Source organism: Kribbella sp. NPDC031520, from assembly GCF_055580825.1.
The window spans coordinates 167,116-269,601 of sequence record NZ_JBVIKS010000008.1 but is presented as its reverse complement, the minus strand read 5'-3'; the positions used below and the strand labels follow the sequence as shown (position 1 = coordinate 269,601).

Below are 102,486 nucleotides of genomic sequence, written 5' to 3'. Positions count from 1 at the left end.
GCTCCACTTCTACAATCACCACCGACCCCACTCCGCCATCGGAGGCCAACCACCCATCACCCGACTGACCAACCTCCCTGGACATCACATCTAGGCCTGGCCGCGGCGGACGGCGAGGATGTGGGCGGGTTCGGCGTTGGGGTCCAGTTTGATGTAGTTCTGCTGGCCCCAGCGCCAGGTGGCACCGCTGATTTCGTCGTAGACGGTGAAGGTGTCCTCGGGGCGCATGCCCAGCGCGGCCATGTCGAGGTGGACCATCGACTCGCGGACCGAATGCGGGTCCGTGTTCACCACCACGATGATCGTGTCGCTGTGACCGTCCGGAGCCGTCGAGCGCTTCGAGTAGCACATGATGGCTTCGTCCTCGACGGAGTGCAGCGTCAGGTTGCGCAACTGCTGCAGCGACGGGTGCCGCCGGCGGATGTTGTTGAGGAGCGTCAGGTACGGCGCCAGCGAACGACCCTCGGCCTCGGCCGCCGCCCAGTCCCGCGGACGGAGCTGGAACTTCTCGGTGTCCAGGTACTCCTCGGACCCTGGCCGCAGCGCGACGTGCTCGAACAGTTCGTACCCGGCGTACACACCCCAGGCCGGCGACGACGTCGACGCGATCGCGGCGCGGATCTTGAACGCACCGGGGCCGCCGTACTGCAGGTAAGCCGTGAGGATGTCCGGCGTGTTCACGAAGAAGTTCGGCCGCAGGAAGTGGCCGGTCTCCTGGGTGAGCTCGTTCAGGTACTCCTCGAGCTCCCACTTCTCGTTGCGCCAGGTGAAGTACGTGTACGACTGGTGGAACCCGACCTTCGCCAGCTCCTGCATCATCGGCCGACGGGTGAACGCCTCGGACAGGAACACCACGTCCGGGTCGGTCTTGCGGATCTCGCCGAGCACGTACTCCCAGAAGTTGACCGGCTTCGTGTGCGGGTTGTCGACCCGGAACACGGTCACGCCCTTGGAGATCCACAGCCGGATGATCCGCAGGACCTCGGCGTAGATCCCTTCCGGGTCGTTGTCGAAGTTGATCGGGTAGATGTCCTGGTACTTCTTCGGCGGGTTCTCGGCGTACGCGATCGAGCCGTCGGCGCGGACCGAGAACCACTTCGGGTGCTCCTTGACCCACGGGTGGTCCGGCGAGGCCTGCAGCGCGAGGTCGATCGCGACCTCGAGGCCGACCTCCCGCGCGCGGCCGACGAAGTACTCGAAGTCCTCGAACGTGCCGAGCTCGGGGTGGATCGCGTCGTGGCCGCCGTCCTCGGAACCGATCGCCCACGGCGAACCCGGGTCGCCCGGCTTCGGGTCGAGAGTGTTGTTCGGGCCCTTGCGGAACGAGTGGCCGATCGGGTGGATCGGCGGCACGTAGAGGATGTCGAAGCCCATCTTCGCGACCGCTTCGAGCCGGCGGGCCGCGGTCCGGAAGGTGCCGGACTTCCACGTTCCGGACGCGTCGTCGTACTCCGCACCCTCGGAGCGCGGGAAGAACTCGTACCAGCTGCCGTACAGCGCGCGGGTCCGGTCGACCCACACCGGGTACGTCTCGGACGAGGTGATCAGCTCGCGCACCGGGTACCGCCCGAGCGCGGACCGTACCTGCGGGGAGATCCCCGCGGCCAGCCGTGCCTCCGGCGGGAGCGCGCCGTTGGCCAGCGCGTGCGCCGCGTCGCTCAGCGTGGACCGGTCCGCCCGTACGGCGGGTGGTACGCCGGCCGCGGCGCGGTCGAAGAACGCGGCGCCCTCCATGAACATCAGGTCGACGTCGATCCCGGCCGGGATCTTGATCTCGGCGTTGTGCCGCCAGGTCCCGTACGGGTCGCTCCAGCCCTCGACCGCGAACGTCCACGCGCCCTGCTCCTGCAGCGTCACGTCGACGGTCCAGCGGTCGCTGCCCTGGCCGACAGGACTCATCAGCATCCGTCTGGTCTGCCCCGACGGCGAGGTCAGTACGACGTTCGCGTTCACCGCGTCGTGGCCCTCGCGGAACACCGTGGCGGCGATGGTGAACGTCTCGCCGACCGCGGCCTTGGCCGGATACGCTCCGGCGTCGACTGTCGGGGTGACGTCGGTGATCGGGATGCGCCCAGTCATGGCGTGGCAGAACCTTCGCTTTCCGTTACGTGATACGGCGGATCCGGCGGAGTGTGCACTGCTGACGTTATCGGTTCCCAGGACCCGTCCGGGCCATGCAGGGCTGCAAAATCTTGCTCGCGTTGCAAGATCGATGCATCCCGAGGGTGTCATGCGCACCTGTGCCCGGTACGGTGTCCCGGTGCGAGCGATACGACGATTCTCCGTCCGCCCTGTCCTGCCCGAGCCGCTGACCGGCCTGGGAACCCTGGTGAACAACCTCCGCTGGGCCTGGCACCCGGAGACGCAGGACGTCTTCGAGGCTGTCGACCCGCAGCTGTGGCGGAGCACCGGCGGTGACCCGGTCAAGCTGCTCGGTGAGGTCCCGGCGCGCCGGCTCGACGAGCTGGCCAACGACCATGCTTTCCTGCGCCGGCTGGAACTTGCGGTAGCCGACCTGGACAGCTATGTGACCGACGACCGGTGGTTCCAGACCGCGGGCGGTTCGCCGCTCGACGCGGTCGCGTACTTCTCACCGGAGTTCGGCATCACCCACGTCCTCCCGCAGTACTCCGGCGGTCTCGGCATCCTCGCCGGTGACCACCTGAAGGCGGCCAGCGACCTCGGTGTACCGCTGATCGGCGTCGGCCTGCTGTACCGGCACGGCTACTTCGCGCAGTCGCTGAACCGTGAGGGCTGGCAGCAGGAGCGTTACCCCCTGGTGGACCCGGACGGGCTGCCGATCAGCCTGCTCCGGGATGGTGACGCACCGGCGACGATCACGCTGACCCTGCCCGGCAACCGCGAGCTGCACGCGCAGATCTGGGTCGCCCAGGTCGGCCGGGTGCCGCTGCTGATGCTCGACTCCGACATCGAGGAGAACGAGCCCTCCGAGCGCGAGGTCACCGACCGGCTGTACGGCGGTTCGACCGAGCACCGGCTGCTCCAGGAGCTGCTGCTGGGCGTCGGCGGTGTCCGCGCCGTGCGTACGTACTGCCGGATCACCGGTCACGCGGCGCCCGAGGTGTTCCACACCAACGAGGGCCACGCCGGCTTCCTCGGCGTCGAGCGGATCCGTGAACTGTCGGTCGAGAAGGACCTCGACTTCGACACCGCGCTCGAGGTGAACCGTGGCGGCACCGTCTTCACCACGCACACCCCGGTGCCGGCCGGTATCGACCGGTTCCCGGTCGAGCTGATCCAGCAGCATTTCTCGCCGGACGTGTTCGGTCCCGGTGTACCGATCGACCGGATCCTCGAACTCGGCGCCGAGGACTTCGAGGGCGGCGACCCGGCGCTGTTCAACATGGCGATCATGGGGCTGCGGCTCGCCCAGCGCGCCAACGGCGTGTCGAAGCTGCACGGTGTGGTCAGCCGCGGGATGTTCGCGGGGCTGTGGCCGAGCTTCGACCCGACGGACGTACCGATCACCTCGATCACGAACGGCGTGCACGCGCCGACGTGGGTCGCGCGCGAGGTCCACGACCTGACGTACGCGAACTACACGACCGAGGGCGACGAGGTGTTCGCGGGTCTGGACAAGACCACCGACGCGCAGATCTGGGAGACCAAGCGGCTCCTGCGCCAGCGGTTCATCGACGACACCCGCTCCAGAGTGCGGCAGTCCTGGCTCAACCGCGGCGCCAGCGAGGCCGAGCTCGGCTGGGTCGACTCGATCCTCGACCCCGACGTCCTGACGATGGGCTTCGCGCGACGCGTCCCGTCGTACAAGCGGCTGACGCTGATGCTGCGCGACCCGGCGCGGCTGAAGGCGCTGCTGCTGCACCCGCAGCGGCCGGTGCAGATCGTCATCGCCGGCAAGGCGCACCCGCACGACGAGGGCGGCAAGAAGCTCATCCAGGAGATGGTCCGGTTCGCCGACGACCCGGAGGTGCGGCACCGGATCGTGTTCGTACCGGACTACGACATCGCGCTCGCGCAGCCGATGTACCCGGGCTGCGACGTGTGGCTGAACAACCCGCTGCGTCCGTATGAGGCCTGTGGTACGTCGGGGATGAAGGCGGCGCTGAACGGTGCGCTCAACCTGTCCATCCGCGACGGCTGGTGGGACGAGTGGTACGACGACGAGTTCGGCTGGGCGATCCCTTCGGCCGAGGGGATCGAGGACACGGACCGGCGGGACGACCTCGAGGCGCACGCGCTGTACGACCTGATCGAGAAGCAGGTGGCGCCGCGGTTCTACGACGGCGACGTACCCGGCCGCTGGATCGAGATGCTCCGGCACACCATCAAGGAGCTCGGGCCGAAGGTCCTCGCCACCCGGATGGTCCGCGACTACGTCGAGCAGCTGTACGTACCGGCCGCGCAGTCCTCGCGGGCGTTGAACTCGACGTACGACGGTGCGCGCGAACTGGCCGCGTGGAAGCAGAAGGTCCGCGCGGCGTGGCCGCAGATCCGCGTCGACCACGTGGAACTCCAGGGTCTCGGCGACGTACCGCAGCTCGGTACGACGGTCGGTATCCGGGCGTTCGCGGCGATCGGTGACCTGGAGCCGTCGGACATCTGCGTCGAGGTGCTGCACGGTCGCGTCGACACCAACGACGAGATCACCGACCCGGTGCGGGCGTCGCTGTCCCTCGCGGAAACGTACGAGGGCAACCGCCACCGCTACGAGGGCGAGCTGAAGCTGGACCGCACCGGCCCGTTCGGCTACACGGTCCGCGTGGTCCCGAACCACAAGGGCCTCGCCTCCGTCGCCGAACTCGGCCTGGCCGCCGGCCCGTCCGACCCCGACGACCCCAGCACCCCGGACCTCCCTGCCGGCTCGGAGTTCTGAGCCCTACACCAGAAAAGACACGCCCCCGCCTGCCTCACCAGGCGGGGGCGTTTTAGCGCGCGCTCGTACCGCGGGTGCGGAGGATGCCGTAGGCAACTAGTGCGGCGGCGAGCCCGGTGAGGGTGAGGGCGGCTGTGGTGGTGGCGGTGCGGAACTGGGCGGTCTGCTGGGCGGTCCAGTGGGAGCTGGTGACGGTCCCGGTGAAGAGCGTGGCGAGGATGGTGCCGGCGATGGCCAGTCCGGCGCCGGAGGTGACCTCGGTGGCGGTGTCGGTGAGGGCGGCGCCGATCGTGGTGCGGTTCGGCGGGAGGCCACGGAGAACGTTGACGCCGGCCACCACGCCTGCGACGCGCATGCCCGCAGCGACGAGTACCAGGGCAGCTGCGACCCATACGTAGTCGTGGCGGCCGAGTGCGCCGTACACGGCCAGGCCGAGGACGACCGACGAGGCGCTGATCCACGCGGCGCGTTCCAAGCCGACGCGTTCGACGAACGGGCGGATCAGGGCGCCGCCGGCGACGAGCACGACCACCTGGGGGAGCAGGCCGAGCGAGGCCAGGACGGGACTCCAGCCCCAGTCGAGTTGGAGCTGAAGGGTCACCAGGTAACCGAGGCCGGCGGTCGCCAGGCCGGCCGCGGCCTTGAAGGCCAGCCCGCTGGAAACCAGGGGATGGGCGAGCAACCGAGGATCCAGGAGCGGGTACGTCGTGCGCCGCTCGCGGACGAAGAACAAGATGCCCCCGGCAACTGCCGCGCCGGTGAACGCCCACGGGATCCAGGACCCGGCGCCCTCGTCGACGAACAGGGTCGGCGCGACCAGCGCGAGCACGATCGTCGCCGTACCGAGGACCGCGCCGGCCACGTCGACCGGATCCCGGTGCAGCTCCGCGGCCAGATCGACGGCGATGCCGCGGCGGATGCCGATGAAGGCCAGCGCCGCGATCGGTACGTTCACCAGCAGCAGCACCTGCCACGGCGCGACCGCGAGTACGAAGCCGCCCGCTGTCGGCCCGATCGCGAGCCCGACCAGACCGACCGTCGAGATCAGCGTCGTCGCCCGCACCCGCAACCCGTCGTCCTCGAACAGCCGGAAGCTCAGCGCCATCGACCCCGGCGTCGTCATCGCGGCCGCCACGCCCATCGCGACCCGTACGGCGATCAGCTGCTCGACCGTGCCGACGAACGCGGTCGCGAGACTCGCGACCCCGAGCAACACCAGCCCGGCCAGCATCACCCGGCGTCTCCCGAACCGGTCCGCGACCGCGCCGAACGCGAGCATCAGTCCGCCGAACACCACGGCGTACGCACCGGTGACCCATTGCAGTGCGGTCGTCGACGCGTGCAGTTCGCGGCCGATGGTGGGAAGCGCGACGTTGAGGATCGAGTTGTCGAGCATCTCGAACAGGAAGACCGCCGAGAGCCCGGCCAAAGCCAACCGCGCCTCGCGCAGCGAACGCGGGCTGCCTGCTATGACAGTTGTCTGAGCTGAGGACATGCCACTAAGTTAACTGACTAAGCTTAGTGACACAAGAGAGGTGGGTCACCCAATGCCCAGAACCGCAGCCCGCGGCGGACCACAGACGCGCGCCCGGATCTCGCAGGTCGCGACCCAGCTGTTCCTGGAGCGCGGGTTCGACGAGGTGACGGTCGCCGAGGTCGCGCGCGAGGCAGGCGTGTCGAGCGTGACCGTGTTCAAGCACTTCCCGCGCAAGGAGGACCTACTTCTGGATCGCGCCGACGATGCAGTGGAGGCGCTGCGTACGGCGGTACGCGCGGACGCCGATGTGCTCACGTCGCTCCGGGAGGCCACGCTGAGCCTGGCCGACGAGCGTCACGCACTGTCCGGGCTCAAGGACGGATCGGTCCCGTTCTTCGCGACGGTCGCGGCGTCTCCGGCCCTGATCGCCCGCGCCCGCGAGATCGCCGACGACCTCCGGCAGACTCTCGCCGAAGAGCTCGGCGATGAGCTGCTGGCTGCGTTCTTCATCGCGGGCTACACGACGGTCCTCACCGAGACCGCCCGGCGTCAGCTGGCCGGGGATGCGCCAGCTGACGTCGTCGAGGATCACCGGGCCCGGGTCGAGCGTCTCTTCGAGAGGCTCCGCACCGGCTTCACCGCTTGAGGTCTACCCAGGCGAACGGAGGCTTGCCGGCGGGGGATGTGACGAAGGAGCGGCCGGTGAAGGTCAGGCCGGGGGCGGTGCGGTAGAGGTCGTCGACCTCCTTCGTGGCGGTCTCGTCTCCGTTGTCGGAGGCAACCATCAGCCGGGCGATGCGGTCGGTCAGGTCGACGTCCGCGCCGTCGAGCTTGTCGGACATCGCACCCCAGTTGTCCCACAGCAGCAGCTCGTCGCCGTTCAGGTGCGCGAGCTGGTAGTGCACGTAGTTCCGGATGAACCAGCCGCCGTACAGCTTCAGGTCGCCGACCGGTTCCGGGTTGGCGCCGTACCGGTCGCCGTCGAGCTCGCCGGACCGGTAGCCGAGCCACACCTCCGCCGCGGACCGGAACGGCCCGGCCGGCAGGTCGGCGACGTCGAAGGGGACCGAACCGGGCTCCAGCTGGGCGTCGATCATCACCCACCGCTCGCCGTCGAAGTACTCTGCGACCACGTGGTCGTGGTTGAACCCCTCGGCGAAGTAGTTGCCGAACCCGACCCGGCTGCGCGCCGGGATCCCCTTGTGCCGCAGTGCGGAGACGAACAGCAGCGTGTAGTCCCGGCAGCACCCGACCACCCGGTCGACCGGCTCACGGGCTATCGCGAGCGCGGTTCCGTTGCGCTTCTGGTCGGTCGCGAGGATCGCGGTCACCCAGCGGTTGTCGATCTCGGCGAGACGTTCGCCGGTGAACTCGATGCCGCCGCCGCGGTAGTGGATGAGAAGGTTCCGTACCACCTCGGCGATGCCCGGAACGTCGTCCGGCAACGCGTCGTACAGCTCGGCGAACGAACCGGGATCGCTCCACGGGGTCTGGGTCGTGTAGTCCATCACAGTGTCCTTTCGGTAATGGGCAGTGCGATGTCGACGGCCAGTTCGTCCCGGGGGAGCAGGTGGCAGTCCGGGCGGTACACCTCGCGCGGCGGGCCGGACTCGGGTACGCCGGAGGCGCGCACGTGATCGAAGACGAGGTCGTACGCGAGCATGATCCGCGGGTACGCGCACTCGTCCATCGTGATCGTGCAGTACGCCTCCCGGTGCGCCGGTTCGACCCGGATCCCGATCCGCCCGGACGGATCGACGAGCCCGTCGAACGGGACGCACACCTCGACGGTGGCCTCGCCCTCGGGCGTGACCGCGCCGTGGTAGATCACCCACGACCCGACGGCCGCGGTCGCACCGGCGGCCCGCAGGTACGTCATGATCTCGTCGGTGCACGTCACGATCACCCCGACCAGCAGCTGCTGATTGGTGTCCGCCCGGATCGACGCGATCTTCGTCGCCGGTACGTCGCGGGTCCGTACCGGGCGTGGCGCGAGGCCCGTCGTACCCGACCGGGAGAGTCGGTCGCGGAGGTACTGCCAGGTCGCCCGCCGCGCCGCGGTGGTCGCCTCCTCGGCGGCCCACCAGCGGTCGAGCCGGACCAGCCCCTCCTCGTCGGTTCCCCTGAGTACCTCGGCGATCGTCGTCAGCGGCATGTCCAACTGCCGCAGCACGCTGATCCGCCGCGCCCGTTCCAGTTGCTCCTCGTCGTACCACCGGTACCCGTTGGCAGGATCCACCTGCGCCGGAGCCAGTAGCCCGGACACGTCGTACAGCCGCAACGCCTTCAACGAAAGGCCGGCCCGCCGCCCGAACTCACTGATCGTCAACACGCGGCCATCACACCCCCTGCCCTTGGGGCAGAGTAAAGGGGAACGGTTTCACGTCGGGCTCGACCCAGCCGGTGCGCGCGTCCGCGGACGCCAGTAGCTCGACCCACGCCCGGCTGCCGCACGGCGAGCCAGGTCAGCTTCACGTGCTCGCGGTGCCCGAACCGCTCCGCACTCGACATCACTTCACCCATGAGGTCGTCGAAGGTACTCATCTCTTCACGGTCGGGATCTCGCGGCGGGGGCGCAACCGAGTTTGTCGCCGGGGGGTTGTGTCGATGACAGTAACGATATATCGTTAGTGTCATGAAGAGTATCGAGGAGGATATGATGAACACCCCCAATGAAGTTCGAGGCCGCCGAGGCGGTCACTATCACCCCCGTCGCGGTGGACCGCGGATGGGTGAAGGCATGCCGATGCACGGCGGGCGGGGCGGTCCTCGCGGTCGTGGCCGTGGACCGGGACGTGGCGCAGGCCGCGGCCGGGCGCCGCGCGGCGATGTCCGGACGGCCGTTCTGATGCTGCTCACCGAGGAGCCGATGCACGGCTACCAGTTGATGCAGGCCATCGCCGACCGCAGCGACGGGCGCTGGACCCCCAGCCCCGGCGCGATCTACCCGACCATCAACCAACTGGAGGACGAGGGCCTGGTCACCGTGACCGCGGAAGCCGGCCGCAAGCTCGTCACCCTGACCGACGCCGGTCGCGAGTACGTCGAAGGACGCGGCGACACGTCGGCCGATCCGTTCGCAGCGTTCGCGAGTGCTGCGCCTGGGGCGGACCTGCGTGGGCTGCTCGAGGAGTTGCACTCGGCGACTCGGCAGGTCGCCCGCAGTGGCTCGGAGGAGCAGCGTACGGCGGCCGCCAAGATCCTGGCCGACGCCCGCCGCTCGCTCTACCTGCTGCTGGCCGACGCCCCGGTCACCCCCTCGGATCCCGAGGCCTGAGACGTAGGTCACCCCAGGGAACGTCCTGGCCGAACCGCTCCTCTTCGAGTTGTCATCCACAACTGAGGAGGGTTCGGGATGGAGTCTCGAAGGATCGTCGCGGGCGTTCATGGTCTGCTCGCGGCGGTGCACGTCTACTGGGCGACGGGCGCGACCTGGCCCGCGGCCGACGAACGATGGCTCTCCCGAGCGGTCCTCGGTGTCCAGCTGTCCTTCGCGCCGCAGGTGGTGCTGCCGCTCGCAGCACTCCACCTGCTGCTCGCAGCCGCAGTCCTCTACACCAACCGCTCCGCCGCCGCCCGCCTGGTCGTCACTGGCCTCGCGGCCGGCCTAGCCGCTCGTGCTGCTCTTGGTATCGCTTGGGCCTTCACGTACACCAGTACACCGTTCTACTGGCTCAACCTCCTGCTCTACACGCCGGCCTGCATCGCGCTGTGCGTTGCAGACTTGAAGATGCTGCGCATGCGCTGGCTGAAGGCCGCTGCTGTCGCAGGCCCCGTAGCTGTGGTGACAGCGCTGGCGTTGGTTGCCTATGTGTACCAGCCTGCCGAGCAGCCGCACCCGGTTGCTTCAGCTAAGTACGTGGAGACTGCGTTGGCGCGGGTGCACTACCTGCAGCGCGGCTCCGGGGCGCCTGTGGTGTTGTTGGCGCCGGGGGCTTCGCCTGCGGTGGCTTGGGATGCGGAGCTGGCTGTGTTGGCGCGGGACCACACCGTGTACGCGGTGGACCTTCCAGGGCAAGGGGAGACCCGCCTGCACGACGAGAGCTTCGCGTTTGACCTGGACGGGATGACAACCGCTCTCGGTCAGTTCCTCGACGCCATGCACCTGCAGAACGTCGTACTCGGCGGCAACTCGTGGAGCGGCGGCTGGGCCCTCGCCTACGCCCAGCGGCACCCGGAGCGCGTCAGCAAACTCCTGCTGCTTGCCCCGTCCGGCCTCGATGAGCCAGACGTGTTGAGCTGGGAGATCCTCAAACAGCCACTCATCGGTGAGGCCCTCGCCAAGCTGGCAACGAGCCGCAGCGTGGTCGAGTCCGCCGTCCGCGGCCTGTTCGTCCACAAGAACCTCGTCACGCCGAAGCTGGTCGACGAGATGTGGATCCCCGGAACGTATCGTGACAACGTGCGATCCATGTACGCGCTGGAGCGTGGCCTCGACTGGAGCGTCACCGAGCGGGCGCTCCCGTCCACAAACCAGTCCACGCTCGTACTCTGGGGCGACCACGACACCGTGCTCCCGGTCACACAGGCCGCCCGCTTCGGGAAACTGTTGCCGAACGCAACAGTGTACGTGCTGCCCGGCTGCGGCCACGCGCTGACCGTCGACTGCCCGGACCAGGTCACCCCGTTGCTGGCCGCGTTCCTTAGATGATCGAAACGGATCGGGTCCGCGCGGCGCAACGCGGTGACACCGTGGCGATGAACGAGGTGCTCGACGCGCTGACGCCGTACATCGGGAGGATCTGCGGACCGATCGCGCTGAACGACGGGCCCGACGCCGCGCAGGAAGCCCTGATCGCGATCTTCCGCGGGCTGCGTGGTCTCGAGAACCCGGCCGCGCTGTTCGGCTGGGCGCGCGCGATCGCCGTTCGGGAGGCGGTCCGCGTCGCCCGCCGCGGGCAGCGGCAGCAGCCGGCCGAGCTCGCCGACCTCCCGGCGGCGGACGATCCGCAACTCGTGGTCGACGTACAGGATGTGCTCCGAAGGCTGTCGCCGGAGCATCGCGCGGTCCTGGTACTGCGGGATCTCGAGGGACTGGACGAGGTCGAAGCTGCCGAGCTACTGGAGGTCCCGGCAGGTACCGCGAAGTCGCGGCTGCACCGAGCACGCGCGAGCTTTCGGAAGGCGTGGAGACAATGAACTGGCCACAAGCTGAGCTCAACGACGTCGAGCGGTTCCGCGCGCTCGCGGCCGGTGTCCCGGGCGCGACCGTCACCGAACGCGTGCTGCCTGCCGACCCCGACCAGGTGAAGGCGATGCTCGCCGACCTCAATGTGTTCGCGGAGATCCAGGCCGACTTCGTCTCGGCGACCATCGAGGAGCGTGACGGTGATCGGGTCGTCGTACGGGCGAAAGGCGCCCTAGGGCAGCGCGCACGGCTGGTAGGTCAGTTCCGCCCAGGGTGGTGCTGGCTGCAGAGTCGCTTCGTGATCATCGGTATGGCAGTCGCAGCCGAGCCAGGCGGTGGCACCCGCGTCGCTCTGACGGGAGGTATCCGCGTACCGGGCCGTGCCGCCATCGTGCCGGTCGGAGTACGTCGCGAGAGCAGCAAGACGCTGGATCGGCTGGAGCGGCTGCTCAGGGCTTGAGTACGCCGGCCTTGAGTACACCGGCTGGCAGTGCGGCGAGCAGGGCGTCCGCGTGGCGGCGGTAGCCGAGGTTGTTCGGGTGGAACGCGTCCGGCGCAAGCATGCCTTGCCACGGCGGCCGCGCGTACCGCGAGACCTCCGCGACCGCCAGCCCGCGAGACGTGGCCGTGGTGGAGATCAGCTGGTTGATACCGGACACGTACGGGCTCACAGCGCCACCGACCCGCCAGAAACGGTCAGGAACGGTCAGGTCCATCACGACCGACGACGAGGGCAGCCGGTCGATCACCTGACGCAGGTGATCGCGGAACCGTCTCGGCGGCGTGGCGAGGATGTCGTTGTTGCCGATCCCGCAGGTGACCAGTGCCGGCGTCAGACCGTCCAGCAACGGCAGTTGGTCCTCCAGCACATGCCTGGTCTGCGCACCGGACCGCGAGAGGTTCAGCACGCGCCACGGTGTCCCCTTGCGGCGTAGGGCGTTGAGCACCTGCCCGACGTACCCGTGGAGTGGCGACGAGGCTCCCAGGCCTTGCGCGGTCGAGTCACCCAGCACAACCCACAACGGCCCGCTCCCGGCCAGCGCGTCAGCGTTCTGCCGGTTCCAGTAGTCCGCGTACGTCCGCGCCTGTACGTCGACGTACGCCACGCCGTCCACCCACCGCTGCAACGCGAGCCGCGAACTCGTCCGTTCAGCCTCGCCCCAACGCATGATCGCACGGTGCATCGCCCCGATGGGCGTGGTGCGCTCCCGCCCGCGGCGCAGTAGAAACATCGGTCCCCCAGAGGTGAACAGCAGGTGACCGAAGAATGTACAGGCGAAAGGTTAACGACCCCTTCGACGGCTCAGAGCGCGCGCAGCAGGACCAGGCAGCGGGGTGCGAGTGGCACGGTCGCTCCGGCCTCCACCTCGGTGACCATGCTGTTGCTGGTGTCCAGGACCAGCTCATACGCCGGTGCCCAGGACGCGTCCGGTACGACGACGTTCCGGGTCTCCGGCGTCGCGTTCAACGCAAGCAGGAACGAGCTGTCCGTCAGCGCGTTGCCGTCGGCGTCAGTGGCTCGCAGGGCGTCGCCGCGGAGGAACATGCCGATCGTTCGCAGGTTCCCGTCGAACCAGTCGGCGTCCGTCATCTCACCACCGTGCGGCGCGATCCACGACAGATCCTTACGCCCGCCAGGTCTGACCGGTTGCCCGGAGAAGTAGTGCCACTGCCGCAGGGCGGGATGTGCGGCCCGGAGTGCGAGCAGCTTCTTCGTGAGCTCCAGGTGGTCGGACCAGGTTGCCGGCAGCGACCAGTCGAACCAGGAGATCTCGCTGTCCTGGCAGTACGCGTTGTTGTTTCCGTGCTGCGTCCGCCCGCACTCGTCGCCCGCGGTGATCATCGGCACGCCGGTCGACAGGATCAGTGTCGACATCAGGTTCGCCATCTGCCGCTTGCGCAGCATCGTCACGCGCCAGTCGTCCGTCTCGCCCTCGGCGCCGCAGTTCCAGGAGCGGTTGTCGTCGGTACCGTCCCGGTTGTCCTCGTGGTTGTCCTCGTTGTGCTTGTGGTCGTAGCTGACCAGGTCGCGCAGCGTGAACCCGTCATGGGCGGTGACGAAGTTGATCGACGCGTACGGGTACCGGCCGTCGTCGCCGTACAGGTCGCTCGATCCGGAGAGCCGGTACGCGAGGTCCTTGACGCCGTCGGAGGTGTTCCGCCAGACGTCGCGGACGCTGTCGCGGAATTTACCGTTCCACTCCGACCACGGCGGACCGAAGTTGCCGACCTGGTAGCCGAACGGGCCGACGTCCCACGGTTCGGCGATCAGCTTCACCCGGCCCAGCACCGGATCGGCCGCGACCTCGGCGAGGAACGGGTGGTCCGGGATGTCGACCTCGTGCCGCTCGTTCCGGACCAGCGTCACGGCCAGGTCGAACCGGAACCCGTCGACGCCCATCTCCTCGACCCAGTAGCGCAGCGAGTCCATCACCAGCCGCCGTACCTGCGGGTGCGAGGTGTCGACGGAGTTGCCGGTGCCGGTCACGTCGTACATCGCGGCGCCTTGCGACAGCCGGTAGTACGCCCGGTTGTCGATGCCGCGGAAGCTCAGCGTCGGCCCGTCGAACCCACCCTCGGCCGTGTGGTTGTAGACCACGTCGAGGATCACCTCGATGCCCGCGGCATGGAACGCCGCGACCATCGCCTTGAACTCGGTCACCTGCTCGCCGCGCGAACCCGAGGAGCTGTACGGCGCGTGCGGCGCGAAGAACCCGAGCGTGTTGTAACCCCAGTAGTTCGGCAGGCCGCGCGCAGCGATCGCGGGCTCGGTGAGGAAGTGGTGGATCGGCAACAGCTCGACCGACGTGACGCCGAGGTCGGTCAGATACTTGATCACCGACGGGTGCGCGAGTCCGGCGTACGTCCCGCGCTGGTGCTCGGGTACGTCGGGGTGCAGCTTCGTGAAGCCCTTCGTGTGCAGCTCGTAGACGACGGTCTCGCCCCAGTGCACCGGCTTGCTGATCGGCGGCGGCGGATCGGAGTCCGCGACCACCACGCCGACCGGTACGTGCCCGGCCGAGTCGCCGTCGGAGGAGTCGTAGATCAGCGGGCTGCCGTAGTCGAGCTCGCCGTCGACGGCCCGCGCGTACGGGTCGAGCAGCAGCTTCGACGGGTTGAACCGCAGTCCGTGCGACGGGTCGAACGGGCCGTGCACGCGGTACCCGTACCGCTGGCCGGCGCCGACGCCCGGGACGAACCCGGTCCAGAACTCGCCGGTGTGGGTGAGGTCCAGGTTGCGCTGGCTGCCGTCGTCGGCGATCAGGGTGAGCTCGACGCGCTCGGCTGCCCGCGCCCAGAGCGTGAAAGTGGTCCCATCGGTCTGGACCACTGCGCCCGGACGCAGGCCTGTCTCACCGGCCAGGCCGGGAGCGCTCGGGGCGGCGGTCGCTTCTGTCACCGGGACATTCTGCACAGGTCGTTGCGAGTTCACGATAGTGCGGTGGTTTTGTTCGTGAGACGGTGGTTGCGAACGTCTCTGCGCAGTGATACGCAAGGACCATTACAAATTCACCCACCGATGGGGATCACATGTCGGAAGAGCTTGCCGGACTGACCGTGGGTCTGATCGGCGCGGGCAACATCTCCCACGTCCACGTCCAGGCGTGGAAGGCACTCGGTGCCCGGATCCTGGTGTACTCGCTGGAGGGCGCGCCGGAGCTGTCGGAGCAGTACGGGCTGGAGGTCGTCGGGTCGCTGGACGAACTGCTGGCCGTTCAAGACGTGGAGTTCGTCGACATCGTGACGCCGTCGGCGACCCACCAGGAGATCACGCTGGCCGCGATCAAGGCGGGCAAGAACGTGATCTGCGAGAAGCCGCTGACGCTCACCGCGGCCGATTCGCACGCGGTGATCGACGCTGCCGCCGCGGCCGGTGTCCGGCTGTACCCGGCGCACGTCGTCCGGTACTTCCCGGCGTACAAGGCGGCGTACGACGCGATCCAGGCCGGGCAGATCGGTGACGTCGCAGTCGCGCGGTTCTACCGGCAGGCGTCCTCGCCGGCCGGCGCGGGCTGGTACCGCGACGTGGCCCGGTCGGGTGGGGTGATCATGGACCTGATGGTGCACGACCTCGACCAGGCCCGCTGGCTGTGCGGCGAGGTCACCACGGTGTACGCGGCGCAGAACCCGCCGACCGTGGACGGCATCAGCCCGGTCAACGTCGCTGCGCACGTGACGCTGACCCACGAGAGCGGTGCGATCAGCCACTGCCGGGCAACCTGGGGCGCGACCGGTACGACGTTCCAGACCGGGTTCCGGATCGCGGGGTCGAGCGGCGTACTGAAGTTCTCGTCCGATGCCGACACCGGGTACAAGGAGGAACTGCAGGACAGCGTCGGCGGCGACCTGCTGATCCCGTCGTCGCTGGGCGAGAGCCCGTACCTGACGCAGCTGCGTGAGCTGGCGATCGGCCTGCGCGGCGGGCCCGAGCCGCGGGTGCTCGGGGCCGACGGCGCGACCGCGGTGTACCTGGCCGAGGCGGCGCGCGCGTCGATGGAGTCCGGTCAGCCGATCGACATGAAGACCTTCGTCTCGACAGGAGCAGGGGCATGACGTTGAAGGTTGCGATCGCGTCGTTCGCGCACGTGCACGCGGGTTCGTACGCGCATCTGCTCGGTTCGATGCCGGAGGTCGAGGTGCTGTCCGCCGATCCTGACGGTGCTTCGGCGCCGGACGCGGGGCCGCGTGGTGCTGACTTTGCGGCGCAGTTCGGGATCTCGTACGTCGACACGTACGACGAGCTGTTCGCGTGGGGACCCGATGCCGTCGTGGTGACGTCGGAGAACGCGGGGCACCGGGCGCTCGTCGAGCGGGCCGCTGCCGCCGGTGTGCACGTACTGTGCGAGAAGCCGCTGGCCACCGAGGTCGCCGACGGCGAGGTGATGCTCGCCGCGTGCGAGGCAGCGGGGACGATCCTGATGGTCGCGTACCCGGTCCGGTTCTCGCCGTCGTACCTGCAGCTGCGGGCTCTGGTCGAGGCGGGGCGGCTCGGTGACGTGTTCGCCGTACTCGGGACGAACAACGGGAAGATCCCGTACGACGCCCGCCAGTGGTTCACCGACGCGGAACTGGCCGGCGGGGGAGCGCTCGTCGACCACACCGTGCACTGCGCCGACCTGATCGACGGGCTGACCGGCGGGGCGACCGCGACCCACGTGTACGCCGCCGCGAACCGGATCCTGCACCAGGACAAGAACGTCGAGGTCGAGACCGGCGGGCTGGTCACGATCAACTACGACAACGGGCTGATGGCAACGATCGACTGCTCGTGGAGCGTCCCGGACAACGGCCCCACCTGGGGCGGCGTGTCCCTCCAGGTCACCGGCACCAACGGCTCCGTCGAGATCGAACCGTTCCTCCCACACGTCGGCGGCACCGACCCGAACGGCGAGGTGTACCTGGCCATCGGCGGCAACCTCGACGAGTCCATGCTCGACACCTTCCTCGACGCCGTCCGCACCTCCGGCCCAGCCGTGGCAGGCAAGCCCCCGGCCGTAGTCCCGCAGCCCGACGGCGCAGTCGGCGTCCGCACCCTGAAGATCGTCGACGCCGCCCGCCGCTCCGCGGTATCAGGCCAAGCGGTGGACGTGTAGCACTCACCAAACCGTCCGGACGGCCGTCGCGCACGCTCAGCGGCGGCCGTCCGGCCCGTTCGCACGGGGTTTGGTGAGTGGTGGGTGTCCGCATCCGGTACCGTTCCCGGAGATGTGACCCGTGGGTAGGCCAGAGCGAAGGAGCTTCAGGCATGGGCGAGTTCGTGAATCTCACCGTGAGCGACGGGGTCGGCACGATCCGACTGGATCGGCCGAAGATGAACGCGCTGAACGTGCAGGTGCAGGAGGAGATCCGGGCCGCCGCTCTCGAGGCGACCGCTGACGACGACGTCCGCGCTGTGGTGATCTACGGCGGCGAGCGGGTCTTCGCCGCCGGTGCCGACATCAAGGAAATGGCCGACATGTCGTACGCCGACATGGCCAAGCGCTCCGGTCCGCTGCAGGCCTCGCTGTCCGCGGTCGCGGCGATCCCGAAGCCGACCGTTGCCGCGATCACCGGCTACGCGCTGGGCGGCGGTTGTGAGCTCGCGCTCTGCGCCGACTACCGGATCGCCGCCGACGACGCCAAGCTCGGCCAGCCGGAGATCCTGCTCGGCATCATCCCGGGCGCCGGCGGCACCCAGCGCCTGTCCCGGCTGGTCGGCCCGTCCAAGGCCAAGGACCTGATCTACACCGGCCGCTTCGTCGACGCCTCCGAGTCCCTGCAGATCGGCCTCGTCGACAAGGTGGTCCCGGCCGCTTCCGTGTACGAGGAAGCGGTGGCCTGGGCGTCCCAGTTCACCCGCGGCGCCGCGATGGCCCTGCGCGCCGCGAAGGAGTCGATCGACTCCGGTCTGGGCGTCGACCTGACCACCGGACTGGAGATCGAGCGCCAGCAGTTCGCCGCACTGTTCGCCACCGAGGACCGCACGATCGGGATGAAGTCCTTCGTCGAGAACGGCCCGGGCAAAGCCGAGTTCAAGGGAAAGTAGATGTCTGCAACCTCCAAGCCCGCTGCCTCCGCCGAAGAAGTCGAGGCCGCCTGGAACGACAACAAACTCGCCCAGGTCCTCTACCACGACTGGGAAGCCTCGACGTACGACGAGAAGTGGTCGATCTCGTACGACGAACGCTGCGTCGACTACGCCCGCGACCGCTTCACCGCGGTCGCCGGAACCCGCGGCTGGCCGTACGGGAAGTCGCTCGAGATCGGCGCCGGCACCGGCTTCTTCACGCTGAACCTCAAGCTGGCCGGCGTCCTCGACGAGGCGCACGTCACCGACCTGTCGCCCGGCATGGTCGAGGCCGCGAAGAAGAACGCGAAGACCCTCGGCTTCGCGATCGAGGGCCGGGTCGCCGACGCCGAGAAACTCCCGTACGACGACAACACGTTCGACCTGGTCATCGGCCACGCGGTCATCCATCACATCCCGGACGTCGAGCTGGCGTTCCGCGAGATGCTCCGGGTCCTCAAGCCCGGCGGCCGCTTCGTGATCTGCGGCGAGCCCACCCGGTACGGCGACTTCGTGGCCCGGCGACTGTCCCGCTTCACCTGGTGGGCGACCACGAACGTCACGAAGCTCCCGGCCCTGGCGAACTGGCGCCGCCCGCAGTCCGAGCTCGACGAGTCGTCCCGGGCGGCTGCTTTGGAAGCGGTCGTGGACCTGCACACGTTCGACCCGGACACGCTGGCGCGGACGGCGACGCGGGCCGGTGCTGTTCAGGTCACGACCGTCACCGAGGAGCTGCTGGCCGCGTGGGTCGGGTGGCCGATCCGCACGTTCGAGGCCGCCGTACCGGAGCAGAAGCTCGGGTTCGGGTGGAGGATGTTCGCGTACAAGTCGTGGCTGCAGCTGTCCAAGGTCGACAAGGTGCTGTCGTCCGTCGTCCCCGACGAGCTGTACTACAACGTCTCGATCACCGGAGTCGCGAGCAAGTAACAGGACAAGCAGTAGGGTGTGTCGATGCGGTTGCTGTCCGTGGCGAATCTGCGCTGGGTGGTGCGCCATCGGGCGTGGACGCCGTACTACCTGAAGCGCTACTGGCGGTTCGCCTGGTTCAGGCTGCGCCATCCGCAGGTGATCACCGAGGGTTTCGTGTTCCTCGGCAAGCATCTGGAGATCGTGGCGCGGCCCGGTCACGGACGGATCGTGCTCGGCCGCTGGGTGCACCTGGGTGACGAGACCCGGCTGCGCGCGCACGAGGGCACGCTGCGGATCGGCGACAAGGTGGTGTTCGCCCGCGACGTCACAGTGAACTGCTACCTGGACATCGAGATCGGTGCGTCGACGCTGATCGCGGACTGGACGTACATCTGCGACTTCGACCACAAGACCGACGAGCTGCACCTGCCGATCAAGGACCAGGGGCTGGTGAAGTCGCCGGTCCGGATCGGCCCGGACTGCTGGCTGGCCACGAAGGTCACGGTCACCCGCGGTACCGACATCGGCCGCGGCGCGGTGATCGGCGCGAACAGTGTTGCCCGCGGCAACATCCCGGCGTACGCGGTGGCGGCCGGCGTACCGGCGAAGGTGCTCGCGGACCGCACCCAGCGGTACGCCGACGACGCCGAGCGACGGAAATACCTGGCCGGTCTGGCCGAGGCGAACGACCGTACGGCGGCTCTCCTGCAGGCCGGGATGCCGCCGGTGGAGAAGCCTGCGAGCGTGGCGCCGGGGGATGCGGGTGGTGATGAGGTAGAAGCAGGTGGTGAAAAAGAGAGCTCCGAGGGGTTCTCAAGTTACTCACCAGTCGGGCACTATGGCCCCCACGTCCGGTCGGACGCCTGTGACGGCATGGACCGGCTGCGTATCGGAGAGGAGAAGTAGCGTGGCTGACCAGGCTGCGATCGACCCGGCCGATCCGGCCGCCCGGTCGCCGCTGGACCAGGCCGCGGCCGACGGATCGATCACGCAGGCGCGGACGCGTGCGGTCGATCCGGTGCCGATCGTGGCCGAGTCGGTACCCGGTAGCGCTACGTTGGAACCAGTGCTTGAAACAAACGAACCAGACATGGGCGTGAACGTGGACCCGGAAGTACAGGCAGCGGACGGCAGTTCGGCAGCGGCACCCGTGGCGGGCGCCCGTCGCCGGTTGTCACCGCGGCCGGTCCCGGTCAGCCGGCGGAGGAGAGCGCCGGCTGCCACGGACGAGGAACGGACCCCGGCTGAGGAGATGGACGACGTGGGTACGCAGGACGAGAAGGCATCGGCCGCCGCGGCCGCCGACGCCGCCAAGCCCGGCGCGACGCCGGGGACGGAAGCCGGTACCGACGTGGCCGCAGGCACCGGTACCGATACGGGCTCGGCCGCGGCGAGCGGCTCGGGCGCAGCGACGGCGACGAAGACTGCCCGGCCGAAGACGGCGGCGGAGATCGTGGCGGAGCAGCGGGCCCGGGAGAAGGCGGCCGCGGCAGCGGTGAACTCGGAGGATGCCGCTGCCGGGGCTCCCAGTGCTTCCGAAAGTGCTTCCAGTAATGCTTCTGGCAAGGAGTCGGAGAAGGCGGCGACTGGTACGGCGGCTGCTGCCAAACCGTCGGGTGCCTCGGGCAACAAACCGCCGGTGTCGAAGAGCTCGTCCTCGGGCTCGTCCGGCAAGGGCAAGCAGGCGCTGACCTCGGTCGGTTCGGGCGTCCGGAAGCTGCGCAACCTGATCGCCTCGCTGATCTGGCTGATCGCGGTGCTCGCGGCCGCCGTACTGGCCCTCGGCGCGCTGTTCACCGCGCTCGACCAGACCAACCAGAGCAACGAGATCGTGCGCTGGATCCTGGAGCGCGGGCACGACCTGGTCGGCCCGTTCAAGGACCTGTTCCGGCTGCAGACCGCGAAGAACACCCTGCTGGTCAACTGGGGGATCGCGGCGCTGGTCTACCTGATCGCCGGCAAGATCGTCGAGAAGATCATCAGGCCTTAGGTTTCGCCACCAGGATCAGATCGAGAGATTCGTCCAGGTCTCCTGGGCGGATCTCGAAGTCCTCGTACGTCGTACTCCGCACGAGCCCGGCCAGGTTGTCGTCCCACTGGTCGTGCTCGGCGGCGAGCTGCGCGTCCACGCAGGAGCCGTACCGCGCCTCCCATGACGTGAGCTTCGCGGCGTGGCGCAGTCCGAGCGCGTGCGTGATCCCGAAGTGCGGCTCGAGCAGTTCGGTGAACTCGGCGGCGGTCAGTTCGCGCGTGTGGTACCAGTTCCCGCTCGGGAACGTCAGGCGGTTCGGCGTACTGAGGACCAAGGTGCCTTGTGGTGCGAGGATCCGGGCGCATTCGGCGACGAAACGCGGCTGCTCCCACAGGTGCTCGATGGTCTGCAGTGAGGTGATGGTCGTGAAAGCCCTGTCGGCAAAGGGCGTCTGCACCAGATTGCCGCGCGCGACATTGACCTGTGGATAAACCCGGCGGACGTGCCGCAACGTCGTATCTTCATAGTCGAGACCGGTCACGGGGCTCGCGCCGGCCAGCCGGAGCAGCTCCGCACCGTAGCCCTCGCCGCATCCGGCGTCGAGGACCCGGCCGGTCCGCCCGACCGGCAGGTTGGCCGTGATCCAGCGATAGGCGGCGTCGTGGCGCGCGAACCAGTAGTTCTCGTGCCAGATCCCGGGCGCAGTCCTCTCACCGGTCAGCGGTAACGTCTCGGTCACCTGCGCAACACTAGTCGTGCCCGAGACTGTGATGGGACTCGCACCAGTCGTATGTTTCTCGCGGGTAACATCCGTGGCAGGCTTGGAGAGACCGTTAACCAGAAGGGGTCCCACACGCTATGAAGATCGTCGTCTGCGCGAAGTTCGTGCCGGATGCCACGGCGGACCGCCGCTTCCGCTCGGAGGACAACACGGTGGACCGCGCCGGTGTCGACGGGCTGCTGTCCGAGTTGGACGAGTATGCCGTCGAGACCGCGCTCACCGTGAAGGAGGTCGGCGACGCCGAGGTGACCGTGCTCACGGTCGGTCCGGAGCAGGCTGCCGACGCGGTGAAGAAGGGGCTGCAGATGGGTGCCGACGCGGGCGTCCATGTGCTGGACGACGCGATCCACGGTTCGGACGCGGTGGCCACCTCGCTGATCCTGTCGAAGGCGCTGGCCAAGCTCGAGGCCGACCTGGTCGTGTTCGGGATGGGCTCGACCGACGGCGGCATGGGTGTCGTGCCGGCGATGGTGTCGGAGCGGCTCGGGCTGCCGGCCGTGACGTTGGGCTCGGAGGTGACCGTCGACGGGCAGACCGTCCGGATCCGCCGCGACGGCGACACCGCGAGCGAGACCGTCGAGGGCACGCTGCCGCTGGTGTTGTCGGTGTCGGACCAGGCCAACGAGCCGCGGTACCCGTCGTTCAAGGGCATCATGGCCGCGAAGAAGAAGCCGGTCGAGACCTGGTCGCTGGCCGACCTCGAGCTGACCGCGGACCAGGTGGGTGGCTCGGGCGCGTGGACCGAGGTGGTCGAGGTGACCGCCCGTCCGGCGCGGACCGCCGGCACGATCATCACCGACGAGGACGGCAGCGGTGCCGCCGAGCTCGTCGAGTTCCTGTCCACGAACAAGTTCCTCTGAGGAGCGGTTGAGTAATGTCGAACGTTCTGGTTCTCGTTGACCACACCGCGGGCGCGGTCCGCAAGACGACCGCCGAGCTCCTCACGATCGCCCGCCGGCTCGGCGAGCCGGTCGCCGTGTTCATCGGCGACGGTGTTTCCGAGGCGCTTCCGGCCCTGGGGCAGTACGGCGCGACCAAGGTGATCGCGCTGTCCGACCCGGAGCTGTCGCAGTACCTGGTGGCGCCGAAGGCGGAGGCGCTGCAGCAGGTGGCGGCGAAGCTCGAGCCGTCGGCGATCCTGATCTCGTCGAACGCCGAGGGCAAGGAGATCGCGGCCCGGCTCGCGGTCAAGCTCGACTCGGGCCTGATCACCGACGCCGTCGACGTTCAGGCTGTCGACGGTGACGCTGTCACCACGCAGTCGGTGTTCGCGGGCAACTTCACCGTCCGGGCGAAGGTCACCCACGGCACGCCGATCATCACCGTCAAGCCGAACGCTGCCACCCCGGAAGCCGCTGAGACGTCGCCGGAGGTGGAGGAGTTCGACGTGACGATCTCCGACGCCGCGAAGACGGCCCGGATCACCGACTCCAAGCCTCGCGCGGCCACTGGCCGTCCAGAGCTGACCGAGGCCGCGATCATCGTGTCCGGTGGCCGCGGTACCGGCGGCGACTTCGGCCCGGTCGAAGCCTTCGCCGACTCGCTCGGCGCGGCGGTCGGCGCGTCCCGTGCGGCGGTCGACTCGGGGTGGTACCCGCACGCGTACCAGGTCGGTCAGACCGGCAAGACGGTCTCTCCGCAGCTGTACGTCGCGGCCGGCATCTCCGGCGCGATCCAGCACCGGGCCGGCATGCAGACCTCGAAGACGATCGTCGCGGTCAACAAGGACCCCGAGGCCCCGATCTTCGAACTGGTCGACTTCGGCGTGGTCGGCGACCTCCACAAGGTCCTCCCCACCGCCACCGAAGAAGTAACCAAGCGCAAGTCCTGACCCCGCAGCACCCACGAAGGCCCGGCCCGGTCACCCCGGCCGGGCCTTCGCACGCCCAAAGGGCCGGCGTCAGGGGGTGAGTTGTTGGCGGAGGGTGGTGAGGGAGGTGGTGATGGAGGCTTGGCGGACCGGGGTGTTGTCGATGTAGTCCGTCAGGGACTTGGTTGCCGTGGCGCAGCGGTCGTTGAGGTTGGTTACTTCGCCGGCGGCTCGCTCGCGGTCGGCCTTGAGGGCTGAGCGGAGTCTGACGTAGCTGTTCAGGCCGAAGGCGGCGATGACCAGGCCGACGACGATCCAGAACCAGTGGACGAGCAGCCCGAGGCCGAGTGCGACCACCACGCCACCGGCGATCAGGCCGATCGGCAGCGCATTCTGCTTGGCTGTGGCGACTCCCACGCCGGTGGTGAGCGCGGATGTCGCCGTAGCCAGCTCGAGCTGGTCCGGTCCGTCCGCGCGGACGGTGATGGTCCGCGAGCCGCTGTCGACCGTCACCTCCGACGGAGCGGGCTGGTCGGCGGTCTGCGCCAGGCTCTCCACGGCAGGCAGCACCGCCGGCGCGATAACGCGCAGGGCGGTCGCAGTCAGATGCGGATCCGCGGACATGCTCAGGTCGTCGGCGAGCAGCTTGTCGACCGTACCGGCCGAGTCCGACAGCGTCTCGACCGTGTCGGAGCCACCGGTCACACGTGCCCGCAGTACGGCGATGCGCGCCAGCGTCTCGCGCTCCGGCTCGCTGCCCTCGGAGATCAGCAGCCGCAACAACGCCGCGGCGCTGTTCTTCTCCGGTTCGGCGTCGGTGTCCGCGCCGGTCGTCAAAGCAGGGTCGGGCTCCCGGGCCTCGGTGTTGCCGACGATCGAGTCCACAGCGTCCCGGACCCGGCTCAACCGCGTCCAGGCATCGTCCTGCTGCTCCGTGGCCTTCAGACCGCGCGGCCGGGAGGCCGCGCTGCCGCGAGACTCCAGCCGCGCCAGCCAGGTGCCGTCGGGTGACGTACCCAGCTGCAGCCGCTTCACCACGAGGTCCAGCGCCTCCGCCCCGAAGCCACCTCGTGCGGCCGTCGTCCACAGCACCCGCTGTACCCGGGTAAGCGTCCCGTCGTCGTTCGGTACGCCGAACGCCGCATCCAGCCACTCGGTCCGTACCTGGTGCCGCTGCCCGAGCGCCGCCAACGCCAGCGCCAGGAAGGTCGACGTACGGCGCTCGTCGAGCTTGATCGCCGTACTCACCGCCTCCTCCTCGGGCGTCCCACCGTGCAGCGAGATCAGTGCGGTCACAGCCGGCTCCAGCCAGTACTGCGGTACGGGATCGCCGGCCGTCGGCAGCTCCGAACCGGCCGCCATCGCGCTCACCACCCGCGCCGCGTAGCGCCGGAGCTCGGCGGCGTCAGCGAAGCCGACGGTCTCGTGCCGCAGGTCGGACAGCTCGACGAACGCGTCGAAGGCCCGGGACATGCTCTCCACTTTGGTCTGCAGGCTGCCCTGGATCCGGGACAGCTGCGACCGCAGGCTGGACGTCTCGGAACGCGCGTACGACATCTCGCTCTGCAGATCCGACAGCTGCTGGTTCTGCCGGTGTTCGGTCCACCAGTCGTTCATCCGTCACCTTCCGTACCCGGTCGTCGCCCTCGGGAAGGATGACGCGCCGCGGGGGTCACCGGATCCATGACCCGCCCGGGGAGCGGGAACATCCGCGGCGGACATACCCTTGAAACCGATATGACTGCCACCGACCGTCGCACGGTCTACCTGGACCACGCGGCGACGACTCCGATGCTCCCGGCCGCGATCGAGGTGATGACCCATCACCTCAGCCGCACCGGTAACGCGTCGTCCCTGCACGGCTCCGGACGGTTGGCGCGCCGTACGGTCGAGGAGGCGCGCGAGTCGATCGCCGCCGCGCTGGGGGCGCAGCCGAGCGAGGTCGTGTTCACGTCGGGCGGTACAGAGGCGGACAACCTCGCGCTGAAGGGCCTGTGGTGGTCCCGCCTGGCGCAGGACCCACGCCGCCGCCGGATCCTGCTCAGCGGTATCGAGCACCACGCTGTCCTCGATCCGGCGATCTGGCTCGGGCAGCACGAGGGCGCCGAGATCGAGTGGCTGCCGGTCGACGAGCTCGGCCGGGTGGACCCGGACGACGTCCGGCGGGCGGTCGAGCGTGACCCGGCGTCCGTGTCGTTCGTCACGCTGATGATGGCGAACAACGAGGTCGGCACTCTCCAGCCGGTGACCGAGGTCGCGGCGATCGCCCAGGAGTACGGCGTACCCGTGCACACCGACGCCGTCCAGGCGATCGGGCAGGTGCCGGTGGACTTCGCCGCGCTCGGGGTGGACGCGATGACGGTGTCGGCGCACAAGCTCGGCGGTCCGTACGGCATCGGCGCGCTGGTCGTGCACAAGGAGACGCAGCTGACGCCGATCCTGCACGGCGGGGGACAGGAGCGCGACGTCCGCTCCGGCACCCTCGACGCGCCCGCGACGGCCGGGTTCGCGGTGGCCGCGGAGCATGCGGTGAAGTACCAGGCCGAGGAGGCGACGCGGCTGACCGAGCTGCGCGACACGCTTGTCCACGGCATCACCAGCACCGTCGAGGGCGCCAAGCTCTCCGGTGATCCGGTCGGCCGCTTGCCCGGTAACGCACACTTGTCCTTCAGCGACTGCGAGGGCGACTCGCTGTTGCTGCTGCTCGACGCGCGCGGGATCGAGGTGTCCACCGGTTCCGCGTGCAACGCCGGTGTCGCGGAGCCCAGCCACGTGCTGCTCGCGATGGGGTACGACGACCAGCGGGCCCGCGGCTCGCTCCGGTTCACCCTCGGGCACACTTCGACCCAGGCCGACGTCGACGCGGTCCTGGACAACATCGGACCAGTGGTGGAGCGCGCGAAGTCCGCCGGATTGCAGAACGTGGGAAGGAACACCTGATGCGGGTACTCGCAGCCATGTCCGGCGGAGTGGACTCCGCGGTCGCGGCGGCGCGGATGGCCGAGGCCGGGCACGACGTGACCGGCGTGCACCTGGCGCTCAGCCGCAACCCGCAGTCGTACCGCAGCGGCGCGCGCGGGTGCTGCACGATCGAGGACTCCCGCGACGCCCGGCGGGCCGCGGACGTGATCGGCATCCCGTTCTATATCTGGGACCTGGCCGAGCGGTTCCACGCGGACGTGGTCGAGGACTTCGTCAACGAGTACGCCGCCGGTCGTACGCCGAACCCGTGCCTGCGGTGCAACGAGAAGGTCAAGTTCAGCGCCGTCCTGGATCGCGCGCTGGCGCTCGGCTTCGACGCGGTCGCGACCGGGCACTACGCGCGGATCGTCGACACTGCGTCCGGCCGTGAGCTGCACCGGGCGGTGGATCCGGCCAAGGACCAGTCGTACGTGCTCGGCGTGCTCACCCAGAAGCAGCTCGCCCACGCGTTCTTCCCGCTCGGTGACACGGTCAAGACCGAGGTCCGCGAGGAAGCCGAGCGGCGCGGACTGTCGGTGGCCGCCAAGCCGGACAGCCACGACATCTGCTTCATTGCCGACGGCAACACCGCCGGGTTCCTCGGCGCGCAGCTCGGCGAGGCGCCGGGCGACATTGTCGATGCGCAGGGCAACAAGCTCGGCGAGCACGCCGGCACGCACGGGTTCACGATCGGGCAGCGCAAGGGGCTCAAGATCGGTACGCCGGCCGCCGACGGCAAGCCCCGCTTCGTCCTGGACATCAGCCCGGTCGACCGCACCGTCACCGTCGGCTCCCGCCAGGAACTGGCCGTCTCGAACCTGACCGCTTCCAAGCCCCGCTGGTGCGGCCCCGCCCCGGCTGCCCAGGTGCGTGCCAAGGCTCAGCTCCGTGCCCACGGCGAAGAGGTTCCGGTGGTCGCAACGGTCCAGGGCGATCTGGTGGAGGTCTCCTTCGAGGAGCCCACCTCCGCCGTCGCTCCTGGACAGGCCGTCGTGCTGTATGACGGAACCCGAGTGATCGGCTCCGCCACCATCGACTCGGTCCAGCGAGTCGCGGCGACGGTATGACGACTACTGGTCTCGGTTCGGTCCCCGGCGACGACATCCGCGAGTGGACGCGCACAGCACTCGAGATCGTCGACCTCCCGTTCCTGGCCGAGCTGCCGGCGCGTCCGTACGGCGACATGATCAGCCGGACGATCGCCGTACTCACAGAGCTCGCGGCTGACCTGCAGCCCGTCGGCTGGCGCCTGACCGGTGGTGGGGACGCGCGGGCGAGCATGGACCAGCGGCGGGCGCGCGCGTTGCTGCACGAAGACCTGGACGTACTGGAGGAGTACGCGTACGGCTATGAGGGCCAGCTGAAGGTACAGGTCACCGGACCGTGGACGCTTGCGGCTGCTGTGGAGCGCCCGCGCGGCGACAAGGTGCTGGCCGACTACGGTGCGCGGCGGGATCTCGCGCAGGCTCTGGCGTACGGCGTGGAGCAGCACGTGGCCGAAGTACGTAAGCGGGTGCCTGGTGCGGAGGTGCTCTTACAGGTGGACGAGCCCGGGCTCCCCGCCGTACTGGCAGGTGCTGTGCCGACAGCGTCCGGCTGGAGCAAGCACCGTTCTGTCGACGGTCCTGGGGCTGTAGAGCTTCTGAGCCTCTTCACGGGTGCTGCGCCCACGCTCGTCCACTGCTGCGCCGCAAGGCCGCCGATCGAGGTATTCAGCAAGTCAGGCGCCAGCGGGGTGGCGTTCGACGTATCCCTGCTCAACAACGCTGCGTGGGACCAGGTCGCTATTGCGGCCGAAGCAGGGACCACGATCTATGCGGGGGTTGTGCCGACCACCGGTGCCGTACCGCGGCCGGAGCAGGCCGCGCAGCCGTTGATACGGCGCTGGCGTGAACTCGGGCTCGACCCGGAACTCCTCAAGCAGGTGGTGATCACGCCCGCGTGCGGTCTCGCGGCAGCGCCGACGCCGGCCGACGCCAGGGCCCGCCTGAAACTGCTCCGCGAGATCGTCGAGGTGGTCGGCGAAGCCGCCGACGAATGAACGAAAACTGTCCGTAGCCCCATGTAAGTTCTGCTTATGAGCGAGAACGTTGGGGCGCCCGCGGAGGTTCGGACCCGGCATGCGGAGCTGAGTCAGGAGATCGAGGACCACCGCGCGCGGTACTACCTGGCCAGCCCGATCATCTCGGACGCCGACTTCGACGCGCTGATGCACGAGCTGCAGGGCCTCGAGGAGCAGTACCCGGAGCTCCGTACGCCCGACTCGCCCACCCAGAAGGTCGGCGCGCCGATCTCGACGCTGTTCACGCCGGTCAACCATCCGATGCGGATGGAGAGCCTCGGCAACGCGTTCTCCGCCGAGCAGATGGAGGCCTGGGCGAAGCGGCTCGAGCGGGAGGTGACGCTGCAGCAGATCCACGACAGCGGGTTCCTCTGCGAGCTCAAGGTCGACGGCCTCGCCCTCGACCTCGTGTACGAGAACGGCAAGCTCGTCACCGGGGCGACCCGCGGCGACGGCCGCACCGGCGAGGACGTGACTCCGAACGTGCGGACCATCAAGAGCATCCCGGAGCAGCTCCGCGGCGACGACCTCCCGGCGTTCCTGGAGGTCCGGGGCGAGGTGTACTTCCGGGTCAAGGACTTCGAGGAGCTGAACGCGCAGCTGGTCGAGGCCGGCAAGGACGTCTTCTCCAACCCCCGCAACAGTGCGGCCGGATCCCTGCGCCAGAAGGATCCGCGGGTCTCGGCCGGTCGGCCGCTGCGCTTCGTCGTGCACGGCCTCGGCAAGGTGGAGGGATACCGATTCGGCCGCCTCTCCGAGGCGTACGAGCAGCTGAAGGAGTGGGGCCTCCCGGTCAGCGACCGTGCCCGCCGGGTCGGCACGCTCGCCGAGGTCAACGAGTTCATCGCGTACTACGGCGAGAACCGGCACTCGGTCGACCACGAGATCGACGGCGTCGTGGTGAAGGTGGACGAGCTCGACCTGCAGCGCGCGCTCGGGTCGACCTCGAGTGCCCCGCGCTGGGCGATCGCGTACAAGTACCCGCCGGAAGAGGTGAACACCAAGCTGATCGAGATCGAGGTGAACGTCGGCCGCACCGGCCGGGTCACCCCGTTCGCGCACATGGAACCGGTGCGCGTCGCCGGGTCCACGGTGGAGTACGCAACCCTGCACAACGCCAAGGAGGTCGCCCGCAAGGACGTCCGCCCCGGCGACACCGTCGTCCTGCGGAAGGCGGGTGACGTGATCCCCGAGGTGCTCGGGCCGGTGGTGGACCTGCGCCCGAAGGGCTTGCCGGCGTGGGAGATGCCGACGCGTTGTCCGTGGTGCAACACGAAGCTCGCGCCGGCCAAGGAGTCGGACGTCGACATCCGCTGTCCGAACTCGCAGTACTGCCAGGGTCAGCTCCGGGAGCGGCTGTTCTACCTGGCCGGGCGGTCCGCGTTCGACATCGAGGGGCTCGGGTTCAAGGCGGCGGACGCGCTGATCCGCGGTGGGTTGATCGCGGACGAGGGCGACCTGTTCGCGCTGACCGAGGAGAAGCTGGCCGCGAGCGACTTCTTCACCACGAAGGCCGGCGCCTTGTCGGCGAACGCGCGCAAACTCCTCGCGAACCTGGAGGAGGCGAAGACCAAGCCGTTGTCGCGGGCCCTGGTCGCGCTCTCGATCCGGCACGTCGGGCCGACCGCGGCCGCGGCGCTCACCGAGGTGTTCGGCAACATCGGCGACGTGCGGGCGGCGAGCGAGCAGCAACTGGCCGAGATCGAGGGGGTCGGGCCGACCATCGCACAGGCGATGATCGAGTGGTTCCAGGTGCCGTGGCACCAGGAGATCGTGGACAAGTGGCAGGCGTCCGGCGTGGTGATGCGCGAGGAGCGGACCGGTCCGACGCTGCCGCAGACGCTGGCCGGGCTGTCGGTCGTGGTGACCGGGACGGTCGAGGGGTTCAGCCGCGACGAGGCGACCGACGCGATCGTCGGGCGCGGCGGGAAGGTCGCGAGTTCGGTCTCCAAGAAGACCTCGTTCGTGGTGGTCGGCGATTCGCCCGGATCGAAGTACGACAAGGCCGTTCAGCTCGGCGTACCGATCCTGGACTCGGCCGGGTTCCAGGTGCTGCTGGACGACGGCGCCGAGGCCGCCGAGGCGGTGGCGACCCGACCGTCCGCGGACGAGTCGTAAACGATTTTCCGGCCGAGTGGATCCGGCGGACGGACTGAGCCGTCCGACTGTTAACTTTGCACGTCGAGATCTGGGTCAGAAGGAGCAATATATGACGACGCCGCCGCAGGGACCGTGGGGTCCTGGGCAGCCGGGGGGCCAGCCAGGCGGGCAGCACGGGGGACCAGGGGGGCAGCAGCAGCCACCGCCGCAGCAGCCGCCGCAGCAAGGTGGCTGGGGGCAACAGCCTCCCGCGCAGGGTGGTGGCTGGAGTCAGCCGCCGCAGCAGCCCCAGCAGGCCCCGCAGCAGGGTCGTCCGCCGCAGCAGGACCGGCCACAACAGGGCCAGCCTGGTGGCGGCTGGGGTCAGCAGCCCGGTCAGCAGCAAGGGCAGCCTGGTGGCGGTTGGGGTCAGCAACCCGGTCAGCAGCAGGGACAGCCCGGTGGTGGCTGGGGTCAGCCGCCGCAGCAGGGCGGTGCCTACCAGCAGCAGGGTTGGGGCCAGCGTCCGCCGCAGCAGGGTGGTTGGCACCAGCAGCAGGGCGGTCAGCCGGGGCAGTGGCAGCCGAGCGGTCCGGGCGGCGGCTCCAAGGGCCCGTTCGGCATCAGCAAGGACAAGCTGCCGTTCTTCATCGGCGGTGGCGTCGTCGGCCTGATCGTGATCGCGCTCCTGGTCTTCCTCGGCATCCGTGCGTTCGGCGGTGACGACACCCCGTCGAGCCAGCCGACCAGCGGTCAGTCGACCCAGGGCGGCGACCCGTCGACGTCCCCCTCCACCAGCGCCGGCCCGGGTACGGGCGGTGAGCTGGGCAACGCGACCGGCCAGGCGAAGGGCATCACCGACAAGCTGCAGGGCATGGGCTTCGGTTGCAGCGACCTGTTCAACACCGGTCAGGGCGCACACCGCGGCTGCTTCAAGTACGAGGGCACCAAGCAGGCGGACGCGATCTTCCAGTTCAAGTCCGACGGCACGATCATCGCGGTCCGGCTGGAGACCACGGACGACGAGAACAACAACAACGCCCAGGTCGCCTTCGGCCAGGTGCTGCAGGCGGTCGGCAACGACACGTTCGGCGGCGACTCGGTCACGAAGGTCCAGGACGCGGTCAAGACCGGCCAGCAGTCGGGCGAGGTCAGTACCGGCTGGGGCGAGTTCCAGCTCAGCAACTCGGGCTCGAGCCTGCGGCTGTCCGGCCACAAGAACGGCGAGGACTCGCTGGACCTGCCGGACCAGACCTTCGACACCACGGCCGCCCAGATGACCGCCGCGCTGAAGGCCAAGTGGTACGTCTGCACCGCCTCCTGCCGCAAGGACGTCGGTCAGTACGGCTCGCAGCGGGTGTTCTTCTACGCCAGCACCGGCAAGGGCATCAAGGACCTCGAGCTGAGCGTCTCCGCGGACGGCAGCGCGGTGAAGACCGCGATGAAGTCGGTGATGGGCGACGCGTTCGGTGTCCTGCAGGGCGGTAACGCGGCCGCGGTGAAGGCGTACATCGAGGCCCACAGCGACGGCAAGCAGTACGCTGCTTATGTCGGCGGCTGGAAGGTCGAGATCGACAGCGACTCGTCGGGCAGTTACGGGTCGCAGCGGGTGTCGATCGAGTACGAGACGTTCTACGCCTGAGTCGGGTTGTACGGAGGCCGGAGTTGAAGTTCCCCCGGGAGAAGCGGGAGTCCCGGACGGTGGCACAGCCGCCGCCCGAGGCGGTCCGGCGCGTCGACGGCGGTGGGGCCTGGGGCCCCACCCAGTTCGACCTCCCGGACCGGAACGGCAGCAACAGCCAGGCGATCCTGATCGTTTCCCTGGTCGGCGTCGTCATTCTGCTGGTGATCGCCGGTCTGTGGGCCCTCGCCTACTTCCAGTTCACCTGAACCGCCCGCCGGTGATCAGGCGGTTGCGCGGATCGTGACGGCCAGGGAGGCCAGGTAGGAGAGCCGGGCTACTTCGGAGCCGAGGAACTCGGGGCCGCCGCGGCGGCCGATGACCAGGATCCGGCGTTCCGACTCCAGCGGTGCCGCGACCAGCACGGACTCCGCGAGACCCTTGTGGTCCGGAGCGTCCAGCGTGGTCGCCTTCTCCAGCGGCAGCCACTGCCCGGCGACATCGCCGAACTCCGGCGTCGCGCTGGTCTCCAGCGCCACCTTCACCTCGCTGCCGGTACCGTCCAGCAGCGCCGCCCAGTCCGCGTGCAGCACGGCCGGTGCCTGCTCGACCAGGATGTCGATCGCCTCGGCCGGTGCGGACGTCATCTGCTCGACCGCTTCCAGGTCCATGTGCAGGCCGCCACCGGCGCCGTACCGCGAGAACCAGATGACCTCGACGTCGGGAACGCTGTTGCAGGCCGAGACCAGGCGGTCCGGCAGCACGCCGGGCGGCAGGTCGACCACGATGTCGTCGACCGCGGTGCCGTTCTCCCGCCGGTGCTCGACGATCTCGATCGCGTGGATGTCGGCGCTCACCTCACCGAGGGCGGTCGCCACCACACCCAGCGAACCGGGCCGGTCGGGGATGATCAAGCGCAGCAGGAACACCGAACGATCATCTCCCAGCCCAAAACCATGCGCGTAACGCCTTGTCGCCGCCCATGTTACAGAGCGGTAGGGACAGACACGCCCGCCCATCTCATCCAGGTGTTGTCCACAGGTCGGGGGACGGCGAAACATCACTGACATCTCGCCCCCTAAGATGGCCTGGGTAACACCAGGAACCTTGCGGTGTTGCACCTCCGGTTACTGCACTCATTGGATTGTTCATGCCATCGATTACCCGCGAAGAGGTCGCGCACCTGGCGCGACTGGCGCGGATCGAGCTCTCCGACGCCGAGCTCGACCACCTTGCGCCGCAGCTCGACCAGATCATCACCCTGGTCGGGCAGGTCAGCCAGGTGGCGGCGGACGACATCCCGCCGACCTCGCACGCCCTGCCGCTGACCAACGTGATGCGCGCGGACGAGAACGTCCCGTGCCTCACCCCCGAGCAGGCGCTCTCCGGCGCGCCGGCCGCGGAGGAGCAGCGCTTCCGGGTGCCGCGGATCCTGGAGGAGGACTGACCATGAGTGACCTCACCAGGAAGACCGCAGCCGAGCTCGCGGACCTCATGCAGTCCAAGCAGGCCAGCTCGGTCGAGATCACCCAGGCCCACCTGGACCGGATCGCCGCCGTCGACGGTGACGTACGCGCGTTCCTGCACGTCGACACCGAGGGCGCGCTGGCGCAGGCGAAGGCGGTCGACGACAAGCGCGCCGCGGGCGAGCAGCTCGCTCCGCTGGCCGGTGTCCCGCTGGCGCTGAAGGACGTGCTCACCCAGGAGGGTGTTCCGACCACCGCCGGCTCGAAGATCCTCGAGGGCTGGAAGCCGCCGTACGACGCGACCGTCGTCAAGCGGCTGAAGGCGGCCGGGATCGTGATCCTCGGCAAGACCAACATGGACGAGTTCGCGATGGGCTCCTCCACCGAGAACTCGGCGTACGGCACGACCCACAACCCGTGGGACCTGACCCGGATCCCGGGCGGTTCCGGCGGTGGCTCGTCCGCGGCGATCTCGGCGTACGAGGCCCCGCTCGCGATCGGCACCGACACCGGCGGCTCGATCCGTCAGCCGGGTGCGTTCACCGGGACGGTCGGCGTCAAGCCGACGTACGGCGGCACCTCGCGGTACGGCCTGATCGCGCTGGCGTCCTCGCTCGACACGCCCGGTCCGTGTGCGCGGACGACCCTCGACGCGGCCCTACTGCACGAGGCGATCGCCGGCTGGGACCCGATGGATTCGACGTCGATCAACCAGGACGTCCCGCCGGTGGTCGCGGCGGCCCGCAACGGTGATGTCGCCGGCCTGCGGATCGGTGTCGTCAAGGAGCTCGGCGGCGAGGGGTACCAGCCCGGCGTTGAGGCGCGCTTCCACGAGGCGGTCGAGCTGCTGACCAAGCTCGGCGCCGAGGTGGTCGAGGTCTCCTGCCCGCACTTCCAGTACGCGCTTCCGGCGTACTACCTGATCCTGCCGAGCGAGGCCTCGTCCAACCTGGCCAAGTTCGACGCGATGCGGTACGGCCTGCGCGTCGGCGACGACGGCGAGAACAGCGCCGAGAAGGTGACCGCGCTGACCCGCGAGGCCGGCTTCGGCGCCGAGGTGAAGCGCCGCATCATCCTCGGCACGCACGCGCTCTCCAGCGGGTACTACGACGCCTACTACGGTCAGGCGCAGAAGGTGCGGACGCTGATCGCGCGTGACTTCGCGGCCGCGTACGAGCAGGTCGACGTGCTGGTCTCGCCGGCCACGCCGACGACCGCATTCGCGATCGGCGACCGGATCGACGACCCGATCGCGATGTACAAGAACGACCTCTGCACGATCCCGTCCAACCTGGCCGGCAACGCGGCCGCGTCGTTCCCGTGCGGCCTCGCCGACGAGGACGGACTGCCGGTCGGCTTCCACGTGATGGCGCCGGTGATGCGCGACGACCTGCTGTACCAGGTCGGTGCCGCGCTCGAGGCGGCGCTGGCCGAGCAGTGGGGCGGCGTACTGATGACGAAGGCTCCGGAGCTGGAGGTGACCCGATGACTGCCGCCGTACTGGAAATCGACGACGCGCTGGCGCAGTACGACCCGGTGATGGGGCTCGAGGTCCACGTCGAGCTGAACACCCGGTCGAAGATGTTCTGCGGCTGCCCGACCGAGTTCGGTGCGCCTCCGAACACGCAGACCTGCCCGGTCTGCCTCGGCCTGCCGGGTGCCCTGCCGGTGGTGAACGCGAAGGCGGTCGAGTCCGCGATCCGGATCGGCCTGGCGCTGAACTGCGAGATCGCCGAGTGGTGCCGGTTCGCCCGGAAGAACTACTTCTACCCGGACATGCCGAAGAACTTCCAGACCTCGCAGTACGACGAGCCGATCGCGTTCAACGGCTGGACCGAGGTCGTCGTCGACGGCGAGACGTACCGGATCGACATCGAGCGCGCGCACATGGAGGAGGACACCGGGAAGGCCACCCACGTCGGTGGTTCGACCGGCCGGATCCACGGCGCGACGCACTCGCTGGTCGACTACAACCGGGCCGGGATCCCGCTGATCGAGATCGTCACCAAGACGATCGAGGTGCCGGGGGAGAAGGCCGCCGCGGTGGCGCGCGCGTACGTCGCGATGCTGCGCGATCTGCTGCTCGCTTTGGGCGTGTCCGACGTACGGATGGACCAGGGGTCGCTGCGGGCGGACGTGAACGTGTCGCTGAAGCCGTCCGGGTCGACGGCGCTCGGTACGCGTACGGAGACGAAGAACGTGAACTCGTTCCGGTCCGTCGAGCGTGCGGTGACGTACGAGATCACCCGGCAGTCGGCGGTGCTGTCGTCCGGCGGCAAGGTGCTGCAGGAGACCCGGCACTGGCACGAGGACACCGGCATCACCACGTCCGGGCGGGAGAAGTCCGACGCGGACGACTACCGGTACTTCCCGGAGCCTGATCTGGTGCCGGTCGCGCCGTCGCGGGACTGGGTCGACGAGCTGCGCGGGACTCTGCCCGAGCTGCCGTCGGCGCGTCGTGCGCGACTGCAGAAGGACTGGGGGTTCACCGATCTCGAGATGCGTGACGCCATCAACGGCAACGCGCTGGAGCAGATCGTAGCGACGGTGGAGCTCGGTGTGAGTCCGGCGGCCGCGAAGAAGTGGTGGCTGGGTGAGCTGGCCCGCTCGGCGAACGAGTCCGGCCAGGACCTGGACGCGCTCGCGGTCGGCCCCGCCGAGGTGGCCGAGGTCCAGAAGCTCGTCGACGAGGGCACCCTCAACGACAAGCTGGCCCGTCAGGTCTTCGAGGGCCTGCTCGCCGGCGAGGGCACCCCGGCCGAGATCATCGAGAAGCGCGGCCTGGCGCTGGTCTCCGACGACTCGGCCCTGCTGGAAGCCATCGACAGAGCCATCGCCGCCAACCCCGACGTGGTCGAGAAGGTCAACTCCGGCAAACCAGCCGCCGCCGGAGCCCTGATCGGCGCCGTCATGAAAGACATGCGAGGCCAAGCCGACGCCGCCAAAGTCCGCCAACTCCTCAACGAAAAACTAGGCATCTAACACCCCCGTGCGCCCGGCACTCCACCGGGCGCACGGCGGACCGTTCGTGCGGCCGCGCGAACTGGAGAATGCGCGCGACAACTGGTCACCGCTCCAACCCCTCCCGGTCGGAGCGGGCTTCTCCCATCCCCGTCCCGAGCGAAAGCGAGGGGCGGGTGCTTTTCAGCCGTCAGGCTGCGTGTTTCTCGTCTTCGGCTTGGAGAGCGTCGGCCAGGACGGTGCGTTCGGCTCGGCCGTCGTCCACGTCCGTCGCGTCGGCGAGGAGGGTTTGGGCGACCGACAGCTCGTCGGTGGGGCAGCGGAGTTCGTAGTGGGTGGGGACGATATCTGTGGTGATCAGCTCCGGCCGGTTCCGCACCAGCCCGCGGAAAAGAGCCCACAGCGCTCCGACGAGTACGCCATACACGAAACCCCACAGCACGACCGCGAATGCGGTCAGCGTCGTCGCGGCGACCAGCGTGACGAAGACGGCCGCGAGTACGCCGACCAGCGCGCCGATGCCCGCTCCGACAGCGGTCATGCGGGCGACCGGTACCACCCTGCGTCTGCTGACCTCGCGAAGACCGGCGCCGACGATCTCCAGACTCCTCGCGTCCATCCCGTAGCTTCTCAGGTATTCGGCTGTTCGCTGAGCATCCGCGTACCTGCTCACCGATGCGATCACACTGCTGGGGACGCCAGACGCCTGGCCGGTCGGCATACAGATCTCCTCCTCGGGTCGTGTCCTTCCACAAGTACCAGACGACCGAAGAGCTGAAACGGTTGACTGCTAGGAAGTGCTGATCGTCACGCGCAGGATCCGGTCGTCGCCGTCGCGCGGCTGACCGCGCCCGTCGGTGTTCGACGTGGTCACCCACAACGACCCGTCCGGCGCGACCTCGACGGTCCGCAAACGCCCGTACCGGTGGCTGAAGAACGCCTGCGGCTCACCAATTCGCTTGCCATTGGCAACAGGTATCGCCCACAGCCGCTGCCCCCGCAGCGACGCCATGAAGATGTACCCCTTCGTGAACGCGATCCCCGACGGCGACGCGTCCACGGTATGCCACTGCGCGATCGGATCGACCATCCCGTCGAGGTTGCTGATCCCCTCCGCGGCCGGCCAGCCGTAGTTCGATCCGGGGGTGATCACGTTCAGCTCGTCCCAGGTGTTCTGCCCGAACTCGGCGGCGTACAGCTGACCCCCGTCGAACGCCAGCCCCTGCACGTTGCGGTGGCCCTTCGTGATCCACACCCGCCCGTCCGGATTCCCCGGCGCGGCCTTCCCGTCGGTGGTGATCCGCAGGATCTTCCCGCCGAGCGAGTCGTCGTCCTGGGAGTTCGGCCGATCCGCGCCGTCACCTGTTCCCGCGTACAGGAACCCGTCCGGCCCGAACCGTAACCGTCCTCCGTTGTGGATCGCCGCCTCCGGAATCCCCTGCAGAATCACCTTCTGATCCGACAAAGTCCCGTCCCGGTAGGTGATCCGCGCGATCCGGTTGTCGCTCCCACCCGAGTAGTACGCGTAGATGTACGGCCGCCCCGGATATCCAGGATCTACCGCCAGCCCGAGCAACCCACCCTCCGACGAGGCGTTCACCCCGTCGACGACCCCCACCTCAGTGACCTGCCCACCAACGATCCGCTTGATCGTCCCCGAATCCCGCTCCGCCACCAACGCGCTCTTGTCCGGCAGGAACGCCAACCCCCAAGGCACCTGAATCCCCGTGGCCACCGTCCCGGAGACGGTCAGCCGCACCGGGGGCGCGGTAGTACTCGACGTCGCCGGAGCAGACGCTGTACCCGAGCCACCGGGCGTCTTCCCGGAACACCCCGCCACCACCGCCGACGCAGCCAACACCGCAGCCACCACCGTCGCAGCCCGACCGCCCACACCGATCTCCTCCGCTAGCCCTCTCCCAACGCTAGCGGCAACACCAACCTCAACGGCGCACGCGATAGCGCACGTGAAGCACCCGGTCGCCCTGAATCACCACGTCAGGATCCTCCAACAGATGCTGCGCGTGGACAGACCCGAAGTAGGGCTTGCCGGAACCGAAGACCACGGGTACGACGTCCATGCGCACCTCGTCGACCAGCCCCGCGGCTTCCCGTCCCAGCCGTCCGTCAGGTCGAATACGTGACGGCCGACGACCGTCACCCCGATCTGGTCCCAGTACGGCCGGATGTAGTCGTACGACGTCTGCGACACCTTCAGCGCGCCGCTGTCGTCCAACGGGACGTCACCGCTCAACAACCAGTCGAACAGCGGTCCGGGTTGGTCGTTGTCGTCCGCGACGAAGCCGTCCACCGACACCGAGCTGTACGTGACCACCGTGCCCACAGGGCTCTCCTCTGCTTCGGATGCGCCCAAATTAGCTGGGTCAGCTGACCCAGGTGGGGCGGAGGGGGAAGTGGGAGTTGCCTCGGGCGTCGGGTTTCACGGCCAGGACCTGGTGGAGTTGGATGCTGTTGTGTTCGAAGCCGGCTCGGCTGGCGGCCAGGTAGAGGCCCCAGATCTTGGCGGTGGGGTGGCCGACCTCGGCGACCGCCTCGTCCCAGTGGGTGACCAGGTTGCGGTTCCAGGCGGCCAGGGTGAGGGCGTAGTGCTCGCGGAGGTTCTCCTCGTGGCGGACCTCGAAGCCGGCGTCCTGTGCCTCGGAGATGATCCGGCCGGAGCCGATCAGTTCGCCGTCCGGGAAGATGTAGCGGTCGATGAAGGCGCCGGTGTTCCGGAAGTGGTTGTCCGGGCGGGTGATGCAGTGGTTCAGGAGCCGGCCGCCGGGGCGTAGCCGGTCGAGCAGGAAGGCGAAGTACGACGGGTAGTTGCGGACGCCGATGTGTTCGGTCAGGCCGATCGAGCTGATCACGTCGAAGTCCCGTTCGGACACGTCGCGGTAGTCGAGGAAACGTACCTCGGCCAGATGCTCGAGCCCCTCGCGTTTGATCGCCGCCGACGCCCACTCGGCCTGCGCCGCGGACAGCGTGACGCCCAGGGCCCGTACGCCGTACTCGCGGGCCGCGTGCCGTACCATCCCGCCCCAGCCGCAGCCGACGTCGAGCAGCCGCATGCCCGGCTTGAGGTCGAGCTTCCGCGCGACCAGGTCGTACTTCTCGAACTGCGCCTCCTCCAACGTCGCGTCGGCATGCGGATAGACGGCACACGTGTACGTCATCGACGGCCCGAGCACCCACTCGTAGAAGGTGTTCGACACGTCGTAGTGGTGGTGGATCGCGGACTTGTCCCGCGCTTTGGAGTGCCGCAGTCCTTCGAACGTACGGCGCCACCTCGGCAGCCGCTCCTGCGGTGGCGGGGGCGGCGGCTTCAGGTGGCTCCAGCCGAGACCGCGGAGGATCCGCAGCGCCTCGGCCGCCTTCGGCCGCTGGAAGTGGAACTTGTCCAGGATCAGCCGCATCAGCTCGTACGGATCGCCCGGATGCACACCGGTGATCTCCAGGTCGCCCATCACGTACGCGCGAACCATCCCGAGGTCACCCGGCGCGGTCAGGATGTACGACAACCCGCGCTCGTTGGCCAGATGCATGTGGATCGAGGAGTCCTCAGGCCCCGCCGCACTCCCGTCATACGCCGTAAACCGAAACGGCAACCCGTCCGGCATCACGGTCAGGAGAGCCTCGGCGATCGATACCTGGGTCGCTAGCGTCGTCATCGGCGCACCACCGCCTTTTCGTAGAGCCCGGTCAGGCGGGCGTCTGGGTCGTAGCGTTGTTTTACCTTGGTCAAGGCCGGCACGTTGTAGAGCCGGTCGAAGGTGGCCCGGTCGTAGTAGGCGTCGGAGTACAGGGACTTGTGGCCGCCGAAGTCGGTGACTGCTTGTTCGATCCGGCGGTTGACGTCGCCGTCGGCGGCGCCGGGGGCGATCGGGACGGTGCCCCAGAAACCCACGTTCACGTACGTTTCGCCGGGCTTCAGCGGATACAGGGGCCAGGAGTCGGAACCGCGCAGCCGTAGCGGGCACAGCCAGACCGGGCGCATGCCGACGTTCGTGTCGAACCAGCGCAGGAAGTCCGCGAGCCGTGCGACCGGGATCTCCACGTCCTGGACGACGCGTTCCCGGGCAGGGCGCCCGCGCCGCTGGTCGATCCGGGCCGCGACGTGGTGCCGGTTCTCGAAGCCGACGATCTTGTGGAACACGTCGCTGCGCCGCCAACGACGAGGCCACAGCCGCCGTACGACGGGGTGCTGGGCGCCGAACGCCGCGGAACACCAGAACCAGTCCGTGTCCCACCGCCACAGGTAGTCGTGCGCGGTGAGGAAGTCCTGCTGCCGCTGCTGGATCGAGCGGTAGTAGATCTGCTGGCCGGTGTAGTCGCTGGTCCGAACGGCCGCGTCGCTGTTCCGCCCGAGCGTCAGGTACGCCTCGGAGGGGCTGAACGCGACCCCGTCGACGAAGTGCACCGGCTCGCCGTCGTACGTGCCCGAGGCAACGATCGTGGAGATCGCCGGGGCCAGTTCGTCAAGGTCGAGCCGGACGTGCCGGAGCGCGACGTACGGCGAGATCCGGTCGAGCTCGATCCGCAACCGGGTGGCGTACCCGAGCGTCCCGTACGAGTTCGGGAACATCCGGAACAGGTCCGCGTGCTCGTTGTCGGGCCGGGCCGTGACCAGCTCGCCGGCGCCGGTCAGGATGTCGAGCTCGAGTACGGACTCGTGCGGCAGGCCGGCGCGGAACGAGGACGACTCGATGCCGAGGCCGGTGACCGCGCCGCCGAGGGTGATCGTTTTCAGCTGCGGTACGACCATCGGCGTCAGCCCGTGCGGCAGCGTGGCCGCGACCAGGTCCTCGTACGTACACATCCCCTGCACGTCCGCGGTCCGCGCGCCCGGGTCGACGCCGATCACGCCGGTCAGGCCCGAGACGTCCAGGCCCGGGCGGTCCAGCTCGGTCCGCGGCCGGAACAGGTTCGAACTGCGCTTCGCAAGCCGGACCGGCGCGCCCCGCGGGATCCGTTCGTACGACTCCCGCAGCCGCCCGACAGCCTGATCGTGCGCCACCACCGCCGCCACATCCGATGTCGAAGGCACCGATCCAGACTACGACGCCGCCCGCCGTCTGGCACGGGAGTTCAAACTGTCGGGGCGTCCGAGTAAGTTCTCTCACATGGCTGATGTGGTGAAGGCATGGCTGCCGTGGGAGGACCCCGAGGCGTTCCTCGGCGGGGTGCCCGCGGGGTTCGACGTGGAGTTCTACGCCGGCGGCGAGCGGCCGAAGTCGCTCGACGAGGTGGAGTTCTACGTGCCGAGCTACATGGGCGGCGGTGACGTGCTCGACGTCGTCCGGGAGATGCCGGCGCTGAAGGTCGTGCAGCTGCAGACGGCCGGGTTCGAGCACGTCCAGTCGCGGCTCACCGACGGCGTGACCTTGTGCAACGCCCGCGGCGTGCACGACGCGTCGACAGCCGAGCTGGCGGTCGGGCTGATCATCGCCTCGTTCCGGAACCTGCCGCGCGCCGTCCGCGACCAGGACCGCCAGGTCTGGCCGAGCTCGTACGACCAGGTCGACGACTCGCTCGCCGACCGAACCGTGCTGATCCTCGGGTACGGCGCGATCGGCGAGGCGCTGGAGCGCCGCCTGAGCGGGTTCGAGTGCGACGTGATCCGCGTTGCGCGGCGGGAGCGGGACGGCGTACACCCGATGACCGAGCTCCCGGAGTTGCTGCCGCGTGCGGACGTGGTCGTACTGCTGACTCCGGCGACGCCGGAGACGATGCGGATGGTGGACGCCAAGTTCCTCGAGCGGATGAAGGACGGCGCCCTGCTGGTGAACGTCGCTCGCGGTGTCGTCGTGGACACGGACGCGTTGGTCGCCGAGCTCGGCACCGGGCGGATGCGGGCCGCGCTGGACGTGACCGACCCCGAGCCGTTGCCTGCCGGACATCCGCTGTGGTCTGCTCCGAACGTACTGATCAATCCGCATCGCGGCGGCGCCTCGACGGCGTTCGCGCCGCGGGTCGCCAGGCTGGTGCGGGCGCAGCTGGAGCGCTACGCGTCCGGGGAACCGTTGATCAATGTGGTGGGGGGTCCACCACGCTAGAGGGAGGACGACGATGTCCGAGGCCGTACTGCTGATCGGGACCAAGAAAGGGCTCTGGATCGGCCGGAGCGACGCTGCCCGCAAGGACTGGCGGCTCGACGGGCCGGTGCCGGAGTTCGCGATGCAGGGCGTGTACGCGGTGGGCATCGACACCCGCGGCGGCAGTGCCGGTAGTGCCAGCGGTGCCCGGCTGTTCGTCGGCGGCACCAGCGAGCACTGGGGTCCCGCGGTCTTCCACTCCGACGACCTCGGTAAGACCTGGGCCGAGCCGCCGGAGGGCTCGATCGGCTTCCCGAAGGACGCCGACGCGACACTCGAGCGGGTCTGGCAGATCCAGGCGGCGCCGCCCGACCAGCCCGGCGTCGTGTACGCCGGCTCGCAGCCGTCCGCGTTGTGGAAGTCGACCGACGGCGGCGTGACGTTCAACCTGGTCCGCGGGCTGTGGGACCACCCGCACCGCAAGGAGTGGGGCGCCGGGTTCGGAGGGCAGGCGGTGCACACCGTGCTGCCGCATCCGACCGATCCGCAGCGGCTGAGCGTGGCGATGTCGACCGGTGGCGTGTACCAGACGACGGACGGCGGCGAGAGCTGGTCCCCGGCGAACCACGGCATCAAGGCGTATTTCATGCCGGATCCGGACCCGGAGTTCGGCCAGTGCGTGCACAAGCTGGCGGCGCACCCCGACGTACCGGAGCGGATGTTCGCGCAGAACCACCACGGCGTTTACCGGTCGGACGACGGCGGCGCGATCTGGAAGTCGATCGCGGACGGCCTGCCGTCGGACTTCGGGTTCCCGATCGTGGTGCACCCGCACGAGCCCGACACCGTGTACGTCTTCCCGCTGATCGCCGACGGCAACCGGATCCCGACCGAGGCGCGCTGCCGGGTCTATCGCTCCCGCGACGCCGGCACGACCTGGGAAGCGCTGACGTCCGGGCTGCCCGAGGTCTCGTACATCCCGGTACTGCGGGACGCGATGACGACCGACACCGCCGATCCGGCCGGTGTGTACGTCGGCACCCGCGACGGCTGCGTCTACGCGAGCGCCGACGCCGGCGACACCTGGTCCGAGGTCGCGAGTCACCTGCCGGACGTACTCACCGTGCGCGCAGCGGTCGTCGGATGATCGCGGTCCGCCTGCCGACGGTGCTCCGCCCGTTCGCGGGCGGGGCCGAACGGGTGGAGGTCGAGGCCGCCACGGTGGCCGAGGCCTTCGCCGCGCTGGACGGACCGCTCAGGCGAAGACTCACCGACGAGCAGGGAGCGGTACGCCGGCACGTCAACGTGTACCTGCGCGACGAAAACATCCGCGACCTCGACGGCCTCCGGACCCCGCTGTCCGAAGGCGACGAGCTCCTCATCCTCCCGAGCGTCGCCGGCGGCTGACCGTGGCCCGGCGACTCGATACGGTACGGCGGTGCGTCGCGTTCACGAGATCGAAGTCGCTGCGTCCGCCATCGTTCGTGCGCAGTTCGAGTTCCTGGTCCGGAGGTACGGAACCGACCAGCGGTACCGCGACGGCTGGGCCAATCACAACGCGACGCACAACCTCCGGGTCGCCTGGCACGCGGCCCGGGGCGCGGGCCGGCTGGTCGAAACCGGGGCGGCGCCACCCGAGTCGGTCGGCCTCGCGTTGATCGCCGGGATCTACCACGACCACGTCCAGGAGGCCGGGAACGCGTACGACCTCAGCCCGCACCGGGCCGGCCTGATCGTGCTGGACGAGCAGCAGGCGCTGCATCGGAAGGCTCCGGTGCCGCCGTACGACCTGAGCCCGGACCGTGAGCGGTTGAGCGTGGTCGCGGCGCATCAGGCGATGAGTGAGTACGAGCAGCGGCACGGGTACGAGGCGATGGAGCTGTTCACGCCTGACGGGTACCAGGCCGTCGACGAGCTGATCATGGCCACGCAGGTGACCGCGCTCGACTCGGAGGTCGGCGTCATCACCGGAGCGACCAGTGACCGGCCCCTCGCAGCGGCAGTCAGCGACGCGGACAAGTCGGACCTCAGCTTGCGCGCGGGGCCGTACCGCGGTCTAGGGCTGTTGATCGAGCGCAACCGCGAGTCCCTGGCTGTCCCGGCGTTCAGCGACGGCACGGGGATCGCCGTGCCGCGTGAGCTCTCGATGCCGTTCCTGCAGTCGCAGCAGGGCATTTTCGGCAGTCACCGTTACACACTGCGCCAGAGCGACGAGCTCTTCCCGGACCGTGCTTTCAACGTCGACCAGTTGCGGACGCTGGTGCGTGAGCACGACCAGGGCCGGATGACTTGGGACGACCTCCTCTCGCACACGCGGCAGCTCGCTACAACCGAGCCCTTCCCGCAACGCGGCACGCCACTGGTCAGAGACCCACGTGACCTCATCGGCGACCTGCAACCAGCGCTGCGAGGCACCGCCCCGTCTGTGCGTCCGGTAGAGCCCTTGCCGCGCGCGGCTCTGACCGACCGCGACCGCGAGGGCTACGACTTCGGAGCTGCCGCGATCCTCTCACCCAAGCCGACCAAGGGCCGCGGTGATCTCGCCCGATGAACGTCCTCCTCCTCACCGGTCCGTCCGGCTCGGGCAAGACCACGGTCGCCAAGCTCGTCGCCACCGACGCCGACCGGCCGACGATGCATCTGACGACCGACGAGTACTACCGCGGCATTCGCACCGGCTTTGTCGCGCCGTATCTCCCGGGCGCCGAGCGCCAGAACGAGATCGTCGTCGATGCGATCGTCGCGACCGTCGGCGTTTATGCGCGTGGCGGGTACGACGTAGTGGTGGACGGGGTCATCGGGCCGTGGTTTCTCGACCCGTTTCGCGAGGCGGCCAAGCAGGACGGGTGGTCGATGTCGTACGTCGTACTCCGACCTGATCTGGGTACGACGTTGCGTCGCGGGCAGGACCGGCCTGAGCCGGAGCTGACCGACGCCGACGCGCTCACCGGACTGCATGGGGCGTTCGCGGATCTCGGCGCGCTCGAGGCGCACGCGATCGACACCACCGGGCTGGACGCTACGGAGACGGCCGCTCGGGTTCGTGAAGCTGTTGCCTCGGGCTCCTATTTGCTCAGTGTCTGAAGAGGCGGACGCCGGTTGCGGACCACGTGATGCCCAGTTCGGCACACGCGGCGGCGACCTCGCCGGAGCGGATCGACCCGCCGGGCTCGACGATGTGAGTCACGCCGTACCGGTGGGCTACTTCGACGTTGTCCGCGAAGGGGAGGTGGCCGTCGGAGACCATCGTGACGCCGGTGAGCGGCTCGTCCGAGTGGCGTGACCACCAGAGCGCGGCCTTCTCACCGGCCAGCCGTGTGCAGTCGACGCGTGACTGCTGCCCGGCGCCGATGCCGATCGCCATACCGTCCTTCACCATCACCACGGTGTTCGACTGGGTGTACCGGGCAACGATCATCCCGAGTACGGCGTCGTCCGGCAGGTCGTGGGGGAGTGGCGCGACGTCGCGCTCCTGCGTCAGCCGTACGCCGTACACGTCGCGAACCTCCTCCGCCGGCGGCTCGTACGATGCGTCCATTTCGAGCACCAGGTAGGTCCCGCGCTTCTTCGCCGCGAGGATCTCCAGTACGCCGTCCTCGTATCCGGGCGCGATGATCCCGTCCGACACGACCCGCTGGAGTACTGCGGCCAGTTCCGCGTCGACCGGATGCGAGACCGCCAGGAAGTCGCCGTACGACGACTTCGGATCCGCGTCCCGCGCTCGCGCATAAGCCTCTGCGACCGACGATCCAACCGCGGCTCCGGCCGGCGACACATGCTTGTACGACGCCGCAGCCGGCACCCCGAACTGCCCCGCCGCCTCCCGCACCAACTGCCAACCGGTCAGCGCATCCAGCACATTGATGTACGACGGCCCACCCGCGACCACCGTGAACGGCGGATCGTCCACCGAAGCCGCCTGCTGAGGATTCATCCCGTACCGCAACCGCATCGCAACCTCCGAGAACCTCGGGGCGCCCAGGCGGACGACGCCCCGCTCGAAAGCTCCCCGGTGGTACCCCACCCTCGCCAGTCGCGGTACCCCGAGCCTACTTCGTCGCCCGGACGACCAGCAGGCGGGACTCGGCCGTCAGTGGCTCGCCGTGCCAGCCGCCCTCGATGGTCACGTCGGCGAAGCCTGCTGCGAGCAGGTCGGCGGTGATTTCCTCGGGGGAGCGGAAGTACAGGACGTTGCGGTAGACGGCGTCGTGGCCGTCCTCGAAGACGTTGTGGGCGTCGAAGACGACGCGGCCGTTCGCGATCTCGATCAGTTCGAGCCATTCCTTGAGGTGGCCTGCCACCGTGTCGCGTTCGCCGTACGTCGCCTCGCTCGTCCACTGCTCCCAGGCCCGCGCGGCCGGGTTGCGCGACTCGAACGCGAACATCCCGCCGGGCCGCAGCGCGGCGGCCAGCGCGGTGCAGGCAGCCGCGTGTTCGGCGACGTGCATCATCGTGTTGCCGCTGCTGACCACGAGGTCCACGTCGCCGGTCGGCCGTACGGCCTTGTGGTCGCCGTCGATCCAGGTGACCGCGTCGGCACCGGGCTGACGGCGTGCGTACCCGAGCATCGTCGGGCTCGGGTCGATGCCGATCACGACCCGCCCCGGCGCGGCCAGGGACCGCGTGAGCAGGCCGGTGCCACAGCCGAAGTCCAGGACCTTGGATGCGCCGACTGCCAGCCCGCGGTAGTACGCGTCGTCCTCGCCGGGCGGGTTGTCCAGGTCGTAGAGGTGTACCAGCTGCTCGTCGCCGTACGGATCAAGGGTCACCCGTCGAATGCTAGGAGCACCACCTACACGAAACAACGCGGTTAGGAGGAACCGATGCGGGTGGGGCGAGTCCCCGCATCGGCTCGTTCAGGGGCTACTGCGCCGCGACCCAGCCGTAGATGTCGGCTGGGCGTCCGGCGCTCTGCGCGTGCTTGGGGTCGAACGGGCCGTGCTTGCTGACCTGGTTGTTCGAATTGCCTTCCACCGTGGTGATCTTCCCGTCGGTGCCGACGGCAACGACCACGCCGGTGTGCACGCTGGTGTCGGTGTCCTGCGGACCGGTGCCGTAGAGCACGATGTCACCGGGCTGCATCCCGGAGTTGCCGGAGTGCGCGCGGCCCTTGCCCTGGCCCCAGGTGTAGATGTCACCGGTGAAGCCGTAGTTCGGGATGTCGATCCCGGCCTGCCGCCAGGTCCAGGTGGCGAAATGCGCGCACCACGGCTCACACGGTCCGTACGGGTTGCAGTTGCTGCCGGGCGGTGTCTCCTGCTGACCGACTTCACCGTTGGCGGCGTAACTAACCAACCTCACAGTGCCATCACGGCGTCATCAAGTTACGGAGACAGTGGACGTAAGACGGGCGTCTCAGGAAATGAGACGGCAGGCGGCTGAACTTGACCCGGCTGCCCGGTGTCGGCGAATAATGCCTACATGCGATCGATTCTCCTCGTACTTGTGCGGCGCGCCGACTGACGCGACCACAGAGTCGAGCGCGCCCCTTCAGCCAACCCGGCGGAAGGGGTTTTTTGTTGCCAATGCGACTATCCGAGACCCGGCATCGCAAAGGAAACAAGCAAGAGCGAGGATGGATCGGTCGCGAACAGTACAAATATCGTGACAGGACTGAGGGAAGGCACTCATGAGTGAGCAGCTGACCGGGGCACAGGCTCTGATCCGCGCACTGGAACATGCCGGAGTGGACACCGTCTTCGGCATCCCGGGCGGCGCGATCCTCCCGGCGTACGACCCGATGCTCGACTCGACCCAGATCCGCCACATCCTGGTACGTCACGAGCAGGGCGCCGGCCACGCCGCCCAGGGGTACGCCTCCGCGTCGGGCAAGACCGGCGTGTGCATGGCGACCTCGGGCCCGGGCGCGACCAACCTGGTGACGCCGATCGCCGACGCGTACATGGACTCGGTGCCGCTGGTGGCGATCACCGGGCAGGTCGCGAGCGCCGCGATCGGTACGGACGCCTTCCAGGAGGCGGACATCCGCGGCATCACGATGCCGATCACCAAGCACAACTTCCTGGTGAACGACCCGAACGACATCGCCACCACGATCGCCGAGGCGTTCTACATCGCCTCCACCGGCCGGCCCGGCCCGGTGCTGGTGGACGTGACCAAGGACGCGATGCAGTCGATGGTCGACTTCCAGTGGCCGACCGAGCTCTCGCTGCCCGGCTACCGGCCGGTGACCCGCCCGCACCCGAAGCAGGTGCGCGAGGCGGCCCGCCTGATCGCCGCGGCCGAGAAGCCGGTGCTGTACGTCGGCGGTGGCGTCATCCGCGCGCGGGCCAGCGCCGAGCTGAAGGAACTCGCGGAGATGCTCGGCATCCCCGTGGTCACCACGCTGATGGCCCGCGGCGCGCTGCCAGACACCCACGACCTGCACTTCGGCATGCCCGGTATGCACGGTTCGGTGTCCGCGGTCGGCGCACTCCAGAGGTCCGATCTGCTGATCTGCCTGGGGGCCCGCTTCGACGACCGGGTGACCGGCAAGCTCGACTCGTTCGCACCCGAGGCGAAGGTCATCCACGCCGACATCGACCCGGCCGAGATCGGCAAGAACCGGGCCGCCGACGTGCCGATCGTGGGTGACTGCAAGGAGGTCATCACCGACCTGATCGCCGCCCTCAGGACCGAGATCGCGAGCGCCGGCCGCACCCCGTCGTACGACACCTGGCGCCACCAGCTGGAGGACGTCCGCTCCCGCTACCCGCTCGGGTACGACGAACCCGACGACGGCACGCTGTCGCCGCAGCACGTGATCCAGCGGATCGGGCAGATCGCCGGCCCGGACGCCATCTACACCGCAGGCGTCGGCCAGCACCAGATGTGGTCCGCGCACTTCCTGCCGTTCGAGAAGCCCGGTCACTGGCTGAACTCCGGCGGCCTCGGCACCATGGGGTACGCCGTACCGGCCGCGATGGGCGCCAAGGTCGCCCGGCCGGACAAGACCGTGTGGGCGATCGACGGCGACGGCTGCTTCCAGATGACCAACCAGGAGCTCGTCACCTGCGCGCTGGAGGGCATCCCGATCAAGGTTGCCGTGATCAACAACCAGTCGCTGGGCATGGTCCGGCAGTGGCAGACGCTGTTCTACGACAAGCGCTACTCGAACACCGACCTGCACTCGACCCAGATCCCGGACTTCGCCAAGCTGGCCGAGGCGATGGGCGGCGTCGGGCTGCGCTGCACCGACAAGGACTCGGTGGACGCCACCATCGAGAAGGCGATGGCGGTCACCGACGCGCCGGTCGTGGTCGACTTCGTCGTGCACCGGGACGCGATGGTCTGGCCGATGGTCGCCGCCGGCGTCAGCAACGACGAGATCCAGATCGCCCGCGACATGGCGCCCAAGTGGGACAGCGAGGAGCTGTAACGATGTCCAAGCACACACTGAGCATCCTGGTGGAGAACAAGCACGGTGTGCTGGCCCGGGTGGCGGCGCTGATCTCCCGGCGCGGGTTCAACATCGACTCGCTCGCGGTCGGCCCGACCGAGCACCCCGAGGTGTCCCGGATGACAATCGCGGTCTCCGTCGACGAGCAGCCGCTGGAGCAGATCACCAAGCAGCTCAACAAGCTGGTGAACGTGATCAAGATCGTCGAGCTCGAACCCACCCAGACCGTCCAGCGCGAACTGCTGCTGGTCAAGGTCAAGGCCGACACCCTGACCCGCGGACAGGTGCTGGAGACCGTCCAGCTGTTCCGCGCCAAGGTGGTGGACGTGGCACCGGACGCGATCACGATCGAGGCGACCGGCAATCCCGAGAAGCTCGAGGCCATGCTCCGGGTGCTGGAACCGTTCGGCGTCCGCGAGCTGGTGCAGTCCGGCATGGTGGCGATCGGCCGCGGCAGCCGCTCGATCTCCGACCGCACGCTGCGGCCCGTCCCGGTGCCGCCGCCGCACGTCCAGTCCGGACCCCCGAACGTGCAGGCGCGACCCGCCGACCGCCATCCTTCGCACCCGGTACCGGCGCCGCCGCCGGGCCGTTCCGCCGCCGTACCGAATCAACACTAAGGAGAAGTGCCCGAAGTGGCTGCTGAAATGTTCTACGACGACAACGCCGACCTGTCGGTGATCCAGGGCCGGCACGTGGCCGTTCTCGGCTACGGCTCGCAGGGCCACGCGCACGCGCTCTCGCTGCGCGACTCCGGCGTCGACGTCCGCGTCGGCCTGCCGGAGGGCTCGAAGAGCCGTGCCAAGGCCGAGGCACAGGGCCTGCGGGTCGTCACGCCGGCCGAGGCGGTGGAGGAGGCCGACGTGATCGTCGTGCTGGCTCCGGACCCGGCGCAGCGCAAGCTGTACAAGGAGGCCATCGAGCCGAACCTGGTCGACGGCGACGCGCTGGTCTTCGGGCACGGCTTCAACATCCGGTTCGGCTACATCAAGCCGCCGGCCGGCGTGGATGTGTTCATGGTCGCGCCGAAGGGCCCGGGTCACCTGGTCCGCCGCGAGTACTCCGAGGGCCGTGGCGTACCGGTACTGGTGGCCGTCGAGCAGGACGCCACCGGCAAGGCGTGGGACCTCGCGCTCTCGTACGCCAAGGGCATCGGCGGTCTGCGCGCCGGCGGTATCAAGACCACCTTCACCGAGGAAACCGAAACCGACCTGTTCGGTGAGCAGGCCGTCCTCTGCGGTGGTGTGTCGGCGCTGATCCAGGCCGGCTTCGAGACGCTGACCGAGGCCGGGTACCAGCCCGAGGTCGCGTACTTCGAGTGCCTGCACGAGCTCAAGCTGATCGTCGACCTGATCTACGAAGGCGGTATCGCCAAGCAGCGCTGGTCGGTCTCCGACACCGCCGAGTACGGCGACTACGTGTCCGGCCCGCGGATCATCGACGCGTCGGTGAAGGCCCGGATGAAGGAGGTCCTCGGCGACATCACCGACGGCACCTTCGCGGCTCGCTTCATCGCCGACCAGGACGCCGGCGCGCCCGAGTTCGCGGAGTTCCGCAAGAAGAGCCAGGAGCACCCGATCGAGGCCGTCGGCAAGGAACTGCGCGGCCTGATGGCGTGGGTCAAGTCCCACGACGACGACTACGTCGAGGGCAGCGCGGCCCGCTGACCGACCTCCGTGAAAGGCCCGGACCATCCAGGTGGATGGCCCGGGCCTTTTGGTTTGCAACAATGTGTGACGGTTGTGGTCGCAGGCGTGAACTGGCGGAGGTGAGCGGTCGTGGACAACGGCAGGACCGCGCTGCCGCGACCGCCCCGGCGGCTCCCGGCCGACGCCGGGTCGATCACCCAGCTCGAGGCACCCAGCCGGCCGGGAGGCCCCCAGCCACCCGTACGCGGACCGTGGATCTTCGGCCGCTTCCTGGCCGGCCTGATTGTGCTGCTGTTGATCGTCGCGGCCGGCGCGGGTACGGGCTGGTACCTGCGGCAGCGCAGCCTGCGGATCGACACCGACGCCGTACTGAAATCCGCCGGACCGGCGGTGGTCCGGGTACTGGCCACGACCTGCGCGGGCAGCGGTGAGGCTTCCGGCGTACTGATCGACAACGGGCGCGTACTGACCGCGGCGTCGGCGGTCGACCAGGCGATGTCGATCGTGGTCGTGGCACCGGACGGGCGGATCCGGCGGGCCAACCTGCTCGGGACCAGTGCCGACGGCGTCGCCGTACTGCAGTCGATCGGCTTCGACGACGCGCCGCTGCGGTTGCCGGCGGTCGCCCCGGAGCGGAAGGCCGAGCGCGCGCTGATCGGTTACACCGCGGCCGGCAAGCAGGTGATCAACCGGATCGGTTCCGAGGCTGACCCCAGGGCGATGAGCGAGTTCATGAACGCGACCAAGCTGGGCGGCCCGGTGGTGGACAAGTCGGGCGCGCTCATCGGCCTGGTCACCGGCGCCACGGTGCAGGCCGCCGCGGTGGTCCCGCTCGCCGAACTCCGTGACTACGTCGCTCCCGCGCCGTCCGGGATCAGCATCGCGGCGGCCGGGACCTGCCTGAACTCGCACGGTCCGCAGGGCGCGATCGCGCCCGAGTTGCAGGTCGCGAAGACGCCAGTGGCCCAGGAGGTCCAGGCGATGCTCGGCAACTACCTGACCCTGCAGAACCGGCACCTCTTCGACCAGGTTCAGTCCCTGTACTCGCCGCAGCTGGCCAAGTCGCTGACGCCGGACAGGGATCGTAAGAGCCGCGGTACGGCGTACTTCTTCAACCCGAGGATCACCGCGCTGGCCCCGGACGGCTCGTACGCGCGGATGTCGTACGACGTACTGTTCTCGCCGACCGCGAACGGCGCCGCCGGTGGGACCTGCAACCGGCTGGACAACCGGTTCGAGCTGATCCGCTCGGGCGGCAAGCTGCTGATCAACCGGGCCGTCAAGGCCTCCGACCCGGTTGCCTGCGAGACCGGCTGACCGGAACGCCGACCGGCGCGCTGACCGGGATGCGGGTCCGCGCACACGCCCGTCGACGGACGCGGTACCATCGACTCAGCGGGCACAGCGCGGTGCTCTGTTCATCATGAGCCCCTACCGCTTCTGCAGGAGATTCCTCCATGACTGACGTAACCCGGCCCGTCGTCCTGATCGCCGAAGAGCTCAGCCCGGCCACCGTCGAGGCGCTCGGCCCCGACTTCGAGATCCGGCACACGAACGGCGCCGACCGCGCCCAACTGCTCCCGGCCATCGTCGACGTCGACGCCATCCTGATCCGCAGCGCCACCAAGGTGGACGCCGAGGCGCTGGCCGCGGCGAAGAAGCTGAAGGTCGTCGCCCGCGCCGGCGTCGGCCTCGACAACGTGGACGTGAAGGCCGCCACCCAGGCCGGGGTGATGGTCGTGAACGCACCGACCTCCAACATCACCAGCGCCGCCGAGCTCGCGGTCGCCCTGCTGCTCGCCTCCGCGCGGCGAGTGCCGGCCGCGAACGAGTCGCTCAAGAAGGGCGAGTGGAAGCGCAGCAAGTACTCCGGCGTCGAGCTGTTCGAGAAGACCGTCGGCATCGTCGGCCTCGGCAAGATCGGCGTCCTGGTCGCGCAGCGGCTGGCCGCCTTCGGCATGAACGTGATCGCCTACGACCCGTACGTGCAGGCCGGCCGGGCCGCGCAGATGGGCGTCCGGCTCGCCTCCCTGGACGAGCTGCTGGCGGCCAGTGACTTCATCTCGGTGCACCTGCCGAAGACGCCGGAGACGATCGGCCTGATCGGCGACGAGCAGCTGCACAAGGTCAAGCCTGAGGTCATCATCGTGAACGCGGCCCGCGGCGGCATCGTCGACGAGCAGGCGCTGTACAGCGCGCTCAAGGAGGGCCGGGTGGCCGGCGCCGGGCTGGACGTGTTCGCGTCCGAGCCGTGCACCGACTCGCCGCTGTTCGAGTTCGAGAACGTCGTCGTCACGCCGCACCTCGGCGCGTCCACCGACGAGGCGCAGGAGAAGGCCGGTATCGCGGTCGCGAAGTCGGTCCGCCTGGCCCTGTCCGGCGAGCTCGTCCCGGACGCCGTGAACGTCCAGGGCGGTGTGATCGCCGAGGACGTCCGCCCGGGGATCGCGCTGACCGAGAAGCTCGGCCGGATCTTCACCGCGCTGGCCGGTGGCGTCGCGCAGCAGCTCGACGTCGAGGTCCGCGGCGAGATCACGCAGTACGACGTGAAGGTGCTCGAGCTGGCCGCGCTCAAGGGCGTGTTCGCGGATGTCGTCGAGGACAACGTCTCGTACGTGAACGCACCGCTGCTCGCGGCCGAGCGGGGCCTCGAGGTCCGGCTCGTCACCGACCACGACAGCCCTGAGCACCGCAACCTGATCACGCTCCGCGGCACGCTCGCCGACGGCGTGCAGGTCTCGGTGTCCGGCACGCTGGTCGGCGTCCGGCAGTCGGAGCGGCTGGTCGAGATCGACGGGTTCGACGTCGAGATCGAGCTCGCCGCGCATCTGGCGTTCCTGACCTACGAGGACCGTCCGGGCGCGGTCGGCCAGATCGGCCGGATCCTCGGCGACGCCGACGTGAACATCGCCGGTATGCAGGTCAGCCGGGACCGCAAGGGCGGCAAGGCGCTGGTCGCGCTCTCGGTCGACTCGAAGATCGCGCCGCCGGTGCTGGACGAGATCACCGCCGCGGTGCAGGCCGCCACGGCCCGTTCGGTGGACGTCGAGGACTGAAAGACTGATTTACTGAAGGCGGTCAGCCGCCCGCAGGCGCATGGCGGCTGACAAGGGCCCGAGCTCCATAGCTCGGGCCCGCTTCAGTTCTATCGGCTCTAGCGGCGGGTGGCCAGCAGTACGGCGGCGTCCGGGGCGACCATCACCTCGACGGTGGTGAAGCGCTGGTCCATCAGCCATTCCTGGCGGAGCGTGTCGACGCGGCCGCCGTACATCGGCGGCCAGACGGCGGACGGCGTGAAGTCGTCGAGTACGACGAAGCCGCCGGGCTCGACCACGTCCGCGATCACGTCGCGGGCGGACAGCTTGGCCTCGCGGGCGTCCACGAACAGCAGCGCGAACGGGCCGCGTTCGATCAGCGCGGTCCAGTCGGCCGAGACGACCTCGATCCGCTCGTCGGCGGCGAACAGTTCGCCGACGGCCTGGGCCAGCTGCGGGTCGCTCTCCGCGGTGACGATGTTCGTGCCCTCGCCGGCGCCGCTGCGCAACCACGCCGAGCCGACACCGCAGCCGGTCCCGAGCTCACCGAGCAAGCCCTTCTTCGAGGCCGCGAGGGTGGCGAGCAAGCGGCCGGTCTCGTTCCTGGTGGAGCTGACGAATCCGCGCCGGCCGGACAGGCTGAGGGCCGCCGACACCAACGGCGGCAGTTCTGGAGGAGCACTCACCGGCTGAGAGTCGCACAGGTCCGGTCCAGTGGCCGCACTCGGATCTCATATTTCGGGACAACCTGCCCGCATTGTGGAGAAATAGTCGGACGTGCGAGTAAATTCGTGCCCGCCGTGCCGCCCACGACATATTTGGGAGGAACAGGATGTACGACATGTATCCAGCCAACTGGCCGGCCGTCGACGGCCGCGAACCGAAGGCCGCCCGCCGGCGCCGGCCGGCTCGCCGGGCACCCTCGGCCGCGACCGCGGGCAGAGGCGTGGTCAAGGCTGTCCAAGAGGCCATGAACCGCCGTGACAATGGGGGAGAACCCAACAAGTGAGCGAGAACAAGTTCTTCACGCTGGCCGTCGTTCCCGGTGACGGGATCGGACCGGAGGTCACCACCGAGGCGCTCAAGGTCCTCGACGCGGTGGCCGCACAGCACGGCGTGACGTTCGAGCGGACCGAGTACGACCTCGGCGCGAAGCGCTGGCACGCCACTGGTGAGACGCTGCCGGACGCCGAGTTGGAGGAGATCCGCAAGCACGACGCGATCCTGCTCGGCGCGGTCGGCGACCCGAGCGTCCCGTCCGGCGTACTTGAGCGCGGTCTGCTGCTCAAGCTCCGGTTCACCCTGGACCACTACGTGAACCTGCGGCCGTCGAAGATCTACCCGTCCGTCGGCTCCCCGCTGGCGAACCCGGGCACCGTCGACTTCGTCGTCGTCCGCGAGGGCACCGAGGGCCCGTACGTCGGCAACGGCGGCGCGCTCCGCGTCGGCACCCCGGCCGAGATCGCCACCGAGGTGTCGGTGAACACGGCGTACGGCGTCGAGCGCGTCGTCCGCGACGCCTTCGCCCGGGCGCAGGCGCGGCCGCGGAAGAAGCTCACGCTCGTGCACAAGAACAACGTGCTCGTACACGCCGGCCACCTGTGGAAGCGGACCGTCGACAGGGTCGCCACCGAGTTCCCCGACGTCGCGGTCGACTACCTGCACGTGGACGCGGCGACGATCTTCCTGGTCACCGACCCGGCGCGGTTCGACGTGATCGTCACCGACAACCTGTTCGGCGACATCATCACCGACCTGGCGGCCGCGATCAGCGGTGGCATCGGGCTGGCCGCGAGCGGCAACATCAACCCGGACCGGACCGCGCCGAGCATGTTCGAGCCGGTGCACGGCTCCGCGCCGGACATCGCCGGCCAGCAGAAGGCCGACCCGACCGCGGCGATCCTGTCCGCGGCGCTGCTGTGCGAGCACCTCGGGCTGACCGAGGCGGCACGCGCGATCGAGGCGGCCGCCGAGGCGGATATCGAGGAGCGTACGGGCGCGGCCCGCAGTACCGCCGAGATCGGCGACGCGATCGCCAAGCGCGCGGCGGGCTGACCCCGATGGCCCACGTGGACGCTCGCATGACCAGTTGGTGGAGAGGTACGGTGCGGCTATGAGCGCCGATCTGCAGTTCACTGTTGAGCCGACCACCCATCCGGCCACCGACGACCAGCGCGCCCAGATCCTGGCGAACCCAGGATTCGGGCAGTACTTCACCGACCACATGGCGATCGCCACCTGGACGGCTCAGAAGGGCTGGCACGACGCACGGATCACCGCCTTCGGACCGCTGGAGCTGTCTCCGGCGACCTCGGTGTTCCACTACGCCCAGACGATCTTCGAAGGGATGAAGGCCTACCGGCATCCCGACGACTCGATCCACCTGTTCCGCCCGGAGGCGAACGCCACCCGGTTCCAGCGGTCCGCGCAGCGGCTCGCGTTGCCGGAGCTGCCGACCGCGGTCTTCCTCGACTCGCTGCACAAGCTGGTCGAGCTCGACAAGGCCTGGGTGCCGAGCGGCGGCGAGACGTCGCTGTACCTGCGGCCGTTCATGTTCGGCTCGGATCCGTTCCTCGGCGTCCGCCCGTCGGCCCAGGTGACGTACTGCGTGATCGCGTCGCCGGCCGGGTCGTACTTCGCGAACGGCGTGAAGCCGGTCCGGATCTGGCTGAGCGAGGAGTACACCCGCGCGGCCCCCGGTGGTACCGGCGCGGCGAAGACCGGCGGCAACTACGCGTCGTCGCTGCTCGCCCAGGCCGAGGCGATCGAGCAGGGCTGCGACCAGGTCGCGTTCCTGGACGCGGTCGAGAAGAAGTGGGTCGAGGAACTCGGCGGGATGAACCTGTACTTCGTCCTCGACGACAACTCGGTCGTCACGCCGGAGCTGTCCGGCACGATCCTCGAGGGCGTCACCCGGGACTCGATCCTGAAGCTGGTCACCGACCTCGGCTACACCGTCACCGAGCGGAAGGTCTCGGTCGACGAGTGGCGCGAGGGCGCCGCCTCCGGCAAGGTGCGCGAGGTGTTCGCCTGCGGTACTGCCGCGGTCGTCACCCCGGTCGCCTCGCTGAAGTGGCGCACGGGTGAGACCCGGATCGGCGACGGCAACGGCGGCCCGGTCACCGCGGCCGTCCGCTCCGCCCTCCTCGACGTCCAGTACGGCCGCGCCGCCGACCCGCACGGCTGGATGACCCGCGCCTTCTGAACTCCGTCGATCAGCACGCCCGGCAGCTCTGCGCTGCCGGGCGTTTTTCATAGGTTCTTCTCAGCTCGGCCGGTGGGACGGCGCTCGTCCAGCCGGTCGCGGACCCGATAGGGTCGGGCGGCATGAGCGGGTTTCCGGCTGAGGTCGAGGGGTACTACGCGGAGCTGGCGGAGCGGCGGGGGTGGGACGACGACACGGTGTCGGCGATGCGGTCCACCGTCGAGCTGATCCGGGACCTGGACCGCGGGACCGCGCCGCGGACGTACGGGGCGGCGGTCGACGACTACGGGACCGACTGGCTGTACGAGGCGGTCTGGCACGAGGCGGAGTGGGTCGTGATCCGCCAGCTCGGGGCCGGTGAGGACGGCGAGGTCACGCGGTACTGGTGGCAGCGGCTCGAGGACGACGAGGGCATGCTCACCGACCAGGCCCTCGACCGCGAGGACTGGGGCCTGCGGCCGCTGAGCCGCGAGGACTTCTACACCGCTTGGGACGACCCGGGGTGGTCACTTACGGCCTGAACTCCAGTACCCGTTTGCGTACTGAATGGTCGGGATGCGAGACGAGGGCGTCATGGTCCGGACATTGTGTGGCAGACTGCCAAACGTCATGAAGCACTATCGGGTGATTATTCCCTAGGCGCGCTCAGCTTGCTGTACCTGAGCGCGCAGACCTCTCGCACCCTTTGCGAGGGGTTTTTTCTTTGCCCGACAACCTCCGGAAGGCCGACCCGCATGAGCATCTCGGACGATTTCCACGTGTACGACACCACCTTGCGCGACGGTGCGCAGCAGGAGGGTCTGGCGCTGTCCGTGGCGGACAAGCTCGCCATCGCGCAGCACCTGGACGAGCTGGGGGTCGGCTTCATCGAGGGCGGCTGGCCGGGCGCCGTACCCAAGGACACCGAGTTCTTCGAGCGGGCCAGGACCGAGCTGAACCTGCGGAACGCGACGTTCGCGGCGTTCGGGGCGACCCGCAAGCCGGAGACCGCGGCCGCCGACGACCCGCAGGTCGCCGCGCTCCGCGAGTCCGGCGCCGGGGTCGTCACCCTCGTTGCCAAGAGCCACGACGCGCACGTGGAGCGGGCGCTGCGGACCACGCTGGACGAGAACCTGCGGATGGTCGCCGACACGGTCCGGCACCTGCGGGAGAACGGGCAGCGGGTCTTCCTCGACACGGAGCACTTCTTCGACGGGTACCGCGCGAACCGGGCGTACGCACTCGAAGTAGTACGCGTGGCCGTCGAGGCCGGGGCCGACGTGGTCGCCCTGTGCGACACGAACGGCGGCACCCTCCCGCGGGAGCTGCAGGACGTCGTCCATGACGTACTCGAATCGACCGGAGCAAGGCTCGGCATCCACTGTCACAACGACGCCGGCTGCGCGGTGGCGAACTCGATCGCCGCCGTCGAGGCCGGCGTCACGCACGTCCAGGGCACGATCAACGGGTACGGCGAACGCACCGGCAACGCGGACCTGCTCGCGATCGTGGCCAACCTCGAGCTCAAGCGCGAGATGCGGCTGCTGCCCGAGGGGAACCTGGCCGAATCGTTCCGGATCGCCCACGCGATCGCCGAGGTCACGAACGTCCCGCCGTCGAACCGGGCGCCGTACGTCGGGCTCTCGGCCTTCGCGCACAAGGCGGGGCTGCACGCGAGCGCGATCAAGGTGGACCCGGATCTCTACCAGCACACGGATCCGGCGCTGGTCGGCAACGACATGCGGATGCTGGTCTCGGAGATGGCCGGGCGGGCGAGTGTCGAGCTGAAGGGCCGCGAGCTCGGCTTCGACCTGAGCAACGACCGCGACGTGGTCAGCCGGGTGACGGACCGGGTCAAGGAGCTGGAGGCGCGCGGGTACACGTTCGAGGCGGCCGACGCGTCGTTCTCGCTGCTGCTGACCGAGGAAGTGGAGGGCAAGCGGCCGAGCTTCTTCGACGTCGAGTCGTGGCGGGTGATCACGGAGTCGCGCGCCGACGGCGAGGCGGTGTCGGAGTCCACGGTGAAGCTGGTCGCCGGGGGAGAGCGGGAGATCGTCACCGGCGAGGGAAACGGCCCGGTGAACGCGCTCGACCACGCGCTGCGGATCGCCATCGAGCGCGCGTACCCGGCGGTGCACAAGTTCGAGCTGGTCGACTACAAGGTCCGGATCCTCGACCAGGGGCACGGGACGGATGCGGTGATCAGAGTCCTGATCGAGACCGCTGACGGCGAGGGATCCTGGGTGACGGTCGGCGTCGGGCACAACATCGTCGAGGCGTCCTGGGAGGCGCTGGTCGACGGGTTCACGTTCGGGCTGCTGCGGCACAAGGAGGTCGCGCGATGAGTCTGCTCGCGGTTGAACGGACGCTGACGGTCTACACGGCGCGGGTCGTGGAGGTCGACGGGCTGCTGGCGCGGGTCGCCGTACTGCTCAATCCGTACGACGTCCGCGAGCTGGCGCTGTCGCTGGATCAGGGCGAGCTGCGGATCGTGGTCGAGGGCAACGGCTTCGACGCGGACCGGGTCGCCGCCCGGCTGAACAAGATGATCGGGGTGCTGGACGTAGTCGTCAGCTCGAACTGATCAGTCTGAACTGGACAGTTTGGACTGTCTAAATTAGTGTGGTGGGGTGATTACTGCATCCGCCACACAGGCTGCCAGTGAAGTGCGGGTCGTCTTCGGCCGGATCAAGCGCCGGCTGAAGGAACTCGCCGAGACCGACGACCTGACGCCGTCCCAGTCCTCGATGCTGAGCCGGCTGGACAAGGACGGCCCGGCGTCGGCGAGCGACTTGGCTGCGGCGGAACGTATCCGGCCGCAGTCCGTGGCGGCGATCCTGACCGCGCTGCGCGAGGCCGGCCTGATCCAGCGGCATCCTGATCCGGCGGACGGCCGGCGGCAGGTGGTGTCGCTGACGACCGCGGGCCGGCGTCGGCTGCAGGGCGACCGCAAGGTGCGTCAGGAGTGGCTCGCGCAGACGCTGCAGGATCACTGCACGGAGGCCGAGCGGCAGACCATCATCAAGGCGCTCGCGCTGCTCGACCTTGCGATCGAGGCGGCGACCGACCGATGACTTCGGGCCCGGCGAGGTTCGACCGGCGCCTGATCGCCCCGATGCTGGTCGGGTCGATCCTGAACCCGATCAACTCGACGATGCTCGCCGTCGCGCTGGTCCCGATCGGCGCGGCGTTCGGCGTACCGCCGTCGCAGACCGCCTGGCTGGTCACCGGGCTGTACATCGCGACCGCGGTCGGTCAGCCCGTGATGGGCCGGCTGGTCGATCTGTTCGGCCCGCGGCCGCTGTACCTGATCGCCACGTCGCTCGTCGGAGTTGCCGGTCTGCTGGGCGCGTTGTCGCCGAACTTGCGGGTGCTCGTCCTGTCCCGCGTCCTGCTGGGCCTCGGTACGTCGGCGGCGTACCCGGCGTCGATGTCGTTGATCCGTCGCGAGGCCGACCGGACCGGGATCGACACGCCCGCCGTGATCCTCAGCAGTCTCTCGCTCACGAACCAGGTGATCGCGGTGATCGGCCCGACGCTCGGCGGGCTGCTGATCGGCCTCGGTGGCTGGCACCTGATCTTCACGATCAACGTGCCGCTGTCGCTGATCTGTGTGGTTCTCGGCTCAGTGTGGTTGCCGCGGAGCAATCGTTCGCGGGGTGCCGGGGACCTGGACTTCGTGGGGATCGGGTTGTTCACGGCGACCCTGGTGGCGTCGATGTTGTTCCTGATGCAGCCGCGGCTCTCGCGGTGGTACCTGCTGGTCCTCGCGCTCGCCCTGGGCACCGCGTTCGTGGTCGCGCAGCTGCGCGTGGTCGCGCCGTTCATCGACCTGCGGGTGCTGGGCGGCAACCGGCCGCTGATCATGACGTACGCGCGCCAGTTGCTCGCGTACGTCGGCGCCTATTCGTTCCTCTACGGCTTCACGCAGTGGCTCGAGGATGCCCGCGGACTCAGTGCGTCCTCGGCCGGCCTATTGCTGCTGTCGCTGTCGCTGGCGGCGGTGCTGACCACCACGGCCACCGGCCGGAGCCCGCAGATCCGCGGCAAACTCATTGCTGGAGGCATCTTTCTGGTGTTGTCTGCCGCCGCACAGTTGCTGATCGGCTCGAGTACGCCGATCTGGGTCCTGGCCGTGGTCGGGGTGCTCGCCGGGGTGCCGCAGGGCGTCAACAATCTCGGGAACCAGACCGCGCTCTACCAGCAGGTGGATCCGGACCGGATCGGTTCCTCCGCGGGCCTGCTACGGACCTGCGTGTACGTCGGTGCGCTGATCTCGGCCGCCGCCAACGCCCACTTCTTCCAGCACGGCGCGACCACGACCGGCCTGCACCAGATGGCGATCTTCCTGCTCGTCGTCGCCGGTCTGCTCCTGCTGGTGACCCTCGTGCAACTCCCTGATTAGAAAGGTCCTGCTGTGCCAGTCACGACTCTGGACCCGAAGACCGCTCTGGTCGTCATCGATCTGCAGAACGGGGTCACTGCGCTCCCGGGCGAGCCCCATCCCACGTCCGCAGTGATCGACAAGACCGTTGAGCTCGCCGACGCGTTCCGCAAGCACGACCTGCCGGTGGTACTCGTCCGGGTGAGCATCGCGGCCGATGGCGCCGACTGGGTTCCGGGCCGCACCGAGCAGCCCCGGCGGTCCGCCGGCCAGGCGCCGCCCGGGGCCGACCAGATCGTCGACCAGTTGGGCGGGTATGCCCAGGACATCGTCGTGACCAAGCGCAACTGGGGTGCTTTCCACGGCACCGACCTCGACCTCCACCTGCGCCGCCGCGGTATCACCCAGATCGTGCTGACCGGCGTCGCCACCAGCATCGGCGTCGAGTCGACGGCGCGTGCCGCGTTCGAGCACGGGTACCACGTGACGCTCGCGACCGACGCGATGACGGACATGTCGGCCGACGCGCACGAGAACTCGCTGACCCGGATCTTCCCCCGGCTCGGCGAGACCGGTACCACCGCGGAGATCCTCGCGCTGCTCGGGTGATTTCCGTTAGGAAGGTTTACTAATAGTCGTTGCGCCGGTTAGCTTGGCTCTTCCGCCCCGTCAGTCAGGAGGTAGCCATGCTCCGATTGCACCGCCCACTCCTACTAACTCTCATCCTCACGCTGATCGCCGCGTTCCTGGCCGGTCAGCCGAGCACCGCGGCACCCGCGGCGTTCCAGCATCCCGGCGTACTTGTCGACAAAGCGCAGCTCGACTTCGTCCGTGCACAGGTCCAGAAGGGCGCCCAGCCGCAGAAGGCGGCGTACGACGCGATGAAAGCGAGCTCGTACGCCGCCTTGTCGTACACCCCGAAGCCGCGCGCGATCGTCGAGTGCGGTTCGAGTTCCAACCCGAACTACGGGTGCTCCGACGAGCGCAACGACGCGCTGGCCGCGTACACGCACGCACTGCTCTGGTACATCACCCGCGACGACCGGTACGCCAAGAAGTCGATCCAGATCATGGACGCCTGGTCCGCCGTACTGCAGGACCACACCAACACCAACGCGCCGCTGCAGACCGGCTGGTCGGGCGCCTCGTTCTCGCGGGCCGGTGAGCTGATCAAGCACACGTACGGCGGCGCGTGGGCGCAGCGTGGCCGGTTCGAAAAGATGCTGCGCGATGTGTACCTGCCCGAAGTACGCAACGGCGCCGGCTGCAAGAACGGCAACTGGGAGCTGATCATGACCGACGCCGCGATCGGGATCGCGGTGTTCCTCGACGACCACGCGGCGTTCGACAAGGCGGTCAGCATCTGGCGCGGCCGGCTGCCCGGGTACGTGTACGAGACCAGCGACGGCGCGTACCCGAAGGCGCCGTCGACCTGCCCGATGAACACCCGCGCAGAGATCGTCGACTATTGGCAGGGCCAATCAACCTTCATGAACGGCCTGGCGCAGGAGACCTGCCGCGACTTCGGCCACACCGGCTGGGGCCTGACCGCCGCCACCCACATCGCCGAGACCGCGTACCACCAGGGCGTCAACCTGTACGCCGAAGCCGGCAAGCGGCTCACCGACGGCTTCTACTTCCACACCCGCATCGAGAACGGGGCCGCCGTACCGTCGAACCTCTGCGGTGGCACGGTGAAGAAGGGCCTTGGCCCCGTCACGGAGGTGGTTTACAACCATTACCACAACCGCCTGGGGCAGCAGATGCCGACGACGCTCCAGTACACCGAGAGCAAGCGGCCGGCCGGCGCGAACTACTTCTTCGCCTGGGAAACCCTGACCAACGCCGACAATCCTCGCTGACCGGGGCGTGGTGCGGGAAGCCCGCGGAGCGGCGAGTTGCACCGCGGGCCTCCCTGTCCCTTTTGTTGCTGTGTTGTCGCTGTGTTGTTGCGCTGTCAGTCCCAGCTCAAGCCGCTGGAGGACTGATACTCGATGACCCTGGTTTCGAAGAAGTTCTTCTCCTTCTTCAGGTCCATCACCTCTGACATCCATCCGAAGGGGTTCCGCGTTTCACCGAAGATCGGATCGAGACCAATCTGTTCTGCACGGCGGTCGGTGACGAAGTGCATGTACTGCTCGCACAGCTCCGCGGTCAGGCCGAGCATGCCGTTCGGCAGCGTGGCGCGGCCGTAGGCGACCTCCAGTTCGCACGCCTCGGTCAGCATCTGCCGGACCTCGGCCTGGAACGCCGCCGTCCACAGGTGCGGGTTCTCCTGTTTGATCTGGTTGATGCAGTCGATGCCGAAGTTCAGGTGGATCGACTCGTCGCGCAGGATGTACTGGTACTGCTCGGCAATGCCGACCATCTTGTTCCGCCGGCCGAGCGACAGGATCTGCGCGAACCCGGTGTAGAACCACATCCCTTCGAACACCACGTAGAACGCGATCAGATCCCGCAGGAACGCTGTGTCGTTCTCCGGCGTACCTGTCGTGAAGTCCGGGTCTTCGAGGTGCTGGGTGTACTTCAGCGCCCAGGCGTCCTTGTCGGAGATCGACGGGACCTCGCGGTACATGTTGAACAGCTCGCCCTCGTCCAGGCCGAGCGACGTACAGATGTATTGGAAGGTGTGCGTGTGGACCGCCTCCTCGAACGCCTGGCGGAGCAGGTACTGCCGGCATTCGGGATTGCTGAGCTGGCGGTAGACGGCGAGGACGATGTTGTTCGCGACGAGGGACTCCGCGGTGGCGAAGAACCCGAGGTTCCGCTTCAGCATCAGCCGCTCGTCGTCGGTCAGGCCGTCTTTGGACTTCCACAACGAGATATCCGCCTGCATCGAGATTTCCGTGGGCATCCAGTGGTTGTTACAGGCGTTCAGGTACTTCTCCCAGGCCCACGTGTACTTCAGCGGCAGCAGTTGGTTGACGTCCGCCCGCGAGTTGATCATCGACTTCTCGGAGACCTCTACGCGGTCGGCTCCGATCGAGATGGTGCTCACTGGCAGGCCTCGCAGTCCGGGTCGTCGATGGAGCAGACGGCTCCGGTGGGCTCGGCCAGGGCAACGGGCACGGCGTTGAGCCGGCCGTCGGTGCCCTGCAGCGTCGACTTCTCCACGTGGGTAGCTGACTGGGAACGCAGGTAATAAGTCGTCTTCAGGCCGTACCGCCAAGCTGATCGGTAGAGCTCGTCGAGGGCGCGTCCGGACGGCTGGGCCATGTAGAGGTTCAGCGACTGCGCCTGGTCGATCCATTTCTGCCGTCGCGAGGCCGCCTTCACCAGCCACAGCGGGTCGATCTCGAACGCGGTCGCGTACAGCTCGCGCAGGTCGGCCGGAATCCGCTCGATCCCGGCCAGGACGCCGTCGTGGTACTTCAGGTCCGACACCATCACCTGGTCCCACAGCCCGCGCGCCTTCAGGTCGGCGACCAGGTACGGGTTGGCGACGGTGAACTCGCCGGACATGTTCGACTTCACGAACAGGTTGCTGTACGTCGGCTCGATCGACTGGCTCACGCCGCAGATGTTGGAGATCGTCGCGGTCGGCGCGATCGCCATCACGTTCGAGTTCCGCATGCCGTCGCGCAGCACCTTCGCGCGCAGGGTCTCCCAGTCCAGCCGGGTGCTCCGGTCGATGATCACGTCGCCGTCGCGCGCCGTGTGCAGCAGGTCGAGCGAGTCGATCGGCAGGATCCCGAGGCTCCACAGCGATCCGTCGTACGACGAGTACCTGCCGCGCTCGGCCGCCAGGTCGCTGGACGCCTCGATGGCGTGGTAGCTGAGCTGCTCCATCGACGTGTCCGCGAACTCGACCGCGGCGTCCGACGAGTACGGGATGCGGAGCTTGGCGAGCGCGTCCGCGAACCCCATCAGGCCGAGGCTGATCGGCCGGTGCCGCAGGTTCGACCGCTCGGACTCGGGGGTGGTGTAGAAGTTCACGTCGATCGTGTTGTCGAGCATCCGCACCGCCGTCCGGACGGTGTCGCGGAGCAGGCCGGCGTCCAGACCGTCCGGTGTCAGGTGCGCGACCAGATTGACCGAGCCGAGGTTGCAGACCGCGATCTCGTCGGCGCTGGTGTTCAGAGTGATCTCGGTACAGAGGTTCGACGAGTGCACGACACCGGCGTGCTGCTGCGGCGACCGCAGGTTGCACGCGTCCTTGAACGTGATCCACGGGTGCCCGGTCTCGAACAGCACGGTCAGCATCCGCCGCCAGAGATCGACCGCCTTGACCCGCTTGAACACCCGGATCTCGCCCCGATCCGCGGCCGCCTCGTACTCGCGGTACGCGTCGGCGAACGCGGCGCCGTACAGGTCGTGCAGCTCAGGCACCTCGTCCGGCGAGAACAGCGTCCACTCACCGCCGGCCTCGACCCGTTGCATGAACAGGTCGGGAACCCAGTTGGCGGTGTTCATGTCGTGCGTGCGCCGCCGCTCGTCACCGGTGTTCTTCCGCAGCTCGAGGAACTCCTCGACATCGATGTGCCACGTCTCCAGATACGCACACACCGCCCCCTTCCGTTTTCCTCCTTGATTCACAGCTACCGCGGTGTCGTTGGCGATCTTGAGGAAGGGGACGACGCCCTGGGATTCGCCGTTCGTGCCCCGGATCGGGGCGCCGATGCCGCGGACCGGGGTCCAATCGTTGCCGAGGCCGCCGGAGTACTTGGCGAGCAGGGCGTTGTTGCGGATGCCGGCGAAGATGCCGGACAGGTCGTCCTCGACGGTCGTCAGGAAGCAGGCCGACAGCTGCGAGCGGGTGGTGCCGGAGTTGAACAGGATCGGGGTCGAGGTCATGAAGCGGAAGGAGCTGATCACCTCGTAGAACTCGATCGCCTTCGCGTCCCGGTCCTCCTCGCGGAGCGCGATGCCCATCGCGACCCGGAGGAACAGCGCCTGCGGTAGCTCGAACCGCACCTTGTCGATGTGCAGCAGGTAACGGTCGTAGAGCGTCTGCAGGCCGAGGAACGTGAAGTCGAGGTCGCGCTCGGGCTTGATCGCGGCGGCCAGCCGTGCCAGGTCGAAGCGGCCGAGCTCCGGATCGAGGTGGCCGGCCTCGATGCCGAGCTGGATGTAGCGCGGGAAGTAGTCGGCGTACGCCTCGGCCATGTCGGCCTGGCTGGCCTGCCGCGGCTCACCGTGCACGCGGCCGAGCGTCTCGCGGCGGATCTGGTCCAGCAGCAGGCGGGACGCGGCGAAGCTGTACTGCGGCTCGGTCTCCACGTACGACCTCGCGGCCATCACCAGCGCGAGCTCGACCTCGTGCTGCGCGATGCCGTCGTAGCAGGCACCGAGGGTCTCGTCGAGGATGAGCTCGGCGTCGACGGCGTCGAGACCTGTGGCGGCCTCTTCGACGATCACGCGGAGCCGGTCGACGTCGAGCGGGGACCTCGTGCCGTCGGGGGCACGGACGGTCAGCGCCGGCTTGTCGGTGACGCCGGACGGGTCGGCGGGGGTACGCGCCCTGGTCCGCTCTTCGCGGTACAGCACGTAGGCGCGGGCGACCTGGTGCTCGCCGGCGCGCATCAGCGCCAGCTCGACCTGGTCCTGGATGTCCTCGACCTGCACGCTGCGGCGAGCGTCACCACGGCTGGTCAGGGCGCCCACGACCCGGCCGGTCAGGTCGGTCACCAGGTCGCGGACCCGATGCGTGGCACCGGCGTCGGCGCCCTCGACGGCGAGGAACGCCTTGGTCACGGCGACGGAGATCTTGGTGGCGTCGAACGGGGTACTGCTGCCGTCCCGGCGGATGACGGTCAGCTCGATCGTTTGGCCCGTTGTCACGGGTGATGAGGAAGCAATGGTCACAGGTGTGCGCTCCAGAAGAGTTCGGAGAACCGGGACCACGCGGGCAGGCGCACGACGGGACCGGCAGCACCGGCCGGGAACACTGTCGTCACGCCCTGCGACCCACCCGCGAGATCTCGGACTGCGTGTACCGGCGGTACACGCGCTGGTGGCAGGTATCCGGACTGGCGGGCCCAACATGTTGTGGTGTTGGTCAGCTCGGACCACCAGCAGTAGTGATGCTAGGCGGCTCGATCTAGATCTTGTGGTAGCGCCACGCCGCGTGTCGCACATCTTGTGGTCCTCACGCCGCGACCGCGTAGAGGTCCTGGAGGGTCATGATTTCCGAGCCGTGGTGGATGAGCTCGCGGTTCAGTCGCAGCACGACGTGTCCGAAGGGCTCGCTCGCGTCGAGTTCGTTGGCCCGGCTGAGGCCGACCGTCATCGCCTCGCTCTCGTCGAGCTCGGCGATCGCGTCCTGCCAGGCCTCGACCCAGTACGTCAGCCAGGCGACCGCGTCCTGCGCGTTGCCGTGCAGCGTGATGTCCTCGCGCCCCTGCCGGCTCGCTCCGAAGGTCCACTCCCAGCGCTCGAAGAACGTCTCGGTCAGATGCGCGATCAGCCACGCGATCGTGCGCGGCCCGCGATGATCCGGCTCGTCGGGCCACTGCGCGACCCACTCGCCGGACCCGAGTGATCGGAACGATCCGGCGTAGTGCCGCCGGACAACGGTGAGCGCCTCACTGCTCGGACGCCAGAAGTACTGCTCGTCGGTCAGCTGGGCCAGGCGTCCGGACAGCACCATCCAGCTGAAGCCCAGCTGGCCGCGCACCATCGCCATCGCCGACGGCCGGTGCAGGATGTCCCAGTCGAACGCCATCACGAGCTCCCCTGTACACTTCGAACATGTGTTCGAATTCTTGCTCGCTGGCGACCGGAAAGTCAAACCGCCTAGTGTGTCGGTCCTGGCCTCGACGGCACCGGTCTGCTAGGCGGCTCGATCCGGGTGTCCGCGGCCGGGCTGGCGAACCGGCGCTCCAGCAAGGTGAACGCGTCGATCAGTTCCGGCGCCTCGTAGACCCGGTTGCGCCGCCCGTCGGTGGTCTCGCGGAGGATGCCGGCCTCGACCAGTCGCGCGAGGCCTTGGTTCGCGGCCTGTTGCGAGCGGCCGATGAGTTGAGCCGCGGCGGTAAGGGTGAGAACCGGCGCGGCGGGCAGCGCCTCGATCAGCAGCGCGGCCGCGGAGCCGGCGCGGATCGGCGCGGCCCGCTCGCACCATTCGTTCTTGAGGTCGGAGGCGCTCTGCTCGAAGCGCGCGGCCTCGGCGGTCGCGTGCGTGCAGGCCGTCGCGAACATCCGCAACCACGGGTTCGCGGCGGCGCGGGCCTTCGCGGTGGTGGCGCGTCCGACGTACCGGAAGGCGGTCAGCGCCTCGACGTACTCTCCCGCGTGCGTGGCGAGCGAGAGCGAGACAGGCGGGACCGTGCGGGTGATCAGGCCGTCCGCGCGCAGGATCAGGTGGATGAGCGCGCGCCCGGTCCGGCCGTTGCCGTCGGCGAAGGGGTGGATCGTCTCGAACTGTGCGTGCGCGATGGCGGTCTTCGCCAGCACCGGGAGGCGCGACTCGCGGACGAAGGTCATCAGGTCGGCGAGCAGTTCCGGGATCAGCTGCGCCGGCGGCGGGACGTAGTACGCCTCGGCGGGAGAGCGGCCGCCGATCCAGTTCTGCAGGTAGCGGATCTGCCCGCCGTACTCCGGGTTCGGCGACTGCGCCATCAATCGCCGATGCGCCTCCAGGAGATGGTCGACCTCGAGCTTGTCGCCGGCGCGCACGGAATCGGTCACCCAGGTCATCGCGTCGACCGCGCCGAGGACCTCCTCGGCCGTCACGTCCCGGATCCGGTCCCGCAGTACGTCGGCCTTCAGCAACCGGCGCGCACCGACGACGAGACCTTCGATGTGCGACGACCCGACCGCTTCCGCCCGGAGCAGGAGCCGCGCGAGCGCCTCACTGTTCGTCAGCACGGCGGCGGTCGCATCCAGGCGGGCGAGGTCGCCGGCGGCATCCTCGAGCAGTGCGAGCACGTCGTCGGTCAGGTCGAACTCACGCCCGACCAGCGGGTCGGGGAGGTACAGCTCGTACGACCCGCCCAGGCGCTCCGCCCGGGTGAACCCGTCGGGGTGCCCGGGCCATCGGTGCAACTCAACCCGTGCCATACCTCTTATTCAAGCTTATCCACAAACCTTGAACAAGACCTGTGGATCCAAGCGTCTCCAACTGTGGACCGGCCTGTGGGCAGACTGACGGCTGTGACTCTGGATGAGCAGATGCAGCAGATGGTGACCGCCAACGAGGCCGACTGGGACGCGCGGGCGCCGCTGCACGCGGCGAGTACGTTCTACGATCGGCCCTCCGAGTACTGGTTCGCCGACTACGAGTGGGCCGATCTCGGACCGCTCGACAGTCGCGACGTACTGCATCTGCAGTGTCACCTCGGCACGGAGACGATCGAGTTCGCCCGCCGCGGTGCGCGAACCACCGGGCTCGATCTGTCGGAGAAGTCGCTGCAGGCGGCGCGAGGGATCGCTGGCGAGGCCGGCGTGGACGTCGACTACGTGCACGCGAACGTGTACGACGCTGTGGAGGCCGTCGGCGAGCGGCGCTTCGACATCGTCTACACCGGCAAGGGTGCGCTCTGCTATCTCCCCGACCTGCAGCAGTGGGCGGATGTCGTACGCGAACTGCTGAAGCCAGGCGGGTTCCTCTACCTCGTCGAGTTCCACCCGCTCCTCAACGCTCTCCGCGAGGTCTCCCTACCTGGTGAGAACGACGATCTCGTCCTCCGAGCCGACTACCTCGAAGGCCGCGGCCCGATCGCCCACGACTCCACCGTCACCTACACCGGCGACGAGGTCCCCGGCCGCCAAACCAGCTACGAATGGCGCCACGGCCTCGGCGAGATCGTCACCACCCTCGCCTCTGCAGGCTTCCAGGTAACCACCCTCCGCGAATCCGAAGTCCTTCCATGGCCCCGCTGGCCGCACATGCAACAAACCCCCGAGGGCTGGTGGCGCCTCCCCGACGACGCCCCGCGCATCCCGCTCTTCTTCGCCCTCAAAGCAACCCGATAAGCATGTAGCAGGCCCAGCAGGCAGATGGATCAGGAGGTTAGGTGCCGCTCGGCCCAGGTCCAGTCGATGCGTTCTTGCTCCAGGCGGACGTGATCTCCGAAGCGATCGGTGACCAAGTCGGCGTAGAGGGCTGCCTCGTCGGGCGTGAGTCGATCCAGGCCGGCTGCGGTCGGCGAATTCTCCCGGACCCAGCGGTCGCGATGGCCCAGCAGCGTGTCGCGGTCCATCAGGAACGAGCGCGTCTGCGGCAACCAGGCGCGGAGCTGGTTGAGGATCGCGAACCCGTGCGTGTCCAGATCACCCCAGTAGCGGACCTCGGCCGTGCGCAGCCACGGGAGCGCGCCCGACCGGTTTACCTCGAACCCCTTGCCCCACAGGACAATGCCGTCGGTTGGGACGGGGACACTGAGGAAGGTGATCTCGTTCTCGACGATGACAGCGGACCCAACGGTCGGCTCGATCCGGGCGAGCTCGTCCATCTGGACGGATGCCTCCGAGAACGGCACCGCTATCCCGAGATCCGTGGATGCACGGAACCGCACCATCTCGGGCTTGCCGCGGAGCCCGAGCGCGTCGATGAAACCCGTTGCTGCCGGTGGGACGTCGAGCAGTCGCGCGAGCACCGGCCGGTGCCGTTCGATGAACTTGGTGTCGACGCCTGGTGCAGTGATCTGCCTGAGGTACTTGGCCGAACCACGTGCCTGAAGTAGCCAGCGGTACGCACTGAGCAGCGCGGGCCATTCCTCGCTCAGCGCCAGGGCGCGGTGCGGTTGGCCGGCGACCCAGGTATGGACGGGCGGTTCCGGCGCTACGAGTTCGAGGATCGCGGCGTACCTGCGAATCTGACCGGCGACGCCGAGCAGTGCCCAAGCCTGGTCGTACGACGTCACGCGCGCGCGGACCGGTACCTCGTTGCGCCCGATCACGCGGCCGCCGATCGAGGCATAGTCCAGCTCGTAGTGCGCATCGTCGCGGCGGCCGGCGTCGAGGGCGGCGATCCAGCTCCGGACCGCATCGAGGTCGTCGCCGATCTGTGCGGGCCGTGGTCCGCGCAGCGGTATGTCGATAACCGGAAATGGCTCGTTCGCGGCGAAGGCCCGGAGCAGCGTCCCGTCGTCCCAGCGGTTCCGCACTCGCGTGCGGATGTCGGCTGCGGTGGTCCACCCGGTCATGGCCGCTGCCCGTTGCGCTGTTGCCGGTACTCTTCGATCGTCAGGGTCTGCAGTCGGGAGAAGCTTCCGGTCGGATTGTCGACGAAGCCGATCGCCCGCACGTAAGGCTCGATCACGTGCACCTTCTGCAGCGGGGTGACGATGAGCAACTGCAGGCCCAACTTCGCGAACAGCTCCAACGCGTAGCGCGTGGAGACGTCGGAGCCGCGTCCGAAGGCCTCGTCGATGACCGCGAACCGGAAGTCACGGGATTTCTCCACTCCCCACTCGAGCCCGAACTGATAGGCGAGTGACGCTGCCAGGATGGTGTAGGCCAGTTTCTCCTTCTGTCCTCCGGACTTGCCGTCGGAGTCACGATAGTGCTCCCACTCCGCGTCGGTCTCCCGGTCGCGCTCGGACGCCGAGAACGTGAACCAATTGCGCACGTCGGTGACGCGCCGGGTCCAGGTCTTGTCCGTGTCGGCGTGCCCGTCGCGGCCGCGGAACCGGTCGATGATGCGCTGGACCTCGAGGAACCGCTGCTCGGAGTAATGGTCGTCGTCCAGAGACAGTGTGTCGTCGGTCGCGGCCCGCAGGTCGCTGCGGAAGTTCTGCACCTCCTGGTTGACGGTGCGTTCGGCAACCAGCTTGATGAATCTGCCCGGGCTGTAGTCGATCGCCCCCAGTGCCTCGTTGATCCGATCGACCCGGGAATGAATGTCGTCCGACTGCCGTCGCAGCCAGTTGTTGAACTGCGCCAGCTCGCGGATCGTGTTCGTGTTGAGCTGCCGCTTGAACTCGTCCTCGAAGCGTGGCAGATCGTCGTTCGCGACCCGGTCGTGGAAGGCCCGGTACTCGTCCCGGGCATCGATGTTCACATCCATCTCGGTCGTTGCCTGCGGCCACCGACGCCGTACGTCGCCCATGTACTGGAGCATGCTCGTGGCGTAGCCGCCGAGTTCGTTCCCGATCCGGTCGATGACCCGCTGGAGTTGCACGGTCATGGACTCAGCGGCCGGCGCGCAGGCCTCCGATGCAGTCGGCATGGAAGTGCCCAGGCGGGTCTCCAGATCGACGTACGACGTCCGTGCGCGCGCAGCCGAGTCGGAGGGCTGATCGGCAATGAACAGTTCGTCGGAGGTGCGCAGCGCCGTGGCCAGCTGGATCCGCTCCTCGAGAACGCGAATATCGCCGGTGAGCTGCGTCAGTTTCGACGCCAGGTCTTTCCCGCGCTGCGCGTTGCCGGTCAGCCGGCGTTCGATCTCCGCCAGCGCGGACGAGCCGCCGACCAGACGCTGACGTTCCGCGTCGGCCGCTTCGGCGCGCTCCTCGGCTTCGCGCCAGTCAAGCTCGGTCCACGACGAGTAGACCTCGAGATTGGCCAGTGCAGTCAGCTGAGTGTTCAGATTCTGCGTTTCGCTTTGCAGCGCCCGACGACGCTCGTCAGCGACGAGCAGCCGGTTCTGCAACTCGGTGAGCTGTTCGGTGAGGGCCGCGACCTTCCGATCGTTGACCCAGCCAAGGACCCACGCGCGCGGATCGTCGACGCGGGACCGGTCGTCCTTCTCGTGCCGATCTCCGGAGCGGACCTGGCCCTCCCGGGTGACCGCGCGATGCTCGTCGCGGAACTGTTCAATCGAATCGACGCAGCGGTGGTCGGCGCGGCGGACGAGCTCGTCGCGCAGATAGTCGTGGAACGGTCCGTCGGCGATGTCCAGCGTGTCGGCGAGCAGCAGAGCGTCCGACGATCGGGACGGGCGCAGCGGCACCCTGCGTTCGGCGACGCGTTCATACACCAGGCGGCTGCCCACAGCCGTGCCGTCAGCGCGCCGATAGGTCAGCCGGTGGTCGTTGACCCATTGTGAAACCCGCGCATACTGTCGCTGCGGCACGAGCAGGGAGAGCGCGAACCCGCGAAGGACCCGCTCGGCCGCTCCTCGCCATTCGGCGAACTCACCGGCGACGTCGAGCAGTTCGCCGGCGAACGGCAGGTCGGCGTCGTCGAGGCCGAGGTCGTGGCACAGCTGGGTCCGGATGTCCAGCTGACTCCTGGGCAGGTTGCTCGTGCGGCTCGCCAGGCTGGCCAACTCGTCCCGGGTCGCCTCGCCCTGGCGACGCAGTTCCGACAGCTCCCCGATGCAGGCGGTGAGATCGTCACCGAGCTCGGCCTGCCGAGCCACAAGGGCCGGTCTGTTCTCCGCGGTCCGTCGAGCCAGGTCCGCGAATCCTCCGGCGTCGGTCACGGCGTCCAGCCGGGCGGCGCGCACGCGCTCATCGAATCCAGTCCGCCGTTGTTTGCGCTCGGCGGCCTCCGATCGGGCGGTCCGGATCTCCGACTCCAATGCGCTGATCCGGTCGCCGCCGGCGACAGCGCGCTCGCCTATCAGCCGTTCCCGTTCCGCGGCAAGGTCCTCGACGTCCTGCTGTATGTCGGTGGCTTCGCGCGATCGCTCCGAGCGCGCTGTCTCGTGGGCGTCGACCTCCATAGTCAGCAGCCGGGCCCGGAGCTCCGCGAAGTACAGCCGGACTGCGTCCCGCTGCTGCTCGGCGGCGGTCCGGCGTGCGAGCGCGTCGTCGTACTTCTGACTCGTGCCGACGAGTGGCTCCAGTGCGTCAAGCTGGTCCCGGGCGCGCCGGACGGCTTCGTGTGCCTTGGTCAGGTCCTCGAAGTGCGCAACGATGCCTTTGACGCGCTCGGAGGCATCGACGGGCTCGAGCATGTGGTTGCGCACGAACTCGTTCAGGTTGCCGACGGACTTCATCGACACGGTCTGGTGGAACAGTTCCATGGCCTGCTCGGACCGGATACCGAGCAACCGGCGGATCTGGCGCGAGTACTCGGGGAAGACTGTCTCGACCTTTGCCCCGGCCGCGCGCAACCGGCGGCGGAGCTCCTTGAGGTCCGTGCCGAAGGCGGTGAAGTCGCTCTCGATCGAGAGTTCCTTGGTCGACGTCACGAAGAAGCGGTCGGGCTGGCCTGCTTTGTCCTTCTGGTGAAAGACCTGCGCCAAGGTCACGGTCTCGTCGTATCCCTCGTTGACGAACACACCGAGCAGGACCGAGTACGACGTGGGACCGCGTAAGCCGATCGGCCGTGACAGCCCCGAGGCCTCGATGCGCTCGGACTTGTAGTGACCTTCGACGTAACTGCGCAGCGTCCGCTCCTTCGAGTCGGCGCCGGCAGCCTTGTTGTAGGAGATCTTGTTGGCAGGCAACAGAAGGGTGGTGACAGCGTCGACGAGGGTGGACTTCCCGCTGCCGATGTCCCCGGTCAGGAGCGCGGTGTCGCTTGCCGGCGTCAACCGCCATACGCGTTCGTCGAAGGTGCCCCAGTTGAAGACTTCCAGATGGTGCAGCCGGTAGCCGGCACGGCCGCTGGTGCCGAGCTCGACCGTGGCGAACAGACCTTCACTCATCGCGATCGCCTGCCTGGGTGGGCTTGTACTCGTCGAGCTTTCGCGCGAAGTCCGAGAGGGTCTGAGCGTCGACGTAAGCCTTGAGGATGCGCCGGACCTCCCACTGATCCGCCTGGCCGCGGAGCTGCCGCAGGAAGCCCAGCTCGGCCGCCTTCTTGATCGTCGTCTCCACCTGGTCGATCGCGCGCGCCTCGTTCGTCGAGTCGGCGAGGAACAGCCCCAGCATCTCGACGATCTGATCGCGGGTGAGGACCAGCTTGCCTTCGGCGCCGGTGGTTTCGAAGTCGACGAGCCGCTTCCGCAGCAGCACCAGCAACAGGCTGACGTTGTAGGTCAGACTGCGCCGGTTCACGAGCCGTGGGAGGGCGAACTGGTCACCGTCGTCGTCCTGGCTGCGAAGGTAGGCGTACCCCTCGGTGTCGTCGACCACGACATCGACGCCGATCGTCGCGAAGTGGTCGCGGACCGCCGGGCCGTGCCGATCGAGCGTCGACCAGGTCTCTTCGTCCGTCTCGCGATAGGCCACGCCACGCATCAGGCGGATGATCGCGGTTGCCACCGCGTACTCCTCAGCGGTTCTCATCGCCTGCTGACCGTCACCTTCGGCAGCCGCGCCCGTCGTACGACGTCACCGTCGCTGTATTCGACGACGGTCTCGTCCTGCTCGTCCATCGTCACCTCGAGGTCTTCGTCTGCGAGCGCCAGGTAGCCGATGATCTCGGCTGCGCCGTGCTCGACCGGATAGAGATCGATGATGTCGCTGAGCAGCGCCGAACTCCGTTTCGGTACGACGGAACGGATATTGTCCGCGAGTCGGGCCGGATCGACGAAGCTCTGGCCGAGCAGCGCCCCGACATCCAGGAGTTCCTCCTCGGCGGGCTGGACCAGGCTGTCGACGCTCGCCGCGGGGGTTGCGTCGTACAGCGGCCGCTCGAACGGCAGGGCGATGGGGATGCCCGATTCGTCGATCTCCAGACCGATCGGCGGTGGCGTCTCGCGGCAGGCGAGCGCGGCAGTCTCGACTGCACGGACCAGGTCGAGGACACGCCGGTTCTCCAGCCAGACCTGGTCGTCGAGGAACCGGCGAAGCTGCTCGGAGATCTGCCGGACCGTACCCTGCGTGCGCTCGGCGGCCTCGGACCAATCGCGGTGGATGCTGAGCAACCGCCGGTCCGCCTCGACCTGGTCGAGGGAGTGCACGCGCGCCAACAACGCCGACATCTCGTCCTGGCGGGCCTCGGACAGGAGGAAGTCGTGGAACGCCTGGAAGGTGCGACCCTGGTCGGAGCCGCTGATGTCCGCGCGGCTGCCGACCAGTTCGGCGAGTAGGTCACCCTTGCTGCCTTCCCAGGCCGCGATGCGCTCGCGCGCGCCGCGGTCGAGGCTGCGGAAGTTCTCCTCCACCTCCCGAAAGTCCGAAAGGAGTTGGCGAGCGGTGCTCGCGAACTGCTGATAGCGGTCCCGGAGAGCGACGCCGTCCAGGATGCTGACGGTGCCGCGCTCGACCTCGGCGATCTCCTGGTCAATCAGGTCGCGCCGTCGACGCAGCTCGGTCAGCCGGACCTCAGGATCCGTCTCGGTGCCATGCGCGATCTGGCGGAGCAGGTCGACGACGGTGTGCAGGCGCGACTCGGTACCGACGAATGGCCTTACTTGGAGCCCGGCGACCCAGGCGTACGCCTTCTCGAAAGCAGGCGTCGCGTCGTAGTGGACGTCGTCCGACCCGAGCGGGTAGAAGCGCCGCAGCCAGCCGGCCTCTGGGGCTGCCCAGTCATCGAGATAGTCGAGCGCACGGCGCGGGTAGCGGGGATGCTCGTCGTCTCCGGAGTTGAGCACATACAGTTCGTCGTCAAGCGCTGCGGCCAGGACGACCGCTGTCGTGGCGCCGTTGTTGGCGTCCACGAAGAAGTGTCCGAGAAACGACAGCACGAGCGGTGCATTGCCGGCCCGCAGCAGCCGCCAGGCGGCATGCCGGTCCCGCAACGTCTCGATCGCACCGTGGTCCATCGCGCCGCCCCCTTGACTCGATTCGTGCTTGCCAAGCGTAGGGCCCATCACGGACAGTCGCCCCAGGTCAGCGTTTCTTGGGGCCTCGGAAGGCTACGTAGAGGAGGGCTACGCCGAAGGCGGCGACGATCGGGCCGACGGTGGCCCAGACGGTTTGGCCGGTCATCGAGCTGCCTTTGAGGTAGCCGAGGCCCTGGAGGGTCCAGACGCCGCCGATCGCGATCAGGAGTCCGGCGAAGGCGATGGCGACGATCTTTCCCATGTAAAGGAGGTTAGGCCCTGTCTGGTAATCCATCGCCTACTGCGGGGCACTCGGCACGGCACCTCGCCGCACGGGTGCAAAGGCCACGATGCTCCGCATCGAGTCCTTCGCCCCCGCACGCCGATGCACCGCACCGAGCACCTCCTCGCTACGGCGCTGGATCACCAGACAGGACCTAGCCGAGCAGCGCGTCGCAGAGATCCACGAGTTGCCGGCGGAGGGGGCGGGCTCGGTCGGCGAAGGAGCGTTGGGCTGCGGTGTACTCCGCTTTGCCGTCCGGCGTCTCGATGCGCACGGGGGAGTAGCCGAGCGCGGCCAGGTCGTACGGCGAGGCGCGCATGTCGAGGGTGCGGATGTCGCGGGCGAGCTCGAAGCACGACAGCACCAACGAGCTGGGCGTGAAGGGCATCAGCTTGGTCGCCCACTTGTAGAGGTCCATGTTCGCGTGCAGGCAGCCGCCTTGTTCGAGGGCGGGTTGCGACTCGCGGGTCGGTTGGAGCGCGTTCAGCGGGCGGGCAGGCGTTGTGAAGAAGCGGAACGCGTCGAAGTGCGAGCAGCCGATCTTGTGCGACTCGACGACCTGATCGGTGCCCTCGGCACCTAACCGGAGCGGCCAGGCGGCGTGCCGTACTTCGGGGGTTCGGTAGACCATCGCCCACTCGTGCAGCCCGAAACAGCCGAACTGCGGTTGGCGATCCAGCGTGGACGCCAGCAACGCGCGGATCCACTTGATGCTGTCGGTACGGCGTTCTACTTCAGCCGGGTCGAGCGAAGCGGTGCCGTCCACGACCACGTACCCACGGCGGCCCTCGTACGACGCCGCGTCCAGCAACTGCACCCCCGGGCCGGGGTGCCATACGCGCAGCTGGTTGGGGCGGGTCGGGTAATACGTGAAGAGGAAATCCTCGACGGGGTGTGCTTCGCGGCGCTTCCGTCGCTCCAGGTGGCCGGTCAGCAGTACGTCGACGCGCCGGGCGTGGTCCTCGGCGTACGACGTCCACTCGGCAAACGTCATCGTGGTCATAGGTCGAGGACGAACGCGTACAGCTCGACGCCCGGGATGGGCGCCCAGTCACGTTCGGGGAGGCGGGTGAAGCCCAGGCGTTCGTACAGGCGGTGGGCGGTGGTCATGTAGGTGGCGCTGCTCATCACGATCCGCCGCTGCCCGAGCTCGAGCGTACGGTCGATGCACCGCTGGGTCAGGGCCTTGCCGATGCCGAGGCCTCGGGCGCGGCCGTCGACGGCGAGCATCCGGAACTCGCCCTCGTCGTCTTGGCCGATCTCGCGGTAGACCGAGCCGACGGGGCAATAGGTGACAGTGCCCAGCAGACCGGAGGGATCGGCCGCGACCCACAGCTCCGCCTTCGCTGCACGGTCGGCGGCGGCACGGAGCGTCATCGCGTACTCACCGCGGACGAAACCGTCGTGCGAGTACGCGTCCACGGTCAGCTCGCCGACTGCGTCGTACTCGGCGGGAACAGCCAGCCGGATGTCGAAAGTCACCGGATAACTGTCTCATCGAGGGGGCGTCTCCTGGTCCCCCGCCTACTGCGCGGCACTCGGCACGGCACCTCGCCGCACGGGTGCAAAGGCCACGATGCTCCGCATCGAGACCTTCGCCCCCGCGCGCCGATGCACCGCACCGAGCACCTGCTCGCTACGTCGGGGGACCAGGAGACGCCCCCTTGCGCCACCGGTAGGCTCGGGCCGTGCGTATCGCCAGATTCTCCGTGGACGACGAGCCGAAGTACGGTGTCGTCGAGACCGACGACCCCGAAGGGCTCGTCGGCACTGTCAACGTTCTCGACTCGGACCCGCTCTACCGGTCGGCCCAGTTCACCGGGGAGAAGCTGCAACTCGCGGACGTCCGGCTGCTGGCGCCGGTGATCCCGCGCAGCAAGGTGGTCTGCGTCGGCCGGAACTACGCGGCGCACGCCGCCGAGTTCGGCCACGACGTCCCGAAGGAACCGATGATCTTCCTGAAGCCGAACACCAGCGTGATCGGCCCGCGGGACGGCATCGTCTACCCGGAGCAGACCAACGACCTGCACTTCGAGGGTGAGCTGGCGATCGTCATCGGCCGGATCTGCCGGGACCTGCCCAAGGAGCGGGTCAACGAGGTGATCTTCGGCTACACGATCGCGAACGACGTGACCGCGCGCGACCTGCAGAAGTCCGACGGGCAGTGGGCCCGGGCCAAGGGGTACGACACGTTCTGCCCGCTCGGCCCGTGGATCAGCACCGAGCTCGACGCGTCCGACCTGCGGGTCAGCACCGAACTGAACGGCGAGCCCAAGCAGGACGGGCGGACCAGTCAGTTCATCTTCGACATCCCGGAGGTGCTGGCCTACATCACCTCCTTCACCACGCTGCTGCCCGGCGACGTGGTCCTCACCGGCACCCCTGCGGGTGTCGGCCCGATGCTGCCCGGCGACGAGGTCTCGGTCAGCGTCGAAGGAATCGGAACTCTGACGAACAAGGTGATCGTGCGTGACTGACGACGTGCTGGGCGACCTCGAGCCGAACGAGGTGCGGGTGCGCTTCCCACCGTCGCCGACCGGTCTGCTGACCGTCGGCAACATCCGCAGCGCGCTGTTCAACTGGGCCTTCGCCCGGCACTACGGCGGCAAGCTGGTGCTGCGGATCGAGGACACCGACACCGCGCGCAACACCGAAGAGGGCTACCGCTACACCTACGACGCGCTGCGCTGGCTCGGCCTGAACTGGGACGAGGGTCCCGAGGTCGGCGGTGCCTTCGGGCCGTACCTGCAGTCCGAGCGGATGGACACGTACGCCGACGTCGTCGCGAAGCTGCTCGCCGCCGGCAAGGCGTACCACTGCTACTGCTCGCAGGAGGAGCTCGACCAGCGCCGCGAGGCCGCCCGTACGTCCGGCCAGCACAGCGGGTACGACGGCCACTGCCGCAACCTCACGCCCGAGCAGGTCCAGGCCTACCTCGACGAGGGCCGGCGTCCCGTCGTACGGCTGCGGATGCCGGACCGCCCGATCGTGTTCGACGATCTGGTCCGCGGCGAGATCACGTTCCTCCCGGAGAACCTCGGCGACTACGTGCTGGTCCGGGCGAACGGTTACCCGCTCTACCCGCTGGTGAACCCGGTCGACGACGCGCTGATGGAGATCACCCACGTACTGCGTGGTGAGGACCTGCTGCCGTCCACGCCGCGGCAGATCGCCCTGTACGAGGCGCTCGCCGAGATCGGTGTCGGCAGCGGCCGGACGCCCCGGTTCGGGCACCTGCCGTTCGTGATGGGCGAGGGCAACAAGCGGTTGTCCAAGCGGGACAAGGGCTCCGGCCTGACCGAGTACGTCGAGCGCGGGTTCCTGCCCGAGGGGCTGCTGAACTACCTGGCCCTGCTCGGCTGGTCGATCGCCGAGGACCGGGACGTGTTCACGATGGCCGAGATGGTCGAGGCCTTCGACATCCGCAAGGTCAACTCGAACTCGGCCCGCTTCGACCCGAAGAAGTGCGAGGCGATCAACGCCGCGCACATGCGGTTGCTGCCGCAGGACGAGTTCGCCCAGCGGATGATTCCGTTCCTCGCGCAGGCGGGCCTGCTGCCGGCCGAGCCGTCGGACGAGCAGTTGGCTGTGCTGAAGGCCGCAGTACCGCTGGTGCAGGAGCGGATGAACACGCTCGACGAGTCGGTCGACATGCTCGGCTTCCTGTTCGTCCCCGAAGACGCGTTCACGGTCGACCCGGACGCTGCCGCGAAGGTGCTGACCGGTGACGCGGATGCCGTACTGGACGCGGCCGCGAAGGCGCTCGCCGACGTGGAGTGGACGACCGAGGCGATCGAGGCAGCGTTGCGGGCATCGTTGATCGACGGGCTCGGGCTGAAGCCGAAGAACGCGTTCGGGCCGGTCCGGGTGGCGATCTCCGGGCGCCGGATCTCGCCGCCGCTGTTCGAGTCGCTCGAGCTGCTCGGCCGGGACAAGTCCCTGGTCCGGCTCGAGCGGGCCCGCAGTACGACCTCATGAGCGGTACGCCGTACCAGAGGCTGCTGAAGAACGACGTCACCCCACGGGCGTACGTCGTTCTCGGCACGCTCACGATCCTGGTCGCCTGGATGATCGGCGGCATCGTCATCCTCGGTGTCCAGCAGGCGGTCCACCCGGATCCCAAGGGCACGCTGTCCTGGATCGGGCTGCTGTTCACGAACCTGACGCTGATCATCCTGATCCCGCTCTCGATCCTCGTGGCCACGCTGCTGAACCGCCAGACGCCCGGGCTGCTGTCCTCGGTGGTCGGCAGGCTGCGTTGGCGGCCGCTGGCCTGGTTCTCGCTGGTCGCGATCGTGCTCGAAGTGGTGTCGTTCGCGGTCATCCAGCTGTTCGACGTGCCGCTGGCCACGGGTGAGCGGCACGGCGGTCCGGCGGCGCCGGACGTGGTCGGCATCATCGTGATCACGTTGCTGACGTCACCGATCCAGGCGGCGGGCGAGGAGTACTACTTCCGCGGCTACCTCCTGCAGGCAGTCGGCTCGTATCTGCGCGGCTCGCTCATCGCCGTGGCCGTGACCGCGGTGTTGTTCACGGCGGCGCACGGGATCTTGCCGTGGCAGAGCCCGGCGCTGTTCGTGGATCGGCTCGCGTTCGGTCTGGTGGCGGGCTTCCTCGCCATCCGGACCGGTGGGCTGGAGTCCGGGATCGCGTCGCATGCCGCGAACAACGTGGTGACGTTCGTGTTCGCGGGGATGACCAACACCCTCGGGGCGAGCCTCGAGGTGAAGGACGCGCCCTGGCCGCTGGTGCTGATCGACGTACTGAAGTTCGTCGCGTTCGGTGTGATCGCGGTCTGGCTGAGCGACCGGCTGAAGCTGCAGAAGGAGTCGGACCTGCCGCTGGCGACGCTGCCGGCAGGGGCTCCGCGACAGGTGTGACGGGAGTGACAACGCGCCGACCGGGGCCCGTTTTGGTGTCCGGTCGCATGCTCGGGTAAGCTCTCCGAGCCGGGTTGGTGAGGGCGGGAACAAACTCTCCGACTTCAGTGAAATGCCTTTGGGGTATGGGGTAATTGGCAGCCCGACTGATTCTGGTTCAGTTAGTCCAGGTTCGAGTCCTGGTACCCCAGCGGATTGGACCGCGCCGGTGAAAATCGGTAAAGTTCATCCTCGTTGCCCGGGCCGCAAGGTCCGGTCGGCAAAACTCTGGCCCCGTTGTGTAGCGGCCTAGCACGCCGCCCTCTCAAGGCGGTAGCGCGGGTTCGAATCCCGTCGGGGCTACCCAGAGTGAAGGCCCTCGTCCTCGCGGACGGGGGCCTTCGTCATGTCCTGGACAGCTCGAGGTCTAAGCGCTTAGAGTCTAAGCGCTTAGACCTTCTCCTGCGTGACGGAAAGGGGATCGCCATGCGGCGGAACCTCTTGGCTCTTCCGGCTGCGGCGGTTGCCGCGGCCCTGCTCCTGGCCGGCTGTGGCGGTTCGTCCGGCGCCAACGGGTCCGGCAGCACCCAAACTGCCGACCCCGGTCCCGAGACCGGGACGATCACGTTCACCGGCACCGACAACGCCGAGACCTACCAGCCGGTGATCAAGGCCTTCGAGGCGAAGAACCCGGGGATCAAGGTCACCTACACCCAGATCCCGTTCGACCAGTTCAACGCGACCATGCAGCAGCGACTGAGCGCGAAGGACGCCGGGATCGACCTCTACACGGTCGACGAGCCGCGGGTCTCGCAGCTCGCCGCGAAGGGGTTCCTCACCGATCTGAGCGACCTCGACGGCAAGGTGAAGACCAGCTTCACCAAGGCGGCGTACGAGACCAACCACTTCCGCGACAAGCTCTGGTCGCTGCCGATGTGGAACTCGACGCAGTACCTCTTCTACAACAAGACCGCGCTGGCGAAGGCGAAGGTAGCCCCGCCGACGTCCGACCCGGAGAAGCGCTGGACGTGGGAGCAGGTCGAGGCGGCCGGGCGGAAGAGCATGCAGGCGGGCGGCACGAAGTACGGCCTGTTCATGGAGCAGCCCGAGGCGTACTACCAGCTGCAGCCGCTGGCCGAGTCGCTCGGCGGCGGATCGGGGATCGAGGGTGACGACGCGCTCACGCCCGCGGTCGAGACCGACGGCTGGAAGAAGGCGATGCAGTGGTACGGAGCCACGTTCGCGAGCGGACTGTCGCCGCGCGGTATCGGCGGATTCCAGACCGGACCGGTGTTCGCGAACGGCGACGTGGCGTTCTTCGTCGGCGGCCCGTGGGACCTGAAGATCTTCGGCAGCTCGAAGATCGACTGGGGCGTGGCGCCGCTGCCGTACTTCCAGGGCGGCAAGCCGGTCACGCCGACCGGGTCCTGGTCGCTCGGCATCAACCCGGCCTCGAAGCAGCAGGGGATGGCCCGCAAGTTCGTCGAGTTCGCGACGCTGGATCCGGCCGGCAACCTGGCCACCACGAGTACGACGACGATCATCCCGGCGAACCTCGACGCGCAGAAGCAGTACACCCCGAAGATGGACGCGTTCTCCGGTGCGAAGACGGCCGGCGCCGCGGCGATCACAGCGTACGAGAGTGAGCACACGGCGGTGTCGCGACCGGTCAGCGTCGGCTACATCCAGTTCGAGGAAGTGATGGGGAAGGCGTTCGCCGACATCCGCAACGGGACCAACCCGGACCAGCGGTTGCAGCAGGCCACCCAGCAGCTGACTGAGGCCTGGCGGTCTATCAAGTGAGGCAGCGGCAAGGGCTGATCGCCCTGGCCTTCCTGGCGCCCGCGCTGGTGTGTCTCGCCGTACTGCGGATCGTTCCGGCGATCTCGGCAGTAGTGGAGAGCTTCTACAGCGAGAGCCTGCTGCGCGGGGGCCGGGTGTTCGCGGGGCTGAGCAACTACACGGATCTGCTGTCCAGCAAGGACTTCCGGCAGGCGGTCGGCGTGACGTTGCTCTTCACCGTGCTGGTGAACCCGATCCAGGTCGTGGTGTCGTTCCTGCTCGCGGTCCTCTTCACCCAGAAGGCGGCCGGCTCGAAGCTCTGGCGGACGTTGGTGATCCTCCCGATCGCCACGCCGCCGGCGGTGTCGGCCGTGATCTGGAGCGTCATCTACCGCCCCGACGGTCTCGGGAACGGCGTACTGGAACGGCTCGGCCTGCCGGCGCAGCCGTTCCTCACCTCGTCGAGTCAGGTACTGCCGTCGCTGATCGTGCTGTTGTCCTGGATCGGCGTCGGGTACTGGATGCTGTTCCTGATCGCCGGTATCCAGGAGGTGCCGGTCGAGGTGCGCGAGGCCGCGCTGCTGGACGGTGCCGGCCCCTGGCGCCGGATGGTGTCGGTGACGCTTCCCTTGGTACGTCGTCCGCTCGCGTTCGTCCTGGTCGCGGACACGGTGTCGAACCTGCTCGTGTTCGCCCCGGTGCAGATCCTCACCAAGGGCGGCCCGAACGGCAACAGCAACCTGCTGATGTACGACGTCTACAACCGGGCGTACGCGCTCGGCGACATCCACGTGGCCAACGCCGAGGTGGTCATCCTGGTCGCACTGACGCTGGTGATCGTGGCCGGGCAGTTCCGGCTGCTGCGGAGTGACCAGTGAAGCGGGTCAGCCTGTCGGCGCTCGGCGGGGTCGTCGGCATCCTGTTCTTCCTGCCGCTGCTGTGGGTCGTGACGAACTCGCTGCGGCCGGGCTCGGAGACCTTCGCGCATCTCAACCCGCTGTCCTGGCAGACGTTCTTCGAGCTGCAGCCGACGTTGCGCAACTACTCGGCTTTGCTCAGCAGCGACGTCGGCCGCGCCACGCTCAACTCGATCTTCGTCAGTGCGCTCACCGTGATCGTCGGGCTCGCAGTCTGCGCGACCGCGGCGTTCGGGCTGGCGGCGTTCCAGTTCCGCGGGCGCGGGCTCGTGTTCGGCATCGTCGTACTGAGTTTCCTGGTGCCGTTCGACGCGATCGCGATCCCGTTGTCGACGATGTTCCGGGACTGGCAGCTGACCAACACCTTCACCGGGCTGGTGCTGCCGGGGATCGGCAACGGGATGGCGATCTTCCTGCTCCGGCAGTTCTTCCTGGGGATCCCGGCGGAGCTGGTCGAGGCCGGGCGGCTCGACGGGCTGGGGTGGTTCGGCGTGTTCCGCTGGATCTACCTGCCGCTGTCGAAGCCCGCGCTGATCGGCGCCGGGCTGATGCTGTTCCTCTTCCAGTGGCAGGCGTACGTCTGGCCGCTGCTGATCGGCACCGACGCGAAACACATCCTCGGCCCGGTCGCGTTGTCCAACCTGCAGGGCCAGAACTTCGCCGACTACGGTCTCGTGTTCGCGGGCGCCGTGGTCCTTACCGTCATCCCGCTGGTGGTCATCGCCGGCTTCCAGCGGTACTTCGTCCAGTCCGTGTCGAGTACCGGACTCAAGTAAGGAGATCCGTGCGTTCCCTGATTCTCGATACCGACATCGGATCCGACGTGGACGACGCGATGGCGCTCGCCCAGCTGCTCGGCAGTCCCGAGGTCGACCTCGCCGAGGTGCACACCGTGTACGGCGACACCCGGCTGCGGGCCCAGCTCGCCCGGCGGTACGGCGTACTCGCCGGCCGTCAGCTGGACGTCGTACCGGGACTCGTCGAGCCGTTGTCCGGACGCGAAGTGTGGTGGGCCGGACATGAAGGCACGCTGCACGACGGGCTCGGCGCGGAGACGATCAGTGCGGACAGCGCGCCGGAGCGGCTGATCGCACGGCTACGTGAGCAACCTGGTGAGCTCGACGTGGCGGCGATCGGTCCGTTGACCAACGTGGCGCGGGCGTTGCAGCTCGAACCGCAGGCGGCGTGGTGGATCCGGCATCTGTGGGTGATGGGCGGATCGTTCGGCGACGACGTCTGTGAGCACAACTTCAAGTCCGACGACGTTGCGGCGCAGGTCGTGTTGAGCGCGGGAATTCCGACGACGATCACCGGGCTGGAGATCACCCGTCAGGTCACGATCGACAAGGCGCGCTTGGAGCGGATTCGGGCGTCGGGTCCGCTCGGTTCGGCGCTCGGGGCGGATATCGAGCAGTGGTGGGCCTACTGGAACGAGACGTGGAACGTGCCGCATGATCCGGTGGCGGTGCTCGCGCTGAGCTGCCCGGAGCTGTTCAGTTTCTCCGAGCTGGGGCGGGTGAGCATTGCTGTGGGTGGGGCGAAGGCGGGGCACAGTACGTTCGCGCCTGCTGCGGAGGGGACGGTACGGATCGTGACCGCGGTGGAGGCCGAGGCGGTGGCCGAGGAGATCACGCGGCGGATCGTCGCCGGCGGGACGGCTTACGCTGGGCAGCGTGGGGAGATCGATGGCGACCGCACGTGACGTCGCCGAGCGCGCCGGTACATCGACCGCGGTCGTCAGCTACGTCTTCAACAACGGGCCGCGGCCGGTGTCGGCCGACACACGTCGGCGCGTACTCGAGGCCGCGGCCGAGCTCGAGTACCGGCCGAACATCCTCGCCCGCGCACTGAGCGCCGGCCGGACGTACTCGCTCGGCCTGCTGATCCCGCAGATCCGCAACCCGTACTTCGCCACGCTCGCCGAACACCTGGAGAACTTCGCCCGGCAGCACGACCACCTGCTGCTGATCGGCGACTCGGCCGGCGATCCCGCGCAGGAGTCCGCGCACATCGGGTCGTTCATCGAGCGCAAGGTCGACGGCGTCGTACTCGTCTCGCTGCTCGTCGAGCCGGCGATCCAGCGGTTCGCGGCGGCCGGCGTACCGGTCGTCGCGCTGCACCCGGTACCCGACGGCGTCACGGTGTCGACGCTGTCGATCGACTACGTCGCGGGCGCCGAGGCGTCGGCGGATCACCTGCTGTCGCACGGGTACCGCACTCTCGGCGTCATCACCGGGCCCGAGGAATCACCCGGTACGGCCGAGCACCGGCGCGGGATCGAACGTGCGCTCGGCAAGCATCCGCGGGCCTCGGCGCGGTACCTCGCCGCGCCGGTCTCCCGGTTCGCCGCGCGGGACGCCGTACGGCCGTGGTTCCAGCAGAAGCGGCCGCCGCGGGCGATCTACTGTTCGACGGACGAGCAGGCGTTCGGCGTACTGTTCGCGGCCTGGGAAGCCGGGTTGCGGGTGCCGGAGGACGTTGCGGTGATGGGCTTCGACGGGACGAGTGAGTGCACGGTGACGATTCCGCCGTTGGCGAGCGTGCGGCAGCCGATCGCGGAGATTGCGCGGCAGGCGGTCGAGTTGTTGCTGGATCGCGGAAAGACCGCGGCGGCGCGGCACGTGCTGGACTACGAATTGGTTCCCAGTACGTCCTGCGGTTGTTGAAGCGTTCGTTGGGTTCTGTTCACCGGATCGCCGGAAGATCCGGCGAATGGCAGAGGTACCGGTCTCGAAGGCGGCAGCGCAGTTCGTCAACGCGTGGGAGGCCGCGCTCCGGGAACGGCTGGTGGTGAAGCCGCCACAACGGTTCGACCGGCGGGTGCTGCTCGGACCGTACTCCTCGCCGGAGAAGCTTCGGCACGGTCTGCTCGGGGTCGGGACCGGTGGCGGGGATTCCAAGGGGAACCTGGACGAGGGGGACGGGCGCCGGCTGGATCGGCTCGGTCGGGGCAAGGGGTGGTTCCGGAACCGCAACTGGCCGTCCGGCGACGAGGTGTCGAAGGTGCAGCAGCTCGGCGTCGGGCTGACGCGCGAGCTCGGTGCGGGCGTGGGGCGTGGTGCTGTTCGTCAACAGGGCCACAACCGTCAGCTGGAGGATGCGATCGGGCAGTCGGTGGCGCGGTTCCACTACCCGTACGTCGTTGAGCAGTTGGAAGCCACGGGGACGATCTCTGCGGAGGTCGCGGCTGCGTTCCGGAGAGGGAATGACTTCGCGCAGGACTCTCCACGGGAACGGCTGGTGACCACGTTCGCGGACGTGATCGATCCGGTGGTGGAGCGCGGTGACGCGGGACGGTTGCTGGACGTCGTACATGCCTCCGAGAGCGCCGACAAGGCGAGGGTGATGGCGGAGATCCTCGTCAACAGGTCGCCGATCCTGGAGCAGGCCGACAGGCCCGTACGTACGGCCGCCGCTGAGCACCTGACCTCCGTGATCGGCGACCAGCTGTCGGAGGCGATGGAAGAACTCGACCAGGAGTCCTACACCTCCCGCCCGCAACGCGCCCAGACTCTGGGCCGCCGGATCGCCGAAGACACCCGGCGAGCCATCACCCGGCTCGAACGCGAGGCCGCACCTAACCCAACCACAGACCCCGAAGCCACCCGCACCGCCGACGTGGCCGCGGCGTCACGCCTGGCCGGTGACGGCGTCGCGAGTGCGAGTACCCCTGGCGGCAACGGCGCGACCAGCCCCGCGGTCGACCCGGCCACGCCGAACAATCGCACTACCGGTCCGAGAACCCCCGGCAACGCGATCGGCTAGCCCGTACGACCGGGCAACGCTTGGTGAACTTGTGCCGACTCCGTGGTCCCTGAGGCCGGCCGGCCGCTAGCCTCCGGCGCATGAAGATCCTGAAGCGAGTGATCGCCCCCCTCGCCCTCGTCGTTCTCACCATCGGTACGACGCTCTCCGCGGCGCCGGCGTACGCCGCTCCGACCTACTGGAAGTTCAAGAACACCTACAACGGCAAGTGCCTGCACGCCGGCGACACGAACGTGTGGCTGGAGACCTGCCAGGCGACCGACCGGCAGGAGTGGGACTGGGTCGGCACCGGCACCTATCAGTACCTGCGGAACAAGCTGACCGGGAAGTGCCTCACGACCGACGACAAGACGCTGAACAACTCCGTGTGGAGCAGCCCGTGCTCGTACGTCGACGGCAAGCTCTGGTCGTACGGCGGAGACGGCTCGTACCTCTCCAGCCACTACAGCAGCTGGCTCCGCAGCAGCCCGAGCGGATCTGAAGCCGTCTACGCATCGCACGAGTACATGGACTACGGCGACAACATGAACTGGATCGGCACCCACAACTGAGAACGGTGCGCTGTCCGGAGATCGCTCCGGACAGCGCCGACGGTCACGCGGGTGACGGGCTTCCGGTTTCCGCGGAGGGGCCTGCGGCGGCTCGGCGGACGGACCAGGCGACGCCGATGAGGACTACGCCCCAGACCAGGGCTGTCACGCCTAGGAGGACGGCGATGCTGACGGCGCCGGCGCCGGGGTTGGCGGCGAAGAGGATGCCGATGAGGATCGAAAGCGCGCCGTTCAGTACTAGGAGCCAGCGGGGCATCGGCAGGTGGCTGCTGAAGGCGCCGGCCAGCTCGAAGATGCCGCGGACGATGAGCCAGATGCCGAGGATCCAGGTCAGGGTGGCCGCGGTCATCCCGGGGTGGACGATCGCGAAGAACCCGGCCAGCAGCGCGATCACGCCGAGGACGATCAGCCACAGCCGGCTGCCCCGGTAGTCCGGCTGGAAGGCCTGGGCGATCGAGCCGATCCCGTCGGTGACCGCCCAGATGCCCCAGAGCAGGGCCAGGGCGATCGCCGTGGAGATCGGCCAGGCGATCGCGAGAATCCCGAACACGATGCCGATCGCACCGCGGACGAGCAGCATCTTCCAGCCGAGAGTCAACCAGTCCCGCTCCATGTCAGACCTCCTTGAGGGCTATTAGCTCTCATGGTGATCTCAGCAACGGTGCGTGACAACTACCTACTCGGAGGCGCGTCGCAACGCTTCCGAAAGCCGTTCCGCGGCGGCCATGACGGCGGGCGCGTGCATGCGGCCCGGCTGGCGGGAGAGGCGTTCGATCGGGCCGGAGACGGATACGGCGGCGATCACCTTGCCGCTGGGGGAGCGGACCGGGGCGGAGACCGACGCCACACCCTGCTCGCGTTCGCCGACCGAGTGCGCCCAGCCACGGCGTCGTACGCCGGCCAGCGCCGCCGCGTTGAACGAAGCGTTGTGGAGACCGCGGTGCATCCGCTCCGGATCCTCCCAGGCAAGCAGTATTTGGGCGGCGGAACCGGCCGCCATCGTCAGCTGGCTGCCTACCGGGACGGTGTCGCGCAGACCCGACGGCCGTTCGGCAGCAGCAACACACACCCGGTACTCGCCCTGCCGCCGGAACAACTGCGCCGATTCGCCGGTAATGTCACGCAGTCGGGCCAGCACCGGGCCGGCGGTCGCGAGCAGCCGGTCCTCACCGGCGGCGGAGGCCAACTCGCTCAGTCGCGGTCCGAGCACGAAGCGTCCCTGCATGTCGCGCCCGACCAGCCGGTGGTGCTCGAGAGCGACCGCGAGACGATGTGCCGTCGGCCGCGCCAGCCCCGTCGCCGCCACGAGTCCGGCCAGGGTCGCCGGCCCGGACTCGAGTGCGGACAGAACGAGAGCTGCTTTGTCGAGAACGCCGACTCCGCTAGAGTTGTCCATGGGACGATATTGCCGTCTCGAATCGTGGAACGCAAGTCGCTTCAGCCGCCCAATCGAGAGCACTGTGAGCGAAAGCACCACACTTCCAAATCTCAAAGGAGAGTCTGATGGGCAGGACGTTGTCGGAAAAGGTCTGGGATGCGCACGTCGTGCGCCATGCCGACGGAGAACCCGACCTCCTTTACATCGACCTCCATCTGGTCCACGAGGTGACCAGCCCGCAGGCCTTCGACGGCCTCCGGCTGGCCGGCCGTCAGGTCCGGCGGCCGGACCTGACGATCGCCACCGAGGACCACAACGTCCCGACCTTCGACGTGGACAAGCCGATCGCCGACCCGGTGTCGCGGACCCAGGTGGACACGCTGCGCAGTAACGCCGAGGAGTTCGGCATCCGGATCCACACCCTCGGCGACCCGGACCAGGGCGTCGTGCACGTGATCGGCCCGCAGCTCGGCCTGACCCAGCCGGGGATGACCGTGGTCTGCGGTGACAGCCACACCTCGACGCACGGCGCGTTCGGAGCCATTGCCTTCGGCATCGGTACCAGCGAGGTCGAGCACGTACTGGCAACCCAGACGCTGATGCAGGCCCGCCCCAAGACGATGGCGGTCACCGTCGACGGCGTACTGCCCGACGGCGTCTCGGCCAAGGACCTGGTGCTGTCGCTGATCGCGAAGGTCGGCACTGGTGGCGGCCAGGGCTACATCGTCGAGTACCGCGGTGAGGCGATCCGCGCGCTGTCGATGGAAGCGCGGATGACGATCTGCAACATGTCGATCGAGTGGGGTGCGAAGGCCGGCATGATCGCGCCGGACGAGACCACGTTCGAGTACCTGAAGGACAAGCCGCACGCGCCGCAGGGTGTCGACTGGGAAGCCGCCGTCGAGTACTGGAAGAGCCTGGCCACCGACGAGGACGCGACGTTCGACCGCGAGGTCGTACTGCGCGCCGAGGAGATCACGCCGTTCGTCACCTGGGGCACGAACCCGGGCCAGGGCGTGCCGCTGGCGGCCACCGTGCCGTCGCCGGACGACTTCGACAACGAGAACGACAAGGTCGCGGCCGAGCGCGCGCTGGAGTACATGGGCCTGACCGCCGGTACGCCGCTGCGCGAGATCCACGTGGACACGGTGTTCCTGGGCTCCTGCACCAACGGCCGGATCGAGGACCTGCGGGCCGCGGCCGGCGTACTGGCCGGGCGGAAGGTTGCCGAGGGCACCCGGATGCTGGTGGTCCCGGGATCCGGCCGGGTCCGGCTGCAGGCCGAGGCCGAGGGCCTGGACCAGACCTTCAAGGAGGCCGGCGCCGAGTGGCGTGGCGCCGGTTGCTCGATGTGCCTGGGCATGAACCCGGACCAGCTGGCGCCGGGTGAGCGGAGCGCCTCCACCTCCAACCGGAACTTCGAAGGCCGCCAGGGCAAGGGCGGTCGTACCCACCTGGTGTCGCCGCTGGTCGCCGCCGCGACCGCTGTCACCGGGACCCTGGCCGCACCGGCCGACCTGCCGCCCGTCGCCGTACCTGCGAACGCCTGAGGAGCAACGGAATCATGGAAGCCTTCACCCAGCACATCGGTACGGCGGCCCCGCTGCGCCGCAGCAACGTCGACACCGACCAGATCATCCCGGCCGTGTACCTGAAGCGCGTCACCCGGACCGGCTTCGAGGACGGGCTGTTCGCGGCCTGGCGCAACGATCCTTCCTTCGTCCTCAACCAGCCGGAGTACGAAGGTGTCTCGGTGCTCGTCGCCGGACCGGACTTCGGTACGGGGTCGTCGCGTGAGCACGCCGTCTGGGCCTTGCTCGACTACGGCTTCCGGGTCGTTGTCTCGTCGCGCTTCGGCGACATCTTCCGCGGCAACTCCGGCAAGGCCGGTCTGCTCGCGGCCCTGGTGACGCAGGACGTCGTCGAGCAGCTGTGGACCGCGGTCGAGACCGACCCGGGTACCAAGGTCACGGTCGACCTGGAGAACAAGACGATCTCGGCCGGTGACGTCTCGGCACCCTTCGAGATCGACGACTACACGCGCTACCGGCTGCTGAACGGTCTGGACGACGTCGGCATCACTTTGTCGCACGCGGACGAGATCTCTGCGTACGAAGCAACCCGGCCGTCCTTCAAGCCGGCAACCCTTCCTGCCAAGGCCTGAGAGCTCTATCAGAGTTGTTGCCCCCGTAACGTTTTGGTGGACGGGGGCGATAATTCTGGTGTTACCCTTGCGTGGTTGCCGGGGACATCATCGGCACAAGGCTTGCGAGACCGGGGAGGTGAGGACGCATGAACAGCAGCGATCCCTCCAGACATACCGGTCTCGCTCGGCCTTCGGGGGACTGATTTTCCTCCGGTAGTTGTGGGGTCGGGCAGACGTGTGCTCATCACTCGCCTGATTCACCCGCATCTGGAGGACTCATGTCCGACCTGCGCCTGCGCACCTTCCGTGCGTTCAGCCGTACTCCGTCACTGCGTGCCGCCGCGCGCAAGCACGCCGCATCCGCCGCCGCCTCCGCGATCGAGCCGGACACCAAGCAGCCGCGCGACCTGCAGAAGCCCAAGGGGCACAGTGTCGTCGACAGCGCGATCTACTGCGGCGGCAACCGGGTCGCGTCCCCGCATTCGCTGGCAGATACGTACTCCGCACTGCATGACGCTCCGCAGAGCCTGGCCTGGATCGGCCTGTACCGGCCGGACCGCCGCGAGCTCGCCTCGCTGGCGCAGGAGTTCGACCTGCACGAGCTGGCGATCGAGGACGCGAACGAAGCGCATCAGCGGCCGAAGCTGGAGCGGTACGGCGACACGTTGTTCGTCGTACTGAAGGCCGCGCGGTACCGGGACGCGACCGAGGAGGTCGAGTTCGGGGAGGTGCACGTCTTCGTGGGCCCGGACTTCGTGGTGACGGTCCGGCATGCCGAAGCGCCCAACCTGGCCGCCGTACGGCGTCGCGTCGAACGCGATCCGGAACTCCTCAGCCGCGGTGCCGAAGCGGTCCTCTACGCGATCATGGACAAGGTCGTCGACGGGTACGCGCCGGTGGTCGCCGGTCTGGAGAACGACATCGACGAGATCGAGACCGAGGTGTTCCGCGGCGATCCGAAGGTGTCGCGGCGGATCTACGAACTGTCCCGTGAGGTGATCGAGTTCCAGCGCGCCACCCGGCCGTTGGTCGGGATGCTCGAGCAACTGCGCGGCGGCTTCCAGAAGTACGGCGTGGACGAGGAACTGCAACGTTCACTGCGCGACGTCGCCGACCACGTCACCGAGGTGGTGGAGAAGGTCGACGGCTTCCGCGAACTGCTCCGCGACATCCTGACGGTGAACGCGACCCTGGTTGCCCAGCAGCAGAACGAGGAGATGAAGAGCCTCGCGATCGCCAGCAGCGAGCAGAACGAAGAGGTCAAGCGGATCTCTGCCTGGGCGGCGATCCTGTTCGCACCGACGCTGATCGGGACCGTCTACGGGATGAACTTCGACAAGATGCCGGAGCTGCACTGGGAGTACGGATATCCGTTCGCGATCGGCCTGATGGCCTTGGTGTGTGGAGGTCTGCACCAGATCTTCAAACGCCGCGGCTGGCTGTGAGTCTGCTCCGAAAACCCCTCAAACACCCCGGATCGGGCGAAATTGTGGCCCGAATCGCCTGAAACAAGGCCGAATTGCCGCGTTGGTGTTTGTGCATGGCCTGTTCAGTCCATAACGTTCCTGTGAGATCGAGCGCTGTGCTCGACGTCTAGTGTTCACGGAGGGAAGCAGTGAACAAGAGCCAGTTGGTCGAAGCGCTCGCAGTGCACTTCGACGGAAACCGCCGCCAGGCCCAGCACGCACTGGAATCGGTGATCGACACCGTGCAGCGCGAGCTGACCAAGAAGGGTGGCAAGGTCGCCATCACCGGTTTCGGTGCCTTCGAGGCCATCGAGCGTGGCGCGCGCATCGTGCGCAACCCGCGGACCGGTGAGACCAAGCGCGCCAAGAAGACCACGGTTCCGAAGTTCCGCGCGGGTGCGGAGCTGAAGGCCGTTGTCTCCGGTGCGAAGAAGCTGCCGAAGCTGGTGGCCCCGAAGCCGGCCGCGACCGCCACCAAGGCGGCTGCCCCGGCGAAGAAGGCGGCTCCGGTCAAGGCCGCCGCCACGAAGACCGCCGCTGCGAAGAAGACGGTCGCCAAGAAGGCCCCGGCCAAGACGGTTGCCAAGAAGGCCCCGGCGAAGACCGTTGCCAAGAAGGCCCCGGCCAAGACGGTCGCCAAGAAGGCCCCGGCCAAGACCGTTGCCAAGAAGGCGCCGGCCAAGAAGGCCCCCGCCAAGAAGACCGCGGCGAAGCGTACCGCTCGCTGATCTTCACGCACTGCGGCACCTGCACGACACGAAGGCCGGTCACCCCACTCCAGGGGATGACCGGCCTTCGCCGTTGTCCCCGGCAACTAGAGGGTGCAACTACAGGCGGGTGCCGAAGTCCACCTTGGTGATTGCCAGCGTCGCACCGGATCCGGTGGTCTCGATCGTCACGCGCTGGCCGACGCGCAGATGACGAACCGGGGTGCTCGCGACCGCGTGCACCGTGAACGGGAGCTCGATCCCGGTGTCGGTCAGGACGGCCCCAGAGAACGTTTCACCGTCGTACTTGCTCACAGTCGCCTGCATGTCAGCAGGCTAGACCTTCGGTCCCGGTCGCCGCACCGAGCACCAGCGAGAGCACGTCGGCGGTCGCGGGCCCCACACCGAGTTGTACGGCGTGGGCGAGGTCCGCTGCGGTGTCGACGTCACGACGTACGGACTCGATCCCGGGGAGCTCGATCGGTACCGCGCCGGATGCCTGGTGGGCCAGGGCGGAACCGACGCCGAAGCGGGGATCCAGCGGTACGCCGGATGCTGCCGCGAGCAACGTCGTACCGGTGCCGGGCTCGTCGACGACGAAGGAACGGGCCGCCGTACAGGCAGCGAGAACGGCCGTGAGCTCGGCCGGACGGAGGGTGGGAAGGTCGGCCGACAACGCCGCGACACCGGTACCGGGGAACTCCGCGGCCGCCACGGTGGCTCCATGCGACAGGGCCTCGTTCAGCCCCGCGGCGGGGAGATCCGGGACCACGCGCGCACCGGCCGCGGTCACGTCCGCGCTGACCAGCGGGTCGTCGGTGACCACCAGAACGGTCTGCACCAGTGGGGACCGGAGAGCGGCCGCAGTAGTGTCGACGGCGAAGGCACGAGCCAGCTCAGGACGGTGCTGAGGGTAGGCCGGAGCGAGCCGGCTCTTCGCGATCGCCGTACGCTTCACCGGGATCACCAGGGTCCAGGGAGCGACCTGTAGGTCTGCCATCAGGCAGGATTCTCCCATGACCGACGGCGCGTTCGACCACCAGGAGGCAGCAGTGGACAGCAGGAGCGACGATCCACGGCCGCCGCGCGGATTCTGGTTCGGCATCATCGTCGCGCTTGTCAAGCCGTTCATGATCGTGTTCACCAAGTGCCGGTTCACCGGCCGGGAGAACATGCCGCGGCACGGCGGCGTGGTCTATGTGCCGAACCACATCTCGCATTTCGACCCGGTACTGCTCGGCTATTTCATCTGGGAGTGCCGGCGGATCCCGCGGTTCCTCGGCAAGGCCTCGGTGTTCAAGATCCCGGTTCTCGGCAAGATCATCAGCGGTGCCGGGCAGATTCCGGTGTACCGCGATTCCACCCAGGCCGTGGACGCGTTCCGGGACGCGGTCGCCGCGGTCGAACGCGGCGAGTGTGTGGGCGTTTACCCAGAGGGCACGATCACCCGCGACCCGGCGATGTGGCCGATGACCGGCAAGACCGGTGCGGCCCGGATCGCGTTGATGACCGGCTGCCCGGTGATCCCGGTGGCGAACTGGGGCGCCCAGGAGATCCTCAAGTCCTACACCGGCAAGATCCGGTTCCGGCTGCTGCCGCGCAAGACGCTGCAGGTGCGGGCCGGGACGCCGGTCGATCTGAGCGCGTTCGAGGGCAAGCCGCTGACCAACCAGCTGTTGCACGAGGCAACCGAGGTGATCATGGCCCGGGTCGCCGAGACCCTGGGCGAACTGCGCGGCGAGACTCCGCCCAAGGAGCTGTACGACCTGCGCAAAGCCCGACGTGAGGAGAAGGAATGACCAAAGTCGCGGTGTTCGGAGCCGGGTCCTGGGGGACGGCGTTCGCGGTGGTGCTGGCGAACGCCGGTAACCAGGTGTCCGTGTGGGGCCGGCGTGAGTCGCTCTGTGAGTCGATCAATGCCGGGCACGAGAACGCCGAGTACCTTCCCGGTCTGCGATTGCCTGATGCGATCACCGCGACCCACGACCCCGCCGTGGCGGCCGACGGAGCGGAGGCCGTCGTACTCGCGGTGCCGTCGCAGTCGTTGCGGGACAACCTCACGGACTGGGCCGGCGTACTGCCGAACGCCGTACCGCTGGTCAGCCTGATGAAGGGCGTCGAGCTCGGTACGACGAAGCGGATGAGCGAGGTGATCGCCGAACTCACCGGCGCCGGGCCGGAACGGATCGCGGTCGTCTCCGGGCCGAACCTGGCCCGCGAGATCGCCGAGGGTCAACCGGCCGCGTCCGTCGTCGCCTGTACGGACGAGGGGACGGCGGCGCGGTTGCAGAAGCTCTGCCATTCCCCGACGTTCCGCCCGTACACGAACAACGACGTCGTCGGCTGTGAGCTCGGTGGCGCCTGCAAGAACGTGATCGCGCTCGCGGTCGGGATGGCCGTAGGCCTCGGCTTCGGCGACAACGCCCGCGCCTCGGTGATCACCCGCGGGTTGGCCGAGATCGCCCGGCTCGGTACGGCACTGGGCGCCGACGAGCACACGTTCTCCGGCCTGGCCGGGCTCGGCGACCTCGTCGCGACCTGCTCGTCGCCGTTGTCCCGCAACCGGACCTTCGGCGAGAAACTCGGCCAGGGCATGAGCGTCGCGGAGATCGCCGGCGGCACCCGTCAGGTCGCGGAGGGCGTGAAGTCCTGCGCCTCGATCACCGAACTCGCCCACCACCACGACGTCGAGATGCCGATCGCCGAACACGTCACCAAGGTCGTAGCCGGCGAGATGACCCCGAAAGACATGCTCTTCAGCCTCGTCTCCCGCTCAGCAAAGTCAGAACGCTGGGGATGATCCCAACCACCTTCGCCAAGTCGTGCCGTCCGGGACGCCGTCCTCAAGGTTTCCCGCACCCGGGCAACATGCATGAGCCGGACGCCTTTGAGGCTTGGGGTGGTGAGGGCGCGGTCAAGCTGTACGAACGCGACGACGCCCGCTACGCCATGCTGCTCGAGCGCGTGCATCCCACCACGCTGATGGAGCACAACGAGGACGTCGTCGCGATCGCGGGCGAGCTGCATCGCAGGTTGCGGATCCCGGCACCGGTCGGCCTGCCGCGGATGTCCGAGCGGGCCGATACCTGGGCGGAGGAACTCCGCAAGGACTCCGCTGAGCTCGACCACCCGTTGCCGGCGGCTGTGGTCGACGGTGCCCTCGCCGTCGTCGATGAGCTCGGCCGCGAGCAGCCGGAGATCCTGATCCACGGCGACTTCCATCCGCGCAACATCCTCCGCGCGGACCGGGAGCCCTGGCTGGCCGTCGATCCGAAGGGCTACGTCGGCGACCCGGCGTACGACGCGGCGATCTTCCTGCGCACCCGCGCGTACCACCTGTTCCTGGGCGGCCTGGTCGGCGCCGACCTGCTCCGCCGGTTGCAGGCCGAGCTGAACGAGTTCGCCGACGCGTCCGGCCTCGACGCGAAACGCATCCGCCGCTGGACGCAACTGGTCGCCGTCCAGACGTCGTTCTGGGGCCGTCGCCACGGCTTCGGCCGGGCCCGTGGTGGGAGCGAACTCGAACGTATCGTCGGCTTGATCGACCAGATCGCGGTCGCCTGGAAGTGACCTGGGGCTCGGCTAGCGTCGTGGTGTGGACCAGATCGAGTTGTTCGTCAACCACTTCGTCGACTGGATGGACGAATCGGGTGCCGTCGGCAACCCTGATCTCGAGCTGATCCGGGACCTGCTGTGGGCTCGTCGTGAGGTGCAGCAAGTGTTCGGATTGCGCGACGACATGGGGCAAGGGGTTCCCGGGGCGATGGTGTGGCCGAACACCGCGCTGTTCCGGACCGTGGTCGAGATCGCGCCGTTCTCGTTCCAGGTCGACGCGCAGGTGCGTGAAGCTCTGGTCCGCACGCTGCCCCTGCTGCGGGAATTCATCCTGATGAAGCTGACCGTCGAGCGCGGCACCACCACGATCCGGCAGGAGACGAAGGATCTGCTGGACATCCTGACGTCCGACCTCGGGCGCCGGATGGAGGACCCGGCGCGGTGGGCCCTGCGGCTGCGTCGGCACTGGCTGCGGACGGAGGCGAAGTTCGAGCCGCCGGCCGGTACGGACGGCGAGGGCTGGCAGACGCGCTTCGACCGGCTACCGCGCGAGCGCCGGGACGAGCTGATCGGGCCGGTGTGGCGCCCCCCGGTCGACCTTCCGCGCGGCCTGTGGGGTGCTGCCGTCGTTCCCCGGCCGACGATTACTTTGCCGTCAACTCTGGTCGCGGCGGCCCGGACGGCACCGTTGATGGCGGCCGTGATCGAGGTCGCCGAGTACCTCGCCGATCGGGTGGGTGCTTGGACGGGTGGCCGCCTGGCGGACGACGTCGTGGCGGAGGTGTCCGCCGGGACGTCACTCGCGGATCCGGAACTGGTGCAGGAGGCGTGGCGACTGGCGGTGCTGGGCGGGTTTCTCTGGCCGGTGCCGTTGCGGATCTTCCGTGGTGAGAATCTCGACCTCTGGGCGGACGACGACGAGGTGCTCGCGCGCTGGTCGGAGGTTGCCGAGGCGGCGATCGCCGATCTCCCGGATCCGGTGCATGATCTGGTCGTCCGGCTGATTCTGGCGACGTACCACCCAGGTGTCGACGAAACGTCCGCCGACGTGACCGCTGTCCTCGCGACGCCGGAGGGACGGTCCGCGGTGGATCGCCTGCAGCGGCTCGGAGTTCTGGACGGCTGCACGCTGACGCCGCTGGGGCGTCAGGGCGTGCTGTTCCCGTGGGCCGGCTGGAAACTCGACGGCGGGTGGACACTCGATGCGGGCGAGTGGCGCTCAGACCTGACGACAGCCGACGTCCGGACGTGGCTGCGCTCGGTGGACCGGTGCCTGGTCGGCGAGCCCGGACTCTGGTGGCAGCTCAACGCCGACCCCGACGTCTTCGCCGGTCAGTTGGTCGAGGCGATGCGCACCATCGACGATCCGTCGGCGCGGTTCCGTGCGTTCGCCATTCTCATCAATCTCGGACCGTCCGGCCTCGCGGCGGCTCAGCAGTTGGCCGGGACGCTGCTCAGTGTGTACTACGTGATGCTCGGTGGGCCCGACGCAGCCGCTGCGGCTCCGGTCACCGAAGAGCAACTGGCCCTCTGCCGGGCGGACGTGGACGCGTTCGACGCGCAAGCGACGCGCCTGCTGGACGGGGCGACGCCGGGGACTCCGATCGACCCGCGCTCTCTCACGTTCTTGCCGCGAGGCGAAGAGGAGTGGCTGGATCGGTTGCGCGACGGTGCGCCCTGCACGGCTGAGGACATCGAACGCGTGCGTAGGTACCTCCTGCGTGTCAGTGACGGGGTGGGAGACGTTCTACGGACGATCGCGTCAATGGCCTAGGGCGTGTTGCTGGACCAGAATGGCGGCCCTCAGCTGGATCGCCTAGCAAGGCCCTCAGGCGGCAGATCGAACGCGTCGTTGGGGGTCCGCAAGAGGGCGATACTGGCGCCGGCGAAACCGACCGCGGTGACCACTAGCCCGATACCGGCGGCGACGTGGCCCGGCATGAACGGGTGAGTGAAGCCGCCGACGGCGAGGGCGATCCCCATCCAGACCGGAGCAACCCGGCTGCGCGCCAGAGCGATCCCCTGCAGCAACAGGCCGACCGTGATGGCGAGGATGAAGAGCAGACTCCCGACGGCGAAGATCGGCAGGTTGTCCATCGCGGACCTCAGCTTCTCCATCGTCGCCGGATCCAGGTGTTCGTGGACCGTCAGGTACTCCGGCGTCACCGGACCACCCAGCAGGAACAGCCCGGCTCCCAGACCTCCCATGGTGACGATGGCTCCGACGGTGGACAGTCGCGGCACTCGCCGGCGCGTGACCCACGCGACGGCGAAGCTCGCCGGGATCAGCAGGAACCAGGGCACCTGCAGCCATTGCATGAGCTCGAACCGGCCCTGGTGCGCTGTGACCGCCACGACAGTCTCGCCGAACGGCGCGTTGCCGTCGACCGGGCTGATCAGGTAGACGATCCCCTGAAGCAGGATCGGCACCGGGGCGATCACGGCGAGCAGGACCCGCCAGAATCCCCGCACGTCCCGCGGTTTCCGTTCGGACTTGCCTGTCTTGGAAGTCTTCGAGGTTGTGGTGGACATGAGCAACTCCTTTGCGAGTGCGCTGCCGTCAGCGCTGGAGACCTCAGCGTCGGACCGGACCGGCCCCAGGCGGCAGGTTCGCGGCTCACACCCGCCCGGGAGACCTTCCTGGGCGCCCTGGGGCCAGCCCCCTACCCGCCTGTGGGTTCGAGGTCTGATGATGGGCTCATGAGGGCCGATCCGGACGTGACCGGTAGGACCGATCGCCGGCTGCGATCGGTGGCTCTCGCTGCACTCGGCGTGGCGTTGCTGGGCGCAGTAATCACCGTCGTCGCCGCAACGGCATCCGGGCTGAGTTGGTCGCGGCTGATCGACCTGTTCGTCGTGAGCAATGCCCTGATCGGGCTGTGCCTGGCGTTGGCCGGCTGGCCGATCGCGGACCGGCAGCCACGGAACCTGGTCGGCTGGTCGCTCCTGATCGGCGGCTTGTGCTACGGCTCGACCGCGCTCGGGACCAGCGTGCTCGCCTGGCTGGGGGAGCCACGAGGCTTCTGGCGCGGATTCGCCACGGTGACGAACGCCGGCTGGACGTGGACCTTGGCGACGCTGCTGCCGTTGTCGCTCATCCTGTTCCCCGACGGGCGGCTGCCGGGCCGGCGCTGGCGCTGGGTCGTCGCGGTGCTCTGCTTCACCGGCATCAGCTATACGGCGGCCGCGGTCCTGGACCCGAACGGCGGACTGACGGCCGAGCTGGGCATTCCGGAATACCCGGCCTGGTCCGGGTTCCGGCAGATCGTCTG

96 protein-coding genes, 2 tRNA genes, 1 pseudogene and 1 riboswitch (1 of these 100 only partly in view) are annotated in these 102,486 nt (G+C 68.5%); of the genes and pseudogenes, 65 read left to right on the top strand and 34 right to left on the bottom strand.

The genetic code is table 11. The features are described from left to right. Positions 1 to 90: 90 nt before the first annotated feature. A complete protein-coding gene (locus ACZ5BU_RS35380) occupies positions 91 to 2,079 on the bottom strand; it encodes an alpha-1,4-glucan--maltose-1-phosphate maltosyltransferase (RefSeq protein ID WP_465705159.1) in 1,989 nt (662 codons plus the stop codon). A 181-nt stretch (positions 2,080 to 2,260) separates the two neighbouring features. Between ACZ5BU_RS35380 and glgP the strand changes: the two genes are divergently transcribed. Further along, complete coding sequence (glgP, locus tag ACZ5BU_RS35375) at positions 2,261 to 4,855, top strand: alpha-glucan family phosphorylase (protein WP_465705157.1); 2,595 nt, start codon at positions 2,261 to 2,263, stop codon at positions 4,853 to 4,855. A 52-nt stretch (positions 4,856 to 4,907) separates the two neighbouring features. Here glgP and ACZ5BU_RS35370 read toward each other — a convergent pair whose 3' ends face one another. Continuing rightward, the gene (locus tag ACZ5BU_RS35370; RefSeq protein WP_465705155.1) at positions 4,908 to 6,350 is read right to left on the bottom strand and encodes an MFS transporter; all 1,443 of its coding nucleotides are present in this window, start codon (positions 6,348 to 6,350) and stop codon (positions 4,908 to 4,910) included. Between the two features lie 52 nt (positions 6,351 to 6,402). Here ACZ5BU_RS35370 and ACZ5BU_RS35365 point away from each other — a divergent pair, with 52 nt between their 5' ends. Next, complete coding sequence (locus ACZ5BU_RS35365; protein WP_465705153.1) at positions 6,403 to 6,978, top strand: TetR/AcrR family transcriptional regulator; 576 nt, start codon at positions 6,403 to 6,405, stop codon at positions 6,976 to 6,978. Here the strand turns inward: ACZ5BU_RS35365 and ACZ5BU_RS35360 are convergent. Both ACZ5BU_RS35360 and ACZ5BU_RS35355 read right to left on the bottom strand, forming a co-directional pair. Continuing rightward, positions 6,968 to 7,840 (bottom strand): transglutaminase-like domain-containing protein, encoded by an 873-nt coding sequence (locus ACZ5BU_RS35360; protein ID WP_465705151.1) that lies wholly within the window; start codon positions 7,838 to 7,840, stop codon positions 6,968 to 6,970. The genes ACZ5BU_RS35365 and ACZ5BU_RS35360 overlap by 11 nt on opposite strands. Beyond that, a complete protein-coding gene (locus tag ACZ5BU_RS35355) occupies positions 7,840 to 8,664 on the bottom strand; it encodes a MerR family transcriptional regulator (protein ID WP_465705149.1) in 825 nt (274 codons plus the stop codon). Before ACZ5BU_RS35355 ends, ACZ5BU_RS35360 begins: the two co-directional genes overlap by 1 nt. A 340-nt stretch (positions 8,665 to 9,004) precedes the next feature. Between ACZ5BU_RS35355 and ACZ5BU_RS35350 the strand changes: the two genes are divergently transcribed. From ACZ5BU_RS35350 to ACZ5BU_RS35330, 5 genes are all read left to right on the top strand, one after another. Next, positions 9,005 to 9,181 carry a hypothetical protein gene (locus tag ACZ5BU_RS35350; RefSeq protein WP_465705147.1) on the top strand — a complete coding sequence of 59 codons (177 nt, stop codon included), beginning with the start codon at positions 9,005 to 9,007 and terminating at the stop codon, positions 9,179 to 9,181. Beyond that, positions 9,181 to 9,609, top strand: coding sequence for a PadR family transcriptional regulator (locus ACZ5BU_RS35345; RefSeq protein WP_465705145.1), 429 nt, complete (start codon positions 9,181 to 9,183; stop codon positions 9,607 to 9,609). Before ACZ5BU_RS35350 ends, ACZ5BU_RS35345 begins: the two co-directional genes overlap by 1 nt. Before the next feature lie 78 nt (positions 9,610 to 9,687). Next, on the top strand, positions 9,688 to 10,983 hold the full coding sequence (locus ACZ5BU_RS35340) for an alpha/beta fold hydrolase (RefSeq protein WP_465705143.1): 1,296 nt from the start codon (positions 9,688 to 9,690) through the stop codon (positions 10,981 to 10,983). Beyond that, on the top strand, positions 10,980 to 11,471 hold the full coding sequence (locus ACZ5BU_RS35335) for an RNA polymerase sigma factor (protein ID WP_465705141.1): 492 nt from the start codon (positions 10,980 to 10,982) through the stop codon (positions 11,469 to 11,471). Before ACZ5BU_RS35340 ends, ACZ5BU_RS35335 begins: the two co-directional genes overlap by 4 nt. Continuing rightward, complete coding sequence (locus ACZ5BU_RS35330; RefSeq protein ID WP_465705139.1) at positions 11,468 to 11,920, top strand: hypothetical protein; 453 nt, start codon at positions 11,468 to 11,470, stop codon at positions 11,918 to 11,920. Before ACZ5BU_RS35335 ends, ACZ5BU_RS35330 begins: the two co-directional genes overlap by 4 nt. Here ACZ5BU_RS35330 and ACZ5BU_RS35325 read toward each other — a convergent pair. Both ACZ5BU_RS35325 and glgX read right to left on the bottom strand, forming a co-directional pair. Further along, positions 11,910 to 12,629 carry an SGNH/GDSL hydrolase family protein gene (locus ACZ5BU_RS35325; RefSeq protein ID WP_465705137.1) on the bottom strand — a complete coding sequence of 240 codons (720 nt, stop codon included), beginning with the start codon at positions 12,627 to 12,629 and terminating at the stop codon, positions 11,910 to 11,912. The genes ACZ5BU_RS35330 and ACZ5BU_RS35325 overlap by 11 nt on opposite strands. A 134-nt stretch (positions 12,630 to 12,763) precedes the next feature. After that, positions 12,764 to 14,824 (bottom strand): glycogen debranching protein GlgX, encoded by a 2,061-nt coding sequence (gene glgX, locus ACZ5BU_RS35320; RefSeq protein WP_465705171.1) that lies wholly within the window; start codon positions 14,822 to 14,824, stop codon positions 12,764 to 12,766. Between the two features lie 167 nt (positions 14,825 to 14,991). Here glgX and ACZ5BU_RS35315 point away from each other — a divergent pair, with 167 nt between their 5' ends. From ACZ5BU_RS35315 to ACZ5BU_RS35290, 6 genes are all read left to right on the top strand, one after another. Continuing rightward, positions 14,992 to 16,014, top strand: a complete 1,023-nt coding sequence (locus ACZ5BU_RS35315) for a Gfo/Idh/MocA family protein (protein WP_465705135.1) — start codon at positions 14,992 to 14,994, stop codon at positions 16,012 to 16,014. Continuing rightward, the gene (locus tag ACZ5BU_RS35310) at positions 16,011 to 17,054 is read left to right on the top strand and encodes a Gfo/Idh/MocA family protein (RefSeq protein ID WP_465705133.1); all 1,044 of its coding nucleotides are present in this window, start codon (positions 16,011 to 16,013) and stop codon (positions 17,052 to 17,054) included. Before ACZ5BU_RS35315 ends, ACZ5BU_RS35310 begins: the two co-directional genes overlap by 4 nt. Before the next feature lie 152 nt (positions 17,055 to 17,206). Next, on the top strand, positions 17,207 to 17,986 hold the full coding sequence (locus ACZ5BU_RS35305) for an enoyl-CoA hydratase/isomerase family protein (RefSeq protein ID WP_465705131.1): 780 nt from the start codon (positions 17,207 to 17,209) through the stop codon (positions 17,984 to 17,986). Further along, positions 17,987 to 18,934: a class I SAM-dependent methyltransferase gene (locus ACZ5BU_RS35300; RefSeq protein WP_465705129.1), complete on the top strand. Its 948-nt coding sequence runs from the start codon at positions 17,987 to 17,989 to the stop codon at positions 18,932 to 18,934. A 24-nt stretch (positions 18,935 to 18,958) separates the two neighbouring features. Then, positions 18,959 to 19,822, top strand: coding sequence for an acyltransferase (locus tag ACZ5BU_RS35295; RefSeq protein WP_465705127.1), 864 nt, complete (start codon positions 18,959 to 18,961; stop codon positions 19,820 to 19,822). A gap of 1 nt (position 19,823) precedes the next feature. Further along, positions 19,824 to 20,906 (top strand): hypothetical protein, encoded by a 1,083-nt coding sequence (locus ACZ5BU_RS35290; protein WP_465705125.1) that lies wholly within the window; start codon positions 19,824 to 19,826, stop codon positions 20,904 to 20,906. Here the strand turns inward: ACZ5BU_RS35290 and ACZ5BU_RS35285 are convergent. Further along, entirely contained in the window at positions 20,896 to 21,627 is a 732-nt protein-coding gene (locus tag ACZ5BU_RS35285) for a class I SAM-dependent methyltransferase (RefSeq protein ID WP_465705123.1), read from the bottom strand. The two genes, ACZ5BU_RS35290 and ACZ5BU_RS35285, sit on opposite strands and share 11 nt — an antisense overlap. Positions 21,628 to 21,746: 119 nt before the next feature. Here ACZ5BU_RS35285 and ACZ5BU_RS35280 point away from each other — a divergent pair, with 119 nt between their 5' ends. Together ACZ5BU_RS35280 and ACZ5BU_RS35275 are read left to right on the top strand one after the other, a co-directional pair. Continuing rightward, entirely contained in the window at positions 21,747 to 22,529 is a 783-nt protein-coding gene (locus ACZ5BU_RS35280; RefSeq protein WP_465705121.1) for an electron transfer flavoprotein subunit beta/FixA family protein, read from the top strand. A 14-nt stretch (positions 22,530 to 22,543) separates the two neighbouring features. Next, positions 22,544 to 23,500 (top strand): electron transfer flavoprotein subunit alpha/FixB family protein, encoded by a 957-nt coding sequence (locus ACZ5BU_RS35275; RefSeq protein WP_465705119.1) that lies wholly within the window; start codon positions 22,544 to 22,546, stop codon positions 23,498 to 23,500. A 69-nt stretch (positions 23,501 to 23,569) separates the two neighbouring features. Here the strand turns inward: ACZ5BU_RS35275 and ACZ5BU_RS35270 are convergent, their stop codons facing one another. Beyond that, positions 23,570 to 25,096, bottom strand: coding sequence for a hypothetical protein (locus ACZ5BU_RS35270; RefSeq protein WP_465705117.1), 1,527 nt, complete (start codon positions 25,094 to 25,096; stop codon positions 23,570 to 23,572). Positions 25,097 to 25,216: 120 nt separating this feature from the next. Here ACZ5BU_RS35270 and ACZ5BU_RS35265 point away from each other — a divergent pair, with 120 nt between their 5' ends. The 6 genes from ACZ5BU_RS35265 (at position 25,217) to ACZ5BU_RS35240 (ending at position 32,471) form a co-directional block, all read left to right on the top strand. Continuing rightward, positions 25,217 to 26,419, top strand: a complete 1,203-nt coding sequence (locus ACZ5BU_RS35265; RefSeq protein ID WP_465705115.1) for a cysteine desulfurase family protein — start codon at positions 25,217 to 25,219, stop codon at positions 26,417 to 26,419. Then, positions 26,419 to 27,507 (top strand): tRNA 2-thiouridine(34) synthase MnmA, encoded by a 1,089-nt coding sequence (mnmA, locus tag ACZ5BU_RS35260; protein ID WP_465705113.1) that lies wholly within the window; start codon positions 26,419 to 26,421, stop codon positions 27,505 to 27,507. The genes ACZ5BU_RS35265 and mnmA overlap by 1 nt, the downstream gene beginning before the upstream one ends. Beyond that, on the top strand, positions 27,504 to 28,481 hold the full coding sequence (locus ACZ5BU_RS35255; protein WP_465705112.1) for a uroporphyrinogen decarboxylase/cobalamine-independent methonine synthase family protein: 978 nt from the start codon (positions 27,504 to 27,506) through the stop codon (positions 28,479 to 28,481). The genes mnmA and ACZ5BU_RS35255 overlap by 4 nt, the downstream gene beginning before the upstream one ends. 36 nt (positions 28,482 to 28,517) lie before the next feature. Further along, a complete protein-coding gene (gene ligA / locus ACZ5BU_RS35250; protein WP_465705110.1) occupies positions 28,518 to 30,620 on the top strand; it encodes an NAD-dependent DNA ligase LigA in 2,103 nt (700 codons plus the stop codon). Between the two features lie 91 nt (positions 30,621 to 30,711). Next, the gene (locus ACZ5BU_RS35245) at positions 30,712 to 32,223 is read left to right on the top strand and encodes a hypothetical protein (protein ID WP_465705108.1); all 1,512 of its coding nucleotides are present in this window, start codon (positions 30,712 to 30,714) and stop codon (positions 32,221 to 32,223) included. A 23-nt stretch (positions 32,224 to 32,246) separates the two neighbouring features. Further along, on the top strand, positions 32,247 to 32,471 hold the full coding sequence (locus ACZ5BU_RS35240) for a hypothetical protein (RefSeq protein ID WP_465705106.1): 225 nt from the start codon (positions 32,247 to 32,249) through the stop codon (positions 32,469 to 32,471). 15 nt (positions 32,472 to 32,486) lie between these two features. On the opposite strand, the gene ACZ5BU_RS35235 is transcribed toward ACZ5BU_RS35240, so the two are convergent. Continuing rightward, complete coding sequence (locus tag ACZ5BU_RS35235) at positions 32,487 to 33,131, bottom strand: ACT domain-containing protein (RefSeq protein WP_465705104.1); 645 nt, start codon at positions 33,129 to 33,131, stop codon at positions 32,487 to 32,489. Between the two features lie 221 nt (positions 33,132 to 33,352). Between ACZ5BU_RS35235 and gatC the strand changes: the two genes are divergently transcribed. From gatC to gatB, 3 genes are read left to right on the top strand one after another with little or no spacing between them, the layout of a single operon-like run. After that, complete coding sequence (gene gatC, locus ACZ5BU_RS35230; protein WP_141852528.1) at positions 33,353 to 33,649, top strand: Asp-tRNA(Asn)/Glu-tRNA(Gln) amidotransferase subunit GatC; 297 nt, start codon at positions 33,353 to 33,355, stop codon at positions 33,647 to 33,649. 2 nt (positions 33,650 to 33,651) lie between these two features. Continuing rightward, positions 33,652 to 35,157, top strand: coding sequence for an Asp-tRNA(Asn)/Glu-tRNA(Gln) amidotransferase subunit GatA (gene gatA / locus ACZ5BU_RS35225; protein ID WP_465705102.1), 1,506 nt, complete (start codon positions 33,652 to 33,654; stop codon positions 35,155 to 35,157). Further along, positions 35,154 to 36,650, top strand: coding sequence for an Asp-tRNA(Asn)/Glu-tRNA(Gln) amidotransferase subunit GatB (gene gatB, locus ACZ5BU_RS35220; RefSeq protein ID WP_465705100.1), 1,497 nt, complete (start codon positions 35,154 to 35,156; stop codon positions 36,648 to 36,650). Before gatA ends, gatB begins: the two co-directional genes overlap by 4 nt. Positions 36,651 to 36,819: 169 nt before the next feature. Here the strand turns inward: gatB and ACZ5BU_RS35215 are convergent, their stop codons facing one another. The 5 genes and pseudogenes from ACZ5BU_RS35215 to ACZ5BU_RS35195 form a co-directional block, all read right to left on the bottom strand. Continuing rightward, positions 36,820 to 37,248, bottom strand: a complete 429-nt coding sequence (locus ACZ5BU_RS35215; RefSeq protein ID WP_465705098.1) for a hypothetical protein — start codon at positions 37,246 to 37,248, stop codon at positions 36,820 to 36,822. A 171-nt stretch (positions 37,249 to 37,419) separates the two neighbouring features. Beyond that, entirely contained in the window at positions 37,420 to 38,346 is a 927-nt protein-coding gene (locus ACZ5BU_RS35210; RefSeq protein WP_465705096.1) for a PQQ-dependent sugar dehydrogenase, read from the bottom strand. Positions 38,347 to 38,572: 226 nt separating this feature from the next. Then, positions 38,573 to 38,973, bottom strand: a pseudogene (locus tag ACZ5BU_RS35205) (hypothetical protein). A gap of 40 nt (positions 38,974 to 39,013) precedes the next feature. Beyond that, positions 39,014 to 40,300: a class I SAM-dependent methyltransferase gene (locus tag ACZ5BU_RS35200; protein WP_465705094.1), complete on the bottom strand. Its 1,287-nt coding sequence runs from the start codon at positions 40,298 to 40,300 to the stop codon at positions 39,014 to 39,016. Continuing rightward, a complete protein-coding gene (locus ACZ5BU_RS35195) occupies positions 40,297 to 41,676 on the bottom strand; it encodes an FAD-binding oxidoreductase (protein WP_465705092.1) in 1,380 nt (459 codons plus the stop codon). The genes ACZ5BU_RS35200 and ACZ5BU_RS35195 overlap by 4 nt, the downstream gene beginning before the upstream one ends. Positions 41,677 to 41,752: 76 nt before the next feature. On the opposite strand from ACZ5BU_RS35195, the gene ACZ5BU_RS35190 reads away from it, so the two are divergent. The 5 genes from ACZ5BU_RS35190 to ACZ5BU_RS35170 are packed head-to-tail and all read left to right on the top strand — an operon-like array spanning position 41,753 to position 45,748. Continuing rightward, entirely contained in the window at positions 41,753 to 42,685 is a 933-nt protein-coding gene (locus ACZ5BU_RS35190; RefSeq protein ID WP_465705090.1) for a 2-hydroxyacid dehydrogenase, read from the top strand. A gap of 13 nt (positions 42,686 to 42,698) precedes the next feature. Beyond that, positions 42,699 to 43,811: a WD40/YVTN/BNR-like repeat-containing protein gene (locus tag ACZ5BU_RS35185; RefSeq protein ID WP_465705088.1), complete on the top strand. Its 1,113-nt coding sequence runs from the start codon at positions 42,699 to 42,701 to the stop codon at positions 43,809 to 43,811. Next, positions 43,808 to 44,071 (top strand): MoaD/ThiS family protein, encoded by a 264-nt coding sequence (locus ACZ5BU_RS35180; protein ID WP_465705086.1) that lies wholly within the window; start codon positions 43,808 to 43,810, stop codon positions 44,069 to 44,071. The genes ACZ5BU_RS35185 and ACZ5BU_RS35180 overlap by 4 nt, the downstream gene beginning before the upstream one ends. Before the next feature lie 31 nt (positions 44,072 to 44,102). Next, positions 44,103 to 45,215, top strand: a complete 1,113-nt coding sequence (locus tag ACZ5BU_RS35175; protein ID WP_465705084.1) for a hypothetical protein — start codon at positions 44,103 to 44,105, stop codon at positions 45,213 to 45,215. Continuing rightward, a complete protein-coding gene (locus ACZ5BU_RS35170) occupies positions 45,212 to 45,748 on the top strand; it encodes an AAA family ATPase (protein WP_465705082.1) in 537 nt (178 codons plus the stop codon). The genes ACZ5BU_RS35175 and ACZ5BU_RS35170 overlap by 4 nt, the downstream gene beginning before the upstream one ends. Here the strand turns inward: ACZ5BU_RS35170 and ACZ5BU_RS35165 are convergent. The 3 genes from ACZ5BU_RS35165 to ACZ5BU_RS35155 form a co-directional block, all read right to left on the bottom strand. Further along, entirely contained in the window at positions 45,738 to 46,616 is an 879-nt protein-coding gene (locus ACZ5BU_RS35165) for a 5-aminoimidazole-4-carboxamide ribonucleotide transformylase (RefSeq protein WP_465705080.1), read from the bottom strand. The two genes, ACZ5BU_RS35170 and ACZ5BU_RS35165, sit on opposite strands and share 11 nt — an antisense overlap. A gap of 17 nt (positions 46,617 to 46,633) precedes the next feature. After that, a riboswitch (ZMP/ZTP riboswitch) is annotated at positions 46,634 to 46,711 on the bottom strand. A gap of 2 nt (positions 46,712 to 46,713) precedes the next feature. Beyond that, on the bottom strand, positions 46,714 to 47,433 hold the full coding sequence (locus tag ACZ5BU_RS35160) for a class I SAM-dependent methyltransferase (RefSeq protein WP_465705078.1): 720 nt from the start codon (positions 47,431 to 47,433) through the stop codon (positions 46,714 to 46,716). Between the two features lie 94 nt (positions 47,434 to 47,527). Continuing rightward, complete coding sequence (locus ACZ5BU_RS35155) at positions 47,528 to 47,965, bottom strand: CHAP domain-containing protein (protein ID WP_465705075.1); 438 nt, start codon at positions 47,963 to 47,965, stop codon at positions 47,528 to 47,530. 328 nt (positions 47,966 to 48,293) lie between these two features. Here ACZ5BU_RS35155 and ACZ5BU_RS35150 point away from each other — a divergent pair, with 328 nt between their 5' ends. The 5 genes from ACZ5BU_RS35150 to serA all read left to right on the top strand — a co-directional run bounded on the left by ACZ5BU_RS35150 (position 48,294) and on the right by serA (position 54,768). Beyond that, entirely contained in the window at positions 48,294 to 50,042 is a 1,749-nt protein-coding gene (locus tag ACZ5BU_RS35150) for an acetolactate synthase large subunit (RefSeq protein WP_465705073.1), read from the top strand. Positions 50,043 to 50,044: 2 nt separating this feature from the next. Then, positions 50,045 to 50,683 (top strand): acetolactate synthase small subunit, encoded by a 639-nt coding sequence (ilvN, locus tag ACZ5BU_RS35145; RefSeq protein ID WP_465705071.1) that lies wholly within the window; start codon positions 50,045 to 50,047, stop codon positions 50,681 to 50,683. A 27-nt stretch (positions 50,684 to 50,710) separates the two neighbouring features. Beyond that, entirely contained in the window at positions 50,711 to 51,730 is a 1,020-nt protein-coding gene (gene ilvC, locus ACZ5BU_RS35140; protein ID WP_465705169.1) for a ketol-acid reductoisomerase, read from the top strand. 111 nt (positions 51,731 to 51,841) lie between these two features. Then, a complete protein-coding gene (locus ACZ5BU_RS35135; RefSeq protein ID WP_465705069.1) occupies positions 51,842 to 53,029 on the top strand; it encodes a S1 family peptidase in 1,188 nt (395 codons plus the stop codon). 140 nt (positions 53,030 to 53,169) lie between these two features. After that, positions 53,170 to 54,768 carry a phosphoglycerate dehydrogenase gene (gene serA, locus ACZ5BU_RS35130; RefSeq protein WP_465705068.1) on the top strand — a complete coding sequence of 533 codons (1,599 nt, stop codon included), beginning with the start codon at positions 53,170 to 53,172 and terminating at the stop codon, positions 54,766 to 54,768. Positions 54,769 to 54,866: 98 nt separating this feature from the next. Here serA and ACZ5BU_RS35125 read toward each other — a convergent pair whose 3' ends face one another. Beyond that, entirely contained in the window at positions 54,867 to 55,433 is a 567-nt protein-coding gene (locus ACZ5BU_RS35125; protein WP_465705066.1) for an O-methyltransferase, read from the bottom strand. A 319-nt stretch (positions 55,434 to 55,752) separates the two neighbouring features. Between ACZ5BU_RS35125 and ACZ5BU_RS35120 the strand changes: the two genes are divergently transcribed. The 9 genes from ACZ5BU_RS35120 to ACZ5BU_RS35080 all read left to right on the top strand — a co-directional run bounded on the left by ACZ5BU_RS35120 (position 55,753) and on the right by ACZ5BU_RS35080 (position 64,177). Further along, a complete protein-coding gene (locus ACZ5BU_RS35120; protein ID WP_465705064.1) occupies positions 55,753 to 56,802 on the top strand; it encodes a 3-isopropylmalate dehydrogenase in 1,050 nt (349 codons plus the stop codon). Positions 56,803 to 56,860: 58 nt separating this feature from the next. Then, positions 56,861 to 57,952 carry a branched-chain amino acid aminotransferase gene (locus ACZ5BU_RS35115; protein WP_465705062.1) on the top strand — a complete coding sequence of 364 codons (1,092 nt, stop codon included), beginning with the start codon at positions 56,861 to 56,863 and terminating at the stop codon, positions 57,950 to 57,952. Between the two features lie 122 nt (positions 57,953 to 58,074). Further along, positions 58,075 to 58,473, top strand: coding sequence for a hypothetical protein (locus ACZ5BU_RS35110; RefSeq protein WP_465705060.1), 399 nt, complete (start codon positions 58,075 to 58,077; stop codon positions 58,471 to 58,473). Between the two features lie 213 nt (positions 58,474 to 58,686). Continuing rightward, positions 58,687 to 60,276 (top strand): citramalate synthase, encoded by a 1,590-nt coding sequence (gene cimA / locus ACZ5BU_RS35105; RefSeq protein ID WP_465705058.1) that lies wholly within the window; start codon positions 58,687 to 58,689, stop codon positions 60,274 to 60,276. Then, positions 60,273 to 60,515 carry a hypothetical protein gene (locus ACZ5BU_RS35100; protein ID WP_465705056.1) on the top strand — a complete coding sequence of 81 codons (243 nt, stop codon included), beginning with the start codon at positions 60,273 to 60,275 and terminating at the stop codon, positions 60,513 to 60,515. Before cimA ends, ACZ5BU_RS35100 begins: the two co-directional genes overlap by 4 nt. 46 nt (positions 60,516 to 60,561) lie before the next feature. Next, positions 60,562 to 61,005, top strand: a complete 444-nt coding sequence (locus tag ACZ5BU_RS35095; protein ID WP_465705054.1) for a MarR family winged helix-turn-helix transcriptional regulator — start codon at positions 60,562 to 60,564, stop codon at positions 61,003 to 61,005. After that, positions 61,002 to 62,336 carry an MFS transporter gene (locus ACZ5BU_RS35090; protein ID WP_465705052.1) on the top strand — a complete coding sequence of 445 codons (1,335 nt, stop codon included), beginning with the start codon at positions 61,002 to 61,004 and terminating at the stop codon, positions 62,334 to 62,336. Before ACZ5BU_RS35095 ends, ACZ5BU_RS35090 begins: the two co-directional genes overlap by 4 nt. Before the next feature lie 12 nt (positions 62,337 to 62,348). Next, positions 62,349 to 62,924 (top strand): isochorismatase family protein, encoded by a 576-nt coding sequence (locus tag ACZ5BU_RS35085; protein WP_465705050.1) that lies wholly within the window; start codon positions 62,349 to 62,351, stop codon positions 62,922 to 62,924. Positions 62,925 to 63,001: 77 nt separating this feature from the next. Beyond that, positions 63,002 to 64,177 carry an alginate lyase family protein gene (locus tag ACZ5BU_RS35080; RefSeq protein WP_465705048.1) on the top strand — a complete coding sequence of 392 codons (1,176 nt, stop codon included), beginning with the start codon at positions 63,002 to 63,004 and terminating at the stop codon, positions 64,175 to 64,177. 95 nt (positions 64,178 to 64,272) lie between these two features. Here ACZ5BU_RS35080 and ACZ5BU_RS35075 read toward each other — a convergent pair whose 3' ends face one another. The 4 genes from ACZ5BU_RS35075 to ACZ5BU_RS35060 form a co-directional block, all read right to left on the bottom strand. Next, entirely contained in the window at positions 64,273 to 65,313 is a 1,041-nt protein-coding gene (locus ACZ5BU_RS35075) for a ribonucleotide-diphosphate reductase subunit beta (protein WP_465705046.1), read from the bottom strand. Then, positions 65,310 to 68,096 carry a ribonucleoside-diphosphate reductase subunit alpha gene (locus tag ACZ5BU_RS35070; protein WP_465705044.1) on the bottom strand — a complete coding sequence of 929 codons (2,787 nt, stop codon included), beginning with the start codon at positions 68,094 to 68,096 and terminating at the stop codon, positions 65,310 to 65,312. Before ACZ5BU_RS35070 ends, ACZ5BU_RS35075 begins: the two co-directional genes overlap by 4 nt. 307 nt (positions 68,097 to 68,403) lie before the next feature. Next, entirely contained in the window at positions 68,404 to 68,979 is a 576-nt protein-coding gene (locus ACZ5BU_RS35065; protein ID WP_465705042.1) for a DinB family protein, read from the bottom strand. Between the two features lie 71 nt (positions 68,980 to 69,050). Continuing rightward, positions 69,051 to 70,316 carry a Fic family protein gene (locus ACZ5BU_RS35060; protein ID WP_465705040.1) on the bottom strand — a complete coding sequence of 422 codons (1,266 nt, stop codon included), beginning with the start codon at positions 70,314 to 70,316 and terminating at the stop codon, positions 69,051 to 69,053. A gap of 93 nt (positions 70,317 to 70,409) precedes the next feature. Between ACZ5BU_RS35060 and ACZ5BU_RS35055 the strand changes: the two genes are divergently transcribed. Then, positions 70,410 to 71,231, top strand: coding sequence for a class I SAM-dependent methyltransferase (locus ACZ5BU_RS35055; RefSeq protein WP_465705038.1), 822 nt, complete (start codon positions 70,410 to 70,412; stop codon positions 71,229 to 71,231). 29 nt (positions 71,232 to 71,260) lie between these two features. On the opposite strand, the gene ACZ5BU_RS35050 is transcribed toward ACZ5BU_RS35055, so the two are convergent. From ACZ5BU_RS35050 to ACZ5BU_RS35020, 7 genes are all read right to left on the bottom strand, one after another. Beyond that, complete coding sequence (locus ACZ5BU_RS35050; protein WP_465705036.1) at positions 71,261 to 72,403, bottom strand: Wadjet anti-phage system protein JetD domain-containing protein; 1,143 nt, start codon at positions 72,401 to 72,403, stop codon at positions 71,261 to 71,263. Beyond that, positions 72,400 to 75,798, bottom strand: coding sequence for an ATP-binding protein (locus tag ACZ5BU_RS35045; protein WP_465705034.1), 3,399 nt, complete (start codon positions 75,796 to 75,798; stop codon positions 72,400 to 72,402). Before ACZ5BU_RS35045 ends, ACZ5BU_RS35050 begins: the two co-directional genes overlap by 4 nt. Then, on the bottom strand, positions 75,791 to 76,381 hold the full coding sequence (locus ACZ5BU_RS35040) for a DUF4194 domain-containing protein (RefSeq protein WP_465705032.1): 591 nt from the start codon (positions 76,379 to 76,381) through the stop codon (positions 75,791 to 75,793). Before ACZ5BU_RS35040 ends, ACZ5BU_RS35045 begins: the two co-directional genes overlap by 8 nt. Continuing rightward, on the bottom strand, positions 76,378 to 77,805 hold the full coding sequence (locus ACZ5BU_RS35035) for a DUF3375 domain-containing protein (RefSeq protein ID WP_465705030.1): 1,428 nt from the start codon (positions 77,803 to 77,805) through the stop codon (positions 76,378 to 76,380). The genes ACZ5BU_RS35040 and ACZ5BU_RS35035 overlap by 4 nt, the downstream gene beginning before the upstream one ends. Positions 77,806 to 77,872: 67 nt before the next feature. Then, positions 77,873 to 78,067, bottom strand: coding sequence for a hypothetical protein (locus tag ACZ5BU_RS35030; protein WP_465705028.1), 195 nt, complete (start codon positions 78,065 to 78,067; stop codon positions 77,873 to 77,875). A gap of 175 nt (positions 78,068 to 78,242) precedes the next feature. Then, positions 78,243 to 79,091, bottom strand: coding sequence for a 3-methyladenine DNA glycosylase (locus ACZ5BU_RS35025; RefSeq protein WP_465705026.1), 849 nt, complete (start codon positions 79,089 to 79,091; stop codon positions 78,243 to 78,245). Continuing rightward, on the bottom strand, positions 79,088 to 79,570 hold the full coding sequence (locus ACZ5BU_RS35020; RefSeq protein WP_465705024.1) for a GNAT family N-acetyltransferase: 483 nt from the start codon (positions 79,568 to 79,570) through the stop codon (positions 79,088 to 79,090). Before ACZ5BU_RS35020 ends, ACZ5BU_RS35025 begins: the two co-directional genes overlap by 4 nt. Positions 79,571 to 79,776: 206 nt before the next feature. Between ACZ5BU_RS35020 and ACZ5BU_RS35015 the strand changes: the two genes are divergently transcribed. From ACZ5BU_RS35015 to ACZ5BU_RS34960, 12 genes are all read left to right on the top strand, one after another. After that, on the top strand, positions 79,777 to 80,565 hold the full coding sequence (locus ACZ5BU_RS35015) for a fumarylacetoacetate hydrolase family protein (RefSeq protein WP_465705021.1): 789 nt from the start codon (positions 79,777 to 79,779) through the stop codon (positions 80,563 to 80,565). Further along, positions 80,558 to 82,066, top strand: coding sequence for a glutamate--tRNA ligase (gltX, locus tag ACZ5BU_RS35010; RefSeq protein WP_465705019.1), 1,509 nt, complete (start codon positions 80,558 to 80,560; stop codon positions 82,064 to 82,066). Before ACZ5BU_RS35015 ends, gltX begins: the two co-directional genes overlap by 8 nt. After that, positions 82,063 to 82,968 (top strand): lysostaphin resistance A-like protein, encoded by a 906-nt coding sequence (locus ACZ5BU_RS35005; protein WP_465705017.1) that lies wholly within the window; start codon positions 82,063 to 82,065, stop codon positions 82,966 to 82,968. The genes gltX and ACZ5BU_RS35005 overlap by 4 nt, the downstream gene beginning before the upstream one ends. Positions 82,969 to 83,087: 119 nt before the next feature. Next, positions 83,088 to 83,159: transfer RNA gene (locus ACZ5BU_RS35000), tRNA-Gln, on the top strand. Between the two features lie 78 nt (positions 83,160 to 83,237). Continuing rightward, a tRNA-Glu gene (locus ACZ5BU_RS34995) sits at positions 83,238 to 83,310 on the top strand. A gap of 123 nt (positions 83,311 to 83,433) precedes the next feature. Further along, complete coding sequence (locus tag ACZ5BU_RS34990) at positions 83,434 to 84,750, top strand: ABC transporter substrate-binding protein (protein ID WP_465705015.1); 1,317 nt, start codon at positions 83,434 to 83,436, stop codon at positions 84,748 to 84,750. Beyond that, positions 84,747 to 85,607, top strand: a complete 861-nt coding sequence (locus ACZ5BU_RS34985; protein ID WP_465705013.1) for a carbohydrate ABC transporter permease — start codon at positions 84,747 to 84,749, stop codon at positions 85,605 to 85,607. Before ACZ5BU_RS34990 ends, ACZ5BU_RS34985 begins: the two co-directional genes overlap by 4 nt. Beyond that, positions 85,604 to 86,422 (top strand): carbohydrate ABC transporter permease, encoded by an 819-nt coding sequence (locus ACZ5BU_RS34980; RefSeq protein WP_465705011.1) that lies wholly within the window; start codon positions 85,604 to 85,606, stop codon positions 86,420 to 86,422. Before ACZ5BU_RS34985 ends, ACZ5BU_RS34980 begins: the two co-directional genes overlap by 4 nt. Positions 86,423 to 86,430: 8 nt before the next feature. Further along, positions 86,431 to 87,348, top strand: a complete 918-nt coding sequence (locus tag ACZ5BU_RS34975) for a nucleoside hydrolase (protein ID WP_465705009.1) — start codon at positions 86,431 to 86,433, stop codon at positions 87,346 to 87,348. Continuing rightward, positions 87,332 to 88,312, top strand: a complete 981-nt coding sequence (locus ACZ5BU_RS34970) for a LacI family DNA-binding transcriptional regulator (protein ID WP_465705007.1) — start codon at positions 87,332 to 87,334, stop codon at positions 88,310 to 88,312. The genes ACZ5BU_RS34975 and ACZ5BU_RS34970 overlap by 17 nt, the downstream gene beginning before the upstream one ends. A gap of 46 nt (positions 88,313 to 88,358) precedes the next feature. Further along, positions 88,359 to 89,411, top strand: coding sequence for a hypothetical protein (locus ACZ5BU_RS34965; protein ID WP_465705005.1), 1,053 nt, complete (start codon positions 88,359 to 88,361; stop codon positions 89,409 to 89,411). A gap of 80 nt (positions 89,412 to 89,491) precedes the next feature. Further along, positions 89,492 to 89,962, top strand: coding sequence for a ricin-type beta-trefoil lectin domain protein (locus tag ACZ5BU_RS34960; RefSeq protein WP_465705003.1), 471 nt, complete (start codon positions 89,492 to 89,494; stop codon positions 89,960 to 89,962). Between the two features lie 43 nt (positions 89,963 to 90,005). Here ACZ5BU_RS34960 and ACZ5BU_RS34955 read toward each other — a convergent pair whose 3' ends face one another. Together ACZ5BU_RS34955 and ACZ5BU_RS34950 are read right to left on the bottom strand one after the other, a co-directional pair. Beyond that, on the bottom strand, positions 90,006 to 90,575 hold the full coding sequence (locus tag ACZ5BU_RS34955; RefSeq protein WP_465705001.1) for an HdeD family acid-resistance protein: 570 nt from the start codon (positions 90,573 to 90,575) through the stop codon (positions 90,006 to 90,008). 63 nt (positions 90,576 to 90,638) lie between these two features. Further along, positions 90,639 to 91,358 (bottom strand): IclR family transcriptional regulator, encoded by a 720-nt coding sequence (locus ACZ5BU_RS34950; RefSeq protein ID WP_130387568.1) that lies wholly within the window; start codon positions 91,356 to 91,358, stop codon positions 90,639 to 90,641. 107 nt (positions 91,359 to 91,465) lie between these two features. On the opposite strand from ACZ5BU_RS34950, the gene leuC reads away from it, so the two are divergent. From leuC to ACZ5BU_RS34930, 4 genes are all read left to right on the top strand, one after another. Continuing rightward, complete coding sequence (leuC, locus tag ACZ5BU_RS34945) at positions 91,466 to 92,890, top strand: 3-isopropylmalate dehydratase large subunit (protein WP_465704998.1); 1,425 nt, start codon at positions 91,466 to 91,468, stop codon at positions 92,888 to 92,890. A gap of 14 nt (positions 92,891 to 92,904) precedes the next feature. Further along, positions 92,905 to 93,504 (top strand): 3-isopropylmalate dehydratase small subunit, encoded by a 600-nt coding sequence (gene leuD / locus ACZ5BU_RS34940; RefSeq protein WP_465704996.1) that lies wholly within the window; start codon positions 92,905 to 92,907, stop codon positions 93,502 to 93,504. Between the two features lie 260 nt (positions 93,505 to 93,764). Beyond that, positions 93,765 to 94,931 carry a magnesium/cobalt transporter CorA gene (corA, locus tag ACZ5BU_RS34935; RefSeq protein WP_465704994.1) on the top strand — a complete coding sequence of 389 codons (1,167 nt, stop codon included), beginning with the start codon at positions 93,765 to 93,767 and terminating at the stop codon, positions 94,929 to 94,931. A 170-nt stretch (positions 94,932 to 95,101) separates the two neighbouring features. Beyond that, positions 95,102 to 95,680 carry an HU family DNA-binding protein gene (locus tag ACZ5BU_RS34930; protein ID WP_465704992.1) on the top strand — a complete coding sequence of 193 codons (579 nt, stop codon included), beginning with the start codon at positions 95,102 to 95,104 and terminating at the stop codon, positions 95,678 to 95,680. Between the two features lie 99 nt (positions 95,681 to 95,779). Here the strand turns inward: ACZ5BU_RS34930 and ACZ5BU_RS34925 are convergent, their stop codons facing one another. Together ACZ5BU_RS34925 and cofC are read right to left on the bottom strand one after the other, a co-directional pair. Next, positions 95,780 to 95,986, bottom strand: coding sequence for a hypothetical protein (locus tag ACZ5BU_RS34925; RefSeq protein WP_465704991.1), 207 nt, complete (start codon positions 95,984 to 95,986; stop codon positions 95,780 to 95,782). A 1-nt stretch (position 95,987) separates the two neighbouring features. After that, positions 95,988 to 96,659, bottom strand: coding sequence for a 2-phospho-L-lactate guanylyltransferase (gene cofC, locus ACZ5BU_RS34920; protein WP_465704989.1), 672 nt, complete (start codon positions 96,657 to 96,659; stop codon positions 95,988 to 95,990). A 16-nt stretch (positions 96,660 to 96,675) separates the two neighbouring features. Between cofC and ACZ5BU_RS34915 the strand changes: the two genes are divergently transcribed. From ACZ5BU_RS34915 to ACZ5BU_RS34900, 4 genes are all read left to right on the top strand, one after another. Next, positions 96,676 to 97,458 carry a lysophospholipid acyltransferase family protein gene (locus tag ACZ5BU_RS34915; RefSeq protein WP_465704987.1) on the top strand — a complete coding sequence of 261 codons (783 nt, stop codon included), beginning with the start codon at positions 96,676 to 96,678 and terminating at the stop codon, positions 97,456 to 97,458. Further along, positions 97,455 to 98,459 carry an NAD(P)H-dependent glycerol-3-phosphate dehydrogenase gene (locus tag ACZ5BU_RS34910; protein ID WP_465704985.1) on the top strand — a complete coding sequence of 335 codons (1,005 nt, stop codon included), beginning with the start codon at positions 97,455 to 97,457 and terminating at the stop codon, positions 98,457 to 98,459. The genes ACZ5BU_RS34915 and ACZ5BU_RS34910 overlap by 4 nt, the downstream gene beginning before the upstream one ends. Positions 98,460 to 98,527: 68 nt before the next feature. Next, on the top strand, positions 98,528 to 99,229 hold the full coding sequence (locus ACZ5BU_RS34905) for an aminoglycoside phosphotransferase family protein (RefSeq protein ID WP_465704983.1): 702 nt from the start codon (positions 98,528 to 98,530) through the stop codon (positions 99,227 to 99,229). Between the two features lie 25 nt (positions 99,230 to 99,254). Then, positions 99,255 to 100,988: a hypothetical protein gene (locus tag ACZ5BU_RS34900; RefSeq protein WP_465704981.1), complete on the top strand. Its 1,734-nt coding sequence runs from the start codon at positions 99,255 to 99,257 to the stop codon at positions 100,986 to 100,988. A gap of 29 nt (positions 100,989 to 101,017) precedes the next feature. Here the strand turns inward: ACZ5BU_RS34900 and ACZ5BU_RS34895 are convergent, their stop codons facing one another. Continuing rightward, positions 101,018 to 101,746, bottom strand: coding sequence for a hypothetical protein (locus ACZ5BU_RS34895; protein WP_465704979.1), 729 nt, complete (start codon positions 101,744 to 101,746; stop codon positions 101,018 to 101,020). A gap of 168 nt (positions 101,747 to 101,914) precedes the next feature. On the opposite strand from ACZ5BU_RS34895, the gene ACZ5BU_RS34890 reads away from it, so the two are divergent. Continuing rightward, positions 101,915 to 102,486 carry the start of a sensor histidine kinase gene (locus ACZ5BU_RS34890; protein WP_465704977.1) on the top strand. 1,465 nt of this gene lie beyond the right edge of the window, so only the first 572 of its 2,037 coding nucleotides appear in the window; it begins with the start codon at positions 101,915 to 101,917; the stop codon falls past the right edge of the window.

What these genes read in the sequence shown, in the direction of transcription:
- ACZ5BU_RS35380 (WP_465705159.1), bottom strand. Translation starts at nt 2,079, where the DNA reads ATGACTGGGCGCATCCCGATCACCGACGTCACCCCGACAGTCGACGCC.
- ACZ5BU_RS35370 (WP_465705155.1), bottom strand. Translation starts at nt 6,350, where the DNA reads ATGTCCTCAGCTCAGACAACTGTCATAGCAGGCAGCCCGCGTTCGCTG.
- ACZ5BU_RS35365 (WP_465705153.1), top strand. Translation starts at nt 6,403, where the DNA reads ATGCCCAGAACCGCAGCCCGCGGCGGACCACAGACGCGCGCCCGGATC.
- ACZ5BU_RS35360 (WP_465705151.1), bottom strand. Translation starts at nt 7,840, where the DNA reads ATGGACTACACGACCCAGACCCCGTGGAGCGATCCCGGTTCGTTCGCC.
- ACZ5BU_RS35350 (WP_465705147.1), top strand. Translation starts at nt 9,005, where the DNA reads ATGAAGTTCGAGGCCGCCGAGGCGGTCACTATCACCCCCGTCGCGGTG.
- ACZ5BU_RS35345 (WP_465705145.1), top strand. Translation starts at nt 9,181, where the DNA reads ATGCTGCTCACCGAGGAGCCGATGCACGGCTACCAGTTGATGCAGGCC.
- ACZ5BU_RS35340 (WP_465705143.1), top strand. Translation starts at nt 9,688, where the DNA reads ATGGAGTCTCGAAGGATCGTCGCGGGCGTTCATGGTCTGCTCGCGGCG.
- ACZ5BU_RS35335 (WP_465705141.1), top strand. Translation starts at nt 10,980, where the DNA reads ATGATCGAAACGGATCGGGTCCGCGCGGCGCAACGCGGTGACACCGTG.
- ACZ5BU_RS35330 (WP_465705139.1), top strand. Translation starts at nt 11,468, where the DNA reads ATGAACTGGCCACAAGCTGAGCTCAACGACGTCGAGCGGTTCCGCGCG.
- ACZ5BU_RS35325 (WP_465705137.1), bottom strand. Translation starts at nt 12,629, where the DNA reads ATGCGTTGGGGCGAGGCTGAACGGACGAGTTCGCGGCTCGCGTTGCAG.
- ACZ5BU_RS35315 (WP_465705135.1), top strand. Translation starts at nt 14,992, where the DNA reads ATGTCGGAAGAGCTTGCCGGACTGACCGTGGGTCTGATCGGCGCGGGC.
- ACZ5BU_RS35310 (WP_465705133.1), top strand. Translation starts at nt 16,011, where the DNA reads ATGACGTTGAAGGTTGCGATCGCGTCGTTCGCGCACGTGCACGCGGGT.
- ACZ5BU_RS35305 (WP_465705131.1), top strand. Translation starts at nt 17,207, where the DNA reads ATGGGCGAGTTCGTGAATCTCACCGTGAGCGACGGGGTCGGCACGATC.
- ACZ5BU_RS35300 (WP_465705129.1), top strand. Translation starts at nt 17,987, where the DNA reads ATGTCTGCAACCTCCAAGCCCGCTGCCTCCGCCGAAGAAGTCGAGGCC.
- ACZ5BU_RS35295 (WP_465705127.1), top strand. Translation starts at nt 18,959, where the DNA reads ATGCGGTTGCTGTCCGTGGCGAATCTGCGCTGGGTGGTGCGCCATCGG.
- ACZ5BU_RS35280 (WP_465705121.1), top strand. Translation starts at nt 21,747, where the DNA reads ATGAAGATCGTCGTCTGCGCGAAGTTCGTGCCGGATGCCACGGCGGAC.
- ACZ5BU_RS35275 (WP_465705119.1), top strand. Translation starts at nt 22,544, where the DNA reads ATGTCGAACGTTCTGGTTCTCGTTGACCACACCGCGGGCGCGGTCCGC.
- ACZ5BU_RS35270 (WP_465705117.1), bottom strand. Translation starts at nt 25,096, where the DNA reads ATGAACGACTGGTGGACCGAACACCGGCAGAACCAGCAGCTGTCGGAT.
- ACZ5BU_RS35265 (WP_465705115.1), top strand. Translation starts at nt 25,217, where the DNA reads ATGACTGCCACCGACCGTCGCACGGTCTACCTGGACCACGCGGCGACG.
- mnmA (WP_465705113.1), top strand. Translation starts at nt 26,419, where the DNA reads ATGCGGGTACTCGCAGCCATGTCCGGCGGAGTGGACTCCGCGGTCGCG.
- ACZ5BU_RS35255 (WP_465705112.1), top strand. Translation starts at nt 27,504, where the DNA reads ATGACGACTACTGGTCTCGGTTCGGTCCCCGGCGACGACATCCGCGAG.
- ligA (WP_465705110.1), top strand. Translation starts at nt 28,518, where the DNA reads ATGAGCGAGAACGTTGGGGCGCCCGCGGAGGTTCGGACCCGGCATGCG.
- ACZ5BU_RS35245 (WP_465705108.1), top strand. Translation starts at nt 30,712, where the DNA reads ATGACGACGCCGCCGCAGGGACCGTGGGGTCCTGGGCAGCCGGGGGGC.
- gatC (WP_141852528.1), top strand. Translation starts at nt 33,353, where the DNA reads ATGCCATCGATTACCCGCGAAGAGGTCGCGCACCTGGCGCGACTGGCG.
- gatA (WP_465705102.1), top strand. Translation starts at nt 33,652, where the DNA reads ATGAGTGACCTCACCAGGAAGACCGCAGCCGAGCTCGCGGACCTCATG.
- gatB (WP_465705100.1), top strand. Translation starts at nt 35,154, where the DNA reads ATGACTGCCGCCGTACTGGAAATCGACGACGCGCTGGCGCAGTACGAC.
- ACZ5BU_RS35215 (WP_465705098.1), bottom strand. Translation starts at nt 37,248, where the DNA reads ATGGACGCGAGGAGTCTGGAGATCGTCGGCGCCGGTCTTCGCGAGGTC.
- ACZ5BU_RS35200 (WP_465705094.1), bottom strand. Translation starts at nt 40,300, where the DNA reads ATGACGACGCTAGCGACCCAGGTATCGATCGCCGAGGCTCTCCTGACC.
- ACZ5BU_RS35190 (WP_465705090.1), top strand. Translation starts at nt 41,753, where the DNA reads ATGGCTGATGTGGTGAAGGCATGGCTGCCGTGGGAGGACCCCGAGGCG.
- ACZ5BU_RS35185 (WP_465705088.1), top strand. Translation starts at nt 42,699, where the DNA reads ATGTCCGAGGCCGTACTGCTGATCGGGACCAAGAAAGGGCTCTGGATC.
- ACZ5BU_RS35180 (WP_465705086.1), top strand. Translation starts at nt 43,808, where the DNA reads ATGATCGCGGTCCGCCTGCCGACGGTGCTCCGCCCGTTCGCGGGCGGG.
- ACZ5BU_RS35170 (WP_465705082.1), top strand. Translation starts at nt 45,212, where the DNA reads ATGAACGTCCTCCTCCTCACCGGTCCGTCCGGCTCGGGCAAGACCACG.
- ACZ5BU_RS35165 (WP_465705080.1), bottom strand. Translation starts at nt 46,616, where the DNA reads ATGCGGTTGCGGTACGGGATGAATCCTCAGCAGGCGGCTTCGGTGGAC.
- ACZ5BU_RS35150 (WP_465705073.1), top strand. Translation starts at nt 48,294, where the DNA reads ATGAGTGAGCAGCTGACCGGGGCACAGGCTCTGATCCGCGCACTGGAA.
- ilvN (WP_465705071.1), top strand. Translation starts at nt 50,045, where the DNA reads ATGTCCAAGCACACACTGAGCATCCTGGTGGAGAACAAGCACGGTGTG.
- ilvC (WP_465705169.1), top strand. Translation starts at nt 50,711, where the DNA reads ATGTTCTACGACGACAACGCCGACCTGTCGGTGATCCAGGGCCGGCAC.
- serA (WP_465705068.1), top strand. Translation starts at nt 53,170, where the DNA reads ATGACTGACGTAACCCGGCCCGTCGTCCTGATCGCCGAAGAGCTCAGC.
- ACZ5BU_RS35115 (WP_465705062.1), top strand. Translation starts at nt 56,861, where the DNA reads ATGAGCGCCGATCTGCAGTTCACTGTTGAGCCGACCACCCATCCGGCC.
- ACZ5BU_RS35110 (WP_465705060.1), top strand. Translation starts at nt 58,075, where the DNA reads ATGAGCGGGTTTCCGGCTGAGGTCGAGGGGTACTACGCGGAGCTGGCG.
- cimA (WP_465705058.1), top strand. Translation starts at nt 58,687, where the DNA reads ATGAGCATCTCGGACGATTTCCACGTGTACGACACCACCTTGCGCGAC.
- ACZ5BU_RS35100 (WP_465705056.1), top strand. Translation starts at nt 60,273, where the DNA reads ATGAGTCTGCTCGCGGTTGAACGGACGCTGACGGTCTACACGGCGCGG.
- ACZ5BU_RS35090 (WP_465705052.1), top strand. Translation starts at nt 61,002, where the DNA reads ATGACTTCGGGCCCGGCGAGGTTCGACCGGCGCCTGATCGCCCCGATG.
- ACZ5BU_RS35080 (WP_465705048.1), top strand. Translation starts at nt 63,002, where the DNA reads ATGCTCCGATTGCACCGCCCACTCCTACTAACTCTCATCCTCACGCTG.
- ACZ5BU_RS35065 (WP_465705042.1), bottom strand. Translation starts at nt 68,979, where the DNA reads ATGGCGTTCGACTGGGACATCCTGCACCGGCCGTCGGCGATGGCGATG.
- ACZ5BU_RS35060 (WP_465705040.1), bottom strand. Translation starts at nt 70,316, where the DNA reads ATGGCACGGGTTGAGTTGCACCGATGGCCCGGGCACCCCGACGGGTTC.
- ACZ5BU_RS35050 (WP_465705036.1), bottom strand. Translation starts at nt 72,403, where the DNA reads ATGACCGGGTGGACCACCGCAGCCGACATCCGCACGCGAGTGCGGAAC.
- ACZ5BU_RS35045 (WP_465705034.1), bottom strand. Translation starts at nt 75,798, where the DNA reads ATGAGTGAAGGTCTGTTCGCCACGGTCGAGCTCGGCACCAGCGGCCGT.
- ACZ5BU_RS35040 (WP_465705032.1), bottom strand. Translation starts at nt 76,381, where the DNA reads ATGAGAACCGCTGAGGAGTACGCGGTGGCAACCGCGATCATCCGCCTG.
- ACZ5BU_RS35035 (WP_465705030.1), bottom strand. Translation starts at nt 77,805, where the DNA reads ATGGACCACGGTGCGATCGAGACGTTGCGGGACCGGCATGCCGCCTGG.
- ACZ5BU_RS35030 (WP_465705028.1), bottom strand. Translation starts at nt 78,067, where the DNA reads ATGGGAAAGATCGTCGCCATCGCCTTCGCCGGACTCCTGATCGCGATC.
- ACZ5BU_RS35025 (WP_465705026.1), bottom strand. Translation starts at nt 79,091, where the DNA reads ATGACCACGATGACGTTTGCCGAGTGGACGTCGTACGCCGAGGACCAC.
- ACZ5BU_RS35005 (WP_465705017.1), top strand. Translation starts at nt 82,063, where the DNA reads ATGAGCGGTACGCCGTACCAGAGGCTGCTGAAGAACGACGTCACCCCA.
- ACZ5BU_RS34990 (WP_465705015.1), top strand. Translation starts at nt 83,434, where the DNA reads ATGCGGCGGAACCTCTTGGCTCTTCCGGCTGCGGCGGTTGCCGCGGCC.
- ACZ5BU_RS34970 (WP_465705007.1), top strand. Translation starts at nt 87,332, where the DNA reads ATGGCGACCGCACGTGACGTCGCCGAGCGCGCCGGTACATCGACCGCG.
- ACZ5BU_RS34965 (WP_465705005.1), top strand. Translation starts at nt 88,359, where the DNA reads ATGGCAGAGGTACCGGTCTCGAAGGCGGCAGCGCAGTTCGTCAACGCG.
- ACZ5BU_RS34960 (WP_465705003.1), top strand. Translation starts at nt 89,492, where the DNA reads ATGAAGATCCTGAAGCGAGTGATCGCCCCCCTCGCCCTCGTCGTTCTC.
- ACZ5BU_RS34955 (WP_465705001.1), bottom strand. Translation starts at nt 90,575, where the DNA reads ATGGAGCGGGACTGGTTGACTCTCGGCTGGAAGATGCTGCTCGTCCGC.
- ACZ5BU_RS34950 (WP_130387568.1), bottom strand. Translation starts at nt 91,358, where the DNA reads ATGGACAACTCTAGCGGAGTCGGCGTTCTCGACAAAGCAGCTCTCGTT.
- leuC (WP_465704998.1), top strand. Translation starts at nt 91,466, where the DNA reads ATGGGCAGGACGTTGTCGGAAAAGGTCTGGGATGCGCACGTCGTGCGC.
- leuD (WP_465704996.1), top strand. Translation starts at nt 92,905, where the DNA reads ATGGAAGCCTTCACCCAGCACATCGGTACGGCGGCCCCGCTGCGCCGC.
- corA (WP_465704994.1), top strand. Translation starts at nt 93,765, where the DNA reads ATGTCCGACCTGCGCCTGCGCACCTTCCGTGCGTTCAGCCGTACTCCG.
- ACZ5BU_RS34925 (WP_465704991.1), bottom strand. Translation starts at nt 95,986, where the DNA reads ATGCAGGCGACTGTGAGCAAGTACGACGGTGAAACGTTCTCTGGGGCC.
- cofC (WP_465704989.1), bottom strand. Translation starts at nt 96,659, where the DNA reads ATGGCAGACCTACAGGTCGCTCCCTGGACCCTGGTGATCCCGGTGAAG.
- ACZ5BU_RS34915 (WP_465704987.1), top strand. Translation starts at nt 96,676, where the DNA reads ATGACCGACGGCGCGTTCGACCACCAGGAGGCAGCAGTGGACAGCAGG.
- ACZ5BU_RS34910 (WP_465704985.1), top strand. Translation starts at nt 97,455, where the DNA reads ATGACCAAAGTCGCGGTGTTCGGAGCCGGGTCCTGGGGGACGGCGTTC.
- ACZ5BU_RS34905 (WP_465704983.1), top strand. Translation starts at nt 98,528, where the DNA reads ATGCATGAGCCGGACGCCTTTGAGGCTTGGGGTGGTGAGGGCGCGGTC.
- ACZ5BU_RS34895 (WP_465704979.1), bottom strand. Translation starts at nt 101,746, where the DNA reads ATGTCCACCACAACCTCGAAGACTTCCAAGACAGGCAAGTCCGAACGG.